Below are 115,343 nucleotides of genomic sequence, written 5' to 3' on the forward strand. Positions count from 1 at the left end.
TATTTCCAAATCTATTCCGTGTACCGCTTTAAATCCATTAGGATATTGCTTCTCCACTTTTTTCAATACTACTCCTGACATATCTGCTCCTCCTGAAAATAATTTTATTTTATCTGATTTTTTCTATTAATACTGATATTTTATTATTCAATCCTTTTAAAAATTCTTTTGCTTTAGGATCAGTTATAGGTAACAGGGGCAGTCTCGGTACACCTGTTTCTACTCCTCTTAAATGAAGTATATATTTACATGCTCCATATAAAGAACCTACTGAAAGCAATCCTTTTATAATTTCATTCACTTCATTCTGCAGTTCTCTTGCTTTATCAAGTTCCTGATTTTTCATATATTCATCAAGTTTCATAAACAGTTCGGGCATTACTCCGTAAGTTCCTCCTATCCCTCCGTCAGCTCCGATTGCCTTTCCTGCTATGAACTGTTCATCAGGTCCGTTAAATACAAGAAAATCCTTTCCTCCCACAGATTTAAACTGTTGAAGTTCAAATGTACTTTCTGAGGAACATTTTATTCCTATTACTTTTTTTTGTTTAACCATTTCCTCAAATAATGTCATAGGCAAATTAAATCCTGTTGTTTGAGGTATATGGTATATTATAAAAGGTAAATCCGTACTATCTATCATTTCCTGCCAATGTACTCTTACAGATTCAGGTGAAAGTCTGTAATAAACTGCGGGTATTGATGAAACGGCATCAGCTCCGCATTTTTGTGCGTGCTGTGCAAGCCTTACACTTTCAAGTGTAGAATTAGCTCCTACATGAACTATTACTGTCAATTCACCTTTTACTTCCTCCATTACAGCTTCAACTACCTGCTTTCTTTCTTCTTCACTTTGTAATATTCCTTCTCCTGAACTTCCTCCTACATAAAGTCCTTTTACTTTTTTATCGGCATAATACCTTGCAAGCTTTTTAACTCTTTCTTTATCTACATTTCCATCATCATCATAGGCAGAATACATTGCCATAAAAATTCCTTTAAATTTTTCCAAATCAATTTTCATTTTTTTCCTTTCACTATTATATGTTATTTATTTTATTACGTCTACTCAAAAAGTGATACAATGCACCTAACAATCCAGCCTGATTCCCCTGTTTTGCCAATTTTATCTTTGTCTTTCTAAATATATCACTTATCATATTGTCATTTACGTATTGTCTTATTTTTTCTTCCAAATACTCCTTTTGTGCAGTTATTCCTCCTCCTATGACTACTATTTCAGGATTCAATAAATATATTATATTTCTTATACTTATGGAAAGATTTCTTATTAATTCGTCAATAACTTCAACACATATTTTATCTCCCTGTTTTGCCAGCTCAAAAATATGTAAACCGCTTATTTTCCCCTCTATTCCTTCTTTCTCTTTTTTTTCTTTCTGAATTTTTTCAATTAAATATTTCGAAGATGCTATATTTTGAATATAATTTCCGTTTATATCCATATAGCCTATCTCTCCTGCAGTATATCCTATACCGTTTAGCAATTTACCATCTAAGATTATCGACCCGCCTATTCCTGTTCCCACTGTAATACAAACCATTGACTTTGAATTTATCCCGACTCCTTTCCAGTATTCACCCAGTCCTGCACAGTTCACATCATTTTCCACTTCACAGGGCAAATTAAACTCTTTTTCCAGTTCTTCTTTTATTTTTGTGCCTGTATATTTTGGAATTGTCGGTCCTGCATAAATAATTTCCCCTTTTTCGGTATCTACCACTCCTGCCGAAGAAATACAGATTCCTTCTATTTTATACACGCCATACTGTTCAAGAATATCTTTTATAAGCTTTTTTACATCTGTAAGTATATAATTTTCTCTTGATGTAACTCTTGTACTAACTGTGCCGTTTATAAGCATATCTCCATTTTCAGTAAATACTCCGTATTTTATTGAAATTCCTCCTATATCTATGCATATGTAGTACATCAGTATTTCACATCCGATCTTCCTAAAAATTTTCTGATAATAAAGATGGAAATGTTATAAATAATACTTGCAGTCACTACAGGAATATAATTAAAATATACTGCATAACTCATATTTTTCATATTCAGTTTATATGCTGTAATTAATAATACCACACTGACTGCATTAATTACAAGAGGCGAAATATATAATTTATTAAAAATTCTATTCAGAAGGGCAGTTACTATAATTGAGCCTGCCATAAATACCGAACTGTAATAAAACCATCCTATTATCATTATTTTAAAATTCTCAATCATTTTTTCCTCTTTATATTTTTAAATAATAAAATCTAATTTTACAAAATTACATTTATCCTTTTACAGCTCCCATTGTTACTCCCTGAGTGAAGTAATTCTGGAACATTAAAAACACTATTATCATCGGTAGTGATGCAAGCAACGCTCCTGCCATAAGTAATCCGTAATTCAGCGAAAATTCGGCACTTTGTGCCATTGCCGCAACTCCGAGAGGTAATGTTTTCATTGTTTCACTGTTTGTAAATATCAATTGTGAAAAATAATCATTCCAACTGGCTATAAATGTAAATATCGCCAATGCTCCTATTCCCGGTTTTATAATAGGCAGAACAATATTCATGAACGTTCTTAATTCACCACAACCATCTATTCTTGCTGACTCAAGCAGCTCGTTAGGTACTGAATGAGAAAACTGTTTCATCAGAAATACTCCGAATGGCCAACCTACTGCAGGAAATATAAGTGCCTTATAAGTATCTATCCAACCAAGTTCCGTAATAAACTTCAATAGCGGTATGAGTATTACCTGTTTTGGTAATGCCATTGCAGCTACAAATACTATAAATATAATTCCCGCTCCCGGAAACTGCTTCTTTGCAAGGGCATACCCTGCTAAAGATGCTGTTATACACACAAGCACAGTTGTAGAAAATGACACAAATACTGAATTAAAAAACCATTTTGTAGTCAATGGTATAAGCAGTTTATCAAAATTTTCCAATGTAGGTTTTAAAGGAAACCATTCAGGCGGTATACTTATTGCCACTTCCTGTACTTTAAATGCTCCTGTAGCTATCCAATAAAAAGGAAATATAAAAAATATTGTTAATAATACTAATATTGTCATTGAAAAAATTGAAAATATCGATGCTTTTTTATTATTTTTCATTTTTCCCTCCTAATCTATATCTTTTGATAAAAATTTAAACTGTAATATTGATATTACTCCTATTATAACTGCTAAAATTATTCCCATTGCCGATGATACTCCGAAACGACCTTCCACTATAGCTGTCTGATAAACAAGATACATAACCGTAGAGGTACTGTAATTTGGACCTCCATGAGTTAAAAGCTGTATCAAAGCAAATATCTGGAAACTGTTTATAGTTGTTACTACTACTATATATAATGTTGTAGGCATAACCATCGGCCATGTTATATCTCTGAATGTCTGCCATTCACTGGCTCCGTCTATTCTTGCAGCTTCCATTAAATCTTTAGGAACATTTCCCAATGCAGCTACATACAATATTATAGGTTGTCCCACACTTGTTGTTATAAGTATTGCTATAATTGCAAATATTGCCGTACGTGGATTCCCCAACCAGTCGACAGGCTCTTTTATTATATGTGCCTGCTGAAAAATATAATTTAATATTCCATATTTAGGATGATATATCCAGTTCCATACAACTGTAATTGAAACAACGGAAGATATGGCGGGAATATAGAAAACTCCTCTAAAAAATGATCTGACCGTTGCACTTTTTTCATATATTACATAAGCTACAAATATTGAAAACACCACAACTATAGGTAATGCTACAAACGTAATAAAAATCGTATTTCCTGCTGATTTTAAAAATATATCGTTTTTAAATAAATCAATATAATGTTTTAATCCGACAAAAGTCGTATTCCGACCTCTAAATCTGTATAAAGACAAATGTATCCCCTTTATCATAGGATATAAAACAAAACTTGAAAAAAATACAAGTACAGGTAAAATAAACATATAGGCACTGTAATCGACTTTTTTCCAATTCCATTTATATTTTACAGCAATATTACTACTCATTCCTTTTTTCACCGTTCTTTCATTATAAGCTGAAGTATAATCAAAATGAAAATAGATTTTCATTTTTAAATTTCTGCCTTTTTATTAATTTATTGATATAGAGCAATATGAGGGCAATTTTTACCCTCATATAATCTCCGGTATACAGATACCTGCACTATTTTGCGTCCGACACTGTTTTGTTTGCATCTTCGGCAAATTTGTCCAATCCCGCTTTCACTTCAGACTGACCGTTTAATACTGCCTGAACCATATTGAACCAAAGTGGTCTCATTTGTGCATATCCGTCTATTGTATTATAATAAGGTCCATAGAAACCTACAAGAGATTCCAGATATTTAACTTCCGGATCATCACCGTATATTCCGGCTTTTCCTGAAGGAGAAAAATTATTTGTGGCCTTTAAGTTTCTTTCACCCCACACAGGATCATTTACAACAAAGTCAACAAATTTTTGAGCTGCTGCTACTTTTGCATTATCTCCATTATCAAATACTGCTGCTCCTGCAAGCAAAAATTCAAATTTTGCCTGTCCTGATTCATTAGGAAACGGTAGAAATACAGGTTCCAAGTCTCCTTTTGCGATAACTTCTTTATCCTGCCCTTTTAATCCCGGAGAATAAAGAATTGTTATTACGGCTTTCCCACTTCTGAAAGCTTCCAATGCGTCTTTTGCTTCGGCAGAAACTCCTTTCCCTAATAAGCCTTCATCATAAGCTTTTTTTATCCATGTCAGTGATTTTACACCATTCTCATCATTTATTGTATATTTTGTAATTCCTTCATCTGTTATCCATGAATTATATAAATTTGAAACAAATGCTCTCGGTCCCTGATCTCCTGCCTGGCTTTTCGTATAAAACAATACAGGGTCAACAGAAGAATCTTTAGATTTTACCGCTTTTAAAAATTTTTCAAATTCAGCTACCGTCCAGTTTCTTCCCGGCTTATTCAACGGGAGAAGTTCAGTAACTCCCAATCTATCTGTCAATTTTTTATTAACCGCCATAACGAAAGGAGCTGTTCCCAAAGGATATAAATAAAGCTTATTTTCAAAACTGCTTGCTTCTGTAATAACTTTTGAATATTTTGAAGTATCTACATTTTCAAAAGGTGCCAAATACCCTTTTTTAGCCCAGTCGATAATTCTTCCCGGGGCATCTATTACAACATCGGGATTTGACTTAGCCTGAATTGCAGTTTCAATTTTAGCAGGTCCATCGGTAAAATCAATTTTCTGATATTCAACTTTAATGTTCGGATTTTTTTCTTCAAATGCTTTAATTAGAGCTGCATCATATTCTTCAGGAGTTTTAAATTCTCCATCTGAAGTAAAATTCGGAAAAGACCAATATTTAATAGTAACTTTTTGGTTGGGATCCAGTTTTTTCTCACCAGCTTTTTCCTGTTTTCCTCCTCCACATGCCATGAGAACAAAAGCGAATAACACTCCTGTTAATATTTTCTTCATGAAATTTCTTTTCATTTCATTACCTCCATGTTTTCTTTTTTATAATTTATTATTTTTTTACAATATATTGTACCCTATTTTTTCAATTTGTAAATAGATGAAAATAAATTTTTTTTTATTTTTTTTTTATTTTTTAAAATTTTTTTTCATTTTTAATTTATTATATCAGATAACAGGAAAAATATTTTTAAAATAAAAAATACTCCAATATCTTTTAGGAAAGAATATTAAAGTATTTTTATTATTTTTGAGTTTCTACTATTTCAATTTTATATTTATATTTCTCCGCTTTCTTCCTGCAACTTTTTACTATCCCACATTTTAAAGAAAGGATAATATATAATTCCTGTTACAAAGAAATTCACAATCTGCACAACTGCTCCCGAAATTTTTCCTCCGGTAACGAGATATCCTGAAATTATAGGAGGAGTTGTCCATGGAATAGCAATTCCCGTAGGTTTTGCAACAATACCGAGTTTCATAGTCCAATACGTTATTGTAACCGCAGCTAAAGGAGCCAGTATAAACGGTATTATTAATAAAGGATTCATTACTATCGGTAACCCGAACAGTATAGGTTCATTTATATTAAAACATGCAGGACCTATTGACAGTTTACCTATTTCCTTGAGCTGTTTACTTTTTGCCCAAAATAACAACATTAATGCGAGGGAAAATGTAGCTCCCGAACCTCCCATTGACTGAAATATATCAAAAAACTGAGGAGTAACTACATGTTGTATAGGTTTCCCCTGTGAAAATGCTAACCTGTTTTCATCAAGTAATACATAAAGTGCAGGATATACAATTCCCGTTACTATATTTGCTCCATGCAGTCCACATGTCCATAAAAGATGTATCAATATTGTCACTATAACTACTCCAAAATACGATCCTCCTATTGCTGTTAAAGGTTTTGTCAGTAATTTTGTTACTACTTCATGTATATTTCCGAATCCTGTATTTTCAAATCCTATTCTTATTAATAAAGATACCAGAACTATTATAAATCCGGGAATTAAGGCAACAAACGTTTTAGAAACTGCAGGAGGAACCATGTCAGGCATTTTTATTACAAGATTTTTCTTTACTATAAAGTTAAATATCTCAACTGCTAAAATAGCCATTATTATTCCTACAAAAAGTCCTGCACTTCCTGTACGACTTAAAGGTATTCCTGTGGCTGTGAGTTCACCGTACTGTTCATGAGTGAATGTTATGGTAAAAGGAGTCACAAGTAAAAAAGATACAAATGATATTATTGCTCCTGATATTCCATCCAGTTTATAATATTCAGATAAACGGTATGCAACTCCCATACATGTTATAATACCTATCATATCAAATGTTACGGAAACAGGATAAAGTAACCATTTCTGTATTGTAGCTCCTAAAGGTGTAGCATAAAAGTTTGCAACTGCAGGTATAGGAAGAGCTGCAAGTATTAAAAATACAGAACCTATTATAACAATAGGAACCGTTATTATAATTCCATCTTTTATTGCTGCAAGATGTCTTTGATTTGCAACTTTTGCCGCTAAAGGCATCAATTTTTCTTCAAGGCTTTTCGTAAATTTATCCATAAAATTTGCCATATAATATTTCACTCCTTATTTAATTTATAAATACTTTTTCTATATTTCTGTTTCAAATATAATTTATCCAAGTAATTTTAAAGCTGCTTCCAAAACTTTCGTACCATTCATCATTCCATAATCTACCATATTAATTGCTTCTATTTTTTTCCCATGCTCATCGGCTATTTTTTTTAATTCAGGTAAAGCATACTTAACTTGAGGGCCTAACAATACAACATCTGATTTAGGTATTTCAGTTGCAGCTTTATCAAGAGGCTCTGCCCATATTTCAACTTCTTCCCCTTTAGCTTCTGCTGCCGCTTTCATCTTATTTACAAGTAGGCTTGTTGACATTCCCGCTGCACAGCATAATAAAATTTTTTTCATAAAATTCTTCCTTTCATAATTTATTTTTGTTTTCTTATATTACAGTTATATCATCATATTTTATTTTGTCAAGTTTTTAATATTTTTCTTTATTTTTCGTCTATTTTTATTAAATATTTTCCTTAAAATAGAGCTATATTTCAATTCAAACTTATTTAAACGTTTTTTTAATTCCATTTTTTCGTCTATTGAAAAATAACTGATTAACAAAAAATATAATTTTTTTCTAAAAAGTTCCATTTTTAAAATTAATTTTAAAAAAAATTGAAGCCGATAATTAGAAAACATCTCTTTACTAAAATCGACTTCAAACTTTAATTCATCTATTTTTCTTAAATTATTTCACATCATCAGGTACAGTATATGCCTGATTACAAATAGGGCATTGTAAATATTCGTGCTTTCTGCTTATAGGAAATACCGGTATAAAAAACAGTGTAAACCAATTTCTATATTCCATGAACTTCCATTCAGACACATTATGACATCTAGAACATTCATAATTTCCTACAATTCCCATATCCTTATATATTGTTTTTGTTCCGAAAAGTATTATCATTTTTTTCACCTCATCTATATAATAAAAACATATTTAAACTTAACCTGATTGTTGATTATTCTGTCATTTTTTCCATTTCAATTACAGAACTGTTTTAACACATCAGTCTTACTTCTAATCTTTGTTTATTTCCAACAGTTTTAACTGTAAATCTTCTTTAAGTACTTTTTCTTCCACTTCTGCAGGAGCTCCTGTCATAAGATCCTGACCTTTGTTTGTTTTAGGAAACGGTATTACTTCTTTTATGGAGGTTTCTTTAAGCATTGCCATGAGCCATCTGTCTATACCGAATGCCAAACCTCCATGAGGAGGAACCCCATATTTCAAAACTTCAAGAAAAAATCCGAATTTATCTTTCAATTCCTCCTTGCCAAGTCCAAGTTTTTCAAAAACTTTTTCCTGCAACTCATTATCATGTATTCTTATACTTCCTCCTCCGATTTCGTATCCGTTTAGTATCATATCATAAGAATCCGTCTTTATTTTTTCAAGCTCATTTGTATCCAGATATTTCCTGTCTTCAATTTTTATTGAAGTAAAAGGATGATGCTGAGCTTTATATCTGTTTTCTTCCTCACTCCATTCAAACATTGGAAAATCTACTATCCATAAAAATTTATAAACATCCTTATCGATTAAATCAAATTCTTCTCCAAGCTTTAATCTTAAAGCTCCAAGCCCATCATGAACAGTCTTGTATTTATCTGCTAAAATGAATGCCGTTTCATTATTTTTTATGTTCAGTTTTTTAAGAATTTTTTCTAAAGTATCTTCACTGAAAAACTTTACAATAGGTGAATTTATCTGTCCGTTTTCATCTTTCTTTATATATGCCAGCCCTTTTGCTTTGAAGTATACTTTTAGATAATCCTCCAAATCTTTAATATATTTCCGTGTAAATTTCTCTCCGTTCGGAGCGACTAAAGCTTTGACATATCCTCCTTCTTTAACTGTATTTTCAAATACTGAAAACCCGCATGTTTCAGTTTCTTCAGATAAATTTATAAGTTTCATATCAAATCTTAAATCGGGTTTATCCGAACCGTAATTTTCCATTGCATAATCATAAGTCATTCTTTCAAATTTTTCATTTACTTCTTTTCCTGTAACATCTTTAAACACTTTTTTTACAAGTTTTTCAGTTATATTTATTATATCTTCCTGACCTACAAAGGACATTTCGACATCAAGCTGTGTAAATTCAGGCTGTCTGTCCGCCCTTAAATCCTCATCTCTGAAACACTTTGCAATTTGATAATATTTATCAACACCCGCTACCATAAGTATCTGTTTGAATAGCTGAGGAGATTGAGGCAATGCATAGAAATTTCCTTTATTTGTTCTACTCGGAACTATAAAATCTCTGGCTCCTTCAGGGGTAGCTTTGGCAAGTATGGGGGTATCAATATCAAGAAACCCGTTTTCATTCATAAATTTTCTTATAGAAAACAACATATCATTTCTTTTTATAATATTATTTAACATTCTGGGTCTTCTTATATCTAAATATCTGTAAGTGAGTCTTAAATTTTCATTTAAATTTCCGGTTTCATCCGTTTCAAAAGGAAGGGATTTTGATCGACTTAAAACTTCTATGTTTTTTGCTTGTATTTCAATATCCCCTGTAGGAATTTCTGAATTTTTGCTGCTTCTTTCTACAACTGTTCCTTTTACTTTTATTACCCACTCATTTTTATATTTTTTTACTTTTTCAAACAGTTCTTTTCCTGAAATTTCTTCATTTACAAATATTTGAGTAATTCCATATCTATCCCTTAAATCAATAAATACAAAGTGCCCTTTATCTCTTATTTTTGAAATCCATCCTGATAATATAACTTCTTCTCCTGTATTTTCAATTCTTAATTCGTTTAACTTATAGGTCCTATACATTTTTTCTTCACCTCTTTATTATTTTATAATATTTACAACTTCATCAACAGAGTATTTTTTCTGTTCTCCTGTAATAAAATTTTTAAGTGTCACAATATTTTCATCTTTTTCTTCTTCACCTAATATTATGACATATTCAACATTTATTTTATTGGCTTTTTTTATTTGAGCATTAAAACTTTTCGGATTATAATCAAAATTTATTTTTATATTATTTTGTCTCATTATATCCGCTATTTTTATGAAATATTCTTTTGTTTCATTAAAATATATTATATAAACTCCTTTTTTCTCTTCTTTTATCAAAGAATCATCCATAAGCATCGCTATTCTTTCCATCCCTGCTGCAAATCCTATTCCGGGTATTTTTACCTTCCCCATTATTTCGAGTAATCTGTCATATCTTCCACCTGCCAGAACAGTCGACTGTGCTCCCAGTTTATCTGACTTTATTTCAAATACGGTATCCGAATAATAGTCTAATCCCCTTACAAGTTTAGGATTTTCTTTATAACTTATTCCCATTATTTCAAGATATTTTTTCATTTCTTCAAAATATTCTCTGCTTTCTTCATCAAGGTAATCATATAATTTAGGAGCATCTTTAAATTGTTCCTGATCCCCTTTATCTTTGGAATCAAGTGCTCTCAATGGATTTTTTTCATATCTTCTTTTGGAATCTTCACTAAGTTTGTCAAATCTTTGAGCCATAAAGTCTTTTAAATCATTTATATATCTTTTTCTTGATTCGACATTTCCAAGACTGTTTAATTCTACCGTTAAATCTTTTATTCCCAGTTCTTCCAGAAAATCGCAACCCATTTTTATAATTTCAGCATCTAAATAAGGATTTCTTATTCCGAATACTTCCGTTCCGACTTGGTGAAATTCTCTATATCTTCCTTTTTGTGGAGCTTCATATCTATACATGGGGCCGTTATAATACCATTTTACAATAGGGTCCGCTTTATGAAATCCTGCTTCAAGATAAGCTCTTACAACTCCTGCTGTACCTTCAGGACGCATAGTGACACTACGTCCTCCTTTATCTATAAAATCATACATTTCTTTGGAAACTACATCTGTTTCATCTCCTACACTTCTTCTGAAAAGCTCAGTTTCTTCAAGAATAGGAGTTATTATCTTTTCAAAATTGTATTTTGAAAAAATTTTCTTTGCTGTATCCATTATAAAATCATACTTTTTTACATCATCTGAGTGCCTGTCTTTCATTCCTTTTAAAATATTTATCACAAAAAAACCTCTCTTTCTTTCATAAGTCATTTTTATTTTTTAAATATTATGTATTATTTTTTCCATTATTTCATTGTTTATTTCTTCAACTGATTTTAATTTATTATCTTTTACGCAGGATATTATTATCCAGTTATATTTTATGGCAAGCTCTTTTGCAAGGTTATAAGCACTTTTCAGATACTCCTTATCACTTTCATGTATGTCCTTTTTTTCTTCCCCTGTTATTTTGTTATTCCTTTCTTTCATCAGCTTCTGACTGAATTCAAAAGGAACATCCAAAAAAAACACCAAATCCGGTTTCGGTATGGAAATTTTCTTCCATTCCAAATCCGTAAGCCATTCCAAAAATTTTTCTCTTTCTTCTTCATTTTTTATTTTCGGAGTCTGATGCACCATATTTGATGTGGTGTATCTGTCACTTATTACTATTCCGCCCTTATTATAAAATTTTTCCCATTCTTTTTTAAAGGAAGCATATCTGTCTACCGAATAAAATAATGAGGCTGCATACGCATTCACACTGTCTACATTTTTTCCAAATTCTCCTGCAAGATACATTTTTACAGGTTCTGAAGCCTTACTTTCATAATTTGGAAAGGATATTTTTTTTATGTTTTTCTTTCCTTTTATTTCACACAATTTTTCATATAAAAGGGCGGTTTGGGTTTGTTTTCCACTTCCATCCGTTCCTTCAATGATTATAAGTTTTCCCATTTTCCCTCCGGTACTGTTTTGTATTGTATGTTTTTAATTATATCATAAATTATCTTTTATTTTAAGACGAATTATAATAAAACTGTTTTCATTTTTTCTCCTTTCTTCTAATGCTCTACATACTTACATACAATGCTAATAAACTAATTTATTTATAACATTTCTTAATTCTTTAATATTACGGCATGTGTCAACTCGGGCAACAATATTTTTTTACTTGTGTTCCATAATTTTTTTGAAGCCGTTCCATTTTTTATACTCTCATCTTATTAGAAATATTTTTGAAATTGAAAAAAATCAGAAGTCTTTGCAGAAATGATTAAGAAAAATATTACACAGTTATAAAAAATTTAAATATTATAGCATTAATATTTATCAGTATTTATGAGTAAAAAATAAATTTAATGAGCAATTTCATCAATGAAAGTTATCCTTTTTATTTGACAAAAATTATAAAAAAATTTCTGCCACATAATTAATAATTCCCGAAATCCATTTTACTGAAATTTGACAAAAATTTAAATATTGTTATAAAATAAAGCATAAATAATGTAAAAAGAATATATCATGTCCGAAATCCCGAATCTAGAATCTGAAAGAAATTAGAAAAAGGATAGAGGAAGAACTTAAAAAAATTTAACTATGAAAGAAACCAAGCAAAGAGTAAAACAATTGGATTTAAAAAGAAAAAATTACATTATGGAAGAAAAAATGAATCTTTTAAAAATCTCTTTTATTGTAGGACATGCTATATATGATTGGAAAAGTTCATATAATCCTGTAGTAAAAAGAGAAGAAAAAGAAAAGACATTAAAAATAACAAAAATGTTAAAATAGCTCTGAATATATTGAAAAATTTTAAATTTTGATACTCTTTATAAAACTAACTGAAAAAATTCTTATTATAAATATTTTTTAAGCTATAAATTAATATGCTGTCAGTATGTTACCAAATAAATTTAAATTATAACAAATTTAAGTAAATTATAACAAATTATAGCTATCTTCAAAATATCATAAATAAAATAAAAATGTGCAATTCAGTATAAATACCGCCTTGCACTATATATCCATTTTTTAGTTATATTAGTGGAGGCGAGACTAAAATAATTTTTAAAAATAAAGATTTCACTAGTAACTCTGTTGTCAGTGTGTTGTCAATTGTTAGTTTAAAATTTTCAAAAAAATTTTCTCTTTATGTTTTTTTTATATTGACAAATTTAAAAAAATAAGGTATCTATTATTATATAATTTGATATATTTAGAAGGTGATATTTTGAGACAAGAAAACTTTTTTAAATTTAATAAATATCAATTTATTTCAAATTCTTCCATAAACAATACTAATCATACAATGTCAAGTTCTATTAATAAATTTTGCTTTCAAAAAATACCTGTAAATATTTTAATTAATTTGTTAAATGAAGGATATACAATTGATATTATTGGAATTTTCCCACACTTTTTTGAAAAATATTATTTTTCATTGGGGTATAAAGATATTGTCCAAGTTCCATTTATTTATAATAAAAGATTGAAAAAACTAAACTACATTAGACCAACTTTTTTTATAGGAAAAAATTTTTATAATCAAAAAAAAATTATATTAAGTGTTCCATCTGGTGAAGATTATATAAAACATTATACAAAAATTATATTACATTTTTTAGATATATATTTTAAAAATCCAAAAATATTAACTAATATTTATAGATCAAGTTATCACGAAAAAAATATTATGGAAATAACGGGTTTTAATAATCAATTTATTTTTACTAATGATATCGTTATTTTAGGTTATATAGATGAAATTTATGATAATTTAAAAGATAAACTATTATTAATTTCTGAACAACAAAATGAATATTATATAAGTAAGCGGTGTAAAATAAACAATAAAATCATAAATTTTTTAGGAATAAAATATAGTTACTGGGGAAATATAAGTCAAAAAATAATAGAAAGGCTACTAAAATGTAAAGTTAAAGAAATAATATATTCCGCAAAATTAGGGACATTGATATCTCATTTAGATATTTATTCAAAAATCTATTCACCTTCTGAATACATTATTATAGAGGACTTAAAAATAAAAACTAAAAAATTTAAATTAGAAAATAAAATATTAAAACTTTTCCCTTTTTTAAATACTCAGCTTCATGTGAGTACACCTACAATTTTAGAACAAACTTATAAACAGCGAGAATTTCTTTCAAAAATGAATGTAAATTCTATAGATAACGAAATTTCACAAATGGCGGAAGTAATCTACAAGAAAAAATTAAAAGTAAATTTTTTTTCAATACATTTTCCAACTGATTATTTAAGAAAAGAAAATGAAAGAGATTTACGTACAAATTTTGATTTAAGTAATAACCGTAAATCAATGGCAATTTTTAAAAAAAATAAAATCATAAAAGAAATTTCTTATTATTTATATCAATATTTTATGGAGGAAACTATATGAAAAAAAAAATTAATTGTGCTGTAATTGGAACTAGATTCGGGGCAAGAACAATTTTACCTGTAATTTTCAAAATTAAGTGTTTAAATATAAAATATTTATGTGGTGGAAAGGATAAAGAAAAAACAAAAGTAATTGCTAATAAATATTTAATAGAAAACTATGAATGTAGTTTTGATGATATAATAAATGATAATGAATTAAAAATAATTTTTATTGCTTCTCCACACCAATTTCATTATGAAATGATAAAAAAATCAATTAAAAAAAAACTAATTATATTAACTGAAAAACCGTTAGGAATTAATGAATTTGAAGTAAATGAAATAATCAGATTAAAAAATCATAACAATAATTTAATGCTTGTTAATCACCAACTTAATTACTATCCAGTTTTTAATAAAATAAAAGATAAAATAAATTTACTAGGCAAATTATATTATATGAAAATTTATTATCAAACTAATAGATTAACATATTTAGATAAATCTAACTGGACTTTAGATTCAAAAAAAGGCGGTGGTTTATATTTAGCTATGGGCTCTCATATCCTTAGTCTATTATCTTTTTTATTTAGTGATAATATAAAAATTATAAATTCGTATTGTGATAGTTTTGAATTAAATTATGCTGAAACATTATTTGAATTTCAGGCTTTTATTAATAATTTAAGAATCAACACAACATGTATTGGAACTTCATATAATGAAGATTACTTAGAAATAAAAATATTTGGGGAGTTAGGAGAAGTTAATTTTAAATCGAATTTAGAAGCTACATTAACTTATTTAAGTGATAAAAAATTAAAAAAAGAAAATTTATATAAAGGCATTAATAAAAATATTTCAATATGGAAATTATCATTTGAAAACTATTTATTTGAAATAATAAATAATCTTAACAATAAAGATTATATTTATAATGACCAAAGAAATACAAGTTTTGAAAAATTTCAAAAACAATTTATGCTATTAAAAAAATTAGAAAAAGAGGCAAAAGGTAATGAATAAAATTAATGATGAATTATATGGAGAATATTATATAGATGATGTTATCTATGAAATAATAGAAACTAAAGCTTTTAAAAGATTAAAAAATATATATCAATCGGGTGGAGGATACTTAGTTAATGAGTTATGGAATGTGACTAGGCAAGAACATTCAATAGGAACAATGATATTATCTTTAAAATTTAATGGAAGTCTTGAAGAACAAATAAAAGCACTTTTACATGATATTTCACATACAGCTTTTTCACATGTTATAGATTATATTTTAAAAAATAAAGATGAAAATTATCATGAGAAAATACAAAAAGAATTCTTAAATGATAAAGAACTACTAAATGTCTTTAAAAAGTATAATTTAAATATTAGAAAAATAATGTCAAGCAATTACAAATTTTTAGATGCTGAATTACCAGAGTTATCATTTGATAGAATAGATTATACTTTAAGAGATCTATTTAGACAAAAAAAAATTTCACTTAAAGAGATTGAAAAATTATTAGCTCATTTAGTAATATATCAAAACAAATTATGTATTAATTCTTTAGAAATTGGAAAATGGTTTCAGGAATTATATTTTAAAGAAGTTGTAGAATATTTTCAAGATCCTTTAAATAAATATATAAATACAATGCTATGTAATTTATTGATTTCTGCTTTAAATGAAAAGATTATTCAATTTAAAGATTTCAATTTTACAGACAAGCATATATTAAAAAAAATTAAAAATTCCTCAAAAAGGAAAGAACTAGAAGATATAATTAACAAGAAAAAATTCAATGAATTTTTATTATTAGAAGAAAAAATAAAAATAAAATATAGATATATAGATCCTTATATTTTTATTAATGATGAAATAAAAAAAATATCTGAAATCTAGTATAACAAACTAATAAAATTTACAAGAAATTTAAAGTGAAGGAGTGATATTTACTATGACAATTTCTACTTGTATATTAGCTAAAAATGAAGAAAGAAATTTAAAAGATTGTTTAGAAAGTGTGAAAACAATTTCAGACGAGATCATTGTTGTTGATAACGGTTCAACAGATAATACTATAAAAATAGCAAAAGATTTTGAATGTGAAATAATTAATAGTCCAAACACAATTATAGATGAAGGTAGAAACTTATATTTGGAAAAAGCAAAATCAGACTGGATATTTATAATAGATGCAGATGAAAGATTAGACTTAAAGTCTAAAAATGAAATATTTAAGTCTATTCAAACTGCAATAAGTAATCCCCAAATATTAGCGTTTACCTTAGATTCTTATCAATATACAGGAAAAGGAAAATGGGCAACAGTAAAATTTATTAGATTAATTAAAAATGGAAAAAATATTAAATATCAAGAAACCCCAATACATTCTGATTTAGAAACATCTATTCTTGAAAATAAAGGAATTATTTATAATTGTGGAGCATATATACATCATATTGATATTTTAATAAATAATCGAACTAAATTGAAACGAAAAAAATATCAAAATCACATATTAAGAAGATTAGAAAAAGAAAACTTAAATTCTATAACAGGAGCATATCTAATGTGCTTTCTTGGACTTGAGTATGCTGCACAAAAAAAATTTGACTTAGCTGAAAAATGTTACTATAAAGTAATTGAAAAAAATGAAAAAGTAAAAAGTTTTGCTAAAATATTTTTATCTCAAAATTATATCTTACAACATAAATATTTTGAATCTGAAAAAATACTATCTTCTTTAGAAAATAAGACTAATAATACTATTGATTATCAGATTATTCCTCAATTAATAGAAATTTATAAAAATACAAATAGAATCAAGCAAGCAATAAAACTTTGTGAAAATGAAATAACTAAAAATGAAAAATTAGCTCATTTGTATGTTAATTTAGCAATATTGTATGAGGATATATTTCCTGAAAAAACTATTGAATTAATTGAAAAAGCAAATAATATAAATAGTTATATATCAAATGAATTAATATATAAAAAAGGGGAAACTCCTAATATTTTTGAACAACAAAGTTGCATTATAAATTCATTGAAAACTACAAAAGATATTATGGAAGCATGTTGTAAAAAATTAGGTCAAGAGAAAAGATTCGAAAAAATTTTTATTAAACAATAATATACTTATAGGCTGTCTCATAAGTCAAAAACAAATCTCCAACTATAAATATTATGTATTTTTATACTTTATGAGACAGTCCCAAGAATGTTCCTATTTAATATTTTTAATAAAAAGGAGAAAATAGAATTATGCAAATTTCTTTAAAAAATATAATTCCAAATTATGACAAATGGGAAAAAATTATTTATATTAATAAAGGTTTATCAAGTGATAAAAAATTTTTTCTTCAATCAAAAACTCAAAAAAAATATATAATAAGAATTTCTAAAGTAAAAGAATTAAATAATAAAATAAATGAGTACAATGCTGTAAAAAAAATAAAAAAACTTAATTTTATTCAAAAATTTCTTGGTTATGGAATATGTGAAAATAAAGAATTCATGTATTCTATCTATTCATGGTTACAAGGAGAAAATTTAGAAGAAAAAATTTTTAAATTAACTAAAAGGAAGCAATATGAATTAGGATTTCAAGCTGGTAAAAAATTAAGAAAAATTCATACATTAACAATTACAGATACTAACTATAATTTTATTAAGGAAATTAAGGAAAAAGTAAATATCTCTAAGAAAGAATATGTTAAAAATAAATATAAAATTAAAAATGAAAAAATTATTTGGAATTTTATTAACAAAAATCTTTATCTTTTAGATAAAAGAGAAAAATGTTTTTTACACGGAGATTTTCATATAGGAAATATTATCTTGAATAAAGATAAAGAACTAGGTTTTATTGATTTAAATTGGTTTAGATACGGAGATCCCTATAAAGATTTCGTAAAATTAGTATATGTATCAAGAATGTTAAGTGTCAATTTTTCTATTGGTCAAATTAATGGTTATTTTGATAATAAAGTTCCAGAAATTTTTTTTAAAGTTCTAGCTTTATACACTGCAATTAATGTTCATTTTAGCATTTTATGGTCAAGTAAACTAGAAAAAAAAGAATTAAATAAGGACTTAAAAAGAATACAAAAAGTTTACAATGATTATAGTGGTTTCAAACTTATTATACCTAAATGGTATACAAAACCAAATGATAACTTGTAAAATTTATTGAAAATAAAGGAGATTTCATTCAAATGAAGTATCTATTTTGTGATCTTGACAATACTTTAATATTTAACAATAAAATTAAAAAAAATGATATTTTAGCAATACAAAAATGGAAAAAATTAGGTAATGATTTTATCATAACAACAGGTAGAAGTTTTTTAGGAGTAAAAAATATACTTGAAAATTATTTGAAAATAGATTATAAATATATAATATTGAACAATGGAGCATTAATTTATAAAAATAATAAAAAAATATATGAAAAAAAACTTGATTCCGAAATTGTATTTCAAATATTAAATGAGTTTATAGAAGATAGAAATGTTTATATGCGTTTTGACGACAACGGAATAAACACTTTAGTTACTTCTGAAATAGAATCTAAAAACAACATAAATCATATTGATAAAGTAATATACAAAGAAAATTTATCATTAAAAGGAAAAGAGATTTATATGCTAACTATATTTAATAAATCAAAAAAAGAAATTGATGCAAAAAAAATAGAAAAAACTATAAAAAAGAGATATAACAATATACTAGAAGTTAAAATGAATAAATATGCAGTTGATATTACATTTAAAGGTATTTCAAAAGGAAATGCAATTTGTGAAATTTTGAAATATGAAAATATAGATAAAAATGATATATATACGTTGGGAGATTCTTTTAATGATATTTCTATGTTTAAACTAAATAACAATTGTTTTACTCTCAAAACAGCAAGCTTTTTTATTAGAAAGCAAGTTAATTATATAGTTAATAATGTAGAAGAATGTATTATAGATATTTTAGAAAATAATATTTAACATAAAAAGTATACTTAATATATTTAGTTCATCAATCAATATTTAATTCAAAATGTTTTACATTTAGCTTTTACTAGTATTACTTTTAATTTGACTTTTTAATTATTAAGTAATATTATCTTGATTTGAATTTTTTGTTTTCAATATTAGACTCTTTTTCTTAAATATTCTTATGCAATACCTTTAGTTATTTTTACTTTTTTAATTTTATAATAAATTTAAATAAAAGAGACTGCCTCATAAATCAAAAATAAATCTCTAACTATAATTATTATATATTTTTAAAAATTGAAAGATATTGTTTTTAGTAGTTTTATAAAAATAAAAAATATATAAAATTTATGATTAAATATGTTTTTATACCTTATGAAATAGCCTCTTTTAAATACTATTTATCTTTTTCTAGATTAACGTAATCACCATTCAGTTTCATTTTAAAATTAGCTTTGTATTCTTTTCCGTTTTTAGCTTTCAATTTAAATTCAACTTTTTCTCCGTTGATTAACTTAAGAGCATTTTTCTTATTTATCTTTAACATTTGTTCAAAATATTTAGTTTCTTTCCATAAAGAAAACTTACAACCATTTTTATATTCTGAACAATAAAATGCTTTATTTTTTTCTAAAATATCTCCTTTTTCACATTTAGGACATTCACACAACACTTCCTTTTTTTCACTAATCACTGAAGTCTTAATTTTTGTATGATTATCTTCTATTATTTTTATAACTTGATACAGCACAAAGTCTGTCAGCTTTTCTTTTTTTGATTTTCCTTCTTTAATTTCTTCCTGAATAGACCACCATAACGCTGTCATATCTGCACTTTTAAGACTTTCGGGTAAAGTTGAAAGATATTCTTTAGCTAATTCTGTAGAAACTACTGTTTTTCCCTTTTTTTCTAAATACCCTCTTTTAAAAAGTTCCGTAATAATATTTGCCCTTGTAGCAGTAGTTCCTATACTTCCATTTTCTCCTTTCTTTTCCTTATCTTTTTCTTTTAAGATCCCTCTTATTTTTTCATCTTTTACATATTTTGATATATTTGTCATATCTGACAATAAACTTGCCTCTGTATAAGGTTTTTTCGCTTTAGTTTCCTTCTCCTCAATTTTCATATTACCATTTTTTATAATCACCGGATATTCTCCATTTTGAATATCATACAAATCATATTCTGTTTTTTCTTTTTCGTTATCATCTTCATAAATAACTTTATATCCTAACTCTAAAACTTTAACAGAAGAAACTTTAAATTCATTACTTTCAACATTTACTACTGCTTCTATTTTTTCAACTTTTTCTTTATCCATAAACTGAATAATATATCTCTTTGCTATCAATTCATAAATATTTTTTTCTTCTTGATTAAATTTTGATAATTCTCCACTAAAAGTTGGTATTATTGCATGATGAGCAGTTATATTTTTTTCATTGAAACATTTCGACTTATTTTCTTCATCGAAATTCAGTTTCAAATTTTCTAATCCAATTTTCTTCATTACTTCAGGAATTAATCTTACGGCTTCTTTAAAATGCTCTTCAGACAGATATTCACAATCGGATCTATTATAAGTTATTGCTTTATGATTATCCCTTAAACTTTGAGTGATATCCTGTGTTTTTTGAGCAGAATATCCAAATTTATTATTAGCTTCTATTTGAAGCTTTGCAAGATTAAAAGGTAAAGGTGGTGAGTTATAACTTTCTTTTTTGTTAATTTTAACTATACCTGTTTTCGCCTCTATTTCTGATATAATTTTTTCTACAGTTTCTTTATCTTTAATCATGCCTTCTTCTATACTTTTCGGTACAGAATATTTTAATTTTAATATTTTATGATTAATTTTTATATTTAAATAAAGATCATAATATTTTTCTTTTACATGATTTTTTATTTCATAATCTCTATTTACTACCAATGCAAGAGTAGGAGTTTGGACTCTTCCTACAGTTAAAGGTTTGCTCGCATTATTGTATAAAGTAAAAAATCTGCTTAAATTAAATCCTACAATCATATCTGCAATTGCTCTTGCTTCAGCTGCTTTTCCTAAATTTACATAATTTAAATTGTAATCCATTTTCTGAAATGCTTTTTTTACTGCTTCTGTATTATTATCGTTTATCAAAATTCTCTTTACTACTCCATCATACTTACAATATTCCAATATTTCATCTATCAAATACTGACCTTCATCATCGGGATCTCCTGCATGAATGACTTCTTTTGTATTTTTCAAAAGCTCTTTTATATTTTTTACTATATTTTCTTTTCCTTTGATAGGAATTTTGCTCCATTTAGGAAAGTAAATCGGTAAATCTTCCATATTCCATTTTTTATACTTCTCTTCAATTTCTCCAGGATTTTTATGTCTTAAAATATGTCCCACAGCCCATACTATAGTATATTCTTTTGTTTCTATTTTATTATTAAAATATTTTTTTTCTCCTTCAACTGCTAATGCTATTGCTTTTGCTAATTCGGGCTTTTCGGCTATTATAATTTTTTTCATATATTTTCCTCCTTGTCACTCTATATTAAATGTAGAGTGCTTTATTATTTGACATTTTTAAATTTTATGTTATAATATTTATGTAACTCCCCCTAAGGAGTTCACTATAAATATAAGTTAAATAAATTTGCGGTAAAGAAGACTGGTTTTTTCCAGTCTTTTTTGCTATAATATTTTGAACGAGTTCCGCAAAACTCGTAACTTATATTTATAGGAGGTATACATATGCGTATATTATTTTTGTTTTTAGTATTTTTTTTACTAATTCAAAAAATTTTATACTAATGTCGCCTCAACCCCTTAGGGGTACGCACTCTATATTATGTATATAGTGTTATCTTTCCCAATCTTTATCACTGCTTTCTATCCAAAAGTTTTCACTAGTATTTTCCTTTAATACTTCTTCTTTTTGTTTTCCGTGAACTTTAAGATATTTAAGCATTTCCATTTCTGTTTCAAAATTTATTCTTTCTTCAATTTCTTCATTTTCTTCACTATAATACAAATGATTTATAAAATATTCTCCTGATAAATAACTTTTTCCATAATCTAAAATCATATCTGTTTCATTTTCTAAATACATATATTTTCCTTTTAATCCCATTTTTATCTCCTCCTAATTTTTTCACTCTATATTAAATATATAGTGTTTTATTATTTGACATTTTTAGATTTTATGTTATAATACTCGTGTAACTCCCCTAAGGAGTTTTACTATAGAAAAATATGTAAATTTTGCAGATAAGGACTGGATTTTTTCAGTCCTTTTTAGTATAATTAATTGGGTTTCTGCAAAGACCTGCATATTTTTCTAGGAGGTATACGTATGCATATATTATTTTTGTTTTTAGTATTTTTTTTACTAATTCAAAAGATTTTATACTAACGTATCCTCACCCCTTAGGGGTATACACTCTATACTATATATAGTGCTATCTTTCCCAATCTTTTTCATCATCTTTTATCCATAAATTTTCTTTTTCAATATTCTTTATCTCTTTTAAATCATCGTTCCAATCTTTATTTTTCGATTTTTCTCTATAGATATTTAAATTACTGTATTCTTCTTTTATTACCTTATAAAAATTATCTCCTGCTTCATCATTGTCAGTACATATGTAAATACTCTCGATATCTTCAGATAAATAACTTTTAAATATATCGTTTCTAACTCCTGAAATACTTAAAAATCTACTATTTTCTTCTACGTTTCCCTTATTTAATTGTAAATAAGACAGTAGATCTATCGCAGCTTCGAAAATATATAAATTTTTTATTTCTTTATTATTTGTTATATTAAATCCGTAATGACTACTAGTATTTCTTTTAAATTTACTTTCTCCAGTACCTACTAAGTCATAGCCCTGTATTTTATTTCCAATATCCCTGATTGTAAAATTAACATTATCTCTCTCATCTAAAAAGATAATTTCTTTTTTATATAACGCTTCCACTATCTTTTTATTTATCCCTCTTTTTTCAGATAAATAATTAATTACTTTATTTAAATTATCTTTTTTTATTGAAAATCCTTTCACAGAAGTTTTGCTGCTATATACATTACTTTCACTGGGTTTATATTTTTCATTTTTTATATCTTCTAAAAATTCTTCTACCTTTTCAAATATTTTCCTCCCTTCTATTCCATATAAGTTTTTAAGTAAGTCGTAATAATTCCCTTTTATATTTTTAGAGTTCCAGACAAATAATGAACCGGATAAAATAAGGCTATCATGATCTTTTAATTTGTACCTCCGCCTTCCATGAGGAATTAAACTTTCTCCCATATATTCAAGAAGGTCTTTTAAATTTATATCGCTTAAATTCGTATTCATAACTTTTCTCCTAAAAAAAGATAAAGGTATCCCATAAATGCAAATTCGTCGATTTGCTATTATGAAATACCTTTTTATGTCAATTCGCCGACTGACGGTTTCATTCCTCTATTTGATTTTTAAATACTCTATGTAAAATATAGAGTCCTTATTTAAATTATATTACTGATATAGCCCATTTGAATTTTTCTCTGTAAAAACCTGAAAATTCAGATATAACAACCTTTTTACTCGCTGAACTTGCATGAATGAATCTGTTATCTCCCATATAAATTCCCACATGGGAAATACGTCCTTTTCCTAATGTTTCAAAAAAAAGAAGATCTCCTTTCCTAATCTTTGATATACGGGGTTTAAACTGTGCCTGTTCATAAGAAACTCTAGGTAAGTTTATTCCCATTGTTTGCTTATATACGTATTGTACAAAACTAGAACAATCAAATTTATCTGTTCCACTAGCACCCCATAAATATGGACTCCCTAGTTTTTTTGTAGCAAAATTTATTATTTCATTTCTAATATCTAAATTTGTTTCATTAGAAGATTTATTAATTACTTTTATTTTATCTATTTTATCCTTCTTCTTTTTTACAAATCCGTAATCTGTATTAGTACCTCTGTTTATAAAACTTATTCCACTTGCGATTGTATTATTCAATATAACAAGAAATAAGAAGGAATAGATAGAAATTTTTCTTTTCATTTTGTATCCTTTCTTACTCTATACTGAGTATATAGTGCTTATCTTTCCCAATCCTTTTCATCATCTTTTATCCATAAATTTTCTTGTTTTTCTTCTAATTTGATATTTTTTAATTGTTCTCTATATGGTTCTAATATATAGTCATTTATTTTTTGTGCTTCTTTTATGGCTTCAAATAATACTCCGGGATTTTCTTTTAATATGCTATTCCAACTTTTGATGTATGCTGCATTATTTTCAAACTCTTTATCTTCTATTTTCAGTTTAGTTTCTTGTTGTATAAATATTGATGAAAATTCCGCTATTAACTCTTCTTTGGCATAACTTTTATCTCCGAATTTACCAGACATATCCCGATTTAATCTTTTCTTATGTCCTGTTGAATGTGCCATTTCATGTAGTGCAATAGAGTATAAATCTTCTATTCTATTAAACTTTTCTTTTTTAGGAAGATGAATACTATCATTAATTAAATTATAAAAAGCATTATTTAATTGATCATACTTTATCGACACTTCAAAATTATCAAGGATTTGTTCTATTATCTCATTTCTCTTACTACAATCTATTTGAATTTTTTGATTATATTTCTCAATTCCATGTATTTGCTCCGCATTAAACACATTATATTTTTTAGTAATAATATAAATATTTTCTGATAAATATTTACTTTTTTCTTCTTCAGACATATTTTTTATAGTTTCATTATTAAATTCCTTTTTTGTATTTTTATCAGTTAATTGATAAAAATACACCGGTGTTGATTTTTCTCCTTTTTTTACTTGAAAATTGTTTTCTCTAGCTTGATTATAAGTCATCCATCTAGGGTCATTATATCCATTTTTTATTGATGAAATTAACAGTCTTATATTATTAGACCCCTTATATTCTTTATTTGATATTGGGTTATTTGGTTCATCTAAACTTCTCCATGTTTTTCTCCAGGATAAGTCTTCTTTTTCTATTAGCTTTATAATATCATTTACTAATTCTTGTTTTTCATTACTCAATTTTGCCATATTAATCTTCTCCTTTTTCTATTATTTCCATAACTGATTTTTCAGATATTTCATCAGGAATTTCATTTTCAAAAGGATTTTCCTCTTTAAAATCATATAATTTCATCAAGCTTTCAATTATTTTCATATTTTTCCTTTCCCACTCTATACTAAATATACAGTGTTTATTTCATTTGACTTTTTTGTAATTTATGATATAATATCAGTGTAAATCCCTAAAGGGAACTTATATTAATGATAAAAAATGGTGACAAATCAGACTGGAAAATACCAGTCTTTTTTGTTATAATGTTTTTTGAACGAGTTCACCACTCGTATCATTAATATAAGGAGTGATGTCTATGAAGACATTTATTTTTATTTTAGCAATATTTTTGCTAATTCAGAGGTTCTTGCTCTAAATAACTCACTCAACCCTACGGGGTATTATTTACTTCTTATCAACATTTTTTTATTTTTCAAATATTTCTTCATAATCTGATTTTCCGTCTTTATCTGTATCCTTATCCCACGGATCTGTTCCATAATACAATTCTTGCCTATTAGTAAGACCATCTCCGTCATAATCCTTATCCATTATAAGTCTTTTATCCATCGGAATTATTATTTGCAAGAGATTTTCCTTATTGTCTCTTAAATCTTTGTATATTTCCAATACCTCATTCACAGACTTTTTCAGTTCCTTTTCTTCAATGGAGTTTCCGTCTATTCTTAATTTTAAATTTTCCAATTTCCTAATCTGTTTTTCCAGTTCATTCAAAAATAATTCTTCCGTATACTCCTTTACATTCTGTGATTTCATAGTTTCAAATATATTTCCAACCTTTTCATAATTTCCGTCAAAAAAATCTCTATTCATTATTACCACTCTCTTTCATTTGTTTTCTAAGCTGATTTCTTTTAATTTTAAATTTATTACCTAAACTTCTGGTTTTTTCTTTTTCCTCATCACTCATGTCGAATACTTTTAATAAAACACCTAACAAAAAATCCTCATCCATGTCGTCAATTCCCAACATCTCAAATATTGCACCCTTTTTTACAAGATGATGTTGCCGTTCCTTCCTTGTTCTGGGCTCTTTAATTGCCCTATTTTTCTGCAAAATTTTTATCACTTCTTTTTCAATGTTTGTCATTATTTCCTCCTAATTTTAATAATAAATATGCTTTATATTTTATTTTTTCTTTATCAATAACTCCGTAATATCTACTATCAAGTGAATTCTCATTTTCAGAAAAAGTGAAGTATTCTTCTTTTTTCAATGTATTATTTTTAATTTTTGAAGGTATATTATATTTTAAAATACCTTCCCTTTTTCCATTTATAAATAATGTGTTTTCAGTTATTTCAATTTTATCCCCTTCTGCGGCTTTTACTTTTTTTAAAGCCGGTAAGTTTTGTAGTTTTTTATCTGCATACTTTTTATATTCTTTAGGAGTTTCATATACAATATAGTCATTTATTTTATAATTCTTACTGAATCTGTTTATTATATAAATCCCTGTCGGAGAGCTTTCACTAATATTAATAATTATATTAGAAACTGTAAATCCGATTAACAAAAGAACTCCTGTTAAAATTAAAACTATTTTTTTCATTTTATCTCCTTAAAACTTGTGTTATACCCAATTTGACAATTTTATATTTTATGATATAATACTGTCATAGAAGATTACTCTTCTACCCTTAAGGGAAACTTATAAGAATTTAAAAATACGTTTCAATTAAGACTGGTTTTTCCCAGTCTTTTTTGATATAATTTTTTTGAGGGGTAACGCCCTTTAAATTCTTATAAGGAGGTAGTAGCATGGAAAATGTTATTACTATTATTGTTATGATGTATATCATATACAGATTAACTAAGTAGTTTTAATTTTACCTCTACTCCTCAACCCTTAGGGGTATTTTTTAAAAACTTATTTCTATTTTATGGATTACTGTATAAATTATAAATATAAGAAATATGTATAGTATGAAATTTCCTGTAAGTATTGTCTCTATATCTTTCAATGAATCAACTAAATTTTGAAAAGTATTATTTTCAGATAAAACCTTAATCCCTATAATAGCAAAGAAGTTAATTGAAACCAGTTTTAGTATAAAATTTATAATCATACTAAAGATTTTCCCTACATTATAATACTGTCTTGTTTCATCTAATATTCCGAGAGTAAGAAATATAGGAGATAAACTTAAAGATAATTCAAATCCGATTAATAGTTTAAGCAAATCAAACATAATAAACAGAAAAGCAACATTAATCAGTACAAATATCACCAGTAATGCTATTGTAACTAACAAATTTTTTTGAAAATCCAAAGGATTTATCCAGTTTATTTTAGTAATAGCTTCAAATACTTCAGAAGCTAATTTCTCTTTTAATGTCCATATTTCATTCAGCTTTTGAGTCTTTTCACCTGTGAGTTTTTCAAGTATTCCATAGCTTATATCTTTTCCCATTTGAATTAACTCACCGCTAAATATCTTATTAGTTATAAAAATATAAAATACAAATCCGAAAGTTCTTTTAAAAATAGTTCCTGAAATAAATCCTTTAATATTATTATCAGCAATAGCAAAAATGGAATCTTTTATAACTTGAATTATAAAGAAAGTAGTCATAATGAAAATAAATATATTCCCTATGTTCCCAAAATTATCAAGCCCTTCTTTGAGAAATCCCATAATGTTATCCGCAAATGTGTCCCAGTCCATTTTATTTGAAGGTTCGTATTGAATATTCACAGTATCTTGTGAAGCTGTACCATAAGCATTTGTGCTGATACTTGAACCATTTGGTGGAACAACTACTTGTCCGATTGAATTAATTGGTGTGTATCCATTGTTTATCAATATTTGTGTTGCACTGGTTGCTCCAATATACGAACCTCCTCTATAAGTTCTTACATCTATAATATCAATCACTGTTCCTCTCGAACTGGAAGCATGAGCCATCTTAAATTTTCCATTTCCCAAATTTTCAAGTACAATTCCCACATGTCCATACCCTTTACTTCCTTGAGCTCCAAAATTTAAAAGATCTCCGGGTTTTATCTGATCAAATGAAGTTCTTTTTACTTGTCCAGCTCCTCTTATTCCGGCAGTCGTAGTTGAGGCACCACCTTTACCAGTGACTCCTCCGTTCATTCCTGCAGCTGCGGTTGCTCTTCCCACATATGAGGAACAATCAAAATATCCCCCCCTCATTCTATATTGATTGCTATAAGGTCTATTCAAATTATTAACTGCATAATTTATTATATCTTGTCTAAATTTTGTATCATCATAATTCCCTTTATTTGCAAACGATAAAATACTTAAACAGATAAAACTGAATATCATTATTATTTTTCTCATATTTTTCTCTTTTCCTTTCTTCTCAAATTTACGATAAAAAAATAAAGGTATTCCATGAATGCAAATTCGCCGATCTGCTATCATGAAATACCTCTTTATGTCAGCTCGCCGGCTGACGGATTTCATACTATTTTATTCAATTTTTCAGTTAATTACAGGTTTGATTTCTTATACATTCTACTACTCTTTTTTCTTTACTTAATATATTTCCGTTTCTATCAACCATTACCAGTGTTTTATATTTTATATCCCAAGCAAAATAAGTATTTCCATATTTATTATACTCATCACTAAGATTAAATACCAATATTCCACTTTTATATTTTGAAATTTTTCCAACTTCTCCACTACTGTATTCGATATACCAATTATTATTCTTTTTTTCAATACTTGCTAATATTGAATCCCAGTTACCTTTTAACTTATCTAAATTATCTTTACCGTCTGTAGTCAGTTTTTCTGCAAAAACTGAAACACTGAATAACAACATCATTAATATTAGTAACTTTTTCATCTCTAACCTCCATTTTTTCATGTTATAAATCTTCTCGATTTTTAATAGGATTAAATCGGAAAGTTTTCTAACTCTATTATTTGACTTATAGTATTATCTAATCTGTAATCCAACTGAGCCATTCCGCTACTTATTCTATCAAGACTATTATAATCTATAATATTATTTTTGAAATTATCAATTCTTTCAATTCTTACTTTTACTTCTGACATTATAGCACTAAGTCCATTATAATATGATATTTCCATTATATTTTTTTCATTAACTTTTCTTTTAGATACTTTTTTTTCTAATTTCTCAATAATTTTTTTTACTTTTTCAGTTTTAGGAAATTTCATAGAATCTATTTCATTTTTTGTCTTTTCAAATATCTCTTTTTTAAAAGCCTCTCTCTTAGCTATAACCTCATCACTTTCTTTATCCCCAACAAAAGTTGTCCTTTTCATTATATCTGCATTCAGTTCTTCTTTATGAAATTCAACTACCCTATCCAGAATTGGTTCGTATTCTTTATTAATTTCTTCCAAAGCTGCTTTTAATTCAGCCAAATCTTTTTTAATTTCTTTTGTCGGATCGTTACAGGAAAATATCCCTAAAATTAATAGCAGAAATATAATGATTCTTTTCATTATTATCACCTATCTTTCCCAATTTTTATTTTTTTCTTCTAATAATTCTATCCTCTTTTCTAAACTTATAATCTTTTCATTTAACTCTTCATTACTTTTTTCCAATACTTCTATTTTTTTACGATCTGAGTTGGTTGCTCTTATTACTTTATTAATTTGGTCAATTATTTTTTTTATTATACCGGTATCTTCTACATATTGTAGATTTTCTCTAGCTCTTTGTTCCATATCCAGTATATCATCATAGCTCATTGACATAAAATATCTCCTTTCGCCATTTATATTAATTATACCTTAGAAATTTAATAAAATCAATTCTTTTTATTATTTTCAGTATCGTAGATTCCATCAAATGCGTCCTCCTTTTCTTTTTCCTCATAAAACTTTTTCCTATTATTTTCAGTATCTCTAAATTTACCCCATTTATCTTTTCCTGTGACAAATTTATTCCTATCTCTGAATTCTTTCCATTTTTTTCTATTTTCCGGATTATCAAATTCTTTTCTTTCATTATATTTTCTCTGCCCTACCCTGTAAGAATTCATCCTGTTTTCCTTACTGTTATACTGTTTCAGGAAAGTTTCCGTAGCTTTTCTGTATTTGGATATTCTGCTTACTTTTTCCTCTTCTCCGAGATCTTTAAGTTCTTCTTCCAGTGCTTTTGTGTATTCTGCTTTTGCTGCTTTTATTGCATTATTGATTTTATGTGTTCCTGCATAATCTTTAAGTTCTCCGATTGTGTCTTCAAACAGAGCTTCTTTTTTCTGTCTTTTTTCTTCGGTATTATGTCCTACTGTCTGGTCTCCAATTGTTCCGAATACTCCGCCAAGTAAATCTCCACCTAAGTTTGTAAGGTTTCTTTGACCGGAACCGTAAGCTATTGTTTTCTGAATTCCTGAATTCAATCTTCTTCCTGCCTTAGCAAGTCTTGTACTTTGAGCATAATCTTTTCCGGCTTTCATTCCTTCTCTTGCCGACTTTAGAACTCCTTGTAAATTTTTTCCGCTTTTTATTGCCTGTGCTGCTCTTGCACTTCCTGCTGCAAGTGAAGTTCCTCCGGTATAGGCAGCCGCTACAACAGAAGCCCCTGTCGCTGCAACACTTGTTAATCCTGTAGCCAACGCACCTGATCCTTTTCCTGCTGCTGTACCGTTTATAAGCATTGACCCGAATTCTTTTGCCTGTGTGACAAGAAAAGCACATAACAGAAGCATAAATAACCATGTTAAGGAATCTCCTAAAGTTATTGTATTCCCTGTAGAAGTAGAGGTATATGCTCTTGTTTCCAATACCTTTAACGTTATCCCCGTCAATGAAACGGCGGTTAACAATACTCCTAATTCTGCCAATATCCCATGAAATAACTTTTCTCCCATTGCCTTTGTCTGTTCAAAGGCGTTAAAGGGAATCAGGAAATATCCTATTGTTGACATTGTTTTGAGTTTTATAAAAGAAATTATTATTTCTTTCAGGATTAAAAATATTGCTATTAATCCCACTATCATTATTATAAGATATATTAATTGATCTCCAAATTTATCGAAACCCAATTTACTTCTTTCCTTGTTTATATTAATTATACTGACTAATAAATTACTATAAATTGTATCAAAATCAATAATTTTTCCCATTACATATCCCTGTTCCGGGAAAAACTTATATCCTATAATAAACATAAGTTCAATTAAGTAATCCACTACTTTTCCGAAATACCTTATTAATGCAAAAAGTGTAGCATATTTAAATAATTTTTGAAAAAATATTTTTAAAACATTCATAAAATCTTCGGAATATTGGTATATAAAAGCTAAGGTAAAGTCTATAACTGCTATTGTAGTAGTTATAAAGAGTACTATAGGAGCGGATTTATCTCTTCCTATATCTAAGAATTCCGTAAAAGTTTCTAAAAAACTGTTGAGCATTTTACTTACCTCCCTAAATCTCCTGCAAATCTATTTCTCTTTTTTGCTTCCCTAACTTCTTTTTTAAGTTTTTCCTGATAATTATTTAATTTTGTTATACTTTCCTGTCTTTCCTGTTTTGAAGCTATTTCTTCTTCCACTTTCTTATTATCTGCCAGTATTTCTTTTGTTGCAACAGCTGCCGAATCAGACATATATTTTTCAAACATACTTATTAAAAGATTTATTTGAGCATTCAGCTTTGTCATTTCCTGTGTTGCATTCTGTGGATTCATATTTCTTATTCTGGCTTTTGCTTCATTTAGTGCTTTTAAAACCTTTCCGGCTTCATTTCCGCTTAGTCTGTCTAAAGCCTCATCGTTTACATTCTTTAAATTTATATCTCCCATCATTAAATTTTCCCAGCCTTCAAAAGTTGACAAATCAGAATTTCTTACCAAATCTCCGTAAGCAACCGTTTTTTCTTTTAAATCAAATCCTTCTGAAACTATACCGTCTAATCTGTCTAGTGTAGTACTTATTTCTGCTAAGGTTTTCAAATCATTTTTATTAAATGTTCTGACAGAATCAAGGAATCTTTTATACTGCTTTAAATCATCCACTCTTTTTCTCATTGCCAATAATTTTTGTAAAATAAGTTGGATATTAGACCCCATTGTCGCAACTCCTCCCATAAATCTTGTACTTCCTGCTAAACTTGCAGCTACTGTGGCAGAATCGGCTGAACGGGATACAGCATTAAAACTTAGCTCTGTAGCTTTATTGGCAATTTCATAATAATTATCAAGAGTATTAAATAGGCTGTCTAAATTAACAGAACCACTTATACTTCTTATTCCTCCTCCCCCTCTTACATAATTACTGCTTGGTTCCGTTTTTTCTTTTTCTGTAAAATCAAAATTTTTATCATTTATTTCAGTAGTTCCTTCAGTTGCCCGATTAATCAGTTCTAATCTCGGGTTAAAAGTTCCTATAGTTACTTTTGATGTCGGATTTGCAAATCCGATAGTGCTTAAAATTCCTAAACATACTAATAATATAATTTTCTTTTTCATATTAATCTCCTCCTAATAAAATATCTTTATATTGCTCTATTTCATATAACGGTATCTGATTCATTTTGTACTTATAATTTATCCATTCCTTATTCAGCTGAAGAATTCTTTTTTCTTCAGACATTGGAATTTCATCTAACATTTTTTTTAACTGAATTATTTTTTTCTGGTCATTTTTATCAGATGAACCGACAAGAGAAATTTCTGTTGCTGTACTGTTTAGCTGAAATAATCTTGTTCCGTCAGTTCTTTTAACAAAATAATCCATTTTTTTAAGTCCATTCCTGATTTCTTCTATTTCTTTGTCATTTAAATTAAATCTATGATACAAATCTCTCCATGTAGACATCGCTCTTTCATTAGGCAAATAAATATTTGTCTTACATGCGTCTATTATTGAGGCAGCTATACTTGATTCAGACAAATGTTTTAGTGACTGTGTAGATAGAATAACCGAAGCATTATATTTTCTTAATGTATTAAGCCATTTTTCTATTTTTTCCTTCATTTTCTCATTTTTTACCAATACTTGAAACTCATCTACTATTATAAGTGTCGGTGTCCCGTCCAGTTTATCTCTTTCAATTTTATGAAATATATAATCAAGCAGAGGAACAATCACTTTTTCATTAGTAATTACATTATTCATTTCAAATACTATAAAATTATTTTCTTCCATTTCTTCCTTACTGCTGTCAAAATATTTTGCATATGCTTCAGTTCCACAGTAAATACTCAATGCTTCCCTTATGTTTCTTGATTGAATGTAGGCACAGTAGTTACTTAAAGTTCTGCTTTCTCTTTTTATGTCGGAACTTGCCAAAGATTTTATAGCTTCCCATAAGATAGTTCTAACTCTTGCGTCTACATTAATTCCTTCCTGTTCCAGCAAAATGGAAATCCAACTTAACGCCCACTCTTTTTCTTTATCATCGTCTATATTTGCTAATGGTTGGAATGATACTTCCATTTCATTAGTTTCTTCATCATCTTTTCCTAAATCATAAAATTTTCCTCCGTTCAATTCACATAAAACTCTGCTCGAACCTCCTACATCGAAGAAAAAAACCTGAGCTTTCTTTGTTATATATTCAGGTTGCCCTTGTTCATTTTCCATTAATTTCTGATATTCATATTTTCCAAATTCAGTAGCAAGAAAATTTAAAAGAAAAGATTTTCCATATCCTGTAGGACCTATAAGGCTTGTATGTCCTACATCTCCGTTATGGAGATTGAAATAAAATAATTCCTTTTCTGTTTTGGTAGTAAAAAGTGCAATATCTTTTAAATGCCTATTATATTTATCTCCTACATACAGACTGCTCATAGGCATTAATGTTGCTACGCTTTTACTGCTCATAGGAACTTTTCTTATATTTGCCACAATATTTCCCGGAATAGAGCCGAAAATAGAATCAAAGGTATTATATTTATCTTCATTAGCTACAAAATCCAAAACACTTAATACTTTTCTTACTTCCTGTACTTTTCTGTCTAAAGACTCCAAATCTTTATCTTTTATAAGGAAAGTAAAAGTATAATATCCTAAACTTGCTTCTCCCGATTTAAGTTCCATTTCAATTTCATCAGCTTCATTTATTTTTTCAAGCTGATTCGTATCTATACTCGTTGTTTCTCTCTGATTTATTCCGTCTATAATCCACTGTATTAAACTTTTAAGTTTAAAATTAAAATATATTCTTGCTTTTTTTAATATATCCAGTGCCTCTTCTCTTGTTAATACAATGAATCTCGTTACAAACCTGTATTCAAAATTTAAATTTTCCAGTTCATTGAAAATTCTTGGATAAGTTTTTCCCGGATATAAATTAATAGTTATAGCTTTTATATAATCATTCATTATTTTTGCAGGCTTCTCATCATCTTCATTTGTTAAAGTCGAAGCTGTAATAAGTTCGTCTATATACATACTTCCTATAGGCGGTACTCCCACTGTTTCTCTTTTTTCATTATTTACAGCCGTATACAGGAAGCCTAGTAGTTCCCTATCTGTAAGCTGATCTACACTTATTGCAGCAGTTCTGTATTGCGTTACGAATAATTCAACCGTATTTTTAAATTCGGTAAGTTCTTTTTTGAACTCTTTCAGCAATTCCTCTTTACTTTTTTCAATTTCTTTTGATTTCCTTAATTTAAATGTTTTAAAAAAATTTATAAATTTATCAAGATAACTTACAACATCAGGCTTCATAGTATATGTAACAGAAATAAAATATTCTGTTATATAAAACTCTTCCTTTTTTACTGAATTTTCTCTAAGTCTTTCTATAATCCTTGTCGGATAAGGTTTATCATTTAAATCCTTCGCTGGATATTCATTCGACTTATTTCTTTGTACCTCAAAATGAATACTGTAACCGTCCGGTAATCTTCTTATTGCCTGATTTATTCTATTTAAAATTGTTTCATAGTCCTCTACTTCCAAGTAATCCAAATCATTAAACCGAACTCTAAAACAGGACATGAAACTGTTTGTTTTGTTAAGAACTATCCCTTCATCAATAAGTATTTCATAGGGTACAAAGGACTTATATGAATTTTTATAGTTTTTCAATATTTTTGATAACATTTACCCTTCTTTCTAAAATCCAAGCCAAACAGGATTTTTCACTATATTATTTAAATATATAAGTATAAATATCATATCTTTTTTTGAAATATATGCGGTAGCAATATATAAAATTATTACAGGTATTACTACAAGCCAACTCCAAAACATTAAATATAGTATCCCTATAAGTGCTCCGAATATAACTATAAACTCTATAGGAATTCCAAATATATTTTTCTTTTCAACTAATCCCTGATATAACCTGATTTCAATCATTATTTTCACCTCTTAATTTCTGCTCTACTTCTAAAGTTCTTACAAACTTATTTTTTAGTTTATATTTTTGACTCATAAATATTTTGTTGTCTTCCAATTCCACAAATGTTCTCCATTTACCATGTTCATCAGCCTTTGTTTTTATAATTGTACCGTTTTCCTTTCTAATATTTATTTCTGCATTTTCTATACTATTTCCTTCAAGATAAGTTGCTTTTTTCAATTTACTTAAATTTCTGTTATAAATTTTACCCCCGATTCTTTCCTTCAGATGATATTGAGCTATAAGGTTATCTTCATAAAATGCTATATTTGTCTCTTTTTCAATATCTTCTTTGACTTTTCTTTCCCAAGTATTTTCATCTAAAAACAAAGGCTTTAACAGAAAATAAATGTATTCTCCCTTTTTTTCTTTTACTACTTCAAAAATGGTATTGTCAATACTTTCAGGAAAATTCACATTTACCTTTAAATCAGAATTTTCGTTTACTCTTAAAAAAGGAATTTTTTTATTAATAGTCTGCTCTTTCCCTATGCTATTAAGTTCAATTAATAGATTTCCTTTAATAGGCTCTTCTATTAACATACCGTCGGAAATACCTTTTGAATAATCTATATCCAAAATAATCTTAGGAATATTTTTAAGTTTTACTTTTTTAATGCTGTAAAGGTTTATTTCCTTATTTGTTAAATCAGTTATATCTCCCAAATCAAGCATTTCAATCTTGTTAAAATTTACCGGAACTGCTGAAATATACAGTTCACTATTTTCCTTAGCTATCTGATTTGAACAACATGACATAAGCAACAGTACCGATATTATTATTCTAAAAATCTTCTTCATTTTCCCTCTTTTCTACAGTTTTAAGGTCTCTTTTTATATATGATATTGTGTTATTATTTCTCCAGCCTTTCTTTATCTTACTCTCTTCCTCTTCAATTTCCGCTTTAACTGTTTTATTTCCCGATTCTATTTTTGTGTTGTCCGTTTTACTTATTTTTAAAGTATTTTCAAAATTTGGATTTCTGTTTTTTCTGTATTCCATTATCTTTTTATAAAATTTATCTACTTTAACAATATAATCTCTTGTTTCCTTTATATTCAACCATGCATTATTTTTTAAACGTCCGCAGCCGGCATTATAGCAAATTAAAGTATCTCTTATGTTTTTTGTCCTTTCAAAGTCTCTTTTTAAATGAAGCACTCCCCCTCTTATATTTCCCGCAATTGTATTGTCAACATTAAACTCACGGAAATTGAAAGGCATAAGCTGCATAAGTCCTTTCGCTCCGGCATGACTTACTGTATTATGATTAAAGGAACTTTCTGTCTGCATAACGGCTAAAACTAAATAAGGATTAATATCATACTTTCTGCTATTTTCCATTACATTGTAAACTATATACTTTGCTGTTGTTTTATCTAATTTCGGGTTATACTTTATTAAATAATTTTCCATTGTAAAAGTTATATTAAATAAAAATAGTGTCATTAACAAAATTATTTTCATTTTTCCTATCCCCTCCTATCTGCACTATATATTTAGTATAGAGTCCTTTTATAGGTTGTTAGAAATACTCTCTATACAGAATATATAGTGCTTTAATTTCTTTATTACTCACGCTCTATATATAATATACAGTACCGTCATCTTTCTTTTTCTTCGGTTTCAGTTTCATTTTCCCAGAAATGTTTCTCTTTATCTTCTTTAAAAGAAAATAATTCATATTTTTTTGTTTTGTCATTATATTTTGAAATTTCAGTGATTTTTTCAAATATTCTGCTGTTTTCAAAATAATTTATATCTTCCCTTGCAAAATAAGTTTCCAGTATATCCTTCGTTCTATTATCAACTTCAAATTCTGTTATTATATCTCCGTATTCTTCTTTTCTTATTCCTAAATGAAGAAACTGATTATTTTTTGTCTGAACAACTAAGTAATTACTTTTTATTTGAGTATATTGATTCGTCTGTTCAAAAATATATCCATTTTCCAAATTTTCCATAAATTCTTTGAAAGTATTAATTCTGTTGGCTACACTATCAATCTTATTTGCATTATGTTCAGCTATTAAATCATATATATCCTGATCGGATAGATTTTCTTCATTTATTTTGTTATATAATCTTTGACCTTTTAGCACTCCATGTTTACTTTCATTATCATTGATATACTGTAATCCTAATAAATGAGGAAGAGATTTATTGTTTATTTCTATAAAAAATTCCTTACTTTTACTTTTTATGCATATATCTTCCTTGTCATATTTGGAAAACCATTTAAATATCTCCTGAACCTTGTAAGATTGCTCTCTCATTTTTACCTCCAAGTAAAAAGAGACTGTATTATTTTCTACAGTCTCTTTTTTATAATTTTTGCAGTGATATTAATTTTGAAGCTTCAGGATTCGGAAACCAATTATGAAATACTATTTTCTTATTTTTCAATTTTTTCAAAATTTCTTCAAAAAATTCTTTATTTAAGCTTTTATCATAATCAGTTATTGCCTTATATTTTATTGATTCTTCTGTACTGATATTTTCTTTTACCAATTCATATTCAATACATGTATATCCTATAAAATTATATCCCTTACTTTCTTCTATGTACGGTTTACATTCACAAACCATATTTTCTATTTTTTTAAGTGCCTCATTCTTATTATTAAATTCATATAAAGGTAAAAATTCTTTATATTCTTTTAAATTATTATTTTTATCCAAGTAATAACAATGGGAAACTTCATACACTACATATGTATCATTCATAAATTTCCTCCCGAATATAAATCTTTATATTTAATTTTAGCACTTTTAATATCACTTTTCAAGACTGTACTTGTTTAATTTCCATTGTCCTTTTAGCACTCTATACTGAATATATACTACTTTTATCTCTCCTTTTCTTCAGTTTCAGCTTCATTTTCCCAATCTGAATTTTCTTTTTCCTTGTTTTCTTTTATATGTTGTTTAACTTCTTCTCTTTTCAAAACCTTATTCAAAATATCACCTCTATCAATTAATATAAACTTTTCTTCATTATCTTTTTCTTTTGATATTTTTGTTGTAAACAGTACTTTATTTACTGTCAGCTCTTTCTGTGCTTCCAGAAAATCCTTAAAGTTTAATTTAGAAGCCTTTCTCACCGTTTTTGAATCAAGATATACAAGTTCACCTAAATTTTCTTTATATGTGCTATAAATCAATTTTGCATTATCGGATAAAGTGTTTAATTTATCCTCTTTAACTTTTTCAATCTCTTCTCTTCTAGCCAGTATTTCCGCCTCTTTTTCTTCGTATTTATTTTTATAGTCAACTGCCTTGTTCTTATCTATAAAGTATTTCATTTTGGGCATTTCAAATACTGAACCGTCATAATTTATTTTTGCCTCTACAGATTGATGAAAAAATATTTTATTCTCCTGAACTAATTCCTTAAATGCCGTTTTAAATTTTTCGTCATCATTGATTCCCATTTTATCCTGTATCTGACTTCTGTTTAATGAAGTATACCCGATTTCATTATTTGTCTTTTCTTCTAAAAATTTCATAATCTGATCTTTCATTTTCATCATCTCACTTTCAATATTTTTTATACTTTATTTTTCATTTTCTCCTGTTTTAATTTATTTTTTCTAAAATATATTCCTTTTTCTCATAATCGTATCCCTTTACTAATGCAATTTCTTTTATTCCTCTAACTGTATTCTGTTTTGTTATATTTACAACTATATTTACAGCTTCCAGTATCATTCCGATCTGTTTTCTTGAACTTACTTCTCCTAAATACTGTTCAACTTTCTTTAAAGCAGATTGATTAGTATTGGCATGTATTGTTGATATTCCTCCCGGGTGTCCTGAATTCCACGCTTTAAGTAATTCTATGGTTTCTTCTCCTCTTCGCAACTCTCCCACAAAAATTCTGTCCGGGTTAAGTCTCATACAAGATCTTAGTAAATCTTTTGCACTTACTGTTTCTGTTGTTCTTAACATAACTTTGTTTTCTATATCTCTACAGTTAAGTTCCCGAGTATCCTCTATTGTTATTATTCTGTCCTTAGTACCGTTTAAGAGCTGTATCATAGCATTCGTAAGACTGGTTTTTCCTGATGATGTTCCACCGTTTACTAAAATATTGGCTCTATTTAATATCGCCATTTTTATCAACTCTTGAGAATTTTCAGCTTTGGAAAGTATATCGTATATTTCTTCTCCATTTTCATCTTCAAATACGGCTTTAAAGAAATTTTCCAACGGAATTATTCCTCTGCTCGGCTTTCTGATTGAGAATACGGGTTTATCATCTACAGGTTCTCCCAGTATCCCCTCAAATCTTTCTTTATTCGGTAAAGTAGCGGAAACTATAGGTGTATCATTGTTGGCACTTTTTCCGTTAAAGGAAGCGATAACTTCGATAATAGTTTTTCTTCTTAAATTATCGTATATGGTTTCTGTTTTTACATACCCTTCTTTTGCTATATCTATCCATACTTTTCCGTCCTGATTTACTGAAATTTCATTTATATCTTCTCTATCAAGCAAATCCAATATTTCATCTCCTAAGTTTTCATTCAGAAAGTTTATTTTTTTCCGTTTGTCTATATCTCTTTTTTCAGCTTCCGTCATTTGTATCTTCTCCATTTTCTTCATTTTTAAATTCTTTATTTCTTTTTTCAGAATTTTCTGTATTTTCATCAATTTCTATTTTAATAATCCTGTCTTTTCTCTGATTGTAAATATCCGCTATGATTTTAGTAAACTCTTTTGCAGTTATTACCTCATGAATAGGATACTTGGTACTTAACAAATTATCAAAAGTTGTTATAAGTTTTGTTTTTTCTTCTTCCTTCAATTTCTCTAACCGTATTACCATTGATTCCAATTTCTTATTTATTCTCATTTTTCACCTTTCCTGCACTCTATATAGAATATATAGTGCTTTCAGTTCTATTTTTTCATTCTTTTCATTATTTCCATTTCTGCCTGCATAGCAGGAGTGGGATCAATAGGGATTTTTATTTTGTGCTTAAATCTCTTGTCGTCAAAAAACAGTATTTTTTTAGTTTGTATAGGGTACTTCCCTCCAACCAGCAAAAGAATCTTATCTAACGGAAATCTTCTCATTTCTTCCGCTTTCAGCAATTCCCGTCCGGTTTTTGATATAGTTGAATTTCTTTTTATAATTCCTCCTGAATATGATTTTGAAATAACAGTTTCTGTCCCTATTGTTTTACTGATATACTCTGATGTCTGATTTTCATTTGAAGTATAAAATATCTGATTTTGACAATTTGATAAAAATGCATTGTCTTTTGTATATATTTTGTTCAACTGATCCAAAGATTGGACTACCAACATCATTTTCATTCCATATCCTGCTACATATCCTATTGCCTTTTCTAAAATTTCCATTTTTCCTATACTTGGAAATTCATCAAGCAGCATAAGAAGTCTATGTTTGAATTTAACTGCGTTTTTATTATTTCCTGTATAGTCCATTTCCGGAGTCAGCAATGTAACACACTGAATTATTAGTATCCTTAATAATGGAGCTAATGCCTGCAAATCTCCCGGTTCTATAACAATATATAAACTTATGGGCTTATCCCCTGCCATTAAATCCATTATTCTGAAGTCACTGTCACTTGTATTGTATTTAACAGTAGGAAGCTCAAAAACTGATAATGCAGCTTTTGCAGTAGCAATTATACTTGCCATAGTTTTTTCACCTTTTTGCAAAGTGTCCGCCATTGCTCTTATTACAAACGGATGAAATCCTTTTTTTACAACATCTGCTTCCATAGGATAAATTTCAGTTAATTTTTCCATTATTTCTCTATCTTCAAAATTATTTTTATCAAACATAGGTTTTGTTATTATTTCTGTCATTCTTTTATTTATAGGTTTAGAAGCGTCTGTAATAAAATCAACTACATTTCCCAATCCTGCTTTTCCTCTTGTTCTGTAAAGTTCATACATTATTATTCCTAAAATAAAGTCCGAACCTGCATTTTCCCAAAAAGGATCACTTGAACTGCTGTCACCTATTACAATTAATTTAGCTATAACCTGTGCGTCCTCTATTTCCTTGTCAGTTAAATATCTTATTTCCTGTAAAGGATTAAACTTACAGGAATCTTTTTTCTTAGGAGAAAATTTAAGTATTTTATTTTTAAATTCTTTTTTTCTCCAGCCAGCTGTCATCTGATGATTTTCTCCTTTTACGTCAAGTACCAAAACACTGTCTTTCCAAGTATCCACAAGTGTAGGAATTATTACGGAAACTCCCTTTCCTGTTCTTGTAGGTGCTGAAAGTATTATATGTGTCTTCCCGTTGTCCCTTAAAATTCTCCCGTTATATTCACCCAAGACGACTCCGTTTTCTTCCAATAGATTAAGTTCAAATGCTTTTGCATATTTAGTCGGAAAGAAAAACCCGGAATACCCCAAATCATCAAAATTTGCCCATCTTGCACTTCCGTGAGTTATATCTTTTCTCTTATATTTAAAAGGTAATGCTATAAAAAACCATAAAAGAAATTCTGTAATTAATACCCATTTAAATATATTTTTTGTTTTAATATAAGCATTAGGAGTTGTTTTAAATAAATTAAACATTTCTTTATGCGGAATATACACATTAAATTTTTCTGTTTTTAAAAGTAACCATATATCTAATTGTTTAGGATTACCCATTACCCATGAATAGATAGAAAAAAATACAAATAAACAGGAAACTATAATTACTATTAAAGCTATAACTGTTGTTATAATAAATTTTTTTTCAGTATTTTTCATATTTTTCCATCTTAATTTTTTAATTTCGTTCCATGTTTCTTTTAAATTCATAATTTTTCTCCTAAAAAAAGATAAAGGTATCCCATGAATGTAAGTTCGTCGTCTTACTCATGAAATACCTTTTTGCATCGATATGCCAATCGACAGTTTTCATTTGTTTTTTTATTTTTTTTGTTTTTTCAATGGTTCCAATTCCAGATCTTCATTAACTATAATATTAAATCTGTATCCTTTTCTTATCGTTATTGTAGGTTGTCTGTCAACAGCTCTTTCCAAAATTTTAGCCGTTGCAGCTTCATAAGGAGAACTATTTCCTTCTTCTCCTCCACTTGACACATTTCCATTTAATCCTACTGTAACATTCTTACCTATTTTAAAATGTGTGTTTCCTGCTAATTTATTTGTTATATTTAGAATACTTGAAAAAACTGCATTTCCTATTAAACTTAAAATATGATTGCTTCTTTTATCCTTTAATCCCGAATTCCCCAATCTGTCTGCCCCCTGCATTGCCAACAAATCCATATGATTTCCGTTAGTTAAAATAAGCTTATCAAATACTATTAATACCCTGTTCTGACCGGCTGTAATAGAACTTTCGTATCGTCCGTATAACTTGGAACCCTTAGGGATTAACAAATAATTCCCTGTAATCGAATCATATACATCTTCTCTTACATGTGCTAAAATTGTTCCCGGTAAATCTGTATTAATTTCCGTATCCAGTGTTGCAGGTATTACAGACCCCTGTTTTACTTCATATGGACTTTTTACTTTATTCAGAACATTTCTTTTTAATATATTATTTTTTTCTTCTGAGCCTGAATTCTGTTTCTCATTATTTTTCTCTTCATCTTTTTCTTTACTTCTATTAATAAAGGATAATCCGTTATTACCGCTTCCGGATTTTTGGGGTGTTTCAAATTGAGCATTTTCCGTTTCAGCTATAGCATTATTTATATCCTCAATATCTCTATTTCTATTATTTTCCTGTTCATCAATATCATTTCCCGGAGGTATTTTTGAAATATCTGTATCATCTATTGAAGGAATTGTTGTTCCTGTAGCGGTTTCAACATTTGTATTATCATTTTCTTGTACCAACGCCTTATCTTCATCTTCTTTACTTTTATCTACATCTGTAAGCTTAAAGCTGTTCGGATCAGCTAAATTTATTTTTTCTTTTTTTGTATTTTTAGGACTTGAAACATAAAGTACTATTCCGAAAAGGCTCAAAGCAAAAATCCCTAATATAAACAATAAAAATCTGTTATTTTTTCTTTTTTTCTCACTATAAACTACTTCATCATTATTCAAGTTATTAGTACTATTTTTGTTCTTTTTAAAGTTTTCTGAAGAATAATCTCTGTTTTCGTCTATATTGTTAATATCATTTTTTTCAATAATATTTTTTTGTCTTAAAGATCTTTTTTCACTTATTTGTGAAAATCTATCTTCCAATTCATCTGCCATACCTAGTATTTTTCTCTGTTTTTGAGAAATGCTGTTTCTTAGTTCTTCGTCTACATAGTCATCCGTATTTTTTAATTCCTCTATATCATTTTTTAACTCATTTAATGTTAATTCGGCAATTTCTCTTTCTGTCATTTAAATCACCTATTTCTTTATATCCAATTTTTCTTTACCTAATATAAGTTGCAATCTGTTTACTACCTTGTCAATTATTATTCTATTATTTACGTATCTGTAATTAATTAAAGATAGTTGTTTGTCTTCTCCATAACCATATATAGACGGGGCTTCCTGTAAATTTTCCGGCATAATTAAAATTGTTTTTTCACCGTCATTAAATACTTGAATCGGAGAAAAAGATTTATTCTTATTATAGCTATATCCAAAATTTAACTTATCTATATTTCCGTTTAATTTTATCTCTCCTTTACTCTGCCCTACATTAAATTTCATTCCTGTTGCGTCATAAGGATATTTCCATTGTACAAACGGATTATAATTACTGTCTGTTGATTTCAAGGAAATAAAATAAGTTCTTTTATCCGTAATGACATTAAAATTTGTTTCCAAATCTGAAAGAAGGGGTTTTATAAAAAGAAAAGTTGAATCATCTCCTCCGCCTTTTGTTTCTTCCACTTCCCAATTTTCTTTATCTCCTCCGCCTACATAAATTATATTCTCATCTTTTGAAAACTTTAAACTTGTAGTATGGTTAGGCTTTGTATAAATTTCATAAACGCTTGTTCTGTAATAGTTAAATTCTGTTGCTATATTTAATCCTGCTGCTGCTCGCCCTGAAATAATTGATAACTTTGATTTTATTTCTTCACTTTCTTCAAAATTATCAACAGAATTTTTTCCTTTTAATATCTGAACATTTTTATTATATCTTTGACTTGCTTCTTCCAATTTTTTTATTGCTTTTGAATCACTGGCATATAAAAATGTTCCTAAAAATAACGACAGTATAATCAAACTTTTATTCGTCATCTTCTTCATATTTTTCCTCCCTGTCTAATTAATTTCTTTGTCTTATCTATTAAATAATATTTCTGTTCATAATAATAAGGATAGCCGTATATATTTATTTTTTTTATATTTTCATTTCTTGCATATTCACTGTCAAATAAAAAACTGCACATTATTTTTTTATTTATTTTCAGTTCTTTATATTCTAATTTTTCTTTCAAATATTCGATAAATTCTTTTTCAATTTTATCGTATTTTTCTTCAACTGTTTTCCTAATATTTTCAAGATATTTTGAAAACAGAATTTTTTCCTGTTCATCAGTTTCTACAAAAATTATATCTTCCTGCTTCTCCAATTCTTTTTCCAAGAGTTCCAGATCATTTATTTTTATATCCTTATCACCAATAAAATTTACTAATTCCTTATAATTTTTTTTACAGGAATAATCAAAATCTGTTATCTCGTTTTTTATAACTTTTTCAATATATTTTTTCTTCCATTGAACATATTCATTAAAATATTTTAAGTTCTCCATATTAATTCTCCTGTGTTAAATTAAAATCAGTTATTATCATTCCTATAGGATTTACTGATACCTGTTCTTTATTCGGAGTAAAAAAGTTTATCTTTAAAATTGAATTTAAATTTCTTCTTTGTGTTAAAGTCCCATTTTCATTATATTCTTTTTCTCTCCATCTCACCTGATACGTATTTTTAGTTTCCGGAATAGCTGAAATTGAAAGTATCTCAACTTCTCTTGTTTTTTTCAAATCAAAGAAATTAATTACTCCTTCATTTGACAATATACTTTGTACTTTTTTTTGAGTTTCGGAAGTTAAGAATAAATTTGTATTTTTTATAGTTGATTCAAAAATTTTTCTATCCAGTGTTATTGTTCTTGTGTCAGCTATAAATTTTTTTAAGAAAAATTCTATTTCATTTTTTCCGATATTCAAAGTATCATTCTTATAAATTTCTGTACTTACCGGTTCTCCTGTGTTTTCTTTTACTCTTAATATATATCCGAAACCTTTTTCTTTTTTTCCTGACAGATACACAGAATATCCGACTGAAATAACCGTTGAAACTAATAATATAAGACAGGTTGCTGACAAAATCTGTATTATCTGTCCCATATCCACATATCTTTCAATTCCCATTCTCAATTTATCCTGATTCCTGCTTGTCGTTGTTATATTTTTTTCGGTTTTTCTCTTAATTTTTCTTATACTTTTTATATTCACATTTTACTCCTCCTAATATTTTACGATCATTCTAAGTCCAATCTCGGCTGAATTTATAAGAGTTCCTCCTACTGCAACAGCTCCTTTTTCAATGTTAAATCCTACAGCAAATAGGAAAATCCCTCCAAGTAATTTAATTGCTATTTCTCCAAAATCTCCCCGATTAAACATCTGAATTAATCCCCAAATAAATAATCCTGCTCCTATTACCATTAAAAGATATAAAGTCATGTTTTTAAAAAGTACTATATAAGATACAAATTTTTCAAATCCATCGGCTGCCACTTCTGTTGTATTTGAAAAAGAAATTACTGTTACAAATAAAAATAGTAACATTATCATAATTTTCTCTTTCGGTAATTTTTTGAGACTTCCAAATTTTACTTTTTCTGTTTCCATTTTTACACTCTCCTTCTTTAATTTATAAAAAAATAAAATAAAAAGGTACTTCACTTGAGTTCGCCGACTCAAATAAAGTACCTTGAATGTTATCCCTGATAACGGTATTTTATAATTTTATATTCTATTTTATTTTTAGATTTTTAGAATTTAACAATTTTGAAGCCTCTCTTCATTAGAAATATCTGCTTTTTATTTTTAATATTTTTAAAAATAAAGACATCCCTAAATTTTTTGTTAAATCTTATATTATCTTAATTTTAATATACCATATAATTTTACTTTTTTCAAGTGAAAAAACAAAATATTTTTTTATTTTATGACTACTCTGACACCCTATAATTTATTACAATTATTTTACAGAAAATTTTCTTTTGTTATACTTGTAGCCCCTTGTGGGCAGACCATTTTCAGCAAAGCTGAAAATCACGTGTGTTTCTCACCAAAGGTGAGAAACAGGTAAACGTGCAGTGAAAAATTCACGTGTTTTCATTTAACAAAAAAAGGACATTTTTTGCCATGCCCTTTTATATGAACCGTTTTATTGTTAGGTCTATTAAAAAATAACATACACATATCACAATCGAATATCTCTTTATAACTTCTATAATCCTTTCATCCTTAAATTTAAGCTTTTCATGTTCCAGTATTTTCAATGAAATGAAGAATAATCCACATATATTCAGCATATAATTTATATTTTTACTGTAAAGAAGATACAGATACAATCCCAGATAAGTATTTATCAATACTGAGAAAGTTATGAAAAACTTCCTATAATCGTTATCCGTTTTCCATTTCTTGATATCTTTCATTTTATACAACAGCAAAAATTCTAAAATTCCGATTGTACAAAATATTATCAATATAATCATATTTTTATTACCTCCATAATCCCACTTCATATTCTTCATCAAAATTAATGTACTTGTAATCTAACAATATAAATTCTCCATGTTTTTGAATCTGTTCCTGAGCCTTAACGTCATTAATCTGTTTTTTTCTGACCCTATTTATTGAAGCAATATTTTTTCTTATATTACTATTTTCAGATTTTATATTATTGACTTTTTTATAATTCCTACTTTTCAAATTTTCCTTTATCTCATTTTTGTTTTTTTCCAGTTTTGTCATTTCATTAAATTTTTCTTCTCTTAAGTCAGTTCTTTCTATGTATGCCTTATACAAATTCTTTTCATCTAAATTTTTAATTTCTTTTTCTTTTAACTTTTCAACGAAAATTTTATCCATGATCTTTTTTTCTTCTATTTTGAATTTTAATACATTCATATATTTTCCTTTTAACTCTAATTTTTTGTCGGGAATCTCTTTTTCATGTTTTTCTTTTAAAAGATTTATATTTTTATCAATTATTCTTATCTTATTTTTTATATTTTTCTTTTTATCTTCTCGGACAGTTTTTAATTCTTTAAATAATTTTCTTTTTTCATTTTTAAGTTTGTTCGCTTCTCCTTTTGAAAGAATATCTAAAGCTCTTGTTTCCAAATTTTTATCCAGTATATTTTTACTTAGTTTGAATATTTCCTTTTCTATACTTTCTTTTTCCGTTAAAATCTCTTCAAAAGTTTTATTGTCACATTTTTCTTTTTTTTCATTGTATTTTTTGCTAAAACGTTTCTGAAAATATATTTTATCAATTTCCTCTCTTAGTTTTTGATCTTCCTGTAATTTATCATTTTTAATCTTTTTATTTAAAGAATAGATGTCATCTTTACTATGTCTGTAGTTAAAATTAATTGCTTCTCTGTTAAGTTTTTCAGCCTTATATAACTCATTATTTTTTATTGCTGTATCTCTCTGCTTTTTCAAACTGTCGGCTGATACTTTTTCGATTCCTTCCGCTTCTAAATAAAGATTTAAATGTTTTTCCCAACTTTTTCTAAACATTTTAAGAATTTCTTTTTTTTTAATCCCTCATCTTTTTTAGCTCCCCCTAATTCAGGCTTTTCAGAATTATATCTTTTAAAAAACTTTTCTTTTTTTCTTTCTATTCCATCTAATTTTCTATCGCAGAACATAACATGAGCATGAGGTTGCTCCCCTTTAGGATTATGCACTGCATAGTTATATACATAATCTTTTCCGAATATTTTCTCTAAAAATCTTTCTAATATTTCTATATTTTTTTCATTTGAAAACTCTCTCGGTAAAGCTATTTCATACTCTCTGTAAATATTTGCATTTTTTCTTTCGTATCGTACTGCACTTTCCCAAAAATCTTTTATATTTTCAAAATCTTCCGGAAGATTGAATGCCTTACTCTTTACAAAATCATTTTTATATTTATATTTATCAACTCTTTCTATATACTCTAAATGTGAAAGCACTTTCTTTCCGCATTTAGCTTTGAAATAATAAATTGCCATTTACTTCACTTCCTTTTTATTATCTATTTCTATTATTATAAATAAAAATCACAACCAAATTAATGATTGTGATTAACATATTAAATTTCTAATCTTTTAACTTCATGTACCTTCAAAATATAGTATTTTACTTTATTTTTTTCTTTAATTTCTTTCATATCTACAATAAGTATATCTTGTGAACTAAGAAATATTTCCCCTGCATGAAGTTTTTTTAAAAAATTTTTATCCCAAATAGAAACTTTTATAGTTTCATTTTCAAAGATTACATCCCATTGTGAATTCCCTTGAAAAGGAACTTTATATAATCTTAATTCTGTATTTTCTAATAAAATTTCCATTTCTTCTTCTACTTCTTCTATTTCTTTTTCTTCAATTGACATTACATTTATTTCTTCTTTTGACAGTTCTAATTTTATACTTTCATTAATAGAATATTTTATATTTTCTCTGTCTTTTAAATTTTTTACACTCTTTTTTATTTCTTTCTCAATATTAGGACTTGACAGATATAAATTTATAGTTTCAATATTATAATTGTTAACTTCTCCATAATAATTTGTTACATCTCCAGTAGTTGTATCTATTTTTTTAGGATTTTTCCCTTTTAAATCTCTTATTAATTTTATAACTTCTAAAAATAATTTAAGTGTTGCTACTGCTGTTATCACATGTCCCGTTATTTTAAAAATTTCAGGAGTTATAGCAGAAAAATCTAAAATAACTGATCCTTTCTCAGAAGCTTTAAAATTCAATTTAAAATAAGAATTCTTTGCTGTTATTGATGTTATTTTTGATAAGGTATCGTATGTTCCTTTTAAAAATTCTGAAAGTTCCTTTGCATCAATTTCATCAGAACCACCAATTTTTATTTTTAAATCTGCTTTAGTCTCATTGTACATTTTCCACATTTTATTTCCTTCCTTTAGGATAATATATTATATCCTAATTTTTTAAAAATGCAATATTATCACAATAATTATTTAAATGCCATTGTCCTATATTTTCATTTTTTATATTATTAATCATTCGTAATATTTTTATTTATAATTCTTTTCTACATCTAAATTTGACTATTTCTTCTTGTTATTAGATATTCTATTACTCCATTTCCCTGTGCAAGAAGCATTCCTTTTTCTACAAGCAATGGCATTGTATCTGCTCCCTGTTTTATCATTTTTGTTCTTATTTCTTTTGTTAGTTGATGTATTTCTATTTTTTCTCCTTTAACAGCTTTTATATATTTTTTTATATTTTCACAATTTTTACAACCCTCTTTAGTGTATAGAATCATTTATATATTCTCCTTGATTTTTTTAAATTTTATGTTATAATCAAAATATAGTTTTAAAACTATACCCACAGCCTCTGTGGGCTTTTATTATGCTATAAATTCCGGTTACTACAATAAGTAATATTGGAAAATATCCCAATATTTCCTGATAACTTTCATTGAAATATCTCCTTTCTTAATCTTTTAGTAATTAATTATACAACAAGAAACTTTTATAACTTCATTTTCTTTTTTTACTTCTTTTCCTGTTTCATAAAAGTATGCAGCAAAAATAATTGCAGCTATAGAACCCATTATCAACCCTATCAAAAACATTATAAAACTTTTCATATTTCTCCTTTTCTGTATTATCTTTCTATTTTTAATTCACTTAATTTTTCAAATATATATTTTTCTCCTTTAGAAGTCCACTTCAATATGTATTTTCCGTTTACTTTTTGATACTTTATATAACCTTTATACTTATGCTCTCTGTATAATTTTAGAATTTTTCCTTTTTTATAAATTAATCCAATTTCATTCAATTTTTCTAAAAACTCTTCATAAGGTATTTCATATATATCTGCTAAAGATTTTGTTGTAATATATTCTCTATTCGTATCAAAAAAAGTTTCATATTCCTTAACTTTATCACTTAACAGAAGAAATTCTTTTTTTGTAGCCTCCAATATGCTTTCTACCCTTTTCCGAATTTCAAGTTCATTATCTGAAGCTTTTACATAAATATATCCTCCATGTTTTCTAACCGATTTTAAAATCTCCTTGACTTTTTTCTTAAATTCTTTAGCTTCAGGCTTTCTACTTAACATTAGTACTTCATACAATCCTTCTTCTGTCAGATACCATTGTTTATAAGGAACATTATTGTTTCCATACATTGTTATTAATTCCTTTTCTTCTGCTTCCACTGGTTTAAGCATTTGACTTACATTGCTGTTTTTTATTATTTTAGCTATTTCATTAGCGTTAAATAAAGGTCTTTCATAATCACCGTATATATTTATATTTGTTCCTATGACTTCAGTATTCTTGATTATTTTAAGATTCATTTTCAGTTCCTCCTAATTTTTTTAAAATATATATTACATCTCCTAATTTAGCTAAATAGGAATTTTCATTTTCTTTTAGATTTTGATTATTATTTTCTATTCTTATAAGTTTATATTTTTCACTTATCCAAATAGTTATAATCATTTCATCAATTTTATGTTCAATCTTCTGCTTAATTTTCAAAAATCCCAATAACTCATTAAATGTGTTATTTCTTTTTATTTCTTTATTATCACACATTTCAGTCCATTTTTTATAACCCGTTTTTTCTTTATTTTTTCTTGTGTCCCTATAAAAGAAATAAAGTTCTCCATTTTTTTCTTTAAAATAAAACTGTTTCATTTTTTCTCCTTTCTTTAGTTACATATAATATTTATATACTCTCTATACACTGTATATAGTCCTAATAAACTAATTTATTTATAACATCTCTTAATTCTTCTATACTCCAATGAGTATAAATCCCGTCCGTAATGTCTTTTACCTTATGTCCGACAATATTTTTTACTTTTGAAGCTGGTACATCTTTTATTCTTCTCATTTTGGTTATAAAAGTATGACGTATTGAATGTAAGTTTCCTTCAACATCGTATTCCTTTAAAATATTATTGAAACGATTTTTTAAAGTGCCATAGTCATCTTCAAAAAACATTTTTCTTTTTTCACTCATATATTTTTTTACAATGGGCAGAACTAAATTATGAATAGGTATCCGTCTATTTATTCCCGCTTCTGTTTTTGAACCTGTTATTAAATACTTTTCTTTTAAATTTATATTTTCATTTTCTATTCTAAATAAATCAACACTTCTCATTCCGGTATAAAAAAGCAGTAAAACCATTGCAACATATATATTGTTTGTACACTCATAATTTTCCCATAACATTCTTACAAACTCATCTTTAAATATTACTCTATCAACTGTTCTTATTATCTGGTCGGAAGATTCTAAATATAAAGAAATATTTTCCTTCACTATACGTTGCTTCATTGCTTCCACATAAATTGATTTTAAAACTGTTAAAGCTGTTCTTCCTTTGTTTTTAGGATAATTGTTCAATCTATTCTGATAATCACTATAATCTAAAGATATAAATGAATCTTCCAAGATTTCCTCAAAAATTACGGTGAAATCTCTACAATATCTATTGAATGTTTCTTCTGTTTTAATACTTTTGGCATGTTTTGATATTTTCCATTTATTAAATAGATCAACTAATTTCAATTCAGAATACTCTATATTCAAATTTCTGGAATTATATTCACGCAACATCTCCTGTGCTTCTTTCTGTGTTCTGTAGCTTCCGATAATAGGTCTTTTATATTTCCCATTTATCAAACGGGCAGGTTCTCTTACAATCCAAGGCTTTCTAGATTTTTCTTTTCGTTTGTAAACACTCCCTGTTCCATTAGCATTCCTCATTATTTTTCCTTTCACTTTATTTAAATATTATGAGCTTTTTCTTTGTATTCATTAATGTACTCTATCGTTTTTAACGGATCAAAATGATAAGAATTTCTGCCCGATTTTCCCTTTATAACTGTCACAAAGTTGAATGTCCCTGATATAGCTAATTCTTTAAACTTGAAATAGGTCAAACCCAATTCGTTAGACACTTTTTTCACTGTAAATCCGTGCTTTCTCATTATCTTCCTCCCTATTTACTATCTTTATAATTTTTTTATTTTATGCTATAATTTTTTTAAACACTACTTGAGCATTCAAATATATACCTAAAACTTAAAATTTTAAAATATCATCTTTTTTAATATCTTAGTCTTTTAATATTTATATTAAGATATTCTTTTGTTATATATTATTTATTCTTATTATATTATTCTTATTAGGGTCAAATTTTTTTACCAGTCTAGTCAAATTTCTTTACCGGTCAAATTTTTTTACCAGTTAAATTTCTTTACCGGTTAAAATTTTTAAATGATATTAGCTAAATAATAAATATTAGATTCTCCCGACTCCTTTACTGCCTCAAGTAATTCATTTTCTATTAATTTTTTGAAAGCAGATATTATAGTCGGTTTACTTACTTTCATTTTTTTAGCCATTTTCTTCTGACTTGCATAAAAATAAATTTCATCATTACTATTTATCCAATTATTTTTTAATGATAATCTCCAATTTTCAAAGCAAAGCATATATAATTCTCTATCAACAGGTCTTAAATTAAATTCATATATCTTTTTTGGCATTTTATAAAATTCATTTTTCTCTAAGTCATCTAATTTTATTCTTTTCATTTCTCACCTTACCCCTCAACATTTTGCAACTTTTTAAGTTGTTCTAAGATTAAAAAAAATCACAATTTCTTCATTAGATAAATTATAAACATCTGAAATTTTTCTTATTTCATTTGCTTTAAATTGAAATTTAGCATTCAATTTTTTTGATAAAGTATCTTTATTTATTTGAGTTTTTTTTGATAGTGATGTAATATTATCATCATTTTCATACATTTTTAAAAATAATTTCTTATACATATTTTTCCTCCAAACTTATTAAGTTATTAATATTATAACACTTTTTTGCAACTTGTCAAGTTATTTTTGTCTTATACAACGTTTTTTTTTCTTTTTTTATGATAAAATGAGAAAAGGAGAAAAATATGGATAAGCATATAGGACTAAAAATTTTAAGATTAAGAGAAAATAAAAAATTAAGTCAACAACAATTGGCAAAAAAATTATCAGTAAAACCACAAACAATATATAAATATGAAAACGGAATTATAAAAAATATAAAATATGAAACTATTGAAAAATTAGCTAAAATTTTCAATGTTTCTCCGCAATATCTTTTAGGACTGGATGATGAAGAAAATATTGTTCCTACAAAAGAGGAATTGGAAAGAGGAAGTATGCTTTTTTATCAAAATAAAAAAATTTCTGATGAAGATAAAGACGAGCTATTTAAAAAAATTCAGGAATATTATTTTAAAGAGCGATTAAAAAAATAAAGTTAAAATTAACTAATATTAGTAAAGGGATTCAAATTTGAAAGATTCACATATAAAAAATACTGTTAAAAATGTTATAGAAGCTGTACAAACAAAAAATATATACAAGTTATGTGACTACTTCAAAATTTCTATTCTACCATGTGATTTTAAAAGTCAAAAAGGATTAATAAGTTTTTTCAATAAAAAATTTTATTGGAATCAGTAAAAATCTTTCTTCAGATATCAAAAAAGAAGTTTTAATACATGAATTTGCTCACTTTATACTCCATAAGGAAATATTAAAAAACAATAGGAGTTTCAAAAAATCACATGAAAAAGAAGCGGAATTATTTGTAAAATATTTTATAAAATATAAATTTAAAAAATAATAGGGGAATTTATTATTATGGAAGAAAAAAGAGAATTTATTGATCATAAAGATCCCAATGTCTTTTATGTAGCTAAAAATTATTCTATCATATTGGAGGGAATCACCGCGGATATTAAAATTTCTAAGGGGATGTGTTCATTTATTAAAGAAAAATTATCAGGAAAATCGAATTTTATATCTTCTTTTAAAGCAATTGTGCCGTACATAGATTTAGAATATATTAATAAAACTTTTAATTTATCTTCTTCTGAAAAGCTATTTATAATATCTTCAAAAGAAATTTATGAAAATAATGATGAAGTTAAAATTAGAAGAAATAAAAATAGAAAATATTTAGAAAGCAAAATAAAATACACCTCTGTTTTTGATATCAATGGGAAAAAAAAGTTAAGTAAAGAATTTACAGATAAAACTCTTAATTTAATTACTTTTAAATATAATTCAAAAGCAAAAGATATAGTGAGGAATGAAAAAAATTTTTTTAATATACACTCAAAAATTTTTTTGATAAACAATGAATTTGCCTTTATAGGTTCCGCTAATCTAACTTCAAATGCTTTGACAAATAATTATGAAACTTTGTTTTTTATTGATAAAAATAAAAGCAGTGAAAATAAAATTTTTATAGATAAGTTAATTGAATTCTTTAATAACATTCAAAATGAAAAAAATATTGAAACAGAAGAAATATTCTTTAATGATCAGAACATACAAGAAAATAATAATATAGAAAACGATATTAAAAATTTATCATTTATAAAAAAGTTAAAATTATTATTTAGTAAATAAAAATCCGAATTTTATTCGGTTTTTTTATTTACTATCTTATATATTCGGACTTTTAAATTATACTGTAACCATTAAGTTGTCAATATGTTGTCAGTATGTTGCCAAATAAATTTAAATAATAACAAATTTAAGTAAATTATAACAAATTATAGCTATCTTCAAAATATCATAAATAAAATAAAAATGTGCAATTCAGTATAAATACTGTCTTGCACTATATATCCATTTTTTAGTTATATTAGTGGAGGCGACAACCAGATTCGAACTGGTGTACAAGGTTTTGCAGACCTCTGCCTAAGCCCCTCGACCATGTCGCCATTAACTTGTTCAGTATATCACTAATATTTTTTTTTGTCAAATTTTTTTATCGTTCATACTCATCTTTTCACATATTTATTTCTTTTAGACAATACACAATTCATTAATTAACAAAAAGTTTTTAGCTCTATATTAAATATTAAATGAATTTAACTAATAAACACAATGTAACAAAAACAACTGATAGTCAAATTAATTTTTTATAATTAGTCCGATATAAGATATTTATAAATATAGAAATAATTAAAAACAATAATAATTGATTGGAAATTATTCATATTAAGTTTTTGATCCAAAATATATAAATGTTTCCTCAACAAAAAACTATTAAAAATATCATTTTTTAGCTTTCTGTTCCAATAAGTTCATCTACTAATTTTTCATTTGACTTAATACTTTTTTCCAGCAGCATTTTCATTGTATTGATCAACTCAATCTTTTCTTGTTATAACATCATCAATTTTTTCGACAATACTTTAAATCATATAATCTGATATTTTTTTAAAATTTTTATTCCTTTTTTAGAATACAAAAATTACAAACTCCAATTAAAAATATTAAATTTTTACTATTTTCATATAAATAAATAATACTTTTTAATTATTAATTTTTTAAAAAATATTTACATATTATTTTACTCCATATGTGTATATACCCAAACGATTATTATACAAGTACATAAATGGAATTATCCATTTTTTTGTAAATGGAAGCATTTTTTTCATTTTAACTGTAAAATTTATTAATCCTACCTGTTTTATTTTCGGATTTAATTTAACTAATTCACTTCCATCTTTTACTCCCCATTTAAATTGAGCATTCATTTTCTTTAATGTATCATGTTTTTTCTGCATTTTTAATGCTCCCAAAGAAAGTAAATCAAATTGGGCCTCAAATTTTTCAAAATTTTCTGTAAGTATTTCAAGAAATTTTTTCACTTCCTTTTCTTCGAAATACATTAATACTCCTTCTGAAATAATAAGTACTTCTTTTCCATCAATTCTTATATTTTCAATCCATGAAGGATCCAATGCCGATTTTGAAATATTTATTACTCTTTCATTTTCGTCAAAGAATAATCTTCTTTTTTGAATTACTTCAGGAAAATCTAAATTATACCATTGAATTTTCCCATTATCTATTCTTTCAAAACGTGTATCAAATCCACATCCTATATAAATAACAACACAATCAGGATTTTTCATAATAAAGCTTTGAGCCTTCTCATCCATTGTTTTTGCCCTTGCCAAAACTCCATAATAAGAAGTCCATCCGTCCTTAAATTTTGAAAAATCATAATCTATTTTTGACATTATCTCAGCAGATTTTTTATCTTTTAGAACGGATTTTTCTTTTTTAAAATCTTCACCTCTTATATATAGAGGTATAAGTAATGTTTCCATTACTCCTTCTAATTTAATTTTCATATTACCTCCATTCTTTTAAATCATTTAACCATAAAACGATTTTAATGTCAATTTTTTTTATTACAGTGCTATAAATATTTTTTTCTTACTAAAATCTATATTCTTTAAGTATAAATTTATTAGATTAATTGTATCATTAATAATACATATTTTATTTATATTATTAATTGTGATATACTTCCAATACATAATATATTATCCTGTAATTTTTACAGTTATTAAATATAGATATTACAAATTGCAAACTATATTCTGTAATTAAGACAGTTTAAAAATAAATTTATAGAAGGAGAAAGAAAATATGAAAAAGTTATTGTTACTGATGTCATTACTTGTTGTATTTATCCTCAGCTGCGGCGGAAAAAAAGAAGCTGCTGAAAACGGAGAAAAGAAAACAGCTGAAAGTGATGTAATTAAAATAGGAGTTATCGGTCCGCTTACAGGAGAAGTGGCTCAGTACGGAGAAGCCACTATTAACGGTTTTAAATTAAAAGTTAAAGAAATAAATGAAGCGGGAGGAATAAACGGTAAGAAAATAGAACTTGTTATTTCCGACAGTAAAGGAGATTCAACCGAGGCTGTAAATATATTCAAAAAAATGGTTTCTCAAGATAAAATCAATCTTGTAGTAGGAGAAATTATCTCATCCGCTTCACTGGCAATTGCAGACTTGGCACAAAGTGCAAAAGTACCTATGATTACACCTACAGGAACAAACTTCGATATTACTAAAAGTAAAGATTATGTGTTCAGAACAACATTTACCGATCCTTATCAGGGAGTTGTAACTGCAAAATATGCACACTCAAAAGGAATTAAGTCCGTTGCCGTTTTGACAAACAGTTCAAATGACTATGCAGTGGGGTTGGCTACATCATTTAAAGAAGAAGCCGCTAAAAACAGTATAACTGTTATTGAAGAAAAATATACTAAAGACGACAAAGATTTCAAATCTATCCTGACTAAAATAAAAGGACAAAATCCTGAAGCTGTATTCATACCTGATTATTACAATACAATCGGACTTATACTTACTCAAGCTAATGAACTCGGACTGAAAACTCAATATTTAGGAGGAGACGGTTGGGACGGAATTCAGACTAACTTCGGTGCTGCTGCTGAAGGTGCAATATTCGCGAGTCAGTTTGCTCCCGATGATACTGCAGAAGTTGTTCAGAAATTTATAGCTGCTTATAAAGCTGAATATAATGCAGAACCTATTGTTTTTGCAGCTTTAGGTTATGATACAGGTTCCATTCTGGAAGCTGCCTTAAAATCTGTAAAAGATTTATCACCTGCTTCAATCAGAGAAGCAATTGCAGGAACAAATGCTACTAATCTGATTACAGGAGACTTAAAATATGATGCTGAAAGAAACCCTGAAAAAAAAGTTACATTTATAGAAGTTAAAGATGGAAAACTGGTATTAAAGGAAAAACTGTAATTTTAGTTACATTTATAAATAAAATACTGCATGTAAGAAGGATATCCTGAAAATGAGGGTTATCAGCCCTCATACTCCATTTACCTTGCTTCTTCCGTTTCTACGGAAATGATTTACGATTAAGGTAATATGAAAGTAGAGTTTTCTATTTCAAGGATATCCTCTTTAAATTTAATCACAAGGAGTTTCAAAATGTTTAAAAATTTTATTGAACAGACTATTAACGGTCTTCAGACAGGAAGTATATATGCTTTGATAGCATTAGGATATACTATGGTCTACGGAATAGTCAAACTTATAAATTTTGCCCATGGAGATATATTAATGGTAGGAGCTTATACGGTATTCATAGCTGTTTCCAACAGCATTCCATTTCCTGTAGCTCTTATTCTGGCAATTGTTTTCTGTTCTGTTCTCGGAGTTGTTATAGACTGGTTTGCATACAGGCCTCTTAGAAACGCTCCCAGAATATCGGCACTGATAACGGCTATCGGAATAAGTTTTCTTCTTGAAAGTGCCGCACTTATAATTTTTGGTGCAACTCCTAAAATTATTGACAGTAAGTCCATTCCGGCTTTTTTGTCACCGAATATTAAAATAAATTTAGGAATTGTAAATATCAGTATGCTTACTATCTTTGTCATATTTATTACTATAGTATGTATGTATATTCTGAACCTGTTTATAAAAAAGACAAAATTGGGAAAAGCTACAAGAGCGGTTTCTCAAGATACCGGAGCTGCAAAATTGATGGGAATAAATGTAAATCTTACTATTGCTATTACATTTGCAATAGGTTCAGGACTGGGAGCATTGGGCGGAGTCCTTTATGCTATTATGTATCCAACTGTAGAGCCTTATATGGGAATGCTTCCCGGACTTAAGGCATTTATTGCAGCTGTATTCGGAGGGATAGGAAGTATCCCCGGAGCAATGATTGGAGGATATGTTCTAGGAATTATCGAATCATATACAAAAGGATATATTTCTTCCACATGGGCAAATCCCATAGTTTTCGGTGTATTGATTTTAATATTAATATTTAAGCCGAACGGATTATTCGGTAAAAACCTGAAAGAAAAAGTTTAATTAGGAGGAAAAATGCAAAAAACTAAACAAAATACCGAAAATAAATGGGGAAACCTGAATTATTTCAACAAACTCAATATTAAAAATTATTCTTTAACATTTTTATTTTTAATAGCTCTATATTTTGTCTTATATTTAAGTATCGACAAAGGCAATCCGTTTGATTACAAAAGCGGAATATATACAAGCGTACTTATTTCCATAATATTTGCAGTCAGTCTGAACATCGCAGTAGGACTTATGGGACAACTCAGTTTAGGGCATGCAGGATTTATAGCAATAGGCGGATATACTGCCGCTTTTATTTCAAAATTACTCGTTCCTTATAATCTTCCTCCTTTTATTCAGTTGATTGTTGTTACTCTTGCAGGAGGAATACTGGCAGGAATATTCGGCTTTTTTGTAGGAGGAAGTACATTACGTCTGAGAGGAGATTATCTTGCAATTATCACTCTCGCTTTCGGAGAAATCATTAAATATGTTATTCAAAATATGAATTTTCTCGGAGGTGCTACAGGACTTAAAAGTATTCCGAGTATTCTCGATTTTTCAAGTGTCTATTTCATTGCGGTAATTTCGGTTGTAATTATGTCAATGATAATGACTTCGAGAAAAGGAAGGCAAATTCTTTCAATAAGAGAAAATGAGATAGCTGCTGAAAATATAGGCATAGATATAAATCATGTAAAACTTTACGGATTTGCTCTTTCAGCGTTTTTTGCAGGAGTTGGAGGTTCATTATTTGCACATAATGTCGGAATACTGACCCCTGACAAATTCGGATTTGTATTTTCTATTGAAATACTTGTTATGATTGTCTTCGGAGGATTGGGAAGTATTACAGGAGCCGTACTGTCAGCAGTTCTTCTGACAGTACTTAATGAGCAGCTGAGAGAAGTTTCTCAGTACAGATATCTTGTTTATGCAATAATACTTATAATACTGATGATTTTCAGACCTGACGGTGTTTTCGGCAAAAAAGAACTTACTATACCAAGATTTATAAATAAATATAAAAGAATAAGAAACAATTTAAACAAAAAAAACAATAACTAATAAATAGGAGTAATAAATATGTCATTGTTAAAAACGACGAATTTGGGAATATCTTTTGGGGGACTTAGAGCTGTAGATAATGTAAATATCGAAATAAACAACAAAGAACTTGTTGGATTAATCGGTTCTAACGGTGCAGGAAAAACTACAATTTTCAACTTGCTTACAGGAGTTTATAAGCCTACTGACGGAAATATATCCTTGAATAATGTAAATATAAATAAAAAAACCACTCCGCAGATAGTTGCTTTGGGCGTTGCAAGGACATTTCAGAATATAAGACTTTTCAAAAATCTGTCCGTTCTGGATAATGTAAAACTTGCTTTAAACAGCAGTATGACTTACTCAACTTTATCCGCTATTTTCAGATTACCTAAATATTGGAAAGAAGAAAGGAAAGTTACTGATAAAGCCCTTGATTTACTTGATATATTTGAAATGGCAGAAATGGCAGACATAACTGCAGGAAATCTGTCTTACGGACAACAGCGTAAACTTGAAATTGCCAGAGCACTCGCCACTTCGCCTAAGCTTCTTCTATTAGACGAACCTGCTGCCGGAATGAATCCTAACGAAACAAAAGAACTGATGAATACTATAAGTTTTATAAGGGAAAAATTTAAAATTTCCATACTGCTCATAGAACATGATATGGAGCTTGTAATGGGAATTTGTGAAAGGCTTTATGTCCTTAATTTCGGAAAAATAATAGCAGAGGGACTACCTGAAGAAATTCAAAACAATAAAGAAGTTATTACCGCTTATTTAGGGGAATAACAAAAAAGCAGATTACAGGAGGATTTTGTGGATATTTTAAAAGTAAATGATTTAAATGTATATTACGGGGGTATTCATGCAATAAAAAATATTTCATTTAATATAAAAAAGGGGGAAATTGTTTCCCTTATAGGTGCAAACGGAGCGGGTAAAACTTCTACATTGCACGCAGTTTCAGGATTAATTCCTATAAAATCCGGAGAAATTTCCTTAAACGGTATAAATGTGACAAACATTGAAGCTCATAAACTTGTAAAACAGGGAATGGCACATGTACCTGAGGGAAGACGGATTTTTACAGAACTGACCGTTATGGAAAATCTTGAAATGGGTGCATATATAATTAACGATAAAAACAGTGTAAAAAAAGATATGGAAAACCAGTTCAAGCTTTTTCCAAGACTTTCAGAAAGAAAAAAACAGCTCGCGGGAACAATGAGCGGTGGAGAGCAACAGATGCTTGCCATGGCAAGAGCATTAATGTCAAGACCTTCTTTACTCTTACTTGACGAACCTTCAATGGGACTTGCCCCTCTTCTTGTTCAAGAAATTTTTAAAATTATAGAAAAAATAAATAAAGAACACGGAGTTACAATTTTACTTGTAGAACAAAATGCAAATATGGCACTTTCCATTGCGAACAGAGGATATGTTCTTGAAACCGGGCAGATTATACTTGAAGGAACAGGGAAAGAACTTATAACTAATCCTGAAATTAAAAAGGCATATCTGGGAGGATAAAATTTATCATAAAATTTTAAATATTAAAGATTATTTAAAATAATAGAAGAATTTTGATTTTTAACAATTTTTCAAAAAAATATAAATTATGTTAAACTGAAAAGCGGTAAACTGAGTGAAATCAATTTTTTGTTTTTTAAACATAACAAATGTTTTTGAAGTTAAAAATTCTATAGTTAATAAAAAAAGTATGAAAACAACAACCTTTCATACTTTTTTATTATTTAAAACTTATAACCGCTGCAGCTCGCCCTGACTTCTTTCTCTCCCTTCTATAAGAATGAAACTTTTCATTCCATGTATCTTCATCTGAAATAATCAAATTTTTCTCATTGATTCCAAGCCTAAGTGCTGTAATTTTATTAAAAATTATATTACTGAAATGATATTTACCCGTTTTTTCATTGAATTTAAAAGACTTTAATACTAATTCACTGTCCTTACCGAATTTTTGAATAAAGTTATCATATAAATCCTGACCTACTTCATAGTTTTCCTGTTGTATCCCTATTCCCAAAGCCATCAGTACATTTTTATAATCTGTTTTATATGTTTTCTTCATTATCTCCAGTCCATTTTTCATTATTTCCTTATGAGTTCCCGGCCAACCTGAATGCCAAACACCTATAACTTCATTTTTTTTGTCATAAACAAAAATGGGTAAACAGTCTGCATAAAAGGTAAAAAGTGCTACATCTTTCCTCTTAGTCACAAAACCGTCAATTTCTTTAAATGTAAAATTAAAAGTATCTTCATTTATTACTTCAACATTATTCGTGTGTGTCTGAAAAGACATGACGGTTATTTTACTTTCGATATTCATCTCTGATAATAACTTGTTCCTATTTTTCTTTTGTATTCCTTTTTCTTGTCCTTCCATGTTACAATAATCAGACATATTTCCTGCACTTTTTTTTGAATATACCGCTTTTATACCATATTTTTCAAATTCCTCAATATAAAAGTAATTTTCTTTTTCTTTAAACATATTAAGCTTCTCTCTTTCCTATGTACTCAGTCAATTCCATAAGTAAATTATTATTTTCAAAGTCTTTTAATATTTTTTTAGCCTCTGAAATATGTTCGTTCAGTATTTCTTTTGATTTTTTAAGTCCAAATAAACTTGGATATGTAGTTTTCTCAAGTTTTTCATCACTCGGCTTTTTTCCTATTTTTTCAAAAGTTCCTTCAATATCTAAAATGTCGTCCTTTATTTGAAATGCGGTTCCTATAAGCCGGGAATACTTAATCAACTTTTCTTTTCTGATCTGATTGACATTTAAAATTATAAGAGGAAGTTCTATTGCTGCGGTAATTAGTTTTCCTGTTTTATTTTCATGAATATACTTAAGAGTATCATAAGACACTTTTATATGTTCAGATTTTATGTCTACAAATTGTCCCCCTGCCATCCCAAAAAAACCGGCATACTCAGAAAGCTTCGACATTACATTGACTTTATTTTTATCATTTATATAATCCGAAGTCGCTATAATATTGAAAGCCTCTGTAAGCAAAATATCTCCGACAAGTATTGCTGTCGCTTCATCATATTTTGTGTGTACTGTCAGTTTTCCTCTTCTATATATGTCGTTATCCATAGCAGGTAAATCATCATGTACTAAAGAGTAGCAATGTATAAATTCCAATGCTGTAGCTACATCCTTTATATTATCATAGCTTCTCTGAAATAAATCACACATCATGTACATCAATATAGGTCTTAATCTTTTTCCTCCATTCATTACGGCATAATACATAACTTCGGATAATGTTTTGGGGTGTAAGTACTTTCTTAAATTTTTTTGTAATTCTTTTTCAATAAGTTCTTTTTTTTGAGATAAATATTCTTTTAACATTTACTCTACCTCTTCCGTTTCAAGTTTTCCATTTTTTTCAAGAACCTTCAGTACTTTCCCTTCTCCAATTTCAAGTAGTTTTTCTGACTCTTTTATTAATTTTATAGCTTTTTCATACTCAGCAATAGAATCATCAAGGGATAATTCTTCACTTTCAAGTTTTTCAAGAATTTTGTCAATTTCTTCAATATTTTCTTCATATGTTTGCTTTTTACTTGCCATAGTTATAACCTCCTAATTTGGATTTTTATAATTCAATTTCTTCATACCTGTAAAAAGATATCATTTTCTTATTATAGTCCCTCTCATCATATTTTATAAAATTTCCTATTTTATTTTGAGTTTTTTCATATATGCTGTGTTCCGAAATAATAATCCCGTCTTTATTCAAAATGTTATTATCCGATATTTTTTTTATCGTTTCACTACTTATATTCTCTTTATACGGAGGATCAAGAAAAATTATATCAAAGTTTTCATTTTTTCTTCCAAGAATTTCTACTGCACGGAAAACATCATTTTTATATGCTCTACATTTATTATCAAGTCTCAAATTATTTACATTATTTATAATAATTTTAAGAGCTTCCTTATCCTGCTCAACCATAACAGCCCTGTCTGCTCCTCTACTGAGAGCTTCTATTGCCATATTTCCCGTTCCCGAATATAAATCAAGAAACTTTGAATTATGAACTTTTTCTCCTATTATACTGAAAATTGCTTCCTTTATTCTTTCAAGAGTCGGTCTTGTATCTCTTCCTTCTCTCGATTTTATTTTCCTGTTTTTCAATGTTCCGGCAGTTATTCTCATTTCATACCTCTTGATTATTTAAAATTTATCGTTAATTTCCCATCTAAATTTATATTTCCGATTAATAATTCATAATGTTCCCTTTGGGAATTTTTCGTTACATTTTTAAAAATATAATTTTTATAAGTTACAGTATCTATTTTTATGGTCGATTTATTGTATATATTTACATAAAATATTTCAGCTTTATTTTTATCTAAAAAATTATCTACAAGTTCAAAACTGAAATTAATTTTCTTATTTTTTTGAAAATCTGTATTTATAAGATTGTAGTAAACTCCTAGTCTACCTGTTTTCTTGGGTTCTACTGTTTTAGATACAGCAAACCATTCACGCTGTATATTGTCAGAACTTTGATTATCATATATATTTTCGGAAAAATTTATAACTGCTCTTAAATTTTCCGATTTTTTAAAATCTGAAAAAAACTTTATCTTTTCAATATATTTTCCTATTTTTTTATTTACCGTATTCTGATCAAGCCAAAACATAAATGTCGATTTCACGTTAAAATCTCCGATATTTTCAAATGTATAAAGACTCTCAACTTTTACTTTTCCGTCTTTTTCAATTGTAATATTCAAATCTTCCCTTTTTATTATTAAGGGTTCCGACCTTACAATTTTTATATTTCCAACTGCTAAAAACTGGGGTTCAATAATATTATTAGAAAATGAAACCGTATTAAAAATCGAAAATACTATTATTAAAACTGTTATTTTAAAAATTTTCATTGACATATAAACTCCCGATTATTCAGATTTAATATATAAACATAGAATCTCCAAAGCTGTAAAATCTATATTTTTCTTTGACGGCTTCTTTATAAGCCTTAAAAATAAAATCTTTTCCTCCAAATGCTGATACGAGCATAATTAAAGTTGATTTGGGCAAGTGGAAATTAGTAATTATTCCATCTATTATTTTAAATTTATAATCTCCATAAATGAATATATCTGTTTCTCCCTCGCTATTAACAAGATTGCCTTTTTCATCTACAGACGATTCCAGTGTTCTGACAGATGTCGTCCCTACTGCAATTATCCGTTGTCCCCTTTTTTTAGCTTCATTTATAATTTCAGCGGTTTTTTCAGGAATCCTATATTTTTCACTGTGCATTTTATGTTCATTTATATTTTCGGTTTGTACAGGTCTGAATGTTCCGAGACCCACATCAAGGAATACTTCAGTCACTGTTACCCCTTTTTCTTTTATCTGTTCAAGAAGCTCTTCGGTAAAATGAAGTCCTGCTGTAGGAGCAGCTACGGATTCTCCTTCCTTTGCATATACAGTCTGATATCTGTCTTTGTCCTTAAGCTTTTCAGTAATATAAGGAGGTAAAGGCATTTCTCCTAATTTGTCGAGAATTTCCTCAAAATTTCCGTCATAACTGAATTTTAAAACTCTATTTCCATCTTCTTTTATTTCAATCAACTCAGCTTCCAAAAGATTGTCAGAAAATATAATTTTCTGACCTATTTTCAAACGTTTGGCAGGTTTTAAAAGAACTTCCCATGTGTTCAAATCATATCTTTTTAAAAGAAAGCATTCTAACACGGTCCCTGTATTTTTTTTCCCATACAGTCTTGCCGGAATTACTTTTGTCCTGTTTATAACAAGTATGTCGTCTTTTTTCAGGTAGTCGATAATATTATAAAATTTTTTATGCTCTATTTTTTGTTTTTTCCTGTTCAAAACAAGTAATTTTGAATGATCTCTCGGATTAACAGCACTTTGTGCGATTAATTCTTCCGGTAAATCAAAATCAAATTCTGCAATATTCATTTTTTCTTTTTCCTTTTTAATTAATCTATTTTTTCTGTGAGGAGATATTCTCATATTATCCAAATTTTTTTGAAAAAATTTTGGCAAAAAATTTCAACTCAAATTATTTTATATTTAAAAAATATTCCATCACTAAAAAATTACAAATTTTCTCCATTCAGATAGTTATTTTTCTTTAGGTTTATTCCCGTATTTTTTCTTAAGTAATTTGAATGTCGATGTTTAAATTGTATTTCAATTTTATACTCTCCATTATTATAATTCAACTATATTTTAAAGTCTTTTATTTTTTAATTTTTATTAATATTAAAATTTTACTGTGTAAAAAATTCAATAAGCGAACATTATAGAAGCACTTTTTTTAAATTGAACAGATATTTTTGAACTCAAATAAAATTTACGTTGAATTGTTTTTGGATCCAACCTTTTTTACAAAAAAGTTGAGGTCACGTTTTTCAAAAAAGCATAGAAAAAACCAGAAACTAATTCACTTGAAAAGTCTTGTAAGTATCTACACGCTTAAACCATCCTGCCAGCCATTTTCTGTCTTTTCTGGAGTTATTTGCCCTTTTTTCCAATACATGTTTAGCCGAATTGCTGAATTCAACTAAAGCACTTCTTCCTACTTCAGAACCTTTCATATTTTCAAGAACCTGTCTGAGTCCCCAACCTGTGTTCCCATATCTTCCTCCTGAAATTCCTTCTCCTTTAAAATTTACATAATCTATTAAGGCATAAAGTCCGTTAGGGGAGTTTGCTACTCTATAAAACTGCATTCTGACATTATCCCTGTCATTAGTTGCATTTAAAATTTTTTCCAGAGAATCCTCAAGCCTTTCAAATATAAATAATATTTGGATATCTCTTGTTCTATTAAAGAAACTTATCAGCTCCCATACATCTTTATCTCCGTTTTCTCTTTTCCTTAAAAGTTCAGCTCTGTTTTGCCATGGAGAACCTTTATTTTCCTCAATAATTCTTGGTAATTTTATACCCTTTGCTCTATAAAAGGAAACCATTTGAGGAAAGCTTTCTCCCCCTGCTCTTCCTTTCTTATACCATATGAAATGACCTATTCCAAGCGAAGGAAAATTTTCTCCTGCATTCCAATGAACCAAATTCTCTATTGCTCCCCCTGTTTCATTCTGAAATATTTTCTCTCCAACTCTCATCAGCTCGCTTTTACTTATATTCAGTATGGGCTTTTCGGTTATCCTCCTATTTGAAGGTTTTGTTATATTTTCATTTTTCCCCCTCATACTCATTAAATCATATTCACTGTTATTATAATAATCATTTATAAGTTTTTCCAAGTCACCTGATACTCCTAATGCTGTATACGATAAACTTAAAATCGCAATAAATAAAAATAATTTTCTTACATTATTTCTTCCGATATTAATTTTATTTTTCTGCACAAATAAACCTCCTGTATGTTGTTAAAATACAAATAAAACTGTCTTATTACAAATTAATCTTTTTTTCCGATATCCGGTTTTAACCTTTAACAGTTTTAACTATATTAGAAGTAACGGAAAAATATTCTTATTTTCAAAAGTAATTTATATTTTTTTCCCTGTTACCACTCTTTCTATATTTTGCATGTCTTTTATTATATTTACATTTTTATAACCTGATTTTTCCATTATTTTTTTAACAATTTCAGCTTGTCTGTATCCTGTTTCAAATAAAAGGTATCCCTCATTTTCAAGATATTCCATAGCTTTTTCACTTATTTCGTTATAAAAATAAAGTCCCTCATTTGAGGCAAATAATGCTTCATCAGGTTCATGAATAAGCGTATCCCCAGACATAACATTTGTTTCCATATGTGATATATAAGGCGGATTTGATATTATCATATTGAAATTCTTATATTCTATATTTTTAAATAAATCCGACTTTAAAAACTTTATATTTGCCGCATTAAGCATCATTTTATTCTTTTCAGCTATTTTCAATGCCTTGTCTGAAATATCAGTTCCCATAACTTTTGAACCGCTTATTTCCAATGCAAGAGTTATCCCGATAACTCCACTTCCTGTTCCTATATCAAGTATTTTAGGATTATTCTGTCTTTGGTTTTCCTTCAATATTCTTACTGCTTCTTCGACAAGTATTTCCGTATCCGACCTCGGGATTAAAACTCCTTTGTCCACATAAAATTTTCTTCCGTAAAATTCCTGCTCGTTTAATAAATACTGGACAGGAAATTTTTCTTTCCCGACTTTTTGAATAAAATTACGTATTTTATCCATTTTTTCAAAGTCAGGAATATCATTATATTTTGTAAAAAGCATCATTCTGTCAATACTCAAAATGTGTGAAAATATAATTTCTGCTTTAAGTTTCGCTTCTTCTATATTATTTTTTTCTAAATATGAAACACTTTTGTCAATTAAAGTTTTTAAATTTTCTTTTTTATCTTTTTCAGCGATATTGTTTTTTTCAAAAACAATATCATCAGTTACTTCATAATTCAATATTTTTTCATTTAATATCCTCTTTATTTTCTCTATTTCAATATCCGACAGTTTTCTTTCAAAATTAGCATAAAGCATTATTCTGTCCATTCCCAAGCTTTGAGAAAAAACGGTTTCTGCCATAATTCTTGGATTTTTCACATTTTTCTTTTCCAGATAATTAACCGATTTATTTAATATATCGAGCAAATTATTCATTATCACCAACAGCTTTCAGCAGTTCCGCCTGTTCATAAGCAATCAAAGCATCTATCATTTCATTTAAATCTCCGTCCAATATTCCATCCAATTTATGTAATGTAAGTTTTATCCTATGATCGGTCACTCTTCCCTGAGGAAAATTATATGTTCTTATTTTTTCTGAACGATCTCCACTTCCTACTTGGGATCTTCTTTCACTTTCAACTTCTTTTCTCTGCTTTTCATATTCTATTTCATATAATTTTGATGCAAGAACTTTCATTGCAGCTTCCCTATTTTTTATCTGAGATCTTCCATCTTGAGAAGTTACTACTATTCCTGTAGGCAGGTGAGTTATTCTTACTGCTGAATCTGTCGTATTTACGTGCTGACCTCCCGCACCGCTTGACCTGTATGTGTCTATTTTCAGGTCACTTTGGTTTATTTCCACTTGACTTACGTCTTCGATTTCAGGCAGTACGGCTACTGTTATAGTAGATGTATGTATTCTCCCAGAAGCTTCTGTCGTCGGAACTCTTTGAACCCTGTGAACTCCACTTTCAAATTTCAGTTTAGAATAAGCTCCATTTCCTTTTATAAGAAATGTCACTTCTTTCAGTCCCCCCACGCCTATTTCGCTTTTATCTATTATTTCTATTTTCCATCTGTTTCTTTCTGCGTATCTTGTAAACATTCTGAATGCGTCAGCTGCAAAAAGAGCGGCTTCATCTCCTCCTGCACCTGCTCTTATTTCCATAATAACATTTTTGTCATCGTTAGGATCTTTAGGAAGCAGAAGGATTTTAAGTTCTTCTTCCAAAGTAGGAATTTCTTCTTCTATTGTATGAATTTCCTCAAGCATCATTTCTTTCATTTCAGAATCTTTTTCAGATTTCAAATCTTCCTTCAAACTTTCCATTTCTTCTTTTTTTGATTTATAATATGTATACTTTTTTACAACTTCGTCAATACTGTTTAAAGCCTTGTTATACTCCATTATCTTTTTAGGATCGGATATAACTTCAGGATCCATAAGTAATTTTGTTAATTCTTCATGTTTTAAAACAACATCATCCAATTTTTGAAACATATGTAATTTCAACTCCTATTTTATTGAATTTTTCTAATTATTGTAACATATTTTTATCTGTTTTTCAAATTTATTCAATATAGAAACTCCTTCTGTATATTCCCTAATTTTCTTAAAATTCATACTTTTAAAAAAACACGATTAATGATATAATTTCACATAAAAATTACTTTAAATTTATGAAAGTGAGATAAAAATGAATATTGACAATATTCTAAAAGAAATTTTCGGTTTCAGGTTTTCTGAAAGACGGAATAATATCGATGATTTAAAACTTGTATATAATTTACTTGGAAATCCATGTGAAAACAGCAAAATTATACACATTGCCGGAACAAATGGAAAAGGTTCTACTGCAACTTTTATTGAAAGTATTCTACTCGAAGCGGATTTTAATGTATGTAAATTTACATCACCCCATATTTTAAAATATAATGAAAGAATTGTTTCAAATAAAATGATGATTTCCGATGATAAAATCATATATTTTTATAATGTGCTTTCAAATACTGTAAAGAATTTTAACAAAAATAACGATATTACTATTCGATTGAATTTTTTTGAAATAACTACATTTATAGCTTTGCTGTTTTTTGAATTACAAAATCCGGATTTTGTAATTCTGGAAGCAGGACTTGGGGGACGTCTTGACGCTACTAATATTGTAAATTCAGATATTGCAGTAATCACAAATATAACTTTCGATCATGTAGATATTCTTGGAAAGACTTTAAAACAAATCGCTTATGAGAAAACAGGAATTATAAAAAATGGAGAATTATGTATTTTCTCTCACGATCTTCCTGAATTGAAAGAAGAAGTGGATAAAAAAACAAAAAATTCCATAAATATTATTGATAAATACAAAGATCTCAATATTAATTTGGATAAGAAAAATTATAAAACCGTCACAGAATTTGAAAATAAAAAATTTATCTTACCTTTATTTGGAAAATTTCAGGCATATAATTTTTTACTTGCTTATGAAATTGCCAAAATTTATAATATTAGTGATGAAGTTATTCAAAAAGGACTTGATTGTGTTCATTGGTCTGGAAGATTTGAATTGTTTTCACTGAACCCTGTGATTATTCTGGATGTAGCACATAACGATGATTCCATAAAAAAGCTTCTTGAAAATATAAAAGAGCTTTATGGAAAAAACGAAGTAATTATAATTACTTCATTATTACAGACAAAAGACTTTATATCAATATTCTCACAACTTGAAAGCGTAACGGACAAAATTTTTATTACTTCATTAAAAGATGCGGTTTACGGACTTACATCATTAGAAATAAGAAAAAAAATGGAAATATTAAATATTCCTACAGATAATATTATCTTTGAAGACAGTATTTCCATCGCTTATAATGAAGCTCTCAAGCTTTTAAATGATAAAAATACAAATTATAAAGCAATTATAGTTTGTGGTTCTTTTTATGAAATTTTCAAATTTAAAAATCTAATTCATAAAAAGGAAAAATAATCCTGTTTCATTAATTATAACCTGTAAAAACTTGTGTATTGTAATATTATAATCATAAAAAATGAGAGCCCCTTTCAGCCCTCATACTTTTTATGTAGACTATCACAATGACAACTTTTTTCAATATAAATATTTATTGTTTTAATGTTTAAATTTTCTGACAATGCTTGAAGCCACAAAAATATATCAATAAGTAATCTAAAAATAACGGTTCATAATTTTTTGATAATTTATTATTTTCAATTTATAAATCATTTTGAAAATCCGGTACTATAAAAATTTTCTTAAAAATTTTTTATTTTAATTTTCGCCTATATAAAGTCTTTCAAATAATTTCGGACATATTTTTCTCATTGATTTCGGAACTTTTTCGCACCATGTAAATTTTAATTTAGGATAGTCAACATCTACGTATCCTATTTTATACTTATAATTGTCAAATTCATCAAGGTATTTTTCAAATACTTCTTCAAACATTTCTATTTTGTTTTTTTTACCGAAAGCATCTACCGCAATAAAGAAAAAATCTTCATTTTCATAAAAATCCTGAACAAATTTTTCATCAACGGAATTTTCTATATATTTTATGAGATTATCAGGATTTTTAACTACATCATTATAAATTCTTTCCCCTCGGGAAATGAGCCATAATCTGAAAAAGTCAAAACAATCCTCACCTGTATCTCCATTTACAAGATACGAAGCACACCAAAGTTTTTCATTATATGATTCCAGCATTATTTCATCTACTATTATTCCAAAGCTGAATATTTCTTCATTTGTTTTATCTGTAAGCATATCAGCCAAATAAGTCATTGCTTCAAAACCATCCTGATGTTTTTTTACTGCATCATCAATATACTTCCAAAAATCTTTCCTTGTCATTTTTAATTCCATATCATATTTTGACCTCCTTTCTTTTATCTTTTAGACATTTCCGTGCTATTTTTTATAATTATTAATATTTATAACAATGCTTTACCTCTCTCATCAGTATTTAAAATCTGATTTGAAAATGCTATGAATATTACTACCCATTTTTCTTTTTTTTTATCATAAAAGAATATGCCACCGTCAGAAAAAGGAGCATCATTTAGTCTGTATTTCCCCGTACTCCCCTGATTCATATGAATATCATGCATCCCTCTTTTATTTGAATACAAATTACCGAATACGAATATCTCAAAATTTTCACTGCCTATTGACTGAAATACATGTTTTTCAATTATTCCTGTCAAAAATACATTATCTCTGTCAAGACCTTTCATATGTATCATTTTTTCAAAAGGAAAAAGTTTCATTTTTACATAATCCAAATTTAAACCCTTATGGCATTCTGTTATCCCTTTTTTCTGTATAAGCAAATTTTTCAGAACTTTTCTGTTATATGTATAATTGTTATCATAGTAAACTTGAAGATTTGAAGAATAAAATTCATCTTTTATTTCAATTATGGTTCCTATATTGATTGATATGTCATATTGTTTTATTTTTTTATTTTTCTCATTAACTTCCGCTATTATATGATAATGGGCTTTTTTGTCGAAGTCATACCATTTATCAATTACTTTCCCTCTTAAAAGTACATATTTTTCCATTTGTCCTCCGGGTTCGGAAATATTTCAAATTTAAAATTTATATTTATTTTATTTTTTATTTAAAATTCTTTTTCTAATATAATTATATCATATAAAATTAAAAAAACAACAATTTATATAAAAAATCATAATAATATAATTATGGCATTTTGCTCTGAAAATTAAATTATTTATTTATAAATTTAAAAATATGTATTACTTTATATAATATAAAAAGAGATTATTTCAAAATTTTTCAAAAAATTCCACTAAAACCTCTTTTTTCAATTACTTTTATTCATCTATTAGTTTATCTAAATATATTTATTTTTTATTTTTTACTTTGTAGCCCATTTCATTAAGAAATTGTTTATTTTTTCTCCACTTTTTCTTTACTTTTACCCATAACTTCAAATTTACTTTTAATTCTATAAGTGCCTCTATTTCATGTCTTGCTTCTATTCCTATTTTTTTAAGCATCAATCCTTCTTTTCCTATTATTATGCCTTTCTGGCTTTCCCTTTCCACATATATATTAACGTCATATTTTCTTATATTCTTCTTTGTTTCTACATTTATTATTTCCACTGCTACACTGTGAGGAATTTCATCTTTTGTATTATGAAGTATTTTTTCCCTTACTGTTTCCACTACAATTTTATTTACAGGTAAATCCGTGTAATAATCTTCAGGATAAAACCAGACATCATTTGATAGGTATCCTTCCGCCACTTCAAAAATTTTATGTATGCCTATGGAATATTCAGCAGTTAAAGTTATTATATCTGAAAACTCTCCCAACTTCTCTTTTATTTCATCTATTTTTTCTTTAATCTGTTCATCATTCATTTTATCAATTTTATTTATAACGGCTATTACAGGGGAGGTACTTTCTCTTATATGCTCATTTACAAAAATATCTCCGGTGGATATTTCTTTTGTTCCGTCAAGCATAAATATTATTAAATCTGTATTATTTAAAGTTTCCAAAGCTATATCCGTCATATGTTCTCCTAACAGATGCTTCGGTTTATGTATTCCGGGAGTATCTACAAAAATATACTGATTTTCTCCTATATTTACAATTCCTTTTATTTGATCTCTTGTTGTTCCTGCCTTATCCGATACAATAGCTACTTTTTCTTTTACAAGTTTATTCATCAGTGTAGATTTTCCTACATTCGGTCTTCCTACTATTGATATAAATCCTGATTTCATATTTTCCTCCTGTTTTTTTCACTGTATTTAATTATATCACAGATAGAATTACTTTTATACAAAATTTTAACAATATCTCTCTTTTCCTAAAAAATCAAGAATATCCTTGTTTTTTGGATGTTTAAATTTAAACGCTTTTGGTAAGCGCTTAAATACAAATTATCTTTTATATATCGGTACTCTGATATTTAATCCAATATGAAAGGCATATTTTAAGAGAAAGGGCAGCATTTAAATATATCTATATGTTAATGTTTAATTCCCATAAATCAATTTACTTTGATATTATTAAAACTAATAATATTGGATTATATACTTTTCTTTCCTGATTGACGATGTTTTTTAAAAAGCATTTATACAGCTAAAAATAATTTTTCTATGATTATTATATATTATCAAATCAAAAAGTTTCTATCTCTTACAATATTGAAAAAATTCCTAAATATTTATTATTCCATATTTCTTCTTAAATTTAATAATATTAAACAGTTTATTTTTATATAACATTCAATTTCCTTGAAAAGTTCAAAGATATATAGTATAATTTAAAAATATGTTTACAAAAAGGGTGTGATAATTATAACTATAATTAAACTTGATATGATACAAGCCATAGGATTGGCGGTTATTCTCTTAACAATAGGAAAAAAATTAAGAAATAAAGTCTATTTCTTTGAAAAATACTGTATTCCATCTCCTGTTATAGGAGGTATGATTTTTTCATTGTTCTCTTTCGGAATGAAACAACTTAATATTGTAACTATTCAGTTTGATACTACCTTACAGATATTTTTTATGATAATGTTTTTTACAAGTGTCGGTTTTAACGCAAGTATTAAAGTTCTAAAAAAAGGAGGAAAAAAAGTTTTTATATTTCTAATTATTGCTGCAATATTATGTATTTCGCAAAATCTGGTTGCTGTCCTACTTTCAAAATTTGTAGGCCTGCATCCTCTTCTAGCTATGATGACAGGATCTACACCTATGACAGGAGGACATGGAACTTCAGCTGCAATTGCTCCTTCAATTGAAAAGCTTGGAATAAAAGGAGCTCAGACGGTTGCCATTGCCTCAGCTACCTACGGACTGCTTGTAGGTTCAATGTTAGGAGGTCCTATTGCAAATAGGCTTATAATGAAATACAAATTGCTTCCTGAATCTGAATTGTCGAAAAAATCTGAAAAAAAAGAAAATATAGATAAAAATATTGATGAAACTCTTATAAAAAAACTTCAACCGGTTCTTGATGGAGAAAAATTTTCCCGTGCTTTTTTCCAGATATTAATTGCAATGGGGATAGGTTCCTATCTATCCTTATTAATAAATCATTTGCTACCTAAAATGCACTTTCCTGTATATATAGGTCCTATGATCATTGCTGCCATAATAAGAAATATTTCAGATAATACGGATTTAATCAACTCTCCTATTAAAGAAATAAGCATTTTGGAAGATGTGGCACTAAATTTATTTTTAGCAATGGCATTAATGTCTTTAAAATTATGGGAACTCATAGATCTTGCGGGACCAATGTTGATTCTGTTACTTGCTCAAACAATCCTCATTTATCTCTACCTTAATTTTGTTACTTTCAAAGTAATGGGGTCCGATTACGATGCGGCAGTAATAGTTTCAGGTCATTGCGGTTTTGGTCTCGGAGCTACTCCTAACGGGATTTCCAATATGAAATCAGTCTGTGAGAAATATAAATATTCAAAAATAGCATTTTTTGTTATTCCTATTGTCGGTGCATTATTTATTGATTTTGTAAATGTAAGTATTATTACAACATTTATAAGCTTTTTTAAATAAAAAAATTTATATTCTTAACTCTATACAGTTATAACTTTAACTAGAATTATGATTAAAGACATTATAATGAAGTTAGTAATCTTTATATTCCAAATACTCTGAGTCTGTTATAAATTAACCATAACTTAAAATTAAAAATACGGCACTTAATTATGCCGTATTTTTTTATTTTTCATTATAACTTGTTTCACCGATTTCCTCACATATTTATTACTTTTACACTTATTAATAATTATTGAATATCACTTAATAAACTCTAAAGATACTTGAATTATATTTTATTATTTTATAAAATCGGAAAAAGTATGAACCTACAACTTTGAAAAATATGTATTTATTATTAAATATTGTTTTTAATTTATAATAATTATTCAACTATAGCTTCTACTATTTCATCAAGCGAAAATCCCGCAAAATATTCTTTTATATCAATATCCTTAAGTTTTCCTTTTATATCCTCTGTTGTATACTTCGTATCTATAAGTTTTTCTTCAATTTCAGTTAAATCCTTAACTCCAAAAAAATCACCGTAAAATTTTATATTTTTTATTTTAGAATTTACAACATTGGCAAAAATTTGAATTTTCCCATAAGGAAATCTCTTACCTCTTGTTATATTGTATTCGGGAGATTCTCCGTAAACCCAATCCCAACTACTATGTTTTTCCAGAGAATTTTTTTTAATTATGGCCAGTTCTTCCTCATTGAATTTATATTCTTTAATTTCAGGATAATGTTTTTTCATATATTCCATGAGTTTGTCTGCAAATTCTTTGATCGTAATTTTTTCTTTTAAATGAGGTAATATGTTTGTAACTCTGCTTCTAACTGATTTTACTCCCTTAGATTCTATTTTATCTTTTGAGACTTTCAGAGCTTCTCCAAGTACACTTAAATCAACATTGAAAAGTAAACACCCATGATGCATCACTCTTCCTTTTATATATGCCTGGGCATTACCGCAAAACTTCTGTCCATCTATTTCCAAATCATTTCTTCCGGTAAATTCAGCTTTTACGCCTAACTCTTTTAATGTTTCAATTACAGGTATAGAAAATTCCTTGAAGTTAAATTCTTCCCCTTTATTAGTATTGGAAATAATTGTATAGTTCAGATTATTTAAATCATGATACACGGCTCCGCCTCCGGAAATTCTCCTCACTACATGAATTCCATTCTTTTTTGTATATTCGGAATTTATTTCTTCAATAGTGTTCTGGTACTTTCCCACAACGATTGTAGGCTCATTTATCCAAAGTATAAAAATCTGATCATATTCTTTTAAATTTTTAAAGCAATATTCTTCCAATGCTATATTATAAGCGGGATTATTTGAATTATTAACAACATATATCATTATTTTCAGACCCTTTCATTATTATTTCTTTTTAGGCAAATGTACAGCTTCTCCCAGAGTATCGGCACATGCTTCAAACAATGCTTCTGAATATGTAGGATGTCCGTGTATTGTCTTTATTACTTCATCTACAGTAATTTCCATTGCCATTAAAGATGAAGCTTCGTTTATAATTTCAGCAGCACATTGACCTACAATGTGAACACCTAATATTTCTCCATATTTTTTATCCGCAATTACTTTGACAAATCCTGTAGTATCTCCTGAAGCCAACGCTCTTCCGTTTCCAACAAAAGCAAACTTACCTACATTTATGTCATATTTTTCTTTTGCCTGTTCTTCAGTCAATCCGACCATTCCTACTTCAGGAATTGTATAAATTGCTGACGGAGTTGTTTCAAGTTTTATTTCTCTGTGATTTCCAAGTATTGCATTTTCAGCTGCAACTTCTCCCATTCTAAATGCGGCATGAGCCAACATTTTTATTCCGTTTATATCTCCCGGAGCATATATTCCTTTTACACTTGTTTCCATAAATTTATCAACTTTAATTTTTCCACGTTCCATTTCAAGTTCAATTTCACCTACTGCTTCCAAATCAGGAACTCTTCCTATGGAAAGCAATGCTTTTTCAGCCACTATATCTTCTTTTCCTTCAACTTTAACAACTAATTTGTCTCCCTGATCGACAATTTCATTTATTTTTGAAGATGTCAATATTTTCATTCCTTTTTTTTCTAAAGCTTTTCTTAGAGTTTCAGAAGCTTCCCTATCTACTCCGGGAACTATTCTATCCATCATTTCCACTACTGTCACTTTACTTCCAAATGAAAGGTATACCTGACCCAGTTCTATTCCTACAACTCCTCCTCCAATTACTACAAGGGACTTTGGAATTTCCTTTAAATCAAGAATATCATCACTTGTAAGAACTTTTTTACTTTCTATCCCCGGTACATTTACCGTTCCTACTTTTGAACCTCCTGCAAGGATTATTTTATCAGTTCTCAATACTTTTTCGCCATTTATTACTACATCTTTATCTTTATTGATTTTTCCTATTCCTTTAAATATTTTTATTTCATTACTTTTAAGTAGACCCTGTACTCCATTTGTCAAAGTTTTAACAATTTCATTTTTCAGATTTACCACTTTCGGCATATCTATTTTGAAGTTTTCATTTTCAAGAATTATACCTCTTTTTGCGGATATTTCTATCCCTTCTATTATTTCAGCATTTTTTAAAAATGTTTTTGTAGGTATACATCCTCTGTTCAGACATGTTCCTCCAAGCTCACTTTTTTCAACAACTGCTACTTTTCCTCCCAATTGTGCCGCTCTTATTGCTGCGACATATCCTGCAGGTCCTCCTCCGATTACTACAATGTCAAATTCATCTTCACCTTTCTGTGCTGCAACTTTCGGTTTTTCTTCTATCTCCGCTTTTGCTTCAGTCTGTACGGATTCTGATTTTTCAACTGAAGGAGTACTTTCTTCTGCATTTGTATCTTCAGGTATTGCTTCCCCTTCTGCTCCTATATATCCGATAATTTGTGTAACAGGAACCGTTTCACCTTCATTTTTCAATATTTTGATTAAATATCCCGATTCTTCCGCTTCCAGTTCCATACTTGTCTTATCTGTCATAATTTCAAGTAATATTTCTCCGGCTTCAACTTTTTCACCTTCTTTTTTGTTCCACTTTATTATTTGCCCTTCCGTCATATCTATACCGGCCTTAGGCATTATAATTTCCGTTGCCATTCAACTCACTTCCTTTTCGTTTATACTAACATTGATATAGGATTTTCTAATAATTGTTTCAGTTCTTGCATAAATTTTGCTCCTGCAAGTCCATCTATTACTCTATGGTCTACCGTCAGACTAAGTGTCATAATCGGTCTTATAACCACTTCTCCGTTTACAGCAACAGGTTTGTCTACTGTGGCCGCTACTCCTAATATTGCCGAATTCGGCTGATTTATAATAGGATTGAAATTTTCCACGCCGTACATTCCTAGATTACTTATAGTAAATGTACTTCCTGATTGCTCAGCAGGAGAAAGTTTCATTTCCAGCGCTTTGGATACTATTTCTTTTGACTTTATAACCAGTTCGCTCAAAGTCATTTTATCGGCATCTTTTATTACAGGTACTAAAAGACCGTCATCCAACCCTACCGCTATTGCCAGATTTACATAGTTATGAAAAATAATCCGGCTTCCGTCTTCTGAAAGACTTGAATTTACATATTTATATTTCATAAGCGTTTTTACTGCTGCAAACGATATTATATCGGTAATTGTAACTTTTTTCCCTGTTTTCTCTAATATTGTTCCTAAAATTTTTTCTCTCAGGGATTTTACCTCAGACATATCTACTTCGTAATTTAATGTAAATGTAGGAGCAGTAAAATAACTTTCCGACATCCTTTTTGAAATTACTTTTCTCATAGGTGACATAGGTATCATTTCTATATCACTTTCATTGACCTGTTTCTCTTCTACAGTCTTAGGTATCTCATGTCTTATAAGTTCTTCTTTTTCTTTCGGTTTTGCAATTAATTTCAGTATATCATCTCTCATTATTTTCCCATTGTGACCGCTACCTGTTACATTATTCAAATCTATTTTATATTCTTCGGCTATTTTAGCTGCCAGAGGTGATATCTGAATTCTTTTTTCATAATTAAAAGTTTCAACATCCTCTTTATGGACTCTGCCTTTCGCTCCGCTTCCCTGTATCTTAAAAAGGTCTATTCCAAATCTTCTTGCAGCTTCTCTTGCAGCGGGCGTGGCTCTTAATTTATCATTTTCCATATTTTCACCTTCTATTATTGTTTATTCATTACTTTATAAATTGTGTTCTTTATTTTTTCCACATTTGGCAATAAAGCTGTTTCAAGCGTGTGGTTATAAGGGACAGGAACATCTTCAGCCGCCAGTCTTACAATCGGACTGTCAAGAAAATCAAATGCATCACTTTCTGAAATCATTGCAGATATTTCTCCAATAAATCCGTTTGTCTTATGTGCATCATTAACTAAAATTACTCTTCCTGTCTTTTTCACAGAATTCAATATCAATTCTTTATCTAAAGGTATAAGAGTTCTTGGATCGACAACTTCGACGCTTATTCCGTCTTTTTCCACTTCTTCAGCCGCTTTCATAACTCTTTCCAGCATTCTTCCATATGTAACTATAGTTATATCACTTCCTTCTTTTTTTATTTCCCCTTTTCCTAAAGGAATAATAAAATCAGGATCCAAAGGCACTTCCCCTTTCATATTATACTGAGCTTTATACTCGAGAAATATTACAGGATTATTATCTCTTATTGATGCTTTCAATAGTCCTTTTACATCTGCCGGAGTTCCCGGTGCTACAACTTTTAATCCGGGAATGTGACAGAACCATGATTCCAGTGACTGAGAATGCTGTGCTGCCGAACCTACCCCCGATCCCGCCGCACATCTGAAAGTTACAGGTACCTGTCCTTTTCCTCCGAACATATACCTTGTTTTTGCAGCCTGATTTACTATATTATCCATCATATATACTATAAAGTCCATAAATGTCACATCAACAATAGGTCTTAATCCTGTCATTGCAGCCCCTATGGCAGTTCCCGATATTGCCGATTCAGAAATAGGAGTATCTCTTATTCTTTCAGGTCCAAATTCTTCAAGCATACCTACCGATGTTCCGAAATCTCCTCCGAATATTCCTACATCTTCTCCCATTAGAAATACATTCTCATCTCTTCTCATTTCTTCGGACATTGCTGCTATTATCGCTTCTTTTACATTCATTAATTTTGTTTTATCACTCATTTTTACGTTTTCCTCCCACGTGATTTCTAAAATATACTTTTATCCACTTATCCGTTCTAATACTTAATTTATCAACATAATCCTAATCGGCGAAAATATCTTCATATGCAGATTCTATCGTAGGCTCAGGACTATTTTTAGCAAATTCCACTGATTCTTCTATTTTTTTCTTTGAAATTTCATCCATTTTTTCCAATTCTTCCTCAGTAGCTATTTTATTTTCAATTAAATAATTTTTGAATTTTATATTAGGATCCTTTTTCTTCCACTCATCAACTTCTTCTTTTGTTCTATATTTCCCGGGATCTGAGCTTGAATGTCCGAACCATCTGTAAGTTATACTTTCCACTAATACCGGACCTTTTCCTTCTCTTACATATTTTACAGCTTTTTCAAATGTTTCATAAACTGCAAGAACATCATTTCCGTCTTCTATGAAATAACCGGGTATTCCGTAAGAACCTGCCCTTTCATATATATGTTCTATATTCATTACCTTGTTTATTGATGTACTTATTCCATATCCGTTATTAATGGAATAAAAAATAACCGGAACTTTCCATACTGAAGCCAGATTTAACGCTTCATGAAAGCTCCCTTCATTTGTGGCTCCGTCTCCAAAAAAACAGACAACAATTTTACCCGTATTTTTCACTTTTTGAGTATATGCCGCACCGACTGCTATTCCGTGTCCTCCTCCGACAATTCCGTTTGCCCCCAGATTTCCATTTTCAAGATCGGCAATGTGCATTGATCCGCCTTTTCCTTTACAAGTCCCTGTAGCTTTTCCCATTATTTCAGCCATCATACCGTTCAAATCTATACCTTTTCCTATTACCTGAGCATGTCCTCTATGATTGGAAGTAATAATGTCATCAGGATTTAAAGCTGCTAAAGCTCCTATATTCGCAGCTTCTTCACCTACAGACAAATGTGTCATACCAGGCACCATACCTCTTTTTACAAGCTGATTTACTTTTAAATCAAAATTTCTTGCATCAAGCATTAATTCGTACATATTCAACAATCTATTTTTAGAAAGTTTCATTCTTTTCCTCCGTATGTTTTTTATTAAATTTAAAAATATTTTACTTAAATCATTTTAAATATTGGAATTTATTTTCATATTCAAAATATTTGCTATTAAAATATTTTACTATACAACAATTCTATCATATATTTTTAATTAAAACAATAGTTTTCCCTTGTGAAAATAAGAATTTTCTCATATAAAAAATACCGAAATTTCAATAATAAAGCTATCGTGTTTTACTCCATAATTATTTTGTTATTTTCAATTTTTTTTTATTTTTTCAGTTTCCTGAAATCTAGTTTCTACTTCCTGATTAAGTTTTTATGGTTCTAATTCTAAAATCAACTTTCTACAAATTTTTTGTTTATTTTTCTTTATATCTTTAATTTTCTATTCTTCAAAATAAAGAATTTTATTATTTCTGACAAATTAAATACTTTATTCTTTTTTAATTTTTTTATATCAATTTAATTATTTTTATTTTTCTTGTATTTTATTTTACATTTATATTTATGAAATTTATTTTATTTAAATTTTTTAGATAAAAATTTTTAACAATTTTATCCCTAAAAAATACAAATTAGGGATATTAAAAAGGAAAAGGCACAGTATATTTTTATAAAGTGCCTTTTTATATTTATTTCTTTTTAGTTGCCTGAAATTTTTCCCAAATTCCCGCTTTAGTTAAAATGCTTTTCACAGTTTCTGTAGGCTGAGCACCGTTAGATAAAAATCTCAATATTTCTTCCTCTTTTAATACAACCTGTTTATCATCTTGTGCCAACGGATTGTAAGTTCCAAGATATGCTATTGCTTTACCATCTCTTTGTGTCAATGCTTCCATTGCAGCTATTCTATAGAAAGGAACCTTTTTTCTACCCAATCTTGTTAATCTTAATTTAACCATTTTAAATTTTACCTCCAAATTCTATTTTTGCATATTGATTATATTCTATCAAATTTTCTTCAATAATTATATAAAATTTTGATATTGTTGTCAAGTATTTTTTCTTTACAATTTTAAAAATCTCATAAATCCAATAAAAAATCAAAATACAAACATATAAATTATTAATACATCATAAATAAATAATAAAATTTTTATAGAAATATTAAAATGACTATAAACAATAGAATTTAAAATGATTTCTCCACACTTTAAAAATTAGAACATATTTATTCTTTATTTGCTTTTTCTAATATTTCAATTATATTCAATTTTTCATCAAGTATAACAATCTTTTTGAGCTTCCTGTCAAATCCAAAATACATTTTTTTATGTGTTTCTCCTTTAAGATCAAGAAAATTCTCTACATAAAATACTCCTTTTCTACTGTCAGGATATATTTTATAAGTTTCTATGTGAGTTTTTATTTCCTGTTCCATTTCACTTTTATTTTCCGGAAGCACATCATTCATATATTTTATTTTTTTTCTCGAATGACAGAAACATTCGGTATAGGCCAAAGGAAACCATTGTTTCAAATAGCTTGTATTTTTCTCTTCTATAATCTGAAAATTATATTTACCTTCATCATCAAATAAAACTTCCTCTTCCGACTCTGGAACTTTAGTACTGAACCATGTTATATTTTTATATTTTTCTGATGTCCCGTTATCCGGAGTAAATTTCTCAGCATATACTGTCATTCCTATCATTAAAATTATTAGTAAAATTGACTTTTTCATAAAAAAACTCCTTACAGAAATTTTTAATCACTGTCTTTAATTATATTTCCGAAATCTTCTTTTTTAATTTTTAAAATCCTTTAAAAATTTTCTTTGCATTTTCACAGTCATTTTCATCAGGATGTTTTGCAGCTTCAGCCCAACGTCTTTCATTTTCAGGTGTAGAGGCATGATGTCCTGACATCCCGATTTTTCTGAATTTATCCAAAAGCTTAGGATCTATAGCTCCTCGACATATAAATTCCCGCTCGACTTTATTGCCATTTTTTTCCAAAAATTCCTTTACTTTTTCCATACATTTTTTTGCATGTTCAGATTCAGGCTCGGCTCCCAATGTACCAAATGCTCCTACAGTTTTATTTTTTACTTTTTCCATAATTTTCTTTATTCTTTCGTCAGCATCACCTTTATCTACCCAGTATCCGAATATTATTTTATCATATTTCTCAAGTTTGTCAATGTTTATTATATCCTTTACATCTGCTATTTTTTTTTCACCGCTTATAACTTCATATATTGCTTCAGCAATTTTCCGTGTATTTCCTGTCAGTGTCGAATATATTACTAATGTACTCATTACTTACCTCCCAGACATAATTTTATTATTTCACTGTCTATATTGTTTCCCCAAAATATTCCGTTAGGAGTTATTTCATAATGTTCATCATACAGCTTTAAATATTTTTTCTCTTCGTAAATCTTAAATAATTCATATATTTTTTTAAATACCTCTTCAGAAATATATTTTTTAATATCTGAAAAATAAACTTTCGGATATTGGAACAGTCCGCTTAATATTTTCAACTTTCTTTCTTCTTCACTGCTCATCATAAAAAACTGTCTTTCATAATTCATTCTGAACATATCTATATTATCCAGTTTTCCTCCGGCACCTATTCCTATCGGAAGTAAATCATAGCCTGCATTCAGATGTTTTATATATTTATATTTATCTCTATTTTTTCTTACAATTTTCGTATATTCAAGTATTTCATATTCGCCTGTTGAAAGAAGATATTCCATAAATGCATCGTGAAGTTTTTTATCAGTTTCCAACTTGTAATTCAACTGTAATGTATTGTCACTTATATCTTTCGACATTTTTGAACCTTCCTGAATCATCAAAGAATAAAAACTCGCGCTGTCTATTTTCAACTCTGCAATAATAGCCGCATCTTCAGTCACTTCTTCTACTGTTTGTTCAGGGTAATTATAAATTATATCTATACATACAAGTCCGTTAAATATTTCCTTTAATTTTCTCAGCCTTTTTACAGTTTCTTCTTTTCCATATGTCCTGTTTAAGGTATCTCTTCCTTTCGGAGAAAATGACTGAATACCTATACTTAGTCTATTTACTCCATTTTCCTGTAAAATCTCTATTTTTTTCGATGTTAAATTATGTAATGTTGTTTCAAAAGTAAATTCATAATTGTCAGTAAACCTGAAATTTTTTCTTATAGATTTAAATATTTTTTCAAGCTGGTGTTCTCGCAATATCGTCGGAGTCCCTCCGCCAAAAAACAGTACATCCAGTTTTTTACTTTGCATATAGTTTGTTTTACCGTATTTTTCAAATTCTCCAATCAGAAAAGCTGTATAATCTTCCAAATCATTATCCAACTGTTTCCTGTTTAGATTACAGAAAGAGCATATTTTATCACAATAAGGAATATGAACATACATTCCTCCTATTTCTTCTTTTGCTTTTTTTGACAGTATTTTTTCCACCTCTTCAGATGAAACGGGTCTTTTCATTCTTCCAAAATGCTGTCCTATAATATTTCCGACATCATGGTGTGATTTAAGACGTTCATTAAACATACTTCTCTCCTTATAATATTTCACTTCTGAGTAAGTTCGATTCACTATTTATATCCGTGAGGATTCCCATGATCGCCATGTTCCCCTTCATAGTCATGAGTTCTCATAAGCTGTGTTACATCTCCGTTTTCATTTATATCATAAGCTTTTCCAATCCCTTTAACATATCTTCCTTTTATAAATTTTAATTTTACTAAGTAAAAATCTTTCATTGTACGTGTCATTTTCATCATATTGTTATTTTTTTGGAATTCGTCCATAACTTCTTCAAATTGTGCATTTCTTTCAAGAAATTCAGCTTTGGCAGTATATCTTACTCGTGTTCTTACTGAAATTTCTTTTGTCTTTACTTCATCTTCAATGAACAAAACTTCCAACTTACCGTTATTTTTAAGATTATCAAAATGATCTCCCGTTGTACTTATAAATATATAGTTGTCTCCTCTAAATCTTAAAAACGGTGCATAAGTGACATTAGGTTCGCCCTCGGAAGTAACTGTTCCCAGTATAACTGATCTAAATTCCCTTACAAAATCACTTATTTCTATTTTAAATTCTTCTTCTTTAAGATGATTTTTATCTTTATATTTTTCAGGAGCGGGAATTCCCAGCTCTTTCCTTGCTATTTTAGCCATTTTTACCATTTCCATATGCATATCTTTTAATTCTGTTCTTTTCGTAAACTTTACTTTCACATCTTCGCTTCCATTTACACGAAGTATCATTTCTTCTTCATTTACATCTATAAGTTTTGCTTCATATACATCATTTCTTTTATTAAAATACTGTACATACAATGCCAATACTTCGTTATGATCCTCGTTCATATGATTTAAAATTCTATCTTTCATCTCATCTCCCAATTTTTTTATTTAATATTAACATTTTTCTGTTTCTATCTCGATTTGAATCTGAACGGTTTCGTAACAGTACACTTTAAAGTTTCAGGATTTTTTATTTTTACTCTTATTTTTTCTGCAGCTTTTTTAGCTTCAGACTGGAATACTCCCTCTCCTCCTGAAGCACCGATAACTGAAACTGAACCATTTCCATTAAAATTAATCCTTACATTTACTATAACGGTCTTTTTTATTCCGAGTCGTTCAGCTGCCATAGGATACTGTAAATCAGGATTATACGTTACTGTATAATCTATATTTTCACGACATACATTTCCTCCTGGCTCTTTTTTTATATTCTGATTTTGTTTATTTTGTCCAGTTTTTCGCTCTGAGGAAATACTTTCAGTTTTTGAAGAAGCATCTTTCCCCGAGTCTGTATTTAGAACCGGTACTGATTGACTGTTTAACGGTTCCGCCTTTGTAAATTTGTTTTCATCTGCTTTTACTTTGTTTTCCGAATTTAAAGTTTTTATTTCAGTATCTTTTTTTTCCTGAAAAACAGATTTTTCTATACTTTTTTCACCTTTATATTTTTCAGGATTTTTTTTTATTTCCTGCCTTTTCTCAATCTTCTCACTTTCTTCCGTTTTTCCCTCTTTAATTTTTTCAAATGTACTGTTTTCAAGATTTATGATTATAATTGGTACATTATCCTGTTTAATGTTATTTATCACAGGTACAGCAATAGGTATAAACAAAAGTGCAGCATTTAAAGCTGCTGAAATAATATAAAATTTCATATTGTACCTCTATCTTAAAATACACCTCTTTCATACTTAATTTTTATTTGTTTTTTCATAAACTTCAATAATGTGATCTATTGTTCTCGGAGATCCTCTCAAAACCTGATTAGAATCCAATACAATAAACTTTTTATTTTTTATTGCATCAATATCTTTAATTTGAGGGTTTGCCTGTATTATTTCTTCAGGATTTTTCAGCAAAGTCAGAACTACATCCGGATTTTCCTTTATTAAATATTCAGAGGTTAAAATCGGACTGTTTCCCGGCATATTATCAGCTATATTTTTTATATTCAGCAGCTTCATAATATCATCCGGTAAAGTACCTTTTCCAAATAATCTCATTGGTGATGATGAAATAATAAAAACTCCTTTCTGTTCTTTTGTTTCAATTTTTTTTATATTTTCAAGTTTTTCTTTTTTCTCTGCAATTATTTTTTCAGCTTCCTTTTCTTTTCCAAGCATTTTTGCAATTTCCTGAAAATTTTTAAATATTTCATCTATTGTATTTGCTCCCACTTTTTTTACTTCTATATTATTATTTTTTAAAGTATTCTGTATAGATTCAGGCACATGAAATGCTGAAACTATTACTAAATCAGGCTTTAATGAAAGTATTTTTTCTATTGACGGCCTTGAAAATGTCCCTATACTTTCAAGTTTTTCCGTTTTATCTTCAGGCCATATTTTTGATTGCTGAAGTTTTGCAATTCCTACTATTTTATCTTGTGAATCAAGCATATACATCATTTCAATTACCGCCGGATCCAAAATTACTATTCTTTCATATTTCAAATGTTTTTCGGAACTGTCTTTATCTGAATTTTCTTTTTTTGAACATGACATAATCCCTATTAAAAAAATTAAAAGAAAAATAATTCTTTTCATTACTTTTCGGTTTTTAATAAATTTCATAATAAATTTCTCCTTTACTATATCCGTTTTATATTTTGTCAGGTATCACATAGGGATAACCGTTATGCTCTATTATTTTACAACCAAATCCGTATATTTCCTGAAAAATTTCAGGTCTGAAAAGTTCTTTTGGGGTTCCTTTGTACATAATTTTTCCTTTCTTTAAGAAAATAAGATTATCACAATACAGTGCTGCCAAATTCAAATCATGAAGTACCATTACTGCCGTTATATTTTCTTTTTTTACAAACTGTGAAGTAATTTTCATTATTTCAAGAGCATAATTCATATCAAGGGCGGATGTCGGTTCGTCTAAAAGTATAATTTTCGTATTCTGAACTAATGCTCTTGCTAACAGAACTCTCTGAAATTCACCTCCTGAAAGGGAAAAAGCATTTCTTTTCCTGAATTTTTCGAGATCAAGCTTTTTTATAACTTCAGTAACTTTTTCATCATCTTCCTTTTCAAATCCTGACCATTTATTTTTTATATAAGGCACTCTTCCCATATAAACCACTTCTTCCACTGTAAGAGGCATTGAAAGTGATGACTTTTGAGGCACAAAACTTAACAGTTTTGAGAGTTCTGATTGATTGTAATCCTTCAGTTTCTTATTTTCAATTTTTATAATCCCTTCATGAGAAGGAAGATATTTTAATATTATTTTTAAAAGAGTGGATTTCCCACAACCGTTAGGTCCTAAAATTCCTGTAAATTTTCCTTTTTTGATATTTAGATTTATATCACTTAAAAGTTTTTCCTCATTACTGTTATAACTGAATTCAACATTTTCCATAAAAATATCCGCTATCATTTCTACCCCACCTTTTTCTTTTTCATTGCAAGGTATAGAAAAAAAGGTGCTCCAAAAAATGCCGTTACTACTCCTATAGGTACTTCAACCGGACTTAAAAGTGTCCGACCTATTGTATCACAAACAAGTAAAAATATTCCTCCGCCTAATGTAGCAAGAGGTATAAGTTTAGTATTACTGCTGCTTTTTGTCAGAAGCCTTACAGTATGCGGAGCTATCAGCCCCACAAATCCTATCATTCCCGTAAAGGCTACCGAAAATCCTATTATAAATGAAGAAACTATAAGCATATTCTTTTTCAGTTTTCCAATATCAGCCCCCAGAGAATGAGCTTCCTCGTCTCCACTCAACAGCAAATCCAAATCGTATCTCTTTAGATAAAAATATATGACGGATAATCCGAGCGGAAACAATAAAATAAATACTTTTGTCCACGATGCATTACCTATATATCCCATCATCCAAGCTATTATTTTGAAGGAATCCTGTCCGATAAGATACATACTAAACGAAGTAAATGCTCCCAGAAAGGAAGATACCGCAATCCCTATAATCAGCAAGGATGCTATATCCGTCCTCGTTTTCTGGTTTGACAGTCTGAATATTATTAATGCCACTATTACCGATGCAATAAATCCCAATATTCCATACATTATATCAGGCATCCCCAACATAAAAGCTATCACGGCTCCAAATGTAGCACTTGCAGATATTCCGATTATATACGGATCTGCCAGAGGATTTTGAAATACTGTCTGAACAACTGTTCCTGAACAGGAAAGCAGCATTCCTATTAATATTGCCATTATTATTCTTGGAAGTCTTACATTAAGTATTATCGTCCTCAATGATTCATCTTCTATTTTCCTATTCAATAAAATATTTACCGCATCTTTAAAAGAAACTTTTATATCTCCCAGATATAAAGCCATAAATATGAATATAAGCAGGAAGATTAACAGTCCTGCATATATTTTCTTCATATTTATATTAGAATTCATAATTTACTCCTAAATAATATTGTCTTTCTCCGGCCGGTTTATAGGCATCTCCATTTTTAAATGTATAATATTTCTTACCAAATACATTTTTTACTCCTGCATCAATTCCCCAGCCGCTTTCGTGTCTGTAGTTAACTCCCAGATCAGTTGTTGAGTAACCTTTTATCTTACTATTTCCATTATCTACCTGACCTGACAGATAATTTACGTCTGCTTTTAATGCCAATCCTGAAATAATGTCATAAGCTACCCCTAATGTTGCTTTTGTTGAAGGAACATAAGCTATTTTCTGTCCTTTATTTTTTCCCTTAGTTATTTTAGCATCTACATATGAAACTGATTCGTTTATTCTCAATTTTCCTAAGTATTGCTCTGCAAACAGTTCAAATCCTTTTCTTTGAGTTTCATCAAGGTTTCTGTATTCCCAAGCTACTCCATGTCCTCCCGGTCCCCAGATTATGGATATTTCATCTTTAGTTCTTGTATAGAATCCTGTCAGACTTATAAATGAGTTAAATATCATATCTTTAACTCCTATTTCATAAGTATCATAAGTTTCAGGCTTAACTCCGTTTAAACTATACCCTTTCAGTCTGTCTTTATTTGTCAGTTCTGTAGGACTTGGTGATCTGAATCCTCTTTCATATTTAGCATATACATTTCCCGTATCCGAATATTTAAAATTCAGCGATGCTTCATATGCATTATTTGTTTCTTTGGAATTTGATATTAACGTATTTTTTCCATCCGTTCTGTGTATCTTATATTTTGCAGCCTCATATCTGTAACCCAATGTTCCTTCCAGTCTGTCTGTAAGTGCATGTCTTCCAAGTAGGAAAGCCGAATTTGTTTCTTTGGACAGATTTATCAATGTATCTGACAGTGTTCTTGTTCTTCCTCTTAATGTCAGAAAATTTGTAGAACGTCTTAACATTTTATTGTTTATATATTCATATCCGAATACAAGATTTCCCTTTCCATAATCAAAATTTCCTTTTAAATTAACTCCGTTTTTTCTGTCTTGGAAAATCCCCTTATTAGTAATTCCTCTTCCATAATCCTGATCATATTCTCTTCTCATTTTTTGATTATATCCTAAAATTGTAAATTCAAGATTATCAACAGGTTTTATATTATATTCAAGAGTGTATTCTTTTTTTACGGCATTTGTAGAATTTGGATTTTCACCTGCCTGTCTTCTGTTACGGTTCATTTCTTCCAGTGTCAATGCACTTGTAGTTTTACCTTCTTCATCATATCTTGTAGCTTTAAATCTTAATTTATGTTTTTCATTTTGAAGAGTAAATCCTCCATTTATAAATTCATTTGAGTTTTCATCTTTTTCTCTATATCCTTTTCCGTTAATATTTTCATATCCGAAATCTATAGAAAAGTTTTCATTAAATTTTATTCCTGTTCTTGCTCCGCCTTTATTTGTATTATAAGAACTTCCCTGATAATAAATTTTCCCATGTGCTCCGTCTTTGCTTATTTTTTTTGTGATTATATTTACCACCCCTCCTGCAGTTCCATTTCCATACAGGACAGATCCTCCTCCGGGAATAATTTCTATTCTTTCAATATCCTCAACCGATACTGAATTAATAGGTACAAGACCATGAGATAAATCCAATAAATTCATGGAAACTCCGTCTACAAGGATTTTTACACGTCCTGAAGCTTTTTCCGCTCCCTGTCCCCTTATATCTACGATCTGACCGAACCCCGGATTTACAAAATTAATTCCCGGTGCTCTTCTCAACATATCTTCCACTGAATTATATCCTTTGTCCTTAATGTCCTGCCTTGTAATAACCGTAATATTTTTTATTTGCTTTTCGACATTTTCGCTAAATCCTGTAGCAGTTACTACACTTTCCTCCATTCTTCCTTCGTATTCCATTTCGGCGTGCAATACACCTGCCACTGCCAGTAGGCTTAAAATACCGATTTTTTTCAACATAATCTGTACGTATGCCGGATTAATATACTTTTCCGCATACTCTCCTTTCCTTTTTATTTATTATTTTTTTGTATATTGAGATTAATATTTTTCACGTTTTGATTTTTTAATCTCCCCATAATTCCGACTATTACACCATATTCAAGATGCTCGTCGGCTGTAAGTATTACATTCTCCAAAAGGTTAGGATTTATCCTTGAAAATTCTTCTTTTATATTTTCCACATTTATATTTTTTATATTGTTGTCCACTTTTAAAAAATAATTCTGATTTCTGTTTACTATAAGTTCAACTGCCGTTTCTTTCTTATTATTAAATTCTGTATCCGTTTTAGGTACTGTCATTTTAAATTGAGTGTATTTATTAAAGGTTGTTGTTATCATAAAAAATATTAACAACATAAATATGACATCTATTAAATTTAACATTGATATCTCGGCATTTCTTTTACTTCTTCTGTTTACAAACCTCATTTCCGCTCCGTTCCGTATATTTATAAATTTATGATTTATTTTCCATTATGGATATTCTGTAGCCTGTTCAGAAAGTGAAGGCACACTTTTTCCATCTCCAGAACTACATGATCTATCTTTTTATTAAAAAAATTATAAAATATCAGGAACGGTATTGCTACCATCAATCCGAACGCCGTAGTATACAATGCCTCTGAAATCCCTGAAGCCACTGCTCCTATATTCTCTACACCGCCCGTATTCAATGCTGAAAATGACATTATCATTCCTGTAACCGTTCCGAGCAACCCCAGCTGAGGTGCAGTATTTACAACTGCTCCCAATAACCACATTCCTTTTTCAAGTTTTATCGTCTGTTCCAGAATGTTTGCCGTTATAATTTCTTCAATGCACTGTTTATTAAGATGTTCTATTTCATCAAAATTTATATCTGAATTTTCTACCGTGTTTACTACAAGTTTTGAAATAGTATCATTTTTATTTTTACATAAATCAAGTATATCTTTCTTTTTTCCATTTTTTAAAACTCTATATAATTTTTCTTTATATTCTTCAGTGAAATTTTTTTCACTTGTTAAAAAAATAAATAATTTTTCAAGAATTACTGCAAAACCGCATATAGAAGCCAGAAGTATCACCCACATAAATATTCCTCCGGCATTGAAGTAATGTATCATTTTAATTTTCCTTTCAAACTAAAAATTATTTTGTTTATAAAATTATTTTAGTATATAAATTGATATTAGTCAAATTATTTTTGATAAAATTTTTTTAATATATATGTAAAATAATTTTTATATTTAAATTTCTAAATTTTTTCTATATTTTAAAATAATAATTTGATTAAAGAAAAATATATATGATTTAAGCTATGTAAACTGCATTAAATCGTTCATTCAGTTTTAAATTTGATTTCATTTTAAAATTTAAAATTTCTAAATAAATAGTGTAATAATTTTTTGAATGAATAATTTTATTTTCTAATCGTATATCTTTTTTAAATTTAATTTTTTTCATCTTTATTTGATAATCACGACATTTTAAATCAAATATTTCTTATTTTTATTTACTTTTATTGAATTGCTCACTTTATATACATATTTTTTTAGCTTTATTTAACTTTCACATCCTATTTGAAAAAAATATATAAATATAGTAAGATATAGTTAATCTTGTAACCTGAAAGGAATAAAAATGATAGATAATAAATCAATTAATAATACAGGACTTGAACATAATACTTCAGAAGGAGAAGAAATAGCAAATTTTGTAAGTCACACTGTAGGAGCAGGACTTTCAGTAATTGCATTTATTCTTTTAACGATAAGAGCGTCGTGGACAAGAGAATTAGCAGCCATAGTATCTTTTATGATATTCGGTATAGGGCTTATCGTCCTTTATACTATGTCATCAATCTATCACGGTCTGAAATCCGGAACTGCCAAAAGAATTTTTGAAATATTTGACCATTCCGCTATTTATATATTAATCGCGGCAACATACACACCTTTTCTCGTACTTGTGGTTAAATCAAAAACGGGAATAATGATTTTGTGGGCTCAATGGATTATATGTATTCTGGGTATTCTCTTTAAATCTTTTTTTACAGGAAAAATGAAAATGTTTTCCACGCTGCTTTATCTTTTTATGGGTTGGATGATAGTATTCGCCTTTAAAGAACTTAAGGATAATATAAATAGTGTTTCACTTATGTTTCTTATAAGCGGAGGAATTCTTTATTCCTTAGGAACTATTTTCTACACTTGGAAAATCTGTAAATTTAATCATATGATATGGCATATATTTGTTATTTTCGGAAGTGTTTCACACTTTTTTGCAGTGTGGTTTCTTGTGTAAATCTGTGTAAATAAAAAACAAATAAATAACCTGCTTTTAAAGTTTTCGTTACTTTAAGGCAGGTTTTTAGTCATGAAAATAGAGTTTTAAATACTCTTAATTACTATAAATAAGTTTGAATTTCTCAAAATCATCCTTAATTTTTAATATCTCTTCCCATTTTCTGGAAAACTTCATCTTCTGAACAATTTTTATAAATCTTTCTTTTCCTATGTTACAATAAAGAAAAGCCAGTGGAGAAGCTATCAGCTTTTTAAATAATTCATATTCTGATGGAGTCATAAAACCCATTAAGAGCAGTATTAAATCAAAAACACTATATTTAAACTTCAAATGATAAAAATCATGTATAACTGTAGTATTAATATTGTTATTGTAATATCTATGATTATATAACCTTTCATTGTGAGCACAAATATTTCTAAAACTGTTTATAAAAAATAGCATATTACTTAAAACTTCCGATGTTAATATGAAACTATTGTTATATTCGGGATAATTTTTTATAAAATTTGATTTCAAGTGCTTAGCTATTTTTGACTGAATATCTTTAGTACAATATTTAAAAAAGTGTGATATTGTTCCAAAATCTAACTGTGGCATTAATACCCACAAAGGAATTGCACTATAGTACTGTGAATAATGATTTATTCTTGTATTAGGAAGCTTTTTTTGATTATCAATTATTTTTTCCATTTTTTTAATTAACATTTCTATATTAGATTGCAGAAAACTATCAGTATAGTTAAAATTATTTTTATCCAAATAAGCATTATTATTCTCATAAAATTTTTCTGAAAAATAATAAATTATTTTAGCCTTTATATTGCTTTCAAACATAAATATAAACTTTAAAAATACATGTCTTAACTCAGAATCAAAATAATAAAGAAAATATAAATCTTTAAAAAAAGTATCTTTTTCATATCTTTCGTCAGGATCATTATTGTTTATTTTTTGATAATTAACATCTAAAAAAATTTCTTTATATCCGTTTACTAAAGTATAAAAATTTGTTTTTTCCAATACATCTATCGCAAAATTCTCGTCACTTTCACCATTAAACATTAAGTTTTTTCTTTTTAATCCCTCAAGCTGTTCAGAAATAGTTTTAAACTTTTTTTCTTCTCGCATAAAACCCCTCCCAATAAAAAGTTGACCCAGTATTGTCATGCAATACTGGGCTAGCATGGCAGCCCTCAGGCATCATGCATTCCACTTTAAATATAAAATACCATATAAATTCTAATTTGTCAATGTTTTTAGTATAGTTATTAAAATATTTATTTTACTATTAACGTTTCCCCGTCCATTTCGGCAGGTTTTTCCAATCCAAGTAAATCAAGCATTGTTGGTGCTATATCCGCTAATTTTCCATCATTTCTTAATTTTACATCTTTCATATCATTTGTAATGAATACGAACGGGACCGGATTTGCAGTGTGTGCAGTATAAGGAGCATTTGTCTCAGGATCAACAAGTAAATCCGCATTTCCATGATCTGCCGTTATTAAAACGGCTCCATCCATTTCCAATACTTTATGAACAATCTGCCCTGTACAATTATCCACTGTTTGACAGGCCGCTATTACTGCATCAACTATTCCCGTATGTCCTACCATATCAGGATTTGCAAAGTTCAATATTACAGTATCCACTCCTCCTTTGTCAAGTTCTTCAATAAGTCTGTCCTTTACTTTATAGGCACTCATTTCAGGTTTTAAATCATAAGTGGGAACTTTCGGCGAATCTGAAAGCAGTCTTATTTCTCCCGGATAAGGCTCTTCTACTCCTCCGTTGAAGAAAAATGTAACATGGGCATATTTTTCAGTTTCAGCCGTTCTTATTTGGACAAGTCCTGCTTTAGATACAATTTCTCCAAATCCGTTTACTATTTTTTGAGGAGGATAAGCTACAGGAACATCAAATGTCGAATCATACTGTGCCATACATACAAAATTCACTTTAGGATGAACTTTTCTCTCAAATCCTTCAAAATTTTCTTCAATTATTGATCTTGTCAGTTGTCTTGCCCTGTCAGGTCTGAAATTTGCAAATATTATTCCGTCACCATCTTTTATTATACCTATCGGGGCTCCCTCTCCTACTATTTTTGTAGGTTTTACAAATTCATCAGTTATTTCATCAGCATAAGAATTTTTTATAGCTTCATCTGAATTCGCTGCTAATTCTCCCTCACCTGAAAACAGTGTATTATAAGCAAGCTCCGTTCTGTCCCAGTTATTATCTCTGTCCATTGCATAATATCTTCCTACAACCGTCGCAAGTTTTCCTATTCCTATTTCTTTTAAGGCATTCTCCATTTGTGCAAGATATTCCGCACCTCCTTCAGGCGGTGTATCTCTTCCATCCATTAAAGCATGTATATAAACTTCTGTTAACCCTTTTTTCTTAGCCATATCTACTAATCCTATTATATGGTTAATATGAGAGTGTACTCCTCCATCTGACATCAATCCCATTATATGCAGCGCTTTTCCATTTTCTTTTGTCTTATTCATAATATCTGAAAGAGGTTTATTATCTAAAATCAATCCTTCTCTAATTTCCTTCGTAATTTTAGGTAATAACTGATATACAACTCTCCCCGCTCCTATATTTAAATGACCCACTTCGGAATTTCCGAACTGACCTTCAGGCAAACCTACAAATTCTCCATCTGCCCTTAATTCAGTATATGGATATTCTTTTTTGTATCTCTCAAAATTTACAGGATGTGCCATTCTTACGGCATCTATCTGTTCTGTGTGATGGTTCATTCCCCAACCGTCCAAAATTATTAAAACTACAGGTTTCTTCTTCATCTTTCTTTGTCCTTTCGGTTAATTATTTTATCTTCTATGAACATTATACCTGTTTTTTTTAAATTTATCAAGGAAGATTTTCATTTATTTCTCCCTTGATTTGCAACGGTTATTCATCTCTCATCATCTTAATTTTATAAAAGAAAACATTATTAATATTATTATAAAATCTTATTTTAAGATATTTTCAAAATGAACCCTTTTTATACAAAGGAAATTCTCATATAGTAATACCTGAAATATAATGAAAGAAACTGTATAATATATAAAAATTAAAGAAAGAGGTAAAAAATGAAAAAAATATTTATTCTACTATTAAGTGTATCTTTATTTATTGTAGGCTGTAGTAATGGAAATTCTCCTCAAACTCAATTTGAAAAAGTCATGAAACAGATAAAAGAAGGAAATACTCTGGAAGTAGAAAAATTAAACAATATTTTCAACTCAAATGATGCCGAACCTATGAAAGGCGGTTTTGAAAAAATAACTTATAAAATAAATGATGTTGAAGTAAAAGGAAACGCTGCTGTTATAAACACGACAATAACAGTACCTGACATAACTCCGTGGATGGACGAATATATAAAAGAAATGTCCCCTGCGATAGCTAAAGCTGAACAGGAAGGAAAATCACAGGCTGAAATTGATGCTGACATAAAAATTAAAGAAATGAAAGCGAAATTTTTTAAAGATAAATTCAAAAATGAAAAATTGACATATAAAGACAGGACAATAGAAGTTAATATGAAAAAAGAGGATGGTAAATGGGTTCTTGAAAAGGGAAATAATGATAATTTTGTTTATACCGTTGCCACTTTCGGACTCAGATAAGACTTTCTTTTGAAAATCATAAAGTGAATGAACATAATAAATTTTTTAATTTAATAATGTTAGTGAAGTATATTTTTTATTATTTGCAGCAGGAAAAGTTATAGAGAATAATTAATAAAGTTCTCTAAATATTCTTCCTGCTTTTTATATTACTCTATTAGTTGTTTTTATCTCTGCACTACATTATTAACTTGAATTAAAACAATTCCTACTACATCAGGTATCATTGGTAAATCCTAAAATTGTCATAACATTGACAATGACATCTATCAGTGATACAATATATATTATTGCTCCCGTTATTCTTGCAAGTTGAATTTTCCTTAGTTCAAAGTTACTTGATAATACATCCTTTACCATAGATATCAAAATCAAAAAATTTGAACTTAAATTTTCTAATTTTGAATTTTTCTACATATTTTTTAGGTCTTCATCATTTATATTTTAAGATTTAAAGCTATTATAATACTCTTTTTCCTTTTTTCCAAATTTTTCATAAACTCACCTTTTTAAATACCGATTTTTCTTACAATTTTTTCACTTTTATCTTCAATTAAATTTATATAATTTTCTATTTTATTTATTAAATTACTCCTTTCATAAAAATCTAAGCATACCTTTTTATATTTCACTGTATCTAACCACTATTAATCTTCAGAAATTTGAAAATATCTTCTAAGTTTTCAAAAATTTTGTATTTATACATCCTTTAAATTTTATTATAATTTTTTTAAAGTATTTTTACTTCATATCAATAAATAAATTAAATTCAATTTATTAATGATACATGTAATTAATTGTTAATTTTTAATTATAAACTCTACACATATTCTTACAAAACTAATTATAATATCTACATAGTTTTCCATACTTTAAACTAAAAATAAAAAAACCTGATTAAAACAGGTTTTTTTATTTAAAACTATTCTACTTTTTTTCTTAATATTTCTGCCGCTCTCACAAGATTTTTGAGACTTTTTACAGTTTCGTCGGTGCTTCTTGTCTTTAAACCGCAGTCGGGATTCACCCATAATTTTTCTCTATCTATTTTTTCGAGCATTATATTCAGTGATTTTAACATTTCATCTGTTGACGGTACTCTCGGAGAATGAATATCATACACTCCCGGACCGATTTCAGTTTCAAAATTATTTTCTTTGATAAAATCAATTATTGTAAGTTTTGATCTTGAAGCTTCAAAAGTTATTACATCTGCATCCATATTGTCAATATCTCTGATTATATCTTCAAATTGACTGTAGCACATATGAGTATGTATTTGAGTTTTCTCCTTTACTCCGCTGTGACAAAGTCTGAAGGACTTCAATGCCCAGTCAAGATATTCACTGTGCCAGTCTGATTTACGTAAAGGCAGTTTTTCTCTTAATGCCGCTTCATCAATTTGAATAATTCCAATCCCTGATTTTTGAAGCTCAAGAACTTCCTCTCTTATTGCAAGTCCTATCTGATAAGCCATTTCGCTTAATGAAATATCTTCTCTCGGAAATGACCAGTTAAGAATGGTTACAGGTCCTGTAAGCATACCTTTTACAGGCTTTTCCGTAATACTCTGAGCATAATTTGAGTAAAGTATCGTAATAGGATTCGTTCTTTTTATATCTCCGAAAATAATAGGGGGTTTTACACATCTCGTTCCGTAAGACTGAACCCATGCTTTACTTGTAAACACATATCCCGACAGATTTTCACCAAAAAACTCTACCATGTCGTTTCTTTCAAATTCTCCATGTACAAGTATATCCAAACCTATTTTTTCCTGAAGTTCAATACACTCTTTTATAAATTCAAATACTTTTTTATCATATTCTTCTCTTGTAATTTCACCTTTTCTGTAACTACTTCTGTTCAGCTTAACTTCTGTTGTTTGAGGAAAAGAACCTATTGTAGTTGTCGGGAAAAGGGGTATGCCTAATTCTTTTCTCTGTATTTTCTGTCTTTCACTTCTTTTTCCTTTTCTTATAAAGTCCTCTTCTTTCAGTTCTTTCACCCGATCGATTACAGATTTATCTTCCATGCTTCTTTTCGAATTTATTATTTCCTGATTCTGAATATATGCAGACTGTTTTTCATATTCTTTAAGTTCTCCAAGCTCGGACAGCTCTTTCAGTTCACTCAGTTTTTCTTCTCCAAAGGAAAAATATTTCAATATTTCTTCAGACAGTTCCGTTTCATTTTCTACTGTATAAGGAACGTGCAACAGTGAACACGATGTAGTAAGTACGATATTTCCTGTTTTTTGTTTTAATTTTTCTAATATTTTCAGTGCTTTTTTATAATCCGATTTCCAAATATTTTTTCCGTTTACAAGACCTGCAAATAAATATTTGTCTTCAGGAAAGCCATTATTTTCTACAAGTTTTAAAGTATATTTTCCCTCTGTAAAGTCAAGTCCTATACCATTAAATTCAAGTTTTACAATTTTTTCATAACAGTCTCTTATATCTCCGAAATAAGTTTGAAGCAGTACTTTTACATTTCCTTTATTTTTTAATATTTCAGTATAAATTTTTTCAAACAGCTTTACATCTTCTTCTGTCTGATCTTTCACAATCTGGGGTTCATCTATCTGGATCCATTTTATATTTCTTTTGCTGCATTCCCTTATCAGTTCAATATACACACTGATAATGTCGTCAATATATTCGCTTTTCTCTTTCTTCCCTGTTACGACTGCAAGATTTAAAAAAGTAAAAGGTCCTATAACTGACAGATGAGTTTCCACTCCTAATTTCAATGCTTCTTCATATTCCCCAAAAAGTTTATCTCCGTTCAGTTTAAACTGAGTATTGTCCTCAAGCTCAGGAACTATATAATGATAATTTGTATTATACCATTTTCTCATGGAAAGAGCTTTTACATCACCTTTCTCTCCCTGATACCCTCTTGCCATTGCAAAATAAGTATCCAATTCATCCAAACCAAGATTTTTATACTGTTCGGGAACGGCACCGAGCATTACCAGAGTGTCCAAAACTTGGTCATAAAACGAAAATGTATTGCTGGGAATATAATTAATCCCTTCTTCTTTCTGTTTTTTCCATTGCTTATTTTTTACCTCATCGGAAACTTTTACAAGTTCCTCTTTTGTTTGCTCTTTTTTCCAGTATTTTTCTATAGCAAATTTTAATTCTCTGTTCTTCCCTATTCTGGGATATCCGACAATAGCTGTTTTCATAATAATTATCTCCTCATATTTTACTGTACACATATTATAAAGAAATATTTTCTTTTTATAATATTTAAAAAATCAATTCGATATACTTTAAAGCCATATTAAAACAATTTTAACAAATAAAATTTTTAACTGCCATTTATTAAACTTTCAGCTGTTCAAATTTTATTTTATATACTTTTTTAATACTTCCATATGTATTTCTCCGAAATGACTTAAAGTCATATTTTTTGAGTTATAACTCTCTTTCTCACATATTTACTCACAGCAAGAGGTTTTGCAATAATATTTTTTTCGTTCAGTTCTTCACTTAATTATACCTGTACTTACAGTATATCCGTTTAATCCGATTGCCAAATTGGATAAAGTTGCCCTGTCTCTTACTTTTATATTTTTATCTCTATCAAAGGTACTTAATATTTCTTCTGAAAACTAAGAAGCTCTTTTGCCGCCTAACTTATCGTTCTCTTTTTTGACTACTGTTACCGTATATCTTAACTGTTGTAATATCCTTTTAAAATTTATGTACATTTTTTTATAATTATACTATAATAGTTATATAAATTATATAATTTTTTTTGCAAAAACAGAAAGCAAGGAGGCTCTTTATGAAATTCGTTTATTTTTATGATACCGGAACTGAAGAACTTGGAACATTGGGAATTGCATCAAACGAAAAAGAAATTACAAATCTCTTTTTTAAATATGATGTGGAAAATATAAAAAATGACCCTTCTTTTCAGTTAAAAGAAACACCTGTAATCAAAAAAGCCGCAACTCAGCTTTTTGAATATCTTAGCGGAAAAAGAAAGGATTTTGATATTCCACTTTTGAAAAATGGGACTGATTTTCAGGTGTCTGTCTGGAATGAACTTATAAAAATTCCTTACGGGGAAACACGTTCTTATAAAGATATCGCCATCGCCATAAATAATGAAAAAGCTGTGAGAGCAGTAGGAATGGCAAATAATAAAAACAAAATTTCGATTTTTATTCCCTGTCACCGTGTAATCGGTTCAGACAAAAAACTCGTAGGATATGGTGGAGGGATTGATATAAAAAAATTCCTGCTGGATTTAGAAGAAAAAAACAAATAATTTGGATAGTTTTTACAAAAGTTTTTTTAATAAGTTCTCGAAATTTATGACTTATATTTTAACTGTAGCAATTTTTTATAGGCATAGTCCCAAAATAAGAAATAAATAATAAATCTACTGAAAATATTAACAGAAACACTAAAAATATTGAAAATAAATTAGAGACAAAAATTTTTAAAATATATTTGTCATCTATGTGTCATTTTTTATTTATAAACTTTTTCCGCAGATTATTTTCAATTTATTAAATAATTTTTAGAGATTATAAAGAAATGAAAAATAAAAAACAGAAAATAATAGAAATTTATTGAAGAAAACTTTTTTTCATATTTTTTTAATTATTTTCTGCTTTTTCATTATTTTCTGGATTTATTATTTTTCGGAATTTTACACTTCCAAAATTTTTGTAAAAATTTCATACTTCCCTTCAGTTTTTTCAGTTAATATATTTTTATATTCTTTGAGTTGCTCTATATATTTTTCATTTTTTTCAGGCTCAAATCCTGTTTTATAATCATATATAAATATACGTTTCTCATTTTCATCAATATTTATCCTATCAATAATTCTTTTATTATTTTCCTTATCATATATTTCAAATTCAGTATATATTTTATATTTTTTACTATAAAGTTCTTTATTTTTAAATATAAATTTTTCCATTCTTTCAAGAAGTTCCGTTAATATTTTTTTTCCAAGCATATTTCCGTATCTGCTCAAAAATACTGATTTTGCAATTTTCATGTCAGCTTCAGGATTATTTATCACATGTTCAAAATAATAGTGCATTGCAAGACCTTTTTTTCTTCTGAATTCTCCATCAAGGTCAGTTTCATATTTAGTAACAGGTATTTTTAATATATTATCTGAAAAATAAGTCATTATTCCGTCTAAGTTATTTTCCTGATTATCTATCATTTTATTCTCAGTTTTCTCACTTTCACTAATTTTGCCAATAAAATATTTAAAATTTTCTCCATAAATTTCTAACAGCCTTTTTACAAGATTGTCTTTAAAACCTTCTTTAGTTTTAACTGCTTCAAAAAACAGCATTAGATTTTTCTTCGCCCTTGTTAATGCCACATAGTCATTATTAATACTTTCCATTTTCTCTTTTTTCCTGTTTTTCTCCCTTATTTGCGAATATTCTCCATTAATAAGAACTTTATCATATTTAGGCAGTGTAATCAGAAATTTTTCCACTTTTTCAAACTTTTCGTCATAATCAAAATAAACCGACAAATTATCGTCTTTGAGCTGTCTTCCTGTTTCGTGCTTATAGTAAATTACCGTGTCAAATTCCAAACCTTTTGATTTATGAATAGACATAAGATTTAAAGTATCATTGTCTTCACTGCTCAGCTGTTTTACTTTTTCCCTTTTATTTTCAATATCATTTATAAATTCAAACAAATCATCATACTTTTTCAGAATATTAAAAAATTTAAAAATATTTTTTATATCACTGTTTGTAGAATAAAAATTTATAGCTTCAAATTCTTCTATAAGTCCTTTTGAAAAATTTTCTTTTAAATATCCGCTATTGAGACTTTCAGATAATCCTTTTAATTTTTTCACTTTAAACAATACTTCTGAAAAAATCCGATTATTTCTTGTCATTTCATTTATATGTACATAATTCGACAGACCTTCTTTTCCTTTATTTTCTTTACTCACAAAATCTTCAAACTTTTCACTGCTCTTTTCTTTTATATATTTTTCTATTTCATATCTATTTTCAAGAAAGTATTTTACATGACTGTTAAGACATCCTATTAAGTCAGACCTCATAAATTCAAGAAAATATATAAAGTTATCAAATATAAAAAATTTTATCAGTTTATACAAGGGGAAAATTGCTTTATGTTCTAAAATAGATGAATTACTGTTCATCGTATAAGGTATATTTTCTTCATTCAGTCTTTGGGCAATTTCATTAAGATGACGATTCTTTCTACATATTATACATGCTCTTCCGAGATTTTTTATTTTTCCGTCTTTAATCATACGAATTATCTCTTCAAAGGCAAATTCAGGTTTTTCTTCTTCTTTTGTATACTTGATTTTTCTTTCCTGTAAATAATAACTGAAATATCCTTTCTGATATTCTTCATCACTTCTGTATTTTACAGGAGTGTAAATCCATTCATTGTTATAGTTTTCAAATATCTTATTTATATTTTCAATAATTTCCCTATAACTTCTATAAGATTTATCAAGATTTTCAACTTTTCCTTCAATAAAAACATCCAATTTTTCAAAAAGCTCCTTTTCTCCCCCTCTCCAGTTGTATATACTTTGTTTCTCATCTCCTACACATACTATATTTTCGACACTGTTAAGAAGCAACTTTAATATTTTCCATTGAAGTATACTTGTATCTTGAAATTCATCAACCATTATAATATTTGCATTTCCTCCTATTAGTTCAAAAAAGTCTTCTGTCATTTTTTCATTTTTTACAAATCCCAAATCTTTATTAAATATAAATTTATATGTATAAGTAGAAATGTCAGTGTGAGTAAATCTCTTTGAAGAAAACTTCATTTGTTCAGCTATATTATATATAATATCGGCAATCTCGGTAATTTTATTATGAAGAGGAAGTATTCCGTTTATAAAAATATACTCTGAAAAATTTTTGAGAAATTGTTCTTGACATTCTTTTATTTCTTCTAATATAGCCGTAACTTCTTTTCCTTTTATTTTATTTCCGTTCCATATTTTCCCCTTAAAAAATTCTTCCTGATTTTCCAGTAATATTTCTTTTTTTTCTTTTATATTTTCTGTTTTATTATTGAAAAATTTTTTATTTATTTCTTCAAATTTCTCATATATTTCTTTAAAGGTTCCGTTAATAAATTCTTTTACATTTCCGTTCTTAATTTCTGCTGTTGATTTTATCATATTAAATATATTTTCAATATCACCTACAAACCTGTCATTTGATTTTTTATCAGTTTCAGTTTTAAAATCTCCTGCCAAAATAAATTTTTCATGTATATTTATCACACCTTTTATAAATTCAATATATGTACTTATATTTTTACTATCCCTTTTTTCTTCAAATATAAATTTCATTTTCTGAAAATAGTCATCATTATTCAACATTCTTATTAAAATATCTTCATAAAACTCTTCTTCTTCTTCATCTAATGTTTCATAATTGTAAATTCCGAAAAAAGGAGCTATAGTATTTTTAAATATTTTGTTTGTAAATCCGTCTATTGTATAAATACGTACTTCATCTTTATTTTTTATCATTTCAAAATATATATTCCGAAGTTCTTCCTTATTTATATCTTCTTTAGAAAATCCGTATATTTCTTTTAAATTATTTTCCAAATTTTCCCAGTTATATTTTTCAAAAGCAATCTGATATAAAAAATCATAAATCCTCTCTTTTATTTCAGCAGTAGCTTTTTTCGTAAATGTCATTACAATAATATTTCTGTAATTTATTTTTTTTACAAGCCCTGCAATATATTCAAGGGAAAGTCTGTACGTTTTTCCTGTTCCCGCACTGGCTTTCAGAATCGTTTTACTCATTCTGTCCATCCAGTTCCTCCTCTCTTCTGCATATATCCTTATATTTCCGATAAAAATAACTGTCTTTCCTGTTTCCTAAATTACAATATTCTGTTTCATAATATTCCTTTACAGCCTGTCTTATATCTTTTTCTGTAAGTATTTCTTCAGGTTTCCTATTTTCATCAGTAGTTATTTCTCCATTCCATGTATTTACTATCCATTTTCTTATTTTGTTATTTTCTTTTTCTGGCAGCATTTCCGAATAGTAATCCAGCTGGTTAAAAGTTCTTTTTTCATTTTCATTACTGTCTTTTCCTGATTTATAATCCACAAGTATTTCTTTATTGTCGGTCTGTATATGTAAATCGACTACACCGTTTATATAGGCATTTCGGTATATCTCTTTTTCAGTTTTCATTTTTATTTTTTCTTCTGAGTAAATTTTAACATTTCCCTTTAGACTAAGCTCCTCTGCCAGTTCTTTTAAAAATTTTTTTGCAGATTTTATTATTTCCTGAAAAGATATTTTTTTATAAAAGGCCATATATTCTTTGGGCATTTTATATTCAAAAGAAGCCAATATATCATTCAAAGTATTTTCTATTTTCTTATCGTTTATGATAAAATTTCCATTTTCCAGTGCTTCTTTATTTTCCATAACTACTTTTTCATACAGCAAATGAATTATATTACCGAATACTAACGGATCTATTTTATCTTCTATTTTTTCAAGCTCATATTCATTTATCATCTTTTCAACATAAAATCCGTATTCAAAATCTCTCAGTTTTTCAAAATCATAAAATCCGAGACTTAAATTTTCCGACAACAGTTTTTCTTTGTTTTTTTCAAGTTTTGATTTTTGAAATTTTCCGATTTCCTTTTTTGACCAGAATCCATCTTCTTTTGTAAAGTACATTTTTATAAATTCCAATTCATCTTTTTCGGATATTTCATTTTTTGAAAGCTCTAAAAAATATTTTAGCCTTATTTCTTCCACAACTCCTGCCGAATCTTTATTTTCATCAATATTTTTTATATATGATAAATAAATATTTTTCGCCGACAGAATATTCTGATAAAATTTAAAAATTTCTATTCGCTTTTCATCATCGCTTACAGGTAGTCCCATTTTCACCCTTTGAGTTTTTGAAAATAAATAATTATTTACATTTATCTCGGGAAAAGTGTCCTGTAAATTCAAAAACATAATACTTTCCTTTGAAGTTTCGGAAATTGAAGAAAAATTGTTTATAGTAACTTTTCTTTCTTCCTCTTGTTCGTCTATTTTTTCCAAGTCCAAGCTTATCGCCTTTTTATCCAGATATTTCAGAAACAGTTTCAACAATCCCGCTGATACATTCTGCCCGAAAAATCCACTCCATAAATTATCAAAACTTAAATCTTCAAGAATCATCATTTCGGATAATGCTTCAAAATATTTATCCCTTGTTTTTACTTCTTTTTCCTTGCTTTCAATAAAAATTTCCTCTAAAAATTTATTATATTCAGTTAATGTTTTATATAAATATACACATTCCAGCTTTTCCAAAAACTTAACGAAACTTTCAGTTTCATTTTTACTATTACGATATTCACCTTTGTTTTCTCGGCTATCATTATCTAATTCTGAAAGTTTTTCTCTTGAAATATATTTATAATCACTTGCAATAAGTTCCTGAAGCAGCCTGTAACATTTCTCCAATTTGAATACATTTAAAAATTCCCTTAATTTAAAAGCATTATAAAATTCTTTCATTTTAAAAAGAAATATTTTTTCTCCGTTTTTTTTCGGAATAACTTTAACGCTTTCAAAAATATTATAAATTAAATTCAATATTTTATAAATTTTAGTTTTTTTCATTGTTATTTCAAAGTTATATGTTATTTTATTCTGATTTAAAAGGAAGTAGTCTTCTTCATTATCCATACTTTCATTCTGTGCATCATATATTTTGCATAATATCTCTTTTTCCCTGTTGTTTTTTAAGTTGTTATGAAGTTTTTGCGTAACTCCGAGTAACTGTGCAAATTTATTTTCATATTCATAAAGTTCAATATTTACATCGTATTTTTTTTTAAATATTGCCATATCAGGTAAAGCAAATGTATCTTTTATTTGCAGTTTTACCCTGTCAAACTGATTTTTATCAAGTTGAAGAATATTTACAATTTCAACGCCTTTTTTTTCAATGATGTCAAAAAGCTCCTTTTCAAAAGGAGTAATTTTTACTTTATTTATAAAACATATTTTTTCATATTTTTTTATGAAATTTTCAGATATATTTTCAGTATTTCTTAACATATATGGTAGAATAAGCCCTTTTTCATCTGACTTTATCTTAATTTCATCATTTATTTTCAATAAAGTTCCGAATATTTTTTCTTGCCATTTTTCTATCTGAATTTTTTCATAATCTATTTTGTATTCCTGTAACTCCGAAAAAAGTCCATAAAAATTATAAGCAATATCTATTACATCATAGTAACTTTTTATTTTCAATTCTTTTTTTACCTTATCAGTTAATGAATTATAAAATAAAACTACTTGCTTTTCTTCTTTTAAAACTATTTTATCAGTCTGAAAAAGTTTTTCATAAAAATCATAAAGGTTCATCATTTTAAAATTATGAAAAATATTTTCTCCATTTTTTAAATATTCTCTTTTTATTTCAAAAAACGAAGATGAATTTTCAAATACATATAAAACATTTTTATTTTGATCAAATTTTTCAAATAATATTTTTTTTAAATCTGATCCGAGTCCCAAATATTCTATATTCATCAGTTTTTCTCCTTTTATTTCTTTTCTGATGAATATTATACCATAAAAACGAAATTTTATTTAAAGAATAATATTATTATAATAAATTGTATAAATATTCAAATTTTTATGACTTTTCGTTATTTCATTTTTTTATTCAAAAAACGTACTAAAATGCATATACATATAATACCATACAATATAGTGAATCATATCCATTTTAAAAAAAACGGAACATATATTTACAGTAAGAAGCAATCTTAAAATTATGAAAACCGAATATTCCGTATCTCGAGGTATACCGTTTTTAAACTTAAAATACAGTAAACAAAAATACAATATTAATGTTATGTAAAATGATACCGTCGCCAATGTTTTTTTCATAATAAACCCCTTGTAATTGTAAAAACTAATAATGTAATAAAAGTTGAAATTATACCTCTGATCAGGCACTTCTTTAAACTCATTTTTCCGAACAGTCCGTATATCCCGAAAAATATAATATAAAGCCAAAACATAGTTTTCATTTTATCCAAATAATTCTTAAAAGTTAAAAATTTAAAAAGTGTGTCCACAAATATTGCAAAATATACCATATACAAAAGACCGCCGTATTCCTCTATTATTATTTTTTTTATTTTATTCATTAAAACTGTCTTTTCTTTACATCCCATTATAAGGCCCCCAATCCGGAGTTTTTTTTCTGTTATTGTACCAATTCGGATTTCCTGCAGAATATGTTACTTTTTCATCCTTTTCATCAGTATAATTTCCTCCATTAGTGTATCTGTACAGTAATTTCTGTGCTTTTATTATTTTTTCAGTCTCTTTCTCTTTTCCCGAAGCTTTTATTGCTTTTTTTAAAAAATCCTGCTGCTCCTTAGGCCAGTTTTCATAAGATTTAGTAAATAATAATTTTTCAGTTTTAGAATAATTATCAAAATTATCTTCATTATATATTTTCTTTGCTCCTTCATAAAAAGCATAGGCTATATATTTTTTTTGATACCATCGGGCCGTTTTTGCAGCTTCTATCCCTCTTTCTTTTTCCTTACCTAAAGCTAAAATTAAGGCTGCTCTGCCATTTGACCCGATATTTCTAAATTCTTTAAGCTTACTTACCTCATCTATAGCAAATATCGTCCCGGCTACAAGAGGAGAAATTTTAATTGCAACGGCTTTTGATACTCCTTTTTTCAATAAATAATTTAACACTATTGCTGTTATTGCACTTGAAGTCGCTCCTTTTCCAATATTGTTTTTTATAAATCCCTTAAGAGAATTATCATTATCCAACATCATTGTCGCTTCAATTGAATCTCTATAGTTAGTACCTGTCCAGTCATAGTCTTTGCCTACTTTTTCAACAATTTCATTATCAGAAAGCCCTTTATATAACCCATCCTTTATTTCATATATAGTATCAACTTTGGAATAATCGCGAAATTTATTATTTGAACCGTAAAATTTATCATTAATCTCTATATTCGGATTACTCATCAGTGTATTTGGAGTATTGTCCTTACTTTTTTTATTTTGCTTTCTCTTTTAGTTCCGTTTATTTCTACTTTATTTTTTTTAGTGTATAAAATTTCAAGTTTTTCAAAAGCTTTACTTTTTTCTTTTATTTCAGTCATAATCATTCTCCTTTTTTATTATTTTTTATTAATGACCACTCGCTATTTGATATAAATTTTATGACAATCTATTTTATATGAATATTTTACAATATATAATTAAAATTTGTCAAATTTCTTTCATAATATAGTCAAAATAAATATTCATAGACCTTTAAAACCAAAAAAGAATAAAAAAATATTATAAAATAAAAAAACAGACAGTTAAAGCTGAAAGATTTCTTTATTTTCTTTATTTCTGCCTGTAAATAATTTATTTTTTATTCAATAAAATTACTATTTTAAAATTAAACTGAAAATATTATATAATATATTTTAGTGAATAAAAATCCTATCAAAATATAAAAAAAACATTCTTATTTCAAATAACTTAATATTTTCCTTTTATAATTTAAAAATTTCTCTGATAATTGTATTTCTTCATTATTTCCTTCTCTGTCCATTTCAATTCCGATTTCAGCCGTTATTTCCCCCGGACTTCCCGACAGTATATAAATTCTGTCTGAAAGCAGTATCGCCTCATCTATATCGTGAGTTATAAACAATGTGGACATTTTTATTTCTTTCATTATATCAAGATACCACATATGCATTTTATGTTTTGTTATAGCATCCAACGCACTGAAAGGTTCATCAAGAAGTGCCACTTCATTAGAAAACATATATGTCCTGAGAAGGGCTGCCCTCTGTTTCATTCCTCCTGAAAGCTGACCCGGATATTTTTTTTCAGTTCCTTCGAGTCCAAACTGTGTAAAATAATCCCTCGCCTTTTCCCTTGCCGTTTTTTTACTTTCACCTTTTATTACAAGGGGAAGTGACACATTATCAATAACTGTTTTGAAAGGCAGTAATAAATCTTTCTGAAGCATATAACTTATATTCCCTGATTTTCCCGTTATATCTTTATCGTTCATTTCCACTGTTCCTTTATTTGGAAGCAGCAGTCCTGCAATAACATTGAATAAAGTTGTTTTCCCTACTCCGCTTAATCCTAAAATACATACAAGTTCATTTTCATAAAGCCTGACAGAAATATTTTCAATGACTTTTTTATCTTCGAATTGTACGGAAACATTTTTTGTTTCCAGTTTTATACAGGATTTTTCCTTTTTATTTTTAATTAATATACTCATCTATACTGCCTTTCATTTTATATTTCACATTTTTTATTTTAAGTATTCGTTCGAAAATCCGTATCCTTTAGGAATTTCTTTTTTTACAAGTTGATTTTTAAACAACCACTCATAAAACATATCCCAACGTGTCGGATTTATAATTCCCCACTCGGATACTTCAGCTTTATACTGAGTTGCCAACCACTTCTGACTTGCTATTGCAAGTTCAGGTTTCAGTTCGGGAGCATTTTTTACTAATATTTTAGCTGCTTCTTCAGGATTTACAATTGCATATTCATATCCTTTTTTTATTGCCTTTAAAACTTTTTTTGCTTCTTCAGGATTCTTTTTCAAATATTCATTATTTGCAATAATAACAGGACTGTAATAATCAAGCTCCTTACCGTAGTCGGAAAATTTCAGAAAATTCGTTTTAAGTCCTGCAAGTTCTGTCGCTATACCGTCCCATGCATAATATACCCATACAGCGTCAATATCTGTTTTCAATGCAGTGATAACATCCGTAACCGTATTCGGTATCATTTTTATTTTTTCATAATTTCCTCCATCATCAGTTACTACTTTTTTAATTATTGCCTTTTCTATTTCATCATCCCAAGTGGCATATTTATGATTTTCCATTTTTTTAGGACTGTCTATACCTTTATCTTTTAATGATATTATACCTGAAGTATTATGCTGTATTATAACTGCCACTGCAGTTACAGGAACAGGTGCGTCCGTAGCGAAAGATTTCGCCAGTGTATCCTGAAAACTTATCCCGAACTGAGCTCCTCCGGCTCCTATAAGTGCTGTCGTACTCCCTTCAGGCGGTTGCACTATTTCAACATTTTCAAGACCTTCTTCTTTAAAATATCCAAGTTCCTTTGCTACAAATAACCCTGTATGATTTGTATTTGGGGTCCAGTCAAGAACTATACTTATTTTCGGGGAAGGTGTTTCCGTTGTTATTTTTTCAGTTCCTTCCGCTTTTTTTTCTCCACTTTCTTTATTTCCGGAATTTCCACATGCCACAATAAGAATAAGTAAAGAACTTAAAAACAAAGTTTTTAGAAATTTTTTCATTTTTGTTCATCTCCTTTATATAATTAAAAGTAATTTTATTAAATAGTTTAATATTTTCAATAAATAAAACATATTTTTATTTTTGCTTTGATTTAATTTAAAAATAATTTTTCAGTTATAATACAGCATGTATTTTTTAAAATTATCGGTTATTGTTTTTATTAATTTCATAAAAACAGTATTGTATATAAAATTTATGATTTTGAACTGTTTTTCCAAATTTAATGAAACAAACTTCGCTTTCAATTAAAAACTATATACTAATTTATAATCAAAAAACTATTTTTCCCACGGCATAATTTTTTTCTGTATTTTTCTCACAAGATACATTAAAAATAAGCTTATTGCAGATATGAAAAATATTACTGCAAACATTTTATCAAAAGAATAAGACTTTCTTACTCTTGTCATATACACTCCCAGTCCGTCAAATCCTCCAAGCCACTCAGCAACCACTGCTCCTATGACAGAATAAGATACTGAAACTCTGAGTCCTGCAAAAAAGTATCCTATAGAACTCGGTAACTTTATATGGATAAAATTTTGAAACGATGTTGCTCCCATTGTTTTAAGAAGATTTAAAGCATCTCTGTCAGCAGACTTGAATCCGTCAAGCAATCCGACAGTTATAGGAAAAAAAGATGTAATAATTATTAATGTTATCTTAGGCAACATTCCATAACCGAGCCATAAAACAAGAAGAGGGGCTATCGCGACCGTAGGAATTGTCTGGGTTATAATAAGAACAGGATAAATTGCTTTATATGCAAAGTTAAATCTGTCCATCATAATTGCCGTAACAAAACCCAGAAGAATACCCAGACCTAATCCGAGAAAAGCTTCAGAAAGTGTAAAAACTGTATGATGCATAAGAAGCTTAAAATCTGAAATAAATGCCTTTACTACATCCAAAGGTGAGGGAAGCATAAATTTCGGAACAATTCCGGTCATTGAAAGTATTTGCCATAAAATAAGCATAAAAGCTATTACTACAAAGGGAGCTGTCTTATCGACAGTTTTATTCAGAATGTTTCGAGATTTTCTCCTCAATAGTCAATACATCTCCTTTCGGTCTATAAATTACTTTTATATGAGACATAACTCCCGGAGCCCCTGCTTTTACAGCTATAATCTGACACTGTTTCACTATTTCCATTAATTCTTCATATCGCCCTTCTACTGTAGTTTCAAAAGGGCCTACAAGAGTTTTCAGATTTTTACTTTTAATAAAGGCTATAACTTCATCTATAATTCTTATTGCCTCATCCCTTTCATACACACTTGGTGTCACTTGTATTGCAATACTTGCATTTATTTCATTTGACATTAAAAAATCCTCCTTTAAGTTTTGACAAAAGGAGGTATTTTAATATTTATTTTTACAATTATATTTACATATTATTTATCCGGAGTTTTTCCTGATATTCTTTATGGACAATATTATTATTTTTTCCTATTTTCTTGTAAAAATTTAATTATTAAATATACTCCCTTCGTCGGCATTATCCGAATCAGGTTTAACGGGTTAAGTTAAAATAACTACTCTCAGCAATATAGCTCCCCGGTATTTTAATTTTCGGTTGTATAATTTAGTATATATTTATTTTGGTCATCTGTCAAATTTATATTTTTATTATTTTATAGTATAACGGATTTACAGTATTTTCAAGTTATACTAACTGTATTTAAAATTTATTCAACAAAAATTTTTCATAATTTTCAAAATTTCTTTACTATTTAATAATTTTCAGGAAATAGTATTCTTTCTACACCCTCTATAATTATATGAAGTATCATCATATGAACTTCCTGTATTCTGTCGGATGTTTCACCCGGAATGATAAATTCATAATCACACATCCCTTTCATTTTTCCACCGTCTTTTCCTAAAAGTCCTACCGTTTTAAGTCCTTTTTCCTTAGCGGTTTTTACAGCTTCGATTATATTTCCTGAATTACCTGATGTAGATATTCCAAAAAAGAAATCTCCTGTCTGTCCGAAAGCTTCCACACCTTTAGCAAATATAAAATTAAAACCGTAATCATTTCCTACACATGTAATATGGGAAGAATCGCTTATACTTATAGACGGCAAAGCTCTTCTATCTTTTCTGAATCTTCCTGTAAATTCTTCTGCAAAGTGCATTGCATCACAGTTACTTCCTCCATTTCCTGCTATAAGTGATTTATTCCCG

At 28.1% G+C, this 115,343-nt stretch carries 119 protein-coding genes, 1 tRNA gene and 1 riboswitch (1 of these 121 running past the window's edge); of the genes, 20 read left to right on the forward strand and 100 right to left on the reverse strand.

The window, feature by feature from the left end:
- Positions 1–109 precede the first annotated feature (109 nt).
- The 12 genes from EII29_RS02300 to EII29_RS02355 form a co-directional block, all read right to left on the reverse strand.
- A complete protein-coding gene (locus tag EII29_RS02300; protein WP_125235936.1) occupies positions 110–1,024 on the reverse strand; it encodes a dihydrodipicolinate synthase family protein in 915 nt (304 codons plus the stop codon).
- Between the two features lie 16 nt (positions 1,025–1,040).
- Positions 1,041–1,955, reverse strand: a complete 915-nt coding sequence (locus EII29_RS02305; protein WP_233573229.1) for an ROK family protein — start codon at positions 1,953–1,955, stop codon at positions 1,041–1,043.
- Positions 1,955–2,254 carry a hypothetical protein gene (locus EII29_RS02310; RefSeq protein ID WP_125235938.1) on the reverse strand — a complete coding sequence of 100 codons (300 nt, stop codon included), beginning with the start codon at positions 2,252–2,254 and terminating at the stop codon, positions 1,955–1,957. Before EII29_RS02310 ends, EII29_RS02305 begins: the two co-directional genes overlap by 1 nt.
- 52 nt (positions 2,255–2,306) lie before the next feature.
- Complete coding sequence (locus tag EII29_RS02315; protein WP_125235939.1) at positions 2,307–3,143, reverse strand: carbohydrate ABC transporter permease; 837 nt, start codon at positions 3,141–3,143, stop codon at positions 2,307–2,309.
- A 9-nt stretch (positions 3,144–3,152) separates the two neighbouring features.
- Positions 3,153–4,055 carry a carbohydrate ABC transporter permease gene (locus EII29_RS02320; protein WP_125236128.1) on the reverse strand — a complete coding sequence of 301 codons (903 nt, stop codon included), beginning with the start codon at positions 4,053–4,055 and terminating at the stop codon, positions 3,153–3,155.
- Between the two features lie 157 nt (positions 4,056–4,212).
- Positions 4,213–5,541, reverse strand: a complete 1,329-nt coding sequence (locus EII29_RS02325; RefSeq protein ID WP_125235940.1) for an ABC transporter substrate-binding protein — start codon at positions 5,539–5,541, stop codon at positions 4,213–4,215.
- A 260-nt stretch (positions 5,542–5,801) separates the two neighbouring features.
- A complete protein-coding gene (gene celB / locus EII29_RS02330; protein WP_125235941.1) occupies positions 5,802–7,121 on the reverse strand; it encodes a PTS cellobiose transporter subunit IIC in 1,320 nt (439 codons plus the stop codon).
- A 63-nt stretch (positions 7,122–7,184) separates the two neighbouring features.
- Positions 7,185–7,490, reverse strand: coding sequence for a PTS sugar transporter subunit IIB (locus tag EII29_RS02335; RefSeq protein ID WP_125235942.1), 306 nt, complete (start codon positions 7,488–7,490; stop codon positions 7,185–7,187).
- 337 nt (positions 7,491–7,827) lie between these two features.
- Entirely contained in the window at positions 7,828–8,049 is a 222-nt protein-coding gene (locus EII29_RS02340) for a zinc ribbon domain-containing protein (protein ID WP_125235943.1), read from the reverse strand.
- A 114-nt stretch (positions 8,050–8,163) separates the two neighbouring features.
- Positions 8,164–9,942, reverse strand: coding sequence for an aspartate--tRNA ligase (gene aspS, locus EII29_RS02345; RefSeq protein ID WP_125235944.1), 1,779 nt, complete (start codon positions 9,940–9,942; stop codon positions 8,164–8,166).
- Between the two features lie 18 nt (positions 9,943–9,960).
- Entirely contained in the window at positions 9,961–11,196 is a 1,236-nt protein-coding gene (gene hisS, locus EII29_RS02350) for a histidine--tRNA ligase (protein WP_125235945.1), read from the reverse strand.
- Positions 11,197–11,235: 39 nt separating this feature from the next.
- Positions 11,236–11,913 (reverse strand): thymidylate kinase, encoded by a 678-nt coding sequence (locus EII29_RS02355; protein ID WP_125235946.1) that lies wholly within the window; start codon positions 11,911–11,913, stop codon positions 11,236–11,238.
- A 642-nt stretch (positions 11,914–12,555) separates the two neighbouring features.
- Between EII29_RS02355 and EII29_RS11930 the strand changes: the two genes are divergently transcribed.
- The 7 genes from EII29_RS11930 to EII29_RS02385 all read left to right on the forward strand — a co-directional run bounded on the left by EII29_RS11930 (position 12,556) and on the right by EII29_RS02385 (position 19,365).
- Positions 12,556–12,750, forward strand: a complete 195-nt coding sequence (locus EII29_RS11930) for a hypothetical protein (RefSeq protein ID WP_148096396.1) — start codon at positions 12,556–12,558, stop codon at positions 12,748–12,750.
- A gap of 901 nt (positions 12,751–13,651) precedes the next feature.
- The gene (locus EII29_RS02360) at positions 13,652–14,380 is read left to right on the forward strand and encodes a hypothetical protein (RefSeq protein ID WP_125235947.1); all 729 of its coding nucleotides are present in this window, start codon (positions 13,652–13,654) and stop codon (positions 14,378–14,380) included.
- On the forward strand, positions 14,377–15,387 hold the full coding sequence (locus EII29_RS02365; protein ID WP_125235948.1) for a Gfo/Idh/MocA family protein: 1,011 nt from the start codon (positions 14,377–14,379) through the stop codon (positions 15,385–15,387). The genes EII29_RS02360 and EII29_RS02365 overlap by 4 nt, the downstream gene beginning before the upstream one ends.
- A complete protein-coding gene (locus tag EII29_RS02370; RefSeq protein ID WP_125235949.1) occupies positions 15,380–16,264 on the forward strand; it encodes an HD domain-containing protein in 885 nt (294 codons plus the stop codon). Before EII29_RS02365 ends, EII29_RS02370 begins: the two co-directional genes overlap by 8 nt.
- A 55-nt stretch (positions 16,265–16,319) precedes the next feature.
- Positions 16,320–17,498: a glycosyltransferase family 2 protein gene (locus EII29_RS02375; protein WP_125235950.1), complete on the forward strand. Its 1,179-nt coding sequence runs from the start codon at positions 16,320–16,322 to the stop codon at positions 17,496–17,498.
- Positions 17,499–17,629: 131 nt separating this feature from the next.
- A complete protein-coding gene (locus EII29_RS02380; RefSeq protein ID WP_125235951.1) occupies positions 17,630–18,550 on the forward strand; it encodes an aminoglycoside phosphotransferase family protein in 921 nt (306 codons plus the stop codon).
- Positions 18,551–18,582: 32 nt separating this feature from the next.
- Positions 18,583–19,365 (forward strand): HAD-IIB family hydrolase, encoded by a 783-nt coding sequence (locus EII29_RS02385; protein WP_125235952.1) that lies wholly within the window; start codon positions 18,583–18,585, stop codon positions 19,363–19,365.
- Positions 19,366–19,753: 388 nt separating this feature from the next.
- Here the strand turns inward: EII29_RS02385 and EII29_RS02390 are convergent, their stop codons facing one another.
- The 42 genes from EII29_RS02390 to EII29_RS02585 all read right to left on the reverse strand — a co-directional run bounded on the left by EII29_RS02390 (position 19,754) and on the right by EII29_RS02585 (position 53,873).
- Positions 19,754–21,877: a DNA topoisomerase gene (locus tag EII29_RS02390; RefSeq protein WP_125235953.1), complete on the reverse strand. Its 2,124-nt coding sequence runs from the start codon at positions 21,875–21,877 to the stop codon at positions 19,754–19,756.
- Between the two features lie 334 nt (positions 21,878–22,211).
- Positions 22,212–22,481, reverse strand: coding sequence for a hypothetical protein (locus EII29_RS02395; RefSeq protein ID WP_125235954.1), 270 nt, complete (start codon positions 22,479–22,481; stop codon positions 22,212–22,214).
- A gap of 328 nt (positions 22,482–22,809) precedes the next feature.
- Complete coding sequence (locus tag EII29_RS02400; RefSeq protein ID WP_125235955.1) at positions 22,810–23,712, reverse strand: toprim domain-containing protein; 903 nt, start codon at positions 23,710–23,712, stop codon at positions 22,810–22,812.
- A 157-nt stretch (positions 23,713–23,869) separates the two neighbouring features.
- The gene (locus EII29_RS02405) at positions 23,870–24,415 is read right to left on the reverse strand and encodes a C40 family peptidase (RefSeq protein ID WP_125235956.1); all 546 of its coding nucleotides are present in this window, start codon (positions 24,413–24,415) and stop codon (positions 23,870–23,872) included.
- A 38-nt stretch (positions 24,416–24,453) separates the two neighbouring features.
- Positions 24,454–25,434, reverse strand: coding sequence for an ArdC family protein (locus EII29_RS02410; protein WP_125235957.1), 981 nt, complete (start codon positions 25,432–25,434; stop codon positions 24,454–24,456).
- A 1-nt stretch (position 25,435) separates the two neighbouring features.
- The gene (locus EII29_RS12990; RefSeq protein WP_255411003.1) at positions 25,436–25,561 is read right to left on the reverse strand and encodes a hypothetical protein; all 126 of its coding nucleotides are present in this window, start codon (positions 25,559–25,561) and stop codon (positions 25,436–25,438) included.
- Between the two features lie 324 nt (positions 25,562–25,885).
- Positions 25,886–26,293, reverse strand: a complete 408-nt coding sequence (locus EII29_RS02415) for a hypothetical protein (RefSeq protein WP_125235958.1) — start codon at positions 26,291–26,293, stop codon at positions 25,886–25,888.
- Positions 26,286–26,570, reverse strand: coding sequence for a conjugal transfer protein TraD (locus EII29_RS02420; protein WP_125235959.1), 285 nt, complete (start codon positions 26,568–26,570; stop codon positions 26,286–26,288). The genes EII29_RS02415 and EII29_RS02420 overlap by 8 nt, the downstream gene beginning before the upstream one ends.
- Positions 26,557–27,033 (reverse strand): signal peptidase I, encoded by a 477-nt coding sequence (gene lepB, locus EII29_RS02425; protein ID WP_125235960.1) that lies wholly within the window; start codon positions 27,031–27,033, stop codon positions 26,557–26,559. Before lepB ends, EII29_RS02420 begins: the two co-directional genes overlap by 14 nt.
- 310 nt (positions 27,034–27,343) lie before the next feature.
- Positions 27,344–28,792, reverse strand: coding sequence for a CHAP domain-containing protein (locus EII29_RS02430; protein WP_158612447.1), 1,449 nt, complete (start codon positions 28,790–28,792; stop codon positions 27,344–27,346).
- Positions 28,793–28,940: 148 nt separating this feature from the next.
- Positions 28,941–29,306, reverse strand: coding sequence for a hypothetical protein (locus tag EII29_RS02435; RefSeq protein WP_125235962.1), 366 nt, complete (start codon positions 29,304–29,306; stop codon positions 28,941–28,943).
- Between the two features lie 50 nt (positions 29,307–29,356).
- Positions 29,357–29,935: a hypothetical protein gene (locus EII29_RS02440; RefSeq protein ID WP_125235963.1), complete on the reverse strand. Its 579-nt coding sequence runs from the start codon at positions 29,933–29,935 to the stop codon at positions 29,357–29,359.
- Positions 29,936–29,944: 9 nt separating this feature from the next.
- A complete protein-coding gene (locus tag EII29_RS02445) occupies positions 29,945–30,187 on the reverse strand; it encodes a hypothetical protein (protein ID WP_148096397.1) in 243 nt (80 codons plus the stop codon).
- 59 nt (positions 30,188–30,246) lie between these two features.
- On the reverse strand, positions 30,247–31,857 hold the full coding sequence (locus EII29_RS02450; protein ID WP_125235965.1) for a type IV secretion system protein: 1,611 nt from the start codon (positions 31,855–31,857) through the stop codon (positions 30,247–30,249).
- A 5-nt stretch (positions 31,858–31,862) separates the two neighbouring features.
- Complete coding sequence (locus EII29_RS02455) at positions 31,863–32,912, reverse strand: hypothetical protein (protein ID WP_125235966.1); 1,050 nt, start codon at positions 32,910–32,912, stop codon at positions 31,863–31,865.
- 1 nt (position 32,913) lies between these two features.
- On the reverse strand, positions 32,914–35,502 hold the full coding sequence (locus EII29_RS02460; protein ID WP_125235967.1) for a TraM recognition domain-containing protein: 2,589 nt from the start codon (positions 35,500–35,502) through the stop codon (positions 32,914–32,916).
- A gap of 12 nt (positions 35,503–35,514) precedes the next feature.
- On the reverse strand, positions 35,515–35,760 hold the full coding sequence (locus tag EII29_RS02465; RefSeq protein ID WP_125235968.1) for a VirB3 family type IV secretion system protein: 246 nt from the start codon (positions 35,758–35,760) through the stop codon (positions 35,515–35,517).
- Positions 35,753–36,604, reverse strand: a complete 852-nt coding sequence (locus EII29_RS02470; RefSeq protein WP_125235969.1) for a hypothetical protein — start codon at positions 36,602–36,604, stop codon at positions 35,753–35,755. The genes EII29_RS02465 and EII29_RS02470 overlap by 8 nt, the downstream gene beginning before the upstream one ends.
- Positions 36,588–37,271, reverse strand: coding sequence for a lytic transglycosylase domain-containing protein (locus EII29_RS02475; protein ID WP_125235970.1), 684 nt, complete (start codon positions 37,269–37,271; stop codon positions 36,588–36,590). Before EII29_RS02475 ends, EII29_RS02470 begins: the two co-directional genes overlap by 17 nt.
- 137 nt (positions 37,272–37,408) lie before the next feature.
- Positions 37,409–38,080: a PBECR4 domain-containing protein gene (locus EII29_RS02480; RefSeq protein ID WP_125235971.1), complete on the reverse strand. Its 672-nt coding sequence runs from the start codon at positions 38,078–38,080 to the stop codon at positions 37,409–37,411.
- Positions 38,081–38,129: 49 nt separating this feature from the next.
- Positions 38,130–38,531: a hypothetical protein gene (locus EII29_RS02485; protein WP_125235972.1), complete on the reverse strand. Its 402-nt coding sequence runs from the start codon at positions 38,529–38,531 to the stop codon at positions 38,130–38,132.
- 122 nt (positions 38,532–38,653) lie between these two features.
- On the reverse strand, positions 38,654–39,313 hold the full coding sequence (locus EII29_RS02490) for a hypothetical protein (RefSeq protein ID WP_233573230.1): 660 nt from the start codon (positions 39,311–39,313) through the stop codon (positions 38,654–38,656).
- Between the two features lie 70 nt (positions 39,314–39,383).
- Positions 39,384–40,388 carry an ATPase, T2SS/T4P/T4SS family gene (locus EII29_RS02495; protein ID WP_125235974.1) on the reverse strand — a complete coding sequence of 335 codons (1,005 nt, stop codon included), beginning with the start codon at positions 40,386–40,388 and terminating at the stop codon, positions 39,384–39,386.
- Positions 40,375–40,662 carry a hypothetical protein gene (locus tag EII29_RS02500; protein ID WP_125235975.1) on the reverse strand — a complete coding sequence of 96 codons (288 nt, stop codon included), beginning with the start codon at positions 40,660–40,662 and terminating at the stop codon, positions 40,375–40,377. Before EII29_RS02500 ends, EII29_RS02495 begins: the two co-directional genes overlap by 14 nt.
- A 47-nt stretch (positions 40,663–40,709) precedes the next feature.
- Positions 40,710–42,611 (reverse strand): type IV secretory system conjugative DNA transfer family protein, encoded by a 1,902-nt coding sequence (locus EII29_RS02505; protein ID WP_125235976.1) that lies wholly within the window; start codon positions 42,609–42,611, stop codon positions 40,710–40,712.
- 111 nt (positions 42,612–42,722) lie between these two features.
- Positions 42,723–44,168: a TrbI/VirB10 family protein gene (locus EII29_RS02510; protein ID WP_125235977.1), complete on the reverse strand. Its 1,446-nt coding sequence runs from the start codon at positions 44,166–44,168 to the stop codon at positions 42,723–42,725.
- A gap of 9 nt (positions 44,169–44,177) precedes the next feature.
- Positions 44,178–45,032 (reverse strand): TrbG/VirB9 family P-type conjugative transfer protein, encoded by an 855-nt coding sequence (locus EII29_RS02515; protein ID WP_125235978.1) that lies wholly within the window; start codon positions 45,030–45,032, stop codon positions 44,178–44,180.
- Positions 45,029–45,538 (reverse strand): hypothetical protein, encoded by a 510-nt coding sequence (locus EII29_RS02520; protein ID WP_125235979.1) that lies wholly within the window; start codon positions 45,536–45,538, stop codon positions 45,029–45,031. Before EII29_RS02520 ends, EII29_RS02515 begins: the two co-directional genes overlap by 4 nt.
- A 1-nt stretch (position 45,539) precedes the next feature.
- A complete protein-coding gene (locus EII29_RS02525; protein WP_233573231.1) occupies positions 45,540–46,247 on the reverse strand; it encodes a type IV secretion system protein in 708 nt (235 codons plus the stop codon).
- 12 nt (positions 46,248–46,259) lie between these two features.
- Positions 46,260–46,646, reverse strand: coding sequence for a hypothetical protein (locus tag EII29_RS02530; protein ID WP_125235980.1), 387 nt, complete (start codon positions 46,644–46,646; stop codon positions 46,260–46,262).
- Positions 46,647–47,173: 527 nt separating this feature from the next.
- Complete coding sequence (locus EII29_RS02535) at positions 47,174–47,521, reverse strand: hypothetical protein (RefSeq protein WP_125235981.1); 348 nt, start codon at positions 47,519–47,521, stop codon at positions 47,174–47,176.
- Between the two features lie 7 nt (positions 47,522–47,528).
- Positions 47,529–48,554: a hypothetical protein gene (locus tag EII29_RS02540; protein ID WP_125235982.1), complete on the reverse strand. Its 1,026-nt coding sequence runs from the start codon at positions 48,552–48,554 to the stop codon at positions 47,529–47,531.
- On the reverse strand, positions 48,524–49,033 hold the full coding sequence (locus tag EII29_RS02545) for a MobA/MobL family protein (RefSeq protein WP_125235983.1): 510 nt from the start codon (positions 49,031–49,033) through the stop codon (positions 48,524–48,526). Before EII29_RS02545 ends, EII29_RS02540 begins: the two co-directional genes overlap by 31 nt.
- An 80-nt stretch (positions 49,034–49,113) precedes the next feature.
- Positions 49,114–49,944, reverse strand: a complete 831-nt coding sequence (locus EII29_RS02550; RefSeq protein WP_125235984.1) for a hypothetical protein — start codon at positions 49,942–49,944, stop codon at positions 49,114–49,116.
- Positions 49,945–50,096: 152 nt separating this feature from the next.
- On the reverse strand, positions 50,097–50,327 hold the full coding sequence (locus EII29_RS02555) for a hypothetical protein (RefSeq protein ID WP_125235985.1): 231 nt from the start codon (positions 50,325–50,327) through the stop codon (positions 50,097–50,099).
- A gap of 183 nt (positions 50,328–50,510) precedes the next feature.
- Positions 50,511–50,657 (reverse strand): hypothetical protein, encoded by a 147-nt coding sequence (locus EII29_RS11995; RefSeq protein WP_158612448.1) that lies wholly within the window; start codon positions 50,655–50,657, stop codon positions 50,511–50,513.
- A gap of 17 nt (positions 50,658–50,674) precedes the next feature.
- Positions 50,675–51,376 carry a BRO family protein gene (locus tag EII29_RS02560; protein ID WP_125235986.1) on the reverse strand — a complete coding sequence of 234 codons (702 nt, stop codon included), beginning with the start codon at positions 51,374–51,376 and terminating at the stop codon, positions 50,675–50,677.
- On the reverse strand, positions 51,366–51,719 hold the full coding sequence (locus EII29_RS02565) for a hypothetical protein (protein ID WP_125235987.1): 354 nt from the start codon (positions 51,717–51,719) through the stop codon (positions 51,366–51,368). Before EII29_RS02565 ends, EII29_RS02560 begins: the two co-directional genes overlap by 11 nt.
- A 61-nt stretch (positions 51,720–51,780) precedes the next feature.
- Positions 51,781–52,800: a tyrosine-type recombinase/integrase gene (locus EII29_RS02570; protein WP_125235988.1), complete on the reverse strand. Its 1,020-nt coding sequence runs from the start codon at positions 52,798–52,800 to the stop codon at positions 51,781–51,783.
- A gap of 20 nt (positions 52,801–52,820) precedes the next feature.
- Positions 52,821–53,024, reverse strand: coding sequence for a hypothetical protein (locus tag EII29_RS02575; protein ID WP_125235989.1), 204 nt, complete (start codon positions 53,022–53,024; stop codon positions 52,821–52,823).
- Positions 53,025–53,309: 285 nt separating this feature from the next.
- Positions 53,310–53,633 (reverse strand): replication initiator protein A, encoded by a 324-nt coding sequence (locus EII29_RS02580; protein ID WP_125235990.1) that lies wholly within the window; start codon positions 53,631–53,633, stop codon positions 53,310–53,312.
- A 33-nt stretch (positions 53,634–53,666) separates the two neighbouring features.
- Entirely contained in the window at positions 53,667–53,873 is a 207-nt protein-coding gene (locus tag EII29_RS02585; RefSeq protein WP_125235991.1) for a helix-turn-helix domain-containing protein, read from the reverse strand.
- Positions 53,874–53,998: 125 nt separating this feature from the next.
- On the opposite strand from EII29_RS02585, the gene EII29_RS02590 reads away from it, so the two are divergent.
- From EII29_RS02590 to EII29_RS02600, 3 genes are all read left to right on the forward strand, one after another.
- Positions 53,999–54,349, forward strand: coding sequence for a helix-turn-helix domain-containing protein (locus EII29_RS02590; protein ID WP_125235992.1), 351 nt, complete (start codon positions 53,999–54,001; stop codon positions 54,347–54,349).
- A 194-nt stretch (positions 54,350–54,543) separates the two neighbouring features.
- Entirely contained in the window at positions 54,544–54,720 is a 177-nt protein-coding gene (locus EII29_RS13145; RefSeq protein WP_368665472.1) for an ImmA/IrrE family metallo-endopeptidase, read from the forward strand.
- A gap of 17 nt (positions 54,721–54,737) precedes the next feature.
- Positions 54,738–55,511: a phospholipase D-like domain-containing protein gene (locus EII29_RS02600; protein WP_125235993.1), complete on the forward strand. Its 774-nt coding sequence runs from the start codon at positions 54,738–54,740 to the stop codon at positions 55,509–55,511.
- 242 nt (positions 55,512–55,753) lie between these two features.
- Here EII29_RS02600 and EII29_RS02605 read toward each other — a convergent pair.
- Positions 55,754–55,828, reverse strand: a tRNA-Cys gene (locus tag EII29_RS02605).
- 630 nt (positions 55,829–56,458) lie between these two features.
- Positions 56,459–57,256 carry a class I SAM-dependent methyltransferase gene (locus tag EII29_RS02610; protein ID WP_125235994.1) on the reverse strand — a complete coding sequence of 266 codons (798 nt, stop codon included), beginning with the start codon at positions 57,254–57,256 and terminating at the stop codon, positions 56,459–56,461.
- Positions 57,257–57,557: 301 nt separating this feature from the next.
- Here EII29_RS02610 and EII29_RS02615 point away from each other — a divergent pair, with 301 nt between their 5' ends.
- The 5 genes from EII29_RS02615 (at position 57,558) to EII29_RS02635 (ending at position 62,363) form a co-directional block, all read left to right on the forward strand.
- The gene (locus EII29_RS02615; RefSeq protein WP_125235995.1) at positions 57,558–58,700 is read left to right on the forward strand and encodes an ABC transporter substrate-binding protein; all 1,143 of its coding nucleotides are present in this window, start codon (positions 57,558–57,560) and stop codon (positions 58,698–58,700) included.
- Positions 58,701–58,892: 192 nt separating this feature from the next.
- Complete coding sequence (locus tag EII29_RS02620) at positions 58,893–59,789, forward strand: branched-chain amino acid ABC transporter permease (RefSeq protein ID WP_125235996.1); 897 nt, start codon at positions 58,893–58,895, stop codon at positions 59,787–59,789.
- 12 nt (positions 59,790–59,801) lie between these two features.
- Positions 59,802–60,845: a branched-chain amino acid ABC transporter permease gene (locus tag EII29_RS02625; protein ID WP_125235997.1), complete on the forward strand. Its 1,044-nt coding sequence runs from the start codon at positions 59,802–59,804 to the stop codon at positions 60,843–60,845.
- A gap of 18 nt (positions 60,846–60,863) precedes the next feature.
- Positions 60,864–61,622, forward strand: a complete 759-nt coding sequence (locus tag EII29_RS02630) for an ABC transporter ATP-binding protein (protein WP_125235998.1) — start codon at positions 60,864–60,866, stop codon at positions 61,620–61,622.
- Positions 61,623–61,655: 33 nt separating this feature from the next.
- A complete protein-coding gene (locus EII29_RS02635; protein ID WP_368665473.1) occupies positions 61,656–62,363 on the forward strand; it encodes an ABC transporter ATP-binding protein in 708 nt (235 codons plus the stop codon).
- A gap of 220 nt (positions 62,364–62,583) precedes the next feature.
- Here the strand turns inward: EII29_RS02635 and EII29_RS02640 are convergent, their stop codons facing one another.
- The 9 genes from EII29_RS02640 to prfA form a co-directional block, all read right to left on the reverse strand.
- Entirely contained in the window at positions 62,584–63,351 is a 768-nt protein-coding gene (locus EII29_RS02640; RefSeq protein ID WP_125236000.1) for a polyphenol oxidase family protein, read from the reverse strand.
- 1 nt (position 63,352) lies between these two features.
- The gene (locus tag EII29_RS02645) at positions 63,353–64,222 is read right to left on the reverse strand and encodes a polyprenyl synthetase family protein (protein WP_125236001.1); all 870 of its coding nucleotides are present in this window, start codon (positions 64,220–64,222) and stop codon (positions 63,353–63,355) included.
- Complete coding sequence (gene xseB, locus EII29_RS02650) at positions 64,223–64,444, reverse strand: exodeoxyribonuclease VII small subunit (RefSeq protein WP_125236002.1); 222 nt, start codon at positions 64,442–64,444, stop codon at positions 64,223–64,225.
- 25 nt (positions 64,445–64,469) lie between these two features.
- Positions 64,470–65,033: a 16S rRNA (guanine(966)-N(2))-methyltransferase RsmD gene (rsmD, locus tag EII29_RS02655; protein ID WP_125236003.1), complete on the reverse strand. Its 564-nt coding sequence runs from the start codon at positions 65,031–65,033 to the stop codon at positions 64,470–64,472.
- Positions 65,034–65,047: 14 nt separating this feature from the next.
- Positions 65,048–65,767 (reverse strand): hypothetical protein, encoded by a 720-nt coding sequence (locus EII29_RS02660; protein ID WP_233573232.1) that lies wholly within the window; start codon positions 65,765–65,767, stop codon positions 65,048–65,050.
- A gap of 28 nt (positions 65,768–65,795) precedes the next feature.
- Positions 65,796–66,818: a tRNA preQ1(34) S-adenosylmethionine ribosyltransferase-isomerase QueA gene (queA, locus tag EII29_RS02665; protein ID WP_125236005.1), complete on the reverse strand. Its 1,023-nt coding sequence runs from the start codon at positions 66,816–66,818 to the stop codon at positions 65,796–65,798.
- A gap of 482 nt (positions 66,819–67,300) precedes the next feature.
- Positions 67,301–68,236, reverse strand: coding sequence for a hypothetical protein (locus tag EII29_RS02670; protein WP_125236006.1), 936 nt, complete (start codon positions 68,234–68,236; stop codon positions 67,301–67,303).
- Positions 68,237–68,380: 144 nt separating this feature from the next.
- A complete protein-coding gene (gene prmC, locus EII29_RS02675; protein ID WP_125236007.1) occupies positions 68,381–69,499 on the reverse strand; it encodes a peptide chain release factor N(5)-glutamine methyltransferase in 1,119 nt (372 codons plus the stop codon).
- A complete protein-coding gene (gene prfA / locus EII29_RS02680; protein ID WP_125236008.1) occupies positions 69,492–70,571 on the reverse strand; it encodes a peptide chain release factor 1 in 1,080 nt (359 codons plus the stop codon). The genes prmC and prfA overlap by 8 nt, the downstream gene beginning before the upstream one ends.
- Positions 70,572–70,767: 196 nt before the next feature.
- Here prfA and EII29_RS02685 point away from each other — a divergent pair, with 196 nt between their 5' ends.
- The gene (locus EII29_RS02685) at positions 70,768–72,060 is read left to right on the forward strand and encodes a folylpolyglutamate synthase/dihydrofolate synthase family protein (RefSeq protein ID WP_125236009.1); all 1,293 of its coding nucleotides are present in this window, start codon (positions 70,768–70,770) and stop codon (positions 72,058–72,060) included.
- A gap of 300 nt (positions 72,061–72,360) precedes the next feature.
- On the opposite strand, the gene EII29_RS02690 is transcribed toward EII29_RS02685, so the two are convergent.
- From EII29_RS02690 to era, 3 genes are all read right to left on the reverse strand, one after another.
- On the reverse strand, positions 72,361–72,957 hold the full coding sequence (locus tag EII29_RS02690) for a DUF4240 domain-containing protein (protein ID WP_125236010.1): 597 nt from the start codon (positions 72,955–72,957) through the stop codon (positions 72,361–72,363).
- A gap of 68 nt (positions 72,958–73,025) precedes the next feature.
- The gene (locus EII29_RS02695; RefSeq protein ID WP_125236011.1) at positions 73,026–73,658 is read right to left on the reverse strand and encodes a DUF2278 family protein; all 633 of its coding nucleotides are present in this window, start codon (positions 73,656–73,658) and stop codon (positions 73,026–73,028) included.
- Positions 73,659–73,961: 303 nt separating this feature from the next.
- Complete coding sequence (gene era, locus EII29_RS02700; RefSeq protein WP_125236012.1) at positions 73,962–74,855, reverse strand: GTPase Era; 894 nt, start codon at positions 74,853–74,855, stop codon at positions 73,962–73,964.
- Between the two features lie 570 nt (positions 74,856–75,425).
- Here era and gltS point away from each other — a divergent pair.
- The gene (gltS, locus tag EII29_RS02705) at positions 75,426–76,667 is read left to right on the forward strand and encodes a sodium/glutamate symporter (protein WP_233573233.1); all 1,242 of its coding nucleotides are present in this window, start codon (positions 75,426–75,428) and stop codon (positions 76,665–76,667) included.
- A 367-nt stretch (positions 76,668–77,034) separates the two neighbouring features.
- Here gltS and EII29_RS02710 read toward each other — a convergent pair whose 3' ends face one another.
- From EII29_RS02710 to EII29_RS02790, 17 genes are all read right to left on the reverse strand, one after another.
- A complete protein-coding gene (locus tag EII29_RS02710; RefSeq protein WP_125236013.1) occupies positions 77,035–78,024 on the reverse strand; it encodes a lipoate--protein ligase in 990 nt (329 codons plus the stop codon).
- A 21-nt stretch (positions 78,025–78,045) separates the two neighbouring features.
- Positions 78,046–79,788, reverse strand: a complete 1,743-nt coding sequence (gene lpdA, locus EII29_RS02715; RefSeq protein ID WP_125236014.1) for a dihydrolipoyl dehydrogenase — start codon at positions 79,786–79,788, stop codon at positions 78,046–78,048.
- Positions 79,789–79,808: 20 nt separating this feature from the next.
- On the reverse strand, positions 79,809–80,843 hold the full coding sequence (locus tag EII29_RS02720; protein ID WP_125236015.1) for a dihydrolipoamide acetyltransferase: 1,035 nt from the start codon (positions 80,841–80,843) through the stop codon (positions 79,809–79,811).
- 14 nt (positions 80,844–80,857) lie between these two features.
- Positions 80,858–81,856 carry an alpha-ketoacid dehydrogenase subunit beta gene (locus EII29_RS02725; RefSeq protein WP_125236016.1) on the reverse strand — a complete coding sequence of 333 codons (999 nt, stop codon included), beginning with the start codon at positions 81,854–81,856 and terminating at the stop codon, positions 80,858–80,860.
- A gap of 82 nt (positions 81,857–81,938) precedes the next feature.
- Positions 81,939–82,904, reverse strand: a complete 966-nt coding sequence (locus tag EII29_RS02730) for a thiamine pyrophosphate-dependent dehydrogenase E1 component subunit alpha (protein ID WP_125236017.1) — start codon at positions 82,902–82,904, stop codon at positions 81,939–81,941.
- A 622-nt stretch (positions 82,905–83,526) separates the two neighbouring features.
- The gene (gene rpsP / locus EII29_RS02735) at positions 83,527–83,796 is read right to left on the reverse strand and encodes a 30S ribosomal protein S16 (protein WP_125236018.1); all 270 of its coding nucleotides are present in this window, start codon (positions 83,794–83,796) and stop codon (positions 83,527–83,529) included.
- Between the two features lie 269 nt (positions 83,797–84,065).
- Positions 84,066–84,578 (reverse strand): hypothetical protein, encoded by a 513-nt coding sequence (locus EII29_RS02740; protein WP_125236019.1) that lies wholly within the window; start codon positions 84,576–84,578, stop codon positions 84,066–84,068.
- A 70-nt stretch (positions 84,579–84,648) separates the two neighbouring features.
- Positions 84,649–85,155 (reverse strand): flavodoxin family protein, encoded by a 507-nt coding sequence (locus tag EII29_RS02745; RefSeq protein ID WP_125236020.1) that lies wholly within the window; start codon positions 85,153–85,155, stop codon positions 84,649–84,651.
- Positions 85,155–86,402: a coproporphyrinogen-III oxidase family protein gene (locus EII29_RS02750; protein WP_125236021.1), complete on the reverse strand. Its 1,248-nt coding sequence runs from the start codon at positions 86,400–86,402 to the stop codon at positions 85,155–85,157. The genes EII29_RS02745 and EII29_RS02750 overlap by 1 nt, the downstream gene beginning before the upstream one ends.
- A 44-nt stretch (positions 86,403–86,446) precedes the next feature.
- A complete protein-coding gene (locus EII29_RS02755) occupies positions 86,447–87,253 on the reverse strand; it encodes a HugZ family heme oxygenase (RefSeq protein WP_125236022.1) in 807 nt (268 codons plus the stop codon).
- Between the two features lie 44 nt (positions 87,254–87,297).
- Positions 87,298–88,044: a TonB family protein gene (locus EII29_RS02760; RefSeq protein ID WP_125236023.1), complete on the reverse strand. Its 747-nt coding sequence runs from the start codon at positions 88,042–88,044 to the stop codon at positions 87,298–87,300.
- A 36-nt stretch (positions 88,045–88,080) separates the two neighbouring features.
- Positions 88,081–88,962, reverse strand: coding sequence for an ABC transporter substrate-binding protein (locus EII29_RS02765; protein ID WP_125236024.1), 882 nt, complete (start codon positions 88,960–88,962; stop codon positions 88,081–88,083).
- A gap of 28 nt (positions 88,963–88,990) precedes the next feature.
- A complete protein-coding gene (locus EII29_RS02770) occupies positions 88,991–89,776 on the reverse strand; it encodes an ABC transporter ATP-binding protein (protein ID WP_125236025.1) in 786 nt (261 codons plus the stop codon).
- Between the two features lie 2 nt (positions 89,777–89,778).
- On the reverse strand, positions 89,779–90,777 hold the full coding sequence (locus EII29_RS02775; RefSeq protein ID WP_125236026.1) for an iron ABC transporter permease: 999 nt from the start codon (positions 90,775–90,777) through the stop codon (positions 89,779–89,781).
- Positions 90,767–92,740, reverse strand: a complete 1,974-nt coding sequence (locus EII29_RS02780) for a TonB-dependent receptor (RefSeq protein ID WP_125236027.1) — start codon at positions 92,738–92,740, stop codon at positions 90,767–90,769. The genes EII29_RS02775 and EII29_RS02780 overlap by 11 nt, the downstream gene beginning before the upstream one ends.
- A gap of 53 nt (positions 92,741–92,793) precedes the next feature.
- Entirely contained in the window at positions 92,794–93,213 is a 420-nt protein-coding gene (locus EII29_RS02785) for a biopolymer transporter ExbD (RefSeq protein ID WP_125236028.1), read from the reverse strand.
- Between the two features lie 35 nt (positions 93,214–93,248).
- Positions 93,249–93,857 (reverse strand): MotA/TolQ/ExbB proton channel family protein, encoded by a 609-nt coding sequence (locus EII29_RS02790; protein WP_233573234.1) that lies wholly within the window; start codon positions 93,855–93,857, stop codon positions 93,249–93,251.
- A gap of 550 nt (positions 93,858–94,407) precedes the next feature.
- Between EII29_RS02790 and EII29_RS02795 the strand changes: the two genes are divergently transcribed.
- A complete protein-coding gene (locus tag EII29_RS02795; RefSeq protein WP_125236030.1) occupies positions 94,408–95,070 on the forward strand; it encodes a hemolysin III family protein in 663 nt (220 codons plus the stop codon).
- A 96-nt stretch (positions 95,071–95,166) separates the two neighbouring features.
- Here EII29_RS02795 and EII29_RS02800 read toward each other — a convergent pair whose 3' ends face one another.
- Positions 95,167–96,204: an Abi family protein gene (locus tag EII29_RS02800; protein WP_158612449.1), complete on the reverse strand. Its 1,038-nt coding sequence runs from the start codon at positions 96,202–96,204 to the stop codon at positions 95,167–95,169.
- Between the two features lie 149 nt (positions 96,205–96,353).
- Complete coding sequence (gene gpmI, locus EII29_RS02805; protein ID WP_125236032.1) at positions 96,354–97,895, reverse strand: 2,3-bisphosphoglycerate-independent phosphoglycerate mutase; 1,542 nt, start codon at positions 97,893–97,895, stop codon at positions 96,354–96,356.
- A gap of 291 nt (positions 97,896–98,186) precedes the next feature.
- On the opposite strand from gpmI, the gene EII29_RS02810 reads away from it, so the two are divergent.
- Complete coding sequence (locus EII29_RS02810; protein ID WP_125236033.1) at positions 98,187–98,726, forward strand: hypothetical protein; 540 nt, start codon at positions 98,187–98,189, stop codon at positions 98,724–98,726.
- A 216-nt stretch (positions 98,727–98,942) separates the two neighbouring features.
- On the opposite strand, the gene EII29_RS12000 is transcribed toward EII29_RS02810, so the two are convergent.
- Both EII29_RS12000 and metE read right to left on the reverse strand, forming a co-directional pair.
- Positions 98,943–99,086: a hypothetical protein gene (locus EII29_RS12000; RefSeq protein ID WP_158612450.1), complete on the reverse strand. Its 144-nt coding sequence runs from the start codon at positions 99,084–99,086 to the stop codon at positions 98,943–98,945.
- A gap of 562 nt (positions 99,087–99,648) precedes the next feature.
- Positions 99,649–101,922 carry a 5-methyltetrahydropteroyltriglutamate--homocysteine S-methyltransferase gene (gene metE, locus EII29_RS02815; protein ID WP_125236034.1) on the reverse strand — a complete coding sequence of 758 codons (2,274 nt, stop codon included), beginning with the start codon at positions 101,920–101,922 and terminating at the stop codon, positions 99,649–99,651.
- 605 nt (positions 101,923–102,527) lie between these two features.
- Here metE and EII29_RS02825 point away from each other — a divergent pair.
- The gene (locus EII29_RS02825; protein WP_125236035.1) at positions 102,528–103,016 is read left to right on the forward strand and encodes a methylated-DNA--[protein]-cysteine S-methyltransferase; all 489 of its coding nucleotides are present in this window, start codon (positions 102,528–102,530) and stop codon (positions 103,014–103,016) included.
- A 387-nt stretch (positions 103,017–103,403) separates the two neighbouring features.
- On the opposite strand, the gene EII29_RS02830 is transcribed toward EII29_RS02825, so the two are convergent.
- The 11 genes from EII29_RS02830 to gmhA all read right to left on the reverse strand — a co-directional run.
- The gene (locus tag EII29_RS02830) at positions 103,404–106,574 is read right to left on the reverse strand and encodes an exodeoxyribonuclease V subunit beta (RefSeq protein WP_233573235.1); all 3,171 of its coding nucleotides are present in this window, start codon (positions 106,572–106,574) and stop codon (positions 103,404–103,406) included.
- The gene (locus tag EII29_RS02835; protein WP_125236036.1) at positions 106,558–109,332 is read right to left on the reverse strand and encodes a PD-(D/E)XK nuclease family protein; all 2,775 of its coding nucleotides are present in this window, start codon (positions 109,330–109,332) and stop codon (positions 106,558–106,560) included. The genes EII29_RS02830 and EII29_RS02835 overlap by 17 nt, the downstream gene beginning before the upstream one ends.
- Before the next feature lie 132 nt (positions 109,333–109,464).
- Positions 109,465–109,695, reverse strand: coding sequence for a hypothetical protein (locus EII29_RS11935; protein ID WP_148096399.1), 231 nt, complete (start codon positions 109,693–109,695; stop codon positions 109,465–109,467).
- The gene (locus tag EII29_RS02840) at positions 109,692–109,985 is read right to left on the reverse strand and encodes a hypothetical protein (protein ID WP_125236037.1); all 294 of its coding nucleotides are present in this window, start codon (positions 109,983–109,985) and stop codon (positions 109,692–109,694) included. The genes EII29_RS11935 and EII29_RS02840 overlap by 4 nt, the downstream gene beginning before the upstream one ends.
- Complete coding sequence (locus tag EII29_RS02845; protein ID WP_125236038.1) at positions 109,975–110,811, reverse strand: hypothetical protein; 837 nt, start codon at positions 110,809–110,811, stop codon at positions 109,975–109,977. The genes EII29_RS02840 and EII29_RS02845 overlap by 11 nt, the downstream gene beginning before the upstream one ends.
- Complete coding sequence (locus EII29_RS12005) at positions 110,811–110,948, reverse strand: hypothetical protein (protein ID WP_158612451.1); 138 nt, start codon at positions 110,946–110,948, stop codon at positions 110,811–110,813. The genes EII29_RS02845 and EII29_RS12005 overlap by 1 nt, the downstream gene beginning before the upstream one ends.
- A gap of 356 nt (positions 110,949–111,304) precedes the next feature.
- Positions 111,305–112,081, reverse strand: a complete 777-nt coding sequence (locus tag EII29_RS02850) for an ABC transporter ATP-binding protein (protein WP_125236039.1) — start codon at positions 112,079–112,081, stop codon at positions 111,305–111,307.
- Between the two features lie 33 nt (positions 112,082–112,114).
- Positions 112,115–113,149, reverse strand: coding sequence for an ABC transporter substrate-binding protein (locus tag EII29_RS02855; RefSeq protein ID WP_125236040.1), 1,035 nt, complete (start codon positions 113,147–113,149; stop codon positions 112,115–112,117).
- A gap of 279 nt (positions 113,150–113,428) precedes the next feature.
- A complete protein-coding gene (locus tag EII29_RS02860; RefSeq protein WP_125236133.1) occupies positions 113,429–114,127 on the reverse strand; it encodes an ABC transporter permease in 699 nt (232 codons plus the stop codon).
- A 40-nt stretch (positions 114,128–114,167) separates the two neighbouring features.
- The gene (locus tag EII29_RS02865) at positions 114,168–114,476 is read right to left on the reverse strand and encodes a thiamine-binding protein (RefSeq protein WP_199726008.1); all 309 of its coding nucleotides are present in this window, start codon (positions 114,474–114,476) and stop codon (positions 114,168–114,170) included.
- A gap of 144 nt (positions 114,477–114,620) precedes the next feature.
- Positions 114,621–114,723: riboswitch (TPP riboswitch) on the reverse strand.
- A 163-nt stretch (positions 114,724–114,886) separates the two neighbouring features.
- Positions 114,887–115,343: the 3' portion of a D-sedoheptulose 7-phosphate isomerase gene (gene gmhA / locus EII29_RS02870; protein ID WP_199726009.1), read on the reverse strand. It continues 98 nt past the right edge of the window; 457 of the gene's 555 nt are visible here — the last part of the coding sequence; its start codon lies beyond the right edge, outside the window; it ends in the stop codon at positions 114,887–114,889.

It is taken from the genome of Leptotrichia sp. OH3620_COT-345 (assembly GCF_003932895.1).
Classification (GTDB): Bacteria; Fusobacteriota; Fusobacteriia; order Fusobacteriales; family Leptotrichiaceae; genus Pseudoleptotrichia.

Coding starts and splice junctions, on each gene's coding strand:
- EII29_RS02810 (WP_125236033.1), top strand. CDS start 98,187: ATGAAAAAAATATTTATTCTACTATTAAGTGTATCTTTATTTATTGTA.
- gpmI (WP_125236032.1), bottom strand. CDS start 97,895: ATGAAGAAGAAACCTGTAGTTTTAATAATTTTGGACGGTTGGGGAATG.
- EII29_RS02430 (WP_158612447.1), bottom strand. CDS start 28,792: ATGAGAAAAATAATAATGATATTCAGTTTTATCTGTTTAAGTATTTTA.
- EII29_RS02490 (WP_233573230.1), bottom strand. CDS start 39,313: ATGAAATTTTTAGAAGAAAAGACAAATAATGAAATCGGGTATACTTCA.
- EII29_RS02800 (WP_158612449.1), bottom strand. CDS start 96,204: ATGCGAGAAGAAAAAAAGTTTAAAACTATTTCTGAACAGCTTGAGGGA.
- EII29_RS02625 (WP_125235997.1), top strand. CDS start 59,802: ATGCAAAAAACTAAACAAAATACCGAAAATAAATGGGGAAACCTGAAT.
- EII29_RS02710 (WP_125236013.1), bottom strand. CDS start 78,024: ATGATATATGTTGTTAATAATTCAAATAATCCCGCTTATAATATAGCA.
- EII29_RS02310 (WP_125235938.1), bottom strand. CDS start 2,254: ATGATTGAGAATTTTAAAATAATGATAATAGGATGGTTTTATTACAGT.
- EII29_RS02455 (WP_125235966.1), bottom strand. CDS start 32,912: ATGAAAAAGAAAATTATATTATTAGTATGTTTAGGAATTTTAAGCACT.
- EII29_RS02845 (WP_125236038.1), bottom strand. CDS start 110,811: ATGAGTAATCCGAATATAGAGATTAATGATAAATTTTACGGTTCAAAT.
- EII29_RS02770 (WP_125236025.1), bottom strand. CDS start 89,776: ATGATAGCGGATATTTTTATGGAAAATGTTGAATTCAGTTATAACAGT.
- EII29_RS02375 (WP_125235950.1), top strand. CDS start 16,320: ATGACAATTTCTACTTGTATATTAGCTAAAAATGAAGAAAGAAATTTA.
- EII29_RS02570 (WP_125235988.1), bottom strand. CDS start 52,800: ATGAGGAATGCTAATGGAACAGGGAGTGTTTACAAACGAAAAGAAAAA.
- EII29_RS02540 (WP_125235982.1), bottom strand. CDS start 48,554: ATGTTTAGAAAAAGTTGGGAAAAACATTTAAATCTTTATTTAGAAGCG.
- EII29_RS02365 (WP_125235948.1), top strand. CDS start 14,377: ATGAAAAAAAAAATTAATTGTGCTGTAATTGGAACTAGATTCGGGGCA.
- EII29_RS02400 (WP_125235955.1), bottom strand. CDS start 23,712: ATGAATACGAATTTAAGCGATATAAATTTAAAAGACCTTCTTGAATAT.
- celB (WP_125235941.1), bottom strand. CDS start 7,121: ATGGCAAATTTTATGGATAAATTTACGAAAAGCCTTGAAGAAAAATTG.
- EII29_RS02510 (WP_125235977.1), bottom strand. CDS start 44,168: ATGACAGAAAGAGAAATTGCCGAATTAACATTAAATGAGTTAAAAAAT.
- era (WP_125236012.1), bottom strand. CDS start 74,855: ATGAAATCAGGATTTATATCAATAGTAGGAAGACCGAATGTAGGAAAA.
- EII29_RS02415 (WP_125235958.1), bottom strand. CDS start 26,293: ATGAATAGAGATTTTTTTGACGGAAATTATGAAAAGGTTGGAAATATA.
- prfA (WP_125236008.1), bottom strand. CDS start 70,571: ATGTTTCAAAAATTGGATGATGTTGTTTTAAAACATGAAGAATTAACA.
- EII29_RS02450 (WP_125235965.1), bottom strand. CDS start 31,857: ATGCTCAACAGTTTTTTAGAAACTTTTACGGAATTCTTAGATATAGGA.
- EII29_RS02585 (WP_125235991.1), bottom strand. CDS start 53,873: ATGTATAAGAAATTATTTTTAAAAATGTATGAAAATGATGATAATATT.
- EII29_RS02390 (WP_125235953.1), bottom strand. CDS start 21,877: ATGAAAAAAATTATAATAGCCGAAAAGCCCGAATTAGCAAAAGCAATA.
- EII29_RS02460 (WP_125235967.1), bottom strand. CDS start 35,502: ATGTTATCAAAAATATTGAAAAACTATAAAAATTCATATAAGTCCTTT.
- EII29_RS02435 (WP_125235962.1), bottom strand. CDS start 29,306: ATGAAAAAGTTACTAATATTAATGATGTTGTTATTCAGTGTTTCAGTT.
- EII29_RS12005 (WP_158612451.1), bottom strand. CDS start 110,948: ATGACTGAAATAAAAGAAAAAAGTAAAGCTTTTGAAAAACTTGAAATT.
- EII29_RS02560 (WP_125235986.1), bottom strand. CDS start 51,376: ATGAATCTTAAAATAATCAAGAATACTGAAGTCATAGGAACAAATATA.
- EII29_RS02355 (WP_125235946.1), bottom strand. CDS start 11,913: ATGGGAAAACTTATAATCATTGAAGGAACGGATGGAAGTGGAAAACAA.
- EII29_RS02685 (WP_125236009.1), top strand. CDS start 70,768: ATGAATATTGACAATATTCTAAAAGAAATTTTCGGTTTCAGGTTTTCT.
- EII29_RS02780 (WP_125236027.1), bottom strand. CDS start 92,740: ATGTTGAAAAAAATCGGTATTTTAAGCCTACTGGCAGTGGCAGGTGTA.
- EII29_RS02335 (WP_125235942.1), bottom strand. CDS start 7,490: ATGAAAAAAATTTTATTATGCTGTGCAGCGGGAATGTCAACAAGCCTA.
- EII29_RS02485 (WP_125235972.1), bottom strand. CDS start 38,531: ATGAATGATACATATGTAGTGTATGAAGTTTCCCATTGTTATTACTTG.
- EII29_RS02630 (WP_125235998.1), top strand. CDS start 60,864: ATGTCATTGTTAAAAACGACGAATTTGGGAATATCTTTTGGGGGACTT.
- EII29_RS02410 (WP_125235957.1), bottom strand. CDS start 25,434: ATGGCAAAATTGAGTAATGAAAAACAAGAATTAGTAAATGATATTATA.
- EII29_RS02535 (WP_125235981.1), bottom strand. CDS start 47,521: ATGATTATATTGATAATATTTTGTACAATCGGAATTTTAGAATTTTTG.
- EII29_RS02830 (WP_233573235.1), bottom strand. CDS start 106,574: ATGGACAGAATGAGTAAAACGATTCTGAAAGCCAGTGCGGGAACAGGA.
- EII29_RS02325 (WP_125235940.1), bottom strand. CDS start 5,541: ATGAAAAGAAATTTCATGAAGAAAATATTAACAGGAGTGTTATTCGCT.
- EII29_RS02360 (WP_125235947.1), top strand. CDS start 13,652: ATGGAAATAACGGGTTTTAATAATCAATTTATTTTTACTAATGATATC.
- rpsP (WP_125236018.1), bottom strand. CDS start 83,796: ATGGTTAAATTAAGATTAACAAGATTGGGTAGAAAAAAGGTTCCTTTC.
- EII29_RS02545 (WP_125235983.1), bottom strand. CDS start 49,033: ATGGCAATTTATTATTTCAAAGCTAAATGCGGAAAGAAAGTGCTTTCA.
- EII29_RS02865 (WP_199726008.1), bottom strand. CDS start 114,476: ATGTCAAATGAAATAAATGCAAGTATTGCAATACAAGTGACACCAAGT.
- EII29_RS02760 (WP_125236023.1), bottom strand. CDS start 88,044: ATGAAATTTTATATTATTTCAGCAGCTTTAAATGCTGCACTTTTGTTT.
- EII29_RS02340 (WP_125235943.1), bottom strand. CDS start 8,049: ATGATAATACTTTTCGGAACAAAAACAATATATAAGGATATGGGAATT.
- EII29_RS02615 (WP_125235995.1), top strand. CDS start 57,558: ATGAAAAAGTTATTGTTACTGATGTCATTACTTGTTGTATTTATCCTC.
- EII29_RS02530 (WP_125235980.1), bottom strand. CDS start 46,646: ATGGAAACAGAAAAAGTAAAATTTGGAAGTCTCAAAAAATTACCGAAA.
- EII29_RS02470 (WP_125235969.1), bottom strand. CDS start 36,604: ATGAAGAAGATTTTTAGAATAATAATATCGGTACTGTTGCTTATGTCA.
- EII29_RS02755 (WP_125236022.1), bottom strand. CDS start 87,253: ATGAAAGATAGAATTTTAAATCATATGAACGAGGATCATAACGAAGTA.
- EII29_RS02795 (WP_125236030.1), top strand. CDS start 94,408: ATGATAGATAATAAATCAATTAATAATACAGGACTTGAACATAATACT.
- rsmD (WP_125236003.1), bottom strand. CDS start 65,033: ATGAGAATAACTGCCGGAACATTGAAAAACAGGAAAATAAAATCGAGA.
- EII29_RS11930 (WP_148096396.1), top strand. CDS start 12,556: ATGAAAGAAACCAAGCAAAGAGTAAAACAATTGGATTTAAAAAGAAAA.
- EII29_RS02385 (WP_125235952.1), top strand. CDS start 18,583: ATGAAGTATCTATTTTGTGATCTTGACAATACTTTAATATTTAACAAT.
- EII29_RS02725 (WP_125236016.1), bottom strand. CDS start 81,856: ATGAGTGATAAAACAAAATTAATGAATGTAAAAGAAGCGATAATAGCA.
- EII29_RS12990 (WP_255411003.1), bottom strand. CDS start 25,561: ATGAAAATAATTGAAAGCTTGATGAAATTATATGATTTTAAAGAGGAA.
- EII29_RS02850 (WP_125236039.1), bottom strand. CDS start 112,081: ATGAGTATATTAATTAAAAATAAAAAGGAAAAATCCTGTATAAAACTG.
- EII29_RS02380 (WP_125235951.1), top strand. CDS start 17,630: ATGCAAATTTCTTTAAAAAATATAATTCCAAATTATGACAAATGGGAA.
- EII29_RS02730 (WP_125236017.1), bottom strand. CDS start 82,904: ATGAAACTTTCTAAAAATAGATTGTTGAATATGTACGAATTAATGCTT.
- EII29_RS02620 (WP_125235996.1), top strand. CDS start 58,893: ATGTTTAAAAATTTTATTGAACAGACTATTAACGGTCTTCAGACAGGA.
- aspS (WP_125235944.1), bottom strand. CDS start 9,942: ATGTATAGGACCTATAAGTTAAACGAATTAAGAATTGAAAATACAGGA.
- EII29_RS02515 (WP_125235978.1), bottom strand. CDS start 45,032: ATGAAGAAGATGACGAATAAAAGTTTGATTATACTGTCGTTATTTTTA.
- EII29_RS02550 (WP_125235984.1), bottom strand. CDS start 49,944: ATGTGGAAAATGTACAATGAGACTAAAGCAGATTTAAAAATAAAAATT.
- EII29_RS02775 (WP_125236026.1), bottom strand. CDS start 90,777: ATGAATTCTAATATAAATATGAAGAAAATATATGCAGGACTGTTAATC.
- xseB (WP_125236002.1), bottom strand. CDS start 64,444: ATGGCAAGTAAAAAGCAAACATATGAAGAAAATATTGAAGAAATTGAC.
- EII29_RS02300 (WP_125235936.1), bottom strand. CDS start 1,024: ATGAAAATTGATTTGGAAAAATTTAAAGGAATTTTTATGGCAATGTAT.
- EII29_RS02580 (WP_125235990.1), bottom strand. CDS start 53,633: ATGAAAAGAATAAAATTAGATGACTTAGAGAAAAATGAATTTTATAAA.
- EII29_RS02420 (WP_125235959.1), bottom strand. CDS start 26,570: ATGACAAACATTGAAAAAGAAGTGATAAAAATTTTGCAGAAAAATAGG.
- EII29_RS02600 (WP_125235993.1), top strand. CDS start 54,738: ATGGAAGAAAAAAGAGAATTTATTGATCATAAAGATCCCAATGTCTTT.
- lepB (WP_125235960.1), bottom strand. CDS start 27,033: ATGAAAAAAATAGTTTTAATTTTAACAGGAGTTCTTTTGTTAATCGGA.
- EII29_RS02645 (WP_125236001.1), bottom strand. CDS start 64,222: ATGTTAAAAGAATATTTATCTCAAAAAAAAGAACTTATTGAAAAAGAA.
- EII29_RS02690 (WP_125236010.1), bottom strand. CDS start 72,957: ATGGAATTAAAAATGACAAGGAAAGATTTTTGGAAGTATATTGATGAT.
- EII29_RS02720 (WP_125236015.1), bottom strand. CDS start 80,843: ATGGAAAATGATAAATTAAGAGCCACGCCCGCTGCAAGAGAAGCTGCA.
- EII29_RS02475 (WP_125235970.1), bottom strand. CDS start 37,271: ATGAAAATAATTTTGTTAATGACACTATTTTTATTTAATATAACTTTT.
- EII29_RS11995 (WP_158612448.1), bottom strand. CDS start 50,657: ATGAAAAGTTTTATAATGTTTTTGATAGGGTTGATAATGGGTTCTATA.
- EII29_RS02480 (WP_125235971.1), bottom strand. CDS start 38,080: ATGAGAGAGCAATCTTACAAGGTTCAGGAGATATTTAAATGGTTTTCC.
- EII29_RS02555 (WP_125235985.1), bottom strand. CDS start 50,327: ATGATTCTATACACTAAAGAGGGTTGTAAAAATTGTGAAAATATAAAA.
- EII29_RS11935 (WP_148096399.1), bottom strand. CDS start 109,695: ATGAAAAAAACATTGGCGACGGTATCATTTTACATAACATTAATATTG.
- EII29_RS02860 (WP_125236133.1), bottom strand. CDS start 114,127: ATGCTTATTTTATGGCAAATACTTTCAATGACCGGAATTGTTCCGAAA.
- EII29_RS02765 (WP_125236024.1), bottom strand. CDS start 88,962: ATGAAATTTATTAAAAACCGAAAAGTAATGAAAAGAATTATTTTTCTT.
- EII29_RS02750 (WP_125236021.1), bottom strand. CDS start 86,402: ATGTTTAATGAACGTCTTAAATCACACCATGATGTCGGAAATATTATA.
- EII29_RS02495 (WP_125235974.1), bottom strand. CDS start 40,388: ATGACGGAAGCTGAAAAAAGAGATATAGACAAACGGAAAAAAATAAAC.
- EII29_RS02520 (WP_125235979.1), bottom strand. CDS start 45,538: ATGGAGAACTTAAAATATTTTAATGAATATGTTCAATGGAAGAAAAAA.
- EII29_RS02825 (WP_125236035.1), top strand. CDS start 102,528: ATGAAATTCGTTTATTTTTATGATACCGGAACTGAAGAACTTGGAACA.
- EII29_RS02405 (WP_125235956.1), bottom strand. CDS start 24,415: ATGAAAAGAAAAATTTCTATCTATTCCTTCTTATTTCTTGTTATATTG.
- EII29_RS02465 (WP_125235968.1), bottom strand. CDS start 35,760: ATGATTGAAATCAGGTTATATCAGGGATTAGTTGAAAAGAAAAATATA.
- EII29_RS12000 (WP_158612450.1), bottom strand. CDS start 99,086: ATGGTAAAGGATGTATTATCAAGTAACTTTGAACTAAGGAAAATTCAA.
- EII29_RS02745 (WP_125236020.1), bottom strand. CDS start 85,155: ATGAGTACATTAGTAATATATTCGACACTGACAGGAAATACACGGAAA.
- lpdA (WP_125236014.1), bottom strand. CDS start 79,788: ATGGCAACGGAAATTATAATGCCTAAGGCCGGTATAGATATGACGGAA.
- EII29_RS02500 (WP_125235975.1), bottom strand. CDS start 40,662: ATGAGAATAAATAAGAAATTGGAATCAATGGTAATACGGTTAGAGAAA.
- EII29_RS02395 (WP_125235954.1), bottom strand. CDS start 22,481: ATGGGATTAAAAGGAAAATATATGTATTTAGAAAATGAAACAGATATG.
- queA (WP_125236005.1), bottom strand. CDS start 66,818: ATGAATATTGCAGAATTTGATTTTGATTTACCGGAAGAATTAATCGCA.
- EII29_RS02315 (WP_125235939.1), bottom strand. CDS start 3,143: ATGAAAAATAATAAAAAAGCATCGATATTTTCAATTTTTTCAATGACA.
- EII29_RS02785 (WP_125236028.1), bottom strand. CDS start 93,213: ATGAGGTTTGTAAACAGAAGAAGTAAAAGAAATGCCGAGATATCAATG.
- EII29_RS02505 (WP_125235976.1), bottom strand. CDS start 42,611: ATGAATTTAAAAGAAACATGGAACGAAATTAAAAAATTAAGATGGAAA.
- EII29_RS02440 (WP_125235963.1), bottom strand. CDS start 29,935: ATGAAAAGAATCATTATATTTCTGCTATTAATTTTAGGGATATTTTCC.
- EII29_RS02790 (WP_233573234.1), bottom strand. CDS start 93,857: ATGTGGGTGATACTTCTGGCTTCTATATGCGGTTTTGCAGTAATTCTT.
- EII29_RS02445 (WP_148096397.1), bottom strand. CDS start 30,187: ATGAGCTATGATGATATACTGGATATGGAACAAAGAGCTAGAGAAAAT.
- EII29_RS02695 (WP_125236011.1), bottom strand. CDS start 73,658: ATGGAAAAATATGTACTTTTAAGAGGGAAAGTAATTGATAAATGGTAT.
- EII29_RS02320 (WP_125236128.1), bottom strand. CDS start 4,055: ATGAGTAGTAATATTGCTGTAAAATATAAATGGAATTGGAAAAAAGTC.
- EII29_RS02565 (WP_125235987.1), bottom strand. CDS start 51,719: ATGAAACAGTTTTATTTTAAAGAAAAAAATGGAGAACTTTATTTCTTT.
- metE (WP_125236034.1), bottom strand. CDS start 101,922: ATGAAAACAGCTATTGTCGGATATCCCAGAATAGGGAAGAACAGAGAA.
- EII29_RS02590 (WP_125235992.1), top strand. CDS start 53,999: ATGGATAAGCATATAGGACTAAAAATTTTAAGATTAAGAGAAAATAAA.
- EII29_RS02855 (WP_125236040.1), bottom strand. CDS start 113,149: ATGAAAAAATTTCTAAAAACTTTGTTTTTAAGTTCTTTACTTATTCTT.
- prmC (WP_125236007.1), bottom strand. CDS start 69,499: ATGAATAATTTGCTCGATATATTAAATAAATCGGTTAATTATCTGGAA.
- EII29_RS02640 (WP_125236000.1), bottom strand. CDS start 63,351: ATGTTTAAAGAAAAAGAAAATTACTTTTATATTGAGGAATTTGAAAAA.
- EII29_RS02370 (WP_125235949.1), top strand. CDS start 15,380: ATGAATAAAATTAATGATGAATTATATGGAGAATATTATATAGATGAT.
- EII29_RS02840 (WP_125236037.1), bottom strand. CDS start 109,985: ATGGGATGTAAAGAAAAGACAGTTTTAATGAATAAAATAAAAAAAATA.
- EII29_RS02575 (WP_125235989.1), bottom strand. CDS start 53,024: ATGAGAAAGCACGGATTTACAGTGAAAAAAGTGTCTAACGAATTGGGT.
- EII29_RS02835 (WP_125236036.1), bottom strand. CDS start 109,332: ATGAATATAGAATATTTGGGACTCGGATCAGATTTAAAAAAAATATTA.
- EII29_RS02610 (WP_125235994.1), bottom strand. CDS start 57,256: ATGAAAATTAAATTAGAAGGAGTAATGGAAACATTACTTATACCTCTA.
- EII29_RS02305 (WP_233573229.1), bottom strand. CDS start 1,955: ATGTACTACATATGCATAGATATAGGAGGAATTTCAATAAAATACGGA.
- EII29_RS02660 (WP_233573232.1), bottom strand. CDS start 65,767: ATGAAAATTTTTAAAATAACAGTTTTAATAATAGTATTTTCGATTTTT.
- EII29_RS02740 (WP_125236019.1), bottom strand. CDS start 84,578: ATGAAAAAGTCAATTTTACTAATAATTTTAATGATAGGAATGACAGTA.